The organism is Geothrix sp. 21YS21S-2, from assembly GCF_030846775.1.
Classification (GTDB): domain Bacteria; phylum Acidobacteriota; class Holophagae; order Holophagales; family Holophagaceae; genus Mesoterricola.
This window is the reverse complement of record NZ_CP132910.1, coordinates 2139038-2254380: the sequence shown is the minus strand read 5'-3', so window position 1 is coordinate 2254380 and position 115343 is coordinate 2139038. Positions and strand designations below refer to the sequence as shown.

91 protein-coding genes and 1 tRNA gene (2 of these 92 running past the window's edge) are annotated in these 115343 nt (G+C 67.8%); 47 read left to right on the top strand and 45 right to left on the bottom strand.

Features of this window, described 5'->3' with window-relative positions; all coding sequences use genetic code 11:
• Both RAH40_RS09990 and RAH40_RS09985 read right to left on the bottom strand, forming a co-directional pair.
• A protein-coding gene (locus RAH40_RS09990) for a prolyl oligopeptidase family serine peptidase (protein WP_306601962.1) crosses the window boundary here: on the bottom strand, window positions 1-1697 show its 5' portion. The gene continues 796 nt to the left of window position 1, outside the view; only the first 1697 of its 2493 coding nucleotides appear in the window; the start codon lies at window positions 1695-1697; the stop codon falls past the left edge of the window.
• Window positions 1698-1830: 133 nt separating this feature from the next.
• A tRNA-Thr gene (locus RAH40_RS09985) sits at window positions 1831-1905 on the bottom strand.
• A gap of 132 nt (window positions 1906-2037) precedes the next feature.
• Between RAH40_RS09985 and RAH40_RS09980 the strand changes: the two genes are divergently transcribed.
• The 10 genes from RAH40_RS09980 to RAH40_RS09935 all read left to right on the top strand — a co-directional run bounded on the left by RAH40_RS09980 (window position 2038) and on the right by RAH40_RS09935 (window position 12145).
• Window positions 2038-3366 carry a PhoH family protein gene (locus RAH40_RS09980; protein WP_306601961.1) on the top strand — a complete coding sequence of 443 codons (1329 nt, stop codon included), beginning with the start codon at window positions 2038-2040 and terminating at the stop codon, window positions 3364-3366.
• Window positions 3367-3376: 10 nt separating this feature from the next.
• Window positions 3377-3880, top strand: a complete 504-nt coding sequence (locus tag RAH40_RS09975; RefSeq protein WP_306601960.1) for a hypothetical protein — start codon at window positions 3377-3379, stop codon at window positions 3878-3880.
• Between the two features lie 40 nt (window positions 3881-3920).
• Complete coding sequence (tyrS, locus tag RAH40_RS09970; protein WP_306601959.1) at window positions 3921-5111, top strand: tyrosine--tRNA ligase; 1191 nt, start codon at window positions 3921-3923, stop codon at window positions 5109-5111.
• Window positions 5108-6835, top strand: a complete 1728-nt coding sequence (locus RAH40_RS09965; protein ID WP_306601958.1) for a hypothetical protein — start codon at window positions 5108-5110, stop codon at window positions 6833-6835. Before tyrS ends, RAH40_RS09965 begins: the two co-directional genes overlap by 4 nt.
• Window positions 6836-6990: 155 nt before the next feature.
• Window positions 6991-7848: a septal ring lytic transglycosylase RlpA family protein gene (locus RAH40_RS09960; protein WP_306601957.1), complete on the top strand. Its 858-nt coding sequence runs from the start codon at window positions 6991-6993 to the stop codon at window positions 7846-7848.
• The gene (locus tag RAH40_RS09955) at window positions 7838-8575 is read left to right on the top strand and encodes a 2-C-methyl-D-erythritol 4-phosphate cytidylyltransferase (protein ID WP_306601956.1); all 738 of its coding nucleotides are present in this window, start codon (window positions 7838-7840) and stop codon (window positions 8573-8575) included. Before RAH40_RS09960 ends, RAH40_RS09955 begins: the two co-directional genes overlap by 11 nt.
• A gap of 54 nt (window positions 8576-8629) precedes the next feature.
• The gene (lpxC, locus tag RAH40_RS09950) at window positions 8630-9550 is read left to right on the top strand and encodes a UDP-3-O-acyl-N-acetylglucosamine deacetylase (RefSeq protein ID WP_306601955.1); all 921 of its coding nucleotides are present in this window, start codon (window positions 8630-8632) and stop codon (window positions 9548-9550) included.
• A gap of 82 nt (window positions 9551-9632) precedes the next feature.
• The gene (locus tag RAH40_RS09945; protein WP_306601954.1) at window positions 9633-10880 is read left to right on the top strand and encodes an HAD family hydrolase; all 1248 of its coding nucleotides are present in this window, start codon (window positions 9633-9635) and stop codon (window positions 10878-10880) included.
• The gene (locus RAH40_RS09940) at window positions 10877-11500 is read left to right on the top strand and encodes a hypothetical protein (protein ID WP_306601953.1); all 624 of its coding nucleotides are present in this window, start codon (window positions 10877-10879) and stop codon (window positions 11498-11500) included. The genes RAH40_RS09945 and RAH40_RS09940 overlap by 4 nt, the downstream gene beginning before the upstream one ends.
• Window positions 11501-11509: 9 nt before the next feature.
• Window positions 11510-12145 carry a HisA/HisF-related TIM barrel protein gene (locus tag RAH40_RS09935; protein ID WP_306601952.1) on the top strand — a complete coding sequence of 212 codons (636 nt, stop codon included), beginning with the start codon at window positions 11510-11512 and terminating at the stop codon, window positions 12143-12145.
• 3 nt (window positions 12146-12148) lie between these two features.
• Here RAH40_RS09935 and RAH40_RS09930 read toward each other — a convergent pair whose 3' ends face one another.
• Together RAH40_RS09930 and RAH40_RS09925 are read right to left on the bottom strand one after the other, a co-directional pair.
• Window positions 12149-12463: an addiction module antidote protein gene (locus RAH40_RS09930; RefSeq protein ID WP_306601951.1), complete on the bottom strand. Its 315-nt coding sequence runs from the start codon at window positions 12461-12463 to the stop codon at window positions 12149-12151.
• A 29-nt stretch (window positions 12464-12492) separates the two neighbouring features.
• Window positions 12493-12783, bottom strand: a complete 291-nt coding sequence (locus tag RAH40_RS09925; RefSeq protein ID WP_306601950.1) for a type II toxin-antitoxin system RelE/ParE family toxin — start codon at window positions 12781-12783, stop codon at window positions 12493-12495.
• 1249 nt (window positions 12784-14032) lie between these two features.
• On the opposite strand from RAH40_RS09925, the gene RAH40_RS09920 reads away from it, so the two are divergent.
• Window positions 14033-15046 (top strand): hypothetical protein, encoded by a 1014-nt coding sequence (locus RAH40_RS09920; RefSeq protein ID WP_306601949.1) that lies wholly within the window; start codon window positions 14033-14035, stop codon window positions 15044-15046.
• Window position 15047: 1 nt separating this feature from the next.
• Here the strand turns inward: RAH40_RS09920 and RAH40_RS09915 are convergent, their stop codons facing one another.
• From RAH40_RS09915 to RAH40_RS09905, 3 genes are all read right to left on the bottom strand, one after another.
• Window positions 15048-15224: a hypothetical protein gene (locus RAH40_RS09915; protein WP_306601948.1), complete on the bottom strand. Its 177-nt coding sequence runs from the start codon at window positions 15222-15224 to the stop codon at window positions 15048-15050.
• Window positions 15224-15637, bottom strand: a complete 414-nt coding sequence (locus RAH40_RS09910) for a hypothetical protein (protein ID WP_306601947.1) — start codon at window positions 15635-15637, stop codon at window positions 15224-15226. The genes RAH40_RS09915 and RAH40_RS09910 overlap by 1 nt, the downstream gene beginning before the upstream one ends.
• Window positions 15638-15754: 117 nt before the next feature.
• Entirely contained in the window at window positions 15755-16810 is a 1056-nt protein-coding gene (locus RAH40_RS09905) for a tartrate dehydrogenase (RefSeq protein ID WP_306601946.1), read from the bottom strand.
• Window positions 16811-16851: 41 nt separating this feature from the next.
• Here RAH40_RS09905 and RAH40_RS09900 point away from each other — a divergent pair, with 41 nt between their 5' ends.
• Window positions 16852-17850 carry an alpha/beta fold hydrolase gene (locus RAH40_RS09900; RefSeq protein ID WP_306601945.1) on the top strand — a complete coding sequence of 333 codons (999 nt, stop codon included), beginning with the start codon at window positions 16852-16854 and terminating at the stop codon, window positions 17848-17850.
• A gap of 155 nt (window positions 17851-18005) precedes the next feature.
• Here RAH40_RS09900 and RAH40_RS09895 read toward each other — a convergent pair whose 3' ends face one another.
• From RAH40_RS09895 to RAH40_RS09860, 8 genes are all read right to left on the bottom strand, one after another.
• Window positions 18006-18560, bottom strand: coding sequence for an OsmC family protein (locus RAH40_RS09895; protein ID WP_306601944.1), 555 nt, complete (start codon window positions 18558-18560; stop codon window positions 18006-18008).
• 200 nt (window positions 18561-18760) lie between these two features.
• Window positions 18761-20029, bottom strand: coding sequence for an ABC transporter permease (locus RAH40_RS09890; RefSeq protein WP_306601943.1), 1269 nt, complete (start codon window positions 20027-20029; stop codon window positions 18761-18763).
• Window positions 20022-21272, bottom strand: a complete 1251-nt coding sequence (locus RAH40_RS09885; RefSeq protein WP_306601942.1) for an ABC transporter permease — start codon at window positions 21270-21272, stop codon at window positions 20022-20024. The genes RAH40_RS09890 and RAH40_RS09885 overlap by 8 nt, the downstream gene beginning before the upstream one ends.
• Window positions 21269-21952 (bottom strand): ABC transporter ATP-binding protein, encoded by a 684-nt coding sequence (locus tag RAH40_RS09880; RefSeq protein WP_306601941.1) that lies wholly within the window; start codon window positions 21950-21952, stop codon window positions 21269-21271. Before RAH40_RS09880 ends, RAH40_RS09885 begins: the two co-directional genes overlap by 4 nt.
• Window positions 21953-22232: 280 nt before the next feature.
• A complete protein-coding gene (locus RAH40_RS09875; RefSeq protein WP_306601940.1) occupies window positions 22233-23447 on the bottom strand; it encodes an efflux RND transporter periplasmic adaptor subunit in 1215 nt (404 codons plus the stop codon).
• 170 nt (window positions 23448-23617) lie between these two features.
• Entirely contained in the window at window positions 23618-24805 is a 1188-nt protein-coding gene (locus tag RAH40_RS09870; protein WP_306601939.1) for an acetate/propionate family kinase, read from the bottom strand.
• A gap of 71 nt (window positions 24806-24876) precedes the next feature.
• A complete protein-coding gene (locus RAH40_RS09865) occupies window positions 24877-25752 on the bottom strand; it encodes a TIGR02757 family protein (RefSeq protein WP_306601938.1) in 876 nt (291 codons plus the stop codon).
• On the bottom strand, window positions 25749-26351 hold the full coding sequence (locus RAH40_RS09860; RefSeq protein WP_306601937.1) for a hypothetical protein: 603 nt from the start codon (window positions 26349-26351) through the stop codon (window positions 25749-25751). The genes RAH40_RS09865 and RAH40_RS09860 overlap by 4 nt, the downstream gene beginning before the upstream one ends.
• A gap of 106 nt (window positions 26352-26457) precedes the next feature.
• Between RAH40_RS09860 and RAH40_RS09855 the strand changes: the two genes are divergently transcribed.
• Entirely contained in the window at window positions 26458-26931 is a 474-nt protein-coding gene (locus RAH40_RS09855) for a hypothetical protein (RefSeq protein ID WP_306601936.1), read from the top strand.
• Window positions 26932-27074: 143 nt separating this feature from the next.
• On the opposite strand, the gene feoB is transcribed toward RAH40_RS09855, so the two are convergent.
• Window positions 27075-28436, bottom strand: a complete 1362-nt coding sequence (feoB, locus tag RAH40_RS09850) for a ferrous iron transport protein B (protein ID WP_306601935.1) — start codon at window positions 28434-28436, stop codon at window positions 27075-27077.
• Between the two features lies 1 nt (window position 28437).
• On the bottom strand, window positions 28438-28683 hold the full coding sequence (locus tag RAH40_RS09845; protein ID WP_306601934.1) for a FeoA family protein: 246 nt from the start codon (window positions 28681-28683) through the stop codon (window positions 28438-28440).
• Window positions 28684-28802: 119 nt separating this feature from the next.
• Here RAH40_RS09845 and pgsA point away from each other — a divergent pair, with 119 nt between their 5' ends.
• Genes pgsA through RAH40_RS09825 form a run of 4 tightly spaced genes read left to right on the top strand, consistent with a single transcriptional unit; the run spans window position 28803 to window position 34928 of the window.
• On the top strand, window positions 28803-29363 hold the full coding sequence (pgsA, locus tag RAH40_RS09840) for a CDP-diacylglycerol--glycerol-3-phosphate 3-phosphatidyltransferase (protein ID WP_306601933.1): 561 nt from the start codon (window positions 28803-28805) through the stop codon (window positions 29361-29363).
• Window positions 29360-30403, top strand: a complete 1044-nt coding sequence (locus RAH40_RS09835; protein WP_306601932.1) for an AI-2E family transporter — start codon at window positions 29360-29362, stop codon at window positions 30401-30403. The genes pgsA and RAH40_RS09835 overlap by 4 nt, the downstream gene beginning before the upstream one ends.
• Window positions 30400-34290, top strand: coding sequence for an ATP-binding protein (locus RAH40_RS09830; protein WP_306601930.1), 3891 nt, complete (start codon window positions 30400-30402; stop codon window positions 34288-34290). The genes RAH40_RS09835 and RAH40_RS09830 overlap by 4 nt, the downstream gene beginning before the upstream one ends.
• A 26-nt stretch (window positions 34291-34316) precedes the next feature.
• Window positions 34317-34928, top strand: coding sequence for a response regulator (locus tag RAH40_RS09825; protein ID WP_306601929.1), 612 nt, complete (start codon window positions 34317-34319; stop codon window positions 34926-34928).
• Window positions 34929-34964: 36 nt separating this feature from the next.
• Here RAH40_RS09825 and RAH40_RS09820 read toward each other — a convergent pair whose 3' ends face one another.
• On the bottom strand, window positions 34965-36707 hold the full coding sequence (locus RAH40_RS09820) for a hypothetical protein (RefSeq protein ID WP_306601928.1): 1743 nt from the start codon (window positions 36705-36707) through the stop codon (window positions 34965-34967).
• Window positions 36708-36889: 182 nt separating this feature from the next.
• Window positions 36890-37309, bottom strand: a complete 420-nt coding sequence (gene ndk / locus RAH40_RS09815) for a nucleoside-diphosphate kinase (RefSeq protein ID WP_306601927.1) — start codon at window positions 37307-37309, stop codon at window positions 36890-36892.
• A 156-nt stretch (window positions 37310-37465) separates the two neighbouring features.
• Here ndk and secA point away from each other — a divergent pair, with 156 nt between their 5' ends.
• From secA to RAH40_RS09800, 3 genes are all read left to right on the top strand, one after another.
• On the top strand, window positions 37466-40111 hold the full coding sequence (secA, locus tag RAH40_RS09810; protein ID WP_306601926.1) for a preprotein translocase subunit SecA: 2646 nt from the start codon (window positions 37466-37468) through the stop codon (window positions 40109-40111).
• A 55-nt stretch (window positions 40112-40166) separates the two neighbouring features.
• A complete protein-coding gene (gene rapZ / locus RAH40_RS09805; protein WP_306601925.1) occupies window positions 40167-41018 on the top strand; it encodes an RNase adapter RapZ in 852 nt (283 codons plus the stop codon).
• Between the two features lie 189 nt (window positions 41019-41207).
• Entirely contained in the window at window positions 41208-41846 is a 639-nt protein-coding gene (locus RAH40_RS09800; protein ID WP_306601924.1) for a PilZ domain-containing protein, read from the top strand.
• Window positions 41847-42263: 417 nt separating this feature from the next.
• Here RAH40_RS09800 and RAH40_RS09795 read toward each other — a convergent pair whose 3' ends face one another.
• A complete protein-coding gene (locus tag RAH40_RS09795) occupies window positions 42264-46253 on the bottom strand; it encodes a right-handed parallel beta-helix repeat-containing protein (RefSeq protein WP_306601923.1) in 3990 nt (1329 codons plus the stop codon).
• Window positions 46254-46647: 394 nt separating this feature from the next.
• Between RAH40_RS09795 and RAH40_RS09790 the strand changes: the two genes are divergently transcribed.
• The 7 genes from RAH40_RS09790 to RAH40_RS09760 all read left to right on the top strand — a co-directional run bounded on the left by RAH40_RS09790 (window position 46648) and on the right by RAH40_RS09760 (window position 59313).
• On the top strand, window positions 46648-47241 hold the full coding sequence (locus RAH40_RS09790; protein ID WP_306601922.1) for an acyltransferase: 594 nt from the start codon (window positions 46648-46650) through the stop codon (window positions 47239-47241).
• 50 nt (window positions 47242-47291) lie between these two features.
• Window positions 47292-48545 carry a right-handed parallel beta-helix repeat-containing protein gene (locus RAH40_RS09785; protein ID WP_306601921.1) on the top strand — a complete coding sequence of 418 codons (1254 nt, stop codon included), beginning with the start codon at window positions 47292-47294 and terminating at the stop codon, window positions 48543-48545.
• Between the two features lie 440 nt (window positions 48546-48985).
• On the top strand, window positions 48986-53383 hold the full coding sequence (locus tag RAH40_RS09780; RefSeq protein ID WP_306601920.1) for a hypothetical protein: 4398 nt from the start codon (window positions 48986-48988) through the stop codon (window positions 53381-53383).
• 202 nt (window positions 53384-53585) lie between these two features.
• Window positions 53586-55745, top strand: coding sequence for a glycosyltransferase (locus RAH40_RS09775; RefSeq protein WP_306601919.1), 2160 nt, complete (start codon window positions 53586-53588; stop codon window positions 55743-55745).
• 132 nt (window positions 55746-55877) lie between these two features.
• Window positions 55878-57152: a nucleotide sugar dehydrogenase gene (locus RAH40_RS09770; protein WP_306601918.1), complete on the top strand. Its 1275-nt coding sequence runs from the start codon at window positions 55878-55880 to the stop codon at window positions 57150-57152.
• Entirely contained in the window at window positions 57149-58180 is a 1032-nt protein-coding gene (locus RAH40_RS09765) for an SDR family oxidoreductase (RefSeq protein WP_373432554.1), read from the top strand. The genes RAH40_RS09770 and RAH40_RS09765 overlap by 4 nt, the downstream gene beginning before the upstream one ends.
• On the top strand, window positions 58180-59313 hold the full coding sequence (locus RAH40_RS09760) for a glycosyltransferase family 4 protein (RefSeq protein ID WP_306601916.1): 1134 nt from the start codon (window positions 58180-58182) through the stop codon (window positions 59311-59313). Before RAH40_RS09765 ends, RAH40_RS09760 begins: the two co-directional genes overlap by 1 nt.
• Here the strand turns inward: RAH40_RS09760 and RAH40_RS09755 are convergent.
• Genes RAH40_RS09755 through RAH40_RS09730 form a run of 6 tightly spaced genes read right to left on the bottom strand, consistent with a single transcriptional unit; the run spans window position 59276 to window position 65812 of the window.
• Window positions 59276-59908, bottom strand: coding sequence for an acyltransferase (locus RAH40_RS09755; protein WP_306601915.1), 633 nt, complete (start codon window positions 59906-59908; stop codon window positions 59276-59278). The two genes, RAH40_RS09760 and RAH40_RS09755, sit on opposite strands and share 38 nt — an antisense overlap.
• A gap of 19 nt (window positions 59909-59927) precedes the next feature.
• A complete protein-coding gene (murJ, locus tag RAH40_RS09750) occupies window positions 59928-61358 on the bottom strand; it encodes a murein biosynthesis integral membrane protein MurJ (RefSeq protein ID WP_306601914.1) in 1431 nt (476 codons plus the stop codon).
• Window positions 61342-62346: a RimK family alpha-L-glutamate ligase gene (locus RAH40_RS09745; protein ID WP_306601913.1), complete on the bottom strand. Its 1005-nt coding sequence runs from the start codon at window positions 62344-62346 to the stop codon at window positions 61342-61344. The genes murJ and RAH40_RS09745 overlap by 17 nt, the downstream gene beginning before the upstream one ends.
• A gap of 9 nt (window positions 62347-62355) precedes the next feature.
• Complete coding sequence (locus tag RAH40_RS09740; RefSeq protein WP_306601912.1) at window positions 62356-63702, bottom strand: O-antigen ligase; 1347 nt, start codon at window positions 63700-63702, stop codon at window positions 62356-62358.
• A gap of 44 nt (window positions 63703-63746) precedes the next feature.
• A complete protein-coding gene (locus tag RAH40_RS09735) occupies window positions 63747-64652 on the bottom strand; it encodes a sugar transferase (RefSeq protein WP_306601911.1) in 906 nt (301 codons plus the stop codon).
• 2 nt (window positions 64653-64654) lie between these two features.
• Complete coding sequence (locus tag RAH40_RS09730; RefSeq protein ID WP_306601910.1) at window positions 64655-65812, bottom strand: DegT/DnrJ/EryC1/StrS aminotransferase family protein; 1158 nt, start codon at window positions 65810-65812, stop codon at window positions 64655-64657.
• A gap of 760 nt (window positions 65813-66572) precedes the next feature.
• Here RAH40_RS09730 and RAH40_RS09725 point away from each other — a divergent pair.
• The 3 genes from RAH40_RS09725 to RAH40_RS09715 all read left to right on the top strand — a co-directional run bounded on the left by RAH40_RS09725 (window position 66573) and on the right by RAH40_RS09715 (window position 69769).
• Entirely contained in the window at window positions 66573-67688 is a 1116-nt protein-coding gene (locus RAH40_RS09725) for a glycosyltransferase family 4 protein (protein WP_306601909.1), read from the top strand.
• 147 nt (window positions 67689-67835) lie between these two features.
• Window positions 67836-68621: a DUF2334 domain-containing protein gene (locus RAH40_RS09720; RefSeq protein WP_306601908.1), complete on the top strand. Its 786-nt coding sequence runs from the start codon at window positions 67836-67838 to the stop codon at window positions 68619-68621.
• A complete protein-coding gene (locus tag RAH40_RS09715; RefSeq protein ID WP_306601907.1) occupies window positions 68618-69769 on the top strand; it encodes a glycosyltransferase in 1152 nt (383 codons plus the stop codon). The genes RAH40_RS09720 and RAH40_RS09715 overlap by 4 nt, the downstream gene beginning before the upstream one ends.
• Here the strand turns inward: RAH40_RS09715 and RAH40_RS09710 are convergent.
• From RAH40_RS09710 to RAH40_RS09690, 5 genes are all read right to left on the bottom strand, one after another.
• Complete coding sequence (locus tag RAH40_RS09710; protein ID WP_306601906.1) at window positions 69766-71907, bottom strand: polysaccharide biosynthesis tyrosine autokinase; 2142 nt, start codon at window positions 71905-71907, stop codon at window positions 69766-69768. The genes RAH40_RS09715 and RAH40_RS09710 overlap by 4 nt on opposite strands.
• A gap of 95 nt (window positions 71908-72002) precedes the next feature.
• Window positions 72003-72509 (bottom strand): low molecular weight protein-tyrosine-phosphatase, encoded by a 507-nt coding sequence (locus RAH40_RS09705; RefSeq protein ID WP_306601905.1) that lies wholly within the window; start codon window positions 72507-72509, stop codon window positions 72003-72005.
• Between the two features lie 19 nt (window positions 72510-72528).
• Window positions 72529-73701, bottom strand: coding sequence for a polysaccharide biosynthesis/export family protein (locus RAH40_RS09700; RefSeq protein ID WP_306601904.1), 1173 nt, complete (start codon window positions 73699-73701; stop codon window positions 72529-72531).
• A gap of 56 nt (window positions 73702-73757) precedes the next feature.
• The gene (locus tag RAH40_RS09695; RefSeq protein WP_306601903.1) at window positions 73758-75773 is read right to left on the bottom strand and encodes a nucleoside-diphosphate sugar epimerase/dehydratase; all 2016 of its coding nucleotides are present in this window, start codon (window positions 75771-75773) and stop codon (window positions 73758-73760) included.
• A 355-nt stretch (window positions 75774-76128) separates the two neighbouring features.
• Window positions 76129-77568 carry an APC family permease gene (locus RAH40_RS09690; protein WP_306601902.1) on the bottom strand — a complete coding sequence of 480 codons (1440 nt, stop codon included), beginning with the start codon at window positions 77566-77568 and terminating at the stop codon, window positions 76129-76131.
• Between the two features lie 83 nt (window positions 77569-77651).
• Between RAH40_RS09690 and mltG the strand changes: the two genes are divergently transcribed.
• Window positions 77652-78671, top strand: a complete 1020-nt coding sequence (mltG, locus tag RAH40_RS09685; RefSeq protein WP_306601901.1) for an endolytic transglycosylase MltG — start codon at window positions 77652-77654, stop codon at window positions 78669-78671.
• Window positions 78664-79416, top strand: coding sequence for a TlyA family RNA methyltransferase (locus RAH40_RS09680; RefSeq protein ID WP_306601900.1), 753 nt, complete (start codon window positions 78664-78666; stop codon window positions 79414-79416). The genes mltG and RAH40_RS09680 overlap by 8 nt, the downstream gene beginning before the upstream one ends.
• Here the strand turns inward: RAH40_RS09680 and RAH40_RS09675 are convergent.
• Both RAH40_RS09675 and RAH40_RS09670 read right to left on the bottom strand, forming a co-directional pair.
• Window positions 79409-83509, bottom strand: a complete 4101-nt coding sequence (locus RAH40_RS09675) for a DUF3857 domain-containing protein (protein WP_306601899.1) — start codon at window positions 83507-83509, stop codon at window positions 79409-79411. The genes RAH40_RS09680 and RAH40_RS09675 overlap by 8 nt on opposite strands.
• A 121-nt stretch (window positions 83510-83630) precedes the next feature.
• Window positions 83631-84566, bottom strand: a complete 936-nt coding sequence (locus RAH40_RS09670; protein WP_306601898.1) for an oxidoreductase — start codon at window positions 84564-84566, stop codon at window positions 83631-83633.
• Between the two features lie 83 nt (window positions 84567-84649).
• Here RAH40_RS09670 and RAH40_RS09665 point away from each other — a divergent pair, with 83 nt between their 5' ends.
• A complete protein-coding gene (locus RAH40_RS09665; protein WP_306601897.1) occupies window positions 84650-85201 on the top strand; it encodes a TetR/AcrR family transcriptional regulator in 552 nt (183 codons plus the stop codon).
• A gap of 701 nt (window positions 85202-85902) precedes the next feature.
• Complete coding sequence (ltrA, locus tag RAH40_RS09660) at window positions 85903-87222, top strand: group II intron reverse transcriptase/maturase (protein WP_306597942.1); 1320 nt, start codon at window positions 85903-85905, stop codon at window positions 87220-87222.
• Window positions 87223-87794: 572 nt separating this feature from the next.
• Here ltrA and RAH40_RS09655 read toward each other — a convergent pair.
• Complete coding sequence (locus RAH40_RS09655; protein ID WP_306601896.1) at window positions 87795-89351, bottom strand: DHA2 family efflux MFS transporter permease subunit; 1557 nt, start codon at window positions 89349-89351, stop codon at window positions 87795-87797.
• On the bottom strand, window positions 89348-89773 hold the full coding sequence (locus RAH40_RS09650) for a MarR family winged helix-turn-helix transcriptional regulator (RefSeq protein ID WP_306601895.1): 426 nt from the start codon (window positions 89771-89773) through the stop codon (window positions 89348-89350). The genes RAH40_RS09655 and RAH40_RS09650 overlap by 4 nt, the downstream gene beginning before the upstream one ends.
• 208 nt (window positions 89774-89981) lie before the next feature.
• On the opposite strand from RAH40_RS09650, the gene RAH40_RS09645 reads away from it, so the two are divergent.
• Window positions 89982-90713 carry an ABC transporter ATP-binding protein gene (locus RAH40_RS09645; protein WP_306601894.1) on the top strand — a complete coding sequence of 244 codons (732 nt, stop codon included), beginning with the start codon at window positions 89982-89984 and terminating at the stop codon, window positions 90711-90713.
• Window positions 90714-90751: 38 nt separating this feature from the next.
• Here RAH40_RS09645 and RAH40_RS09640 read toward each other — a convergent pair whose 3' ends face one another.
• From RAH40_RS09640 to RAH40_RS09625, 4 genes are all read right to left on the bottom strand, one after another.
• On the bottom strand, window positions 90752-92227 hold the full coding sequence (locus RAH40_RS09640) for a UbiD family decarboxylase (protein WP_306601893.1): 1476 nt from the start codon (window positions 92225-92227) through the stop codon (window positions 90752-90754).
• The gene (locus RAH40_RS09635; protein ID WP_306601892.1) at window positions 92224-93534 is read right to left on the bottom strand and encodes an NAD(P)/FAD-dependent oxidoreductase; all 1311 of its coding nucleotides are present in this window, start codon (window positions 93532-93534) and stop codon (window positions 92224-92226) included. The genes RAH40_RS09640 and RAH40_RS09635 overlap by 4 nt, the downstream gene beginning before the upstream one ends.
• A complete protein-coding gene (locus RAH40_RS09630; RefSeq protein WP_306601891.1) occupies window positions 93527-94126 on the bottom strand; it encodes a UbiX family flavin prenyltransferase in 600 nt (199 codons plus the stop codon). Before RAH40_RS09630 ends, RAH40_RS09635 begins: the two co-directional genes overlap by 8 nt.
• A 67-nt stretch (window positions 94127-94193) precedes the next feature.
• Window positions 94194-95639 (bottom strand): SLC13 family permease, encoded by a 1446-nt coding sequence (locus tag RAH40_RS09625; protein ID WP_306601890.1) that lies wholly within the window; start codon window positions 95637-95639, stop codon window positions 94194-94196.
• Window positions 95640-96093: 454 nt separating this feature from the next.
• On the opposite strand from RAH40_RS09625, the gene RAH40_RS09620 reads away from it, so the two are divergent.
• The 6 genes from RAH40_RS09620 (at window position 96094) to ribD (ending at window position 102580) form a co-directional block, all read left to right on the top strand.
• Window positions 96094-96978, top strand: a complete 885-nt coding sequence (locus tag RAH40_RS09620; protein ID WP_306601889.1) for a LysR substrate-binding domain-containing protein — start codon at window positions 96094-96096, stop codon at window positions 96976-96978.
• Window positions 96979-97188: 210 nt separating this feature from the next.
• Entirely contained in the window at window positions 97189-98652 is a 1464-nt protein-coding gene (locus RAH40_RS09615) for a non-oxidative hydroxyarylic acid decarboxylases subunit C (RefSeq protein ID WP_306601888.1), read from the top strand.
• Between the two features lie 33 nt (window positions 98653-98685).
• Window positions 98686-98910, top strand: coding sequence for a non-oxidative hydroxyarylic acid decarboxylases subunit D (locus tag RAH40_RS09610; protein WP_306601887.1), 225 nt, complete (start codon window positions 98686-98688; stop codon window positions 98908-98910).
• Window positions 98911-98984: 74 nt separating this feature from the next.
• A complete protein-coding gene (locus RAH40_RS09605) occupies window positions 98985-100190 on the top strand; it encodes a bifunctional 3,4-dihydroxy-2-butanone-4-phosphate synthase/GTP cyclohydrolase II (protein ID WP_306601886.1) in 1206 nt (401 codons plus the stop codon).
• Between the two features lie 36 nt (window positions 100191-100226).
• Window positions 100227-101477 carry a porin gene (locus RAH40_RS09600; protein WP_306601885.1) on the top strand — a complete coding sequence of 417 codons (1251 nt, stop codon included), beginning with the start codon at window positions 100227-100229 and terminating at the stop codon, window positions 101475-101477.
• Window positions 101477-102580, top strand: a complete 1104-nt coding sequence (gene ribD / locus RAH40_RS09595) for a bifunctional diaminohydroxyphosphoribosylaminopyrimidine deaminase/5-amino-6-(5-phosphoribosylamino)uracil reductase RibD (RefSeq protein ID WP_306601884.1) — start codon at window positions 101477-101479, stop codon at window positions 102578-102580. Before RAH40_RS09600 ends, ribD begins: the two co-directional genes overlap by 1 nt.
• On the opposite strand, the gene RAH40_RS09590 is transcribed toward ribD, so the two are convergent.
• Entirely contained in the window at window positions 102577-104361 is a 1785-nt protein-coding gene (locus RAH40_RS09590) for a CocE/NonD family hydrolase (RefSeq protein ID WP_306601883.1), read from the bottom strand. The two genes, ribD and RAH40_RS09590, sit on opposite strands and share 4 nt — an antisense overlap.
• 13 nt (window positions 104362-104374) lie before the next feature.
• Window positions 104375-105241 (bottom strand): hypothetical protein, encoded by an 867-nt coding sequence (locus RAH40_RS09585; protein WP_306601882.1) that lies wholly within the window; start codon window positions 105239-105241, stop codon window positions 104375-104377.
• A 126-nt stretch (window positions 105242-105367) separates the two neighbouring features.
• On the opposite strand from RAH40_RS09585, the gene murC reads away from it, so the two are divergent.
• Window positions 105368-106735 carry a UDP-N-acetylmuramate--L-alanine ligase gene (gene murC, locus RAH40_RS09580; RefSeq protein WP_306601881.1) on the top strand — a complete coding sequence of 456 codons (1368 nt, stop codon included), beginning with the start codon at window positions 105368-105370 and terminating at the stop codon, window positions 106733-106735.
• Between the two features lie 51 nt (window positions 106736-106786).
• Here murC and RAH40_RS09575 read toward each other — a convergent pair whose 3' ends face one another.
• Window positions 106787-107041, bottom strand: a complete 255-nt coding sequence (locus RAH40_RS09575) for a hypothetical protein (protein WP_306601880.1) — start codon at window positions 107039-107041, stop codon at window positions 106787-106789.
• Between the two features lie 392 nt (window positions 107042-107433).
• On the opposite strand from RAH40_RS09575, the gene RAH40_RS09570 reads away from it, so the two are divergent.
• The 4 genes from RAH40_RS09570 to RAH40_RS09555 are packed head-to-tail and all read left to right on the top strand — an operon-like array spanning window position 107434 to window position 112992.
• A complete protein-coding gene (locus RAH40_RS09570; protein ID WP_306601879.1) occupies window positions 107434-108852 on the top strand; it encodes a YfcC family protein in 1419 nt (472 codons plus the stop codon).
• Window positions 108853-108863: 11 nt separating this feature from the next.
• Window positions 108864-111452: a M14 family zinc carboxypeptidase gene (locus RAH40_RS09565; RefSeq protein WP_306601878.1), complete on the top strand. Its 2589-nt coding sequence runs from the start codon at window positions 108864-108866 to the stop codon at window positions 111450-111452.
• Window positions 111453-111466: 14 nt separating this feature from the next.
• Window positions 111467-112042: a UbiX family flavin prenyltransferase gene (locus RAH40_RS09560; protein ID WP_306601877.1), complete on the top strand. Its 576-nt coding sequence runs from the start codon at window positions 111467-111469 to the stop codon at window positions 112040-112042.
• Window positions 112042-112992, top strand: coding sequence for a YheT family hydrolase (locus RAH40_RS09555; RefSeq protein WP_306601876.1), 951 nt, complete (start codon window positions 112042-112044; stop codon window positions 112990-112992). Before RAH40_RS09560 ends, RAH40_RS09555 begins: the two co-directional genes overlap by 1 nt.
• 57 nt (window positions 112993-113049) lie before the next feature.
• Here RAH40_RS09555 and RAH40_RS09550 read toward each other — a convergent pair whose 3' ends face one another.
• The 3 genes from RAH40_RS09550 to RAH40_RS09540 all read right to left on the bottom strand — a co-directional run bounded on the left by RAH40_RS09550 (window position 113050) and on the right by RAH40_RS09540 (window position 114867).
• On the bottom strand, window positions 113050-113628 hold the full coding sequence (locus RAH40_RS09550) for a superoxide dismutase (RefSeq protein WP_306601875.1): 579 nt from the start codon (window positions 113626-113628) through the stop codon (window positions 113050-113052).
• Between the two features lie 74 nt (window positions 113629-113702).
• Complete coding sequence (gene folE, locus RAH40_RS09545) at window positions 113703-114248, bottom strand: GTP cyclohydrolase I (RefSeq protein WP_306601874.1); 546 nt, start codon at window positions 114246-114248, stop codon at window positions 113703-113705.
• A gap of 31 nt (window positions 114249-114279) precedes the next feature.
• A complete protein-coding gene (locus tag RAH40_RS09540) occupies window positions 114280-114867 on the bottom strand; it encodes a hypothetical protein (RefSeq protein ID WP_306601873.1) in 588 nt (195 codons plus the stop codon).
• Window positions 114868-114959: 92 nt separating this feature from the next.
• Between RAH40_RS09540 and purM the strand changes: the two genes are divergently transcribed.
• Window positions 114960-115343, top strand: partial view of a phosphoribosylformylglycinamidine cyclo-ligase gene (purM, locus tag RAH40_RS09535; RefSeq protein ID WP_306601872.1) — the start only. It continues 654 nt past the right edge of the window; only the first 384 of its 1038 coding nucleotides appear in the window; it begins with the start codon at window positions 114960-114962; its stop codon lies off the right edge, out of view.

The window sequence follows — 115343 nt, the reverse complement described above, 5'->3', positions numbered from 1 at the left end:
CGGACCGCCGGAGTGGGATCGGGAATGTGGGTGAACGGCGAGCGCTTGGAAACGAAGACCGCCTCGCCTGCGGGGGCCTTGCAGGCGGCGCCCAGCGTGCGGATGAAGGCGTTGGGCGGGTCGGCCGGCGTCTGGTGCCAGGTCAGGAAGGTCCTGGACCCGGGGCCCGTGAAGGCGAGGAAGCGCTCGAATTCGGTCTTCCCGCTGCGGAACAGCCGCTCCGTCTTGAGGGTCCCGAGATCGAGCCGGTCGAGGAAGGGCCGTTCCCCGTCGGGGGAGGCGCCCATGCCCGACAGGAAGATGGAATCGCCCTCCTGGCGCAGCACCGCCGCCCCGTTGGGCAGCTGGCGCCAGACGGGGTTTCCGGGGTGTGCATACTGCTCGTCGGTGGACAGGTCCCACAGCAGGCGGGGCGCCTTCTTCGGGTTGTCGAAATCGACGATGAAGGCGCGGAACCAGTGGCGGTTGTTGTCGTACTCGTAGAGGAGCGCGAGTCCGGGCTGCTCGCCCCACGCCAGGCCCGCGAAGCGCTGCTCGGTGCGGAAGGCCTCCGCCGGGGGCGCGGTGAAGGGGGCCCTCTGGACCATGACCTTGTCCCGGTGGGGGACCTTCACGTCCCAGTCGCCCCTGTCCAGGGCCTCGGCCCAGGTGAGGGTGGCGGGGTCCGTGGCCCGCCAGGCGAAATCCCGGGGTCCCATCGGCTCGCCATGGACCGGAACGCGGTCGGCCAGGGGCAGGGAAGCGATGGGATGGCTGGCCGCGACGGCCCGGCCGGCCAGGTCCCAGACCTCGACCTGGCGGGGGAAGCGCTCGAAGGTCGTGACGTAGGAATAGGGCTTGCGCAGGGTCGAAACCAGGACATGGGCGCCGTCGGGCGAAGGGCTCAGCTCCAGGAGGCGGTCCGCCTTGCCCAGCGGGGTGACGGCGCCGGTCTCCGCGTCGACCAGGGCCGCCTGGGAGGTGCCGTAGTAGTCGAACAGGTCCTCGTCGTGGGCGCTGCCCAGCGTGTCGCGGTTCTCGTAGGTGCTGCTCTGCCCCTTGCCGCCGATGGACTCCTGGATGCTGGGCCCCGCGGGGACCGCGGGCTTCGGAGGGGGCGCGCCCTGGCCGGCGGGCACCAGCTTGACCAGGAGGGTCTTCTGGTCGGGCATCCACTGGAGTTCGCCGCCGAGCATGGGGTTCAGCCTGGCCGCGGGAACGCGGCGCACGGCGCCGGTGGTGCCGTCGCCCACCCACAGCTCCACCGATTCATCGGCCACGTTGTGGAAGGCGAAGCGCCGTCCGTCGGCGCTCCACACCGGGCCTCCCGGGGAGCCCCCCTTGGGCAGGTCCACGTGGATGGGGGCGCCGTCGGGAAGCCGCATCAGGTCGTAGCTCCGGGCCGAGGGGGTGATGCCGTAGCCCCCGGGCGTGTCGTGCCTGCTGTGGTTCCTCGGCTCCACCCGCACTCCCGCCAGGCGCAGGAAGGGCGCGGCGACGCGGCCGATGGAGGGATAGGATTCCCAGGCCACCAGCAGCATGCGGTCGCGGGTGGGGTTGAGGTACGGGACCGGAGCCGAGGGCGCCCGCATGACGTCGAGGATGGCCTGCGATGGCTGCCGGTAGCCCGGGCCGGGTCCCTGGGCTAGGCCGGCGAAATGGAGGGTGGCGCACAGCAGGATCGCCTTGCCGGCGACCTCGATCCGTCCAGGGGACATGGGAACCTCGTGGCTGGGGGTTGGGGTGGTGCGAATCCCCCAAGTCTCACATCCGCCCGCCCGGTTTTCCAGGCGGAACCGCTCTCCAGGCATGGAAAAACCCTCCAGGGCGAAGGGCCTTGGAGGGCTGGTCTGGAGCCGGTAGAGGGATTTGAACCCCCGACCTACGGTTTACGAAACCGTTGCTCTACCCCTGAGCTATACCGGCTGGTCCTGTCGGGCAGGACCCCTAGACTAACGCGGCCCGGGCCCTCCGTTCAAGCCTCCAATTGGGCGGCACCCTCCCGCGGGGACGGTGCTAGGCTTCAGCAGAGCGCCCCAACTGATGGAGGTTCCCAAGATGGTCGCATCCAGCAAGAAAGTGTTCGTCCTGGATACCAACGTCCTCCTGCATGACCCCGCCGCCATCTTCCACTTCCAGGAACATGAGGTAGTCATCCCGATCGTGGTCATCGAGGAGATCGACACCTTCAAGAAGGACCAGACGGAGATCGGCCGCAACGCCCGCAACGTCTCGCGCCAGCTGGACTGGCTCCGGGCCCAGGGCAACCTGGCCGCCGGGGTGCCGCTGGAAGGGGGCGGGTCCCTGAAGGTGGACGTGGCCCACCACCCCCTGGACCTGACCATCACGACGCTGGACAAGCACAAGGCGGACAACCAGATCCTGGCCTGCGCCCTGGCGCTCCTGGGCACCCGCAAGGAGAAGGTGGTCATGGTGTCCAAGGACACCAACCTGCGCATCAAGGCCGATGCCCTGGGCCTTTCGGCCGAGGACTACACCACCGACCGGGTGGCCCTGGACGAGCTCTACACCGGCACCGCCACCTGGACCGTGGACCCCGTGAAGGTGGACCAGCTCTTCGACGGCGGGCTCCTGCCCGAGCCGGACCAGTTCCTGAACCCCAACCAGTTCGTGACCCTGGTGGACCGCTCCAACGAATCCCACACGGCCCTGGGCCGGTTCTACGCCTCCGACGGCCGCGTGCACCCCCTCAAGCGCCTGGAGATGCCCCCCTGGGGCGTCAAGCCCCGCAACCGCGAGCAGCAGTTCGCCCTGGACCTCCTCCTGGACGATTCCATCCAGGTCATCACCCTCATGGGCAAGGCCGGCACCGGCAAGACCCTCCTGGCCATCGCCGCGGGCCTCCAGCAGGTGGTGGACGAGGAGCGGTTCAACAAGCTCCTGGTGAGCCGCCCCGTGATGCCCCTGGGCCGCGACCTGGGCTTCCTGCCCGGCGACATCAGCGAGAAGCTGCGGCCCTACATGCAGCCCATCTACGACAACCTGGACTTCATCGTGGCCGCCAACATGGAGCAGCGCCGCCGGTCCTCCATGACCCCGGCCCAGCTCGAGGAGGGCGGCTACATGGCCGTCGAGCCCCTCACCTACATCCGCGGGCGCAGCATCCCGAACCAGTACATCATCGTGGACGAGGCCCAGAACCTCACGCCCCACGAGGTCAAGACCATCCTCACCCGCGCCGGGGACGGCACCAAGATCGTGTTCACCGGGGACCCCTTCCAGATCGACAACCCCTACGTGGACGCCTCCAGCAACGGCCTCAGCTACCTGGCGGAGCACTTCAAGCACCTGGAGCTCTCCGGCCACGTGACCCTGGTGAAGGGCGAGCGGAGCAAGATGGCCGAACTGGCCAGCAACCTTCTGTAGGAGCGCGACCATGCCCGATTCCTCCTGGGACCAAGCGGCGGCCCCGCCCCCCAAGAAGGGGCTCTCCCTCTTCGGCAAGGTGGCCATCGGCTGCGGCGGGGCCCTGCTGTGCTTCCTCCTGGCCATCGGGGCCATGGCCTGGCTCGTCTTCAGCAAGGCCACCAAGGCCCTGGACCAGGGCTGGGCCGAGCTGCACACCGAGCTCCGGAGCCTGCGCACCGAGCAGGGGGCCCGGACCCTCTACCGGGAGAACCCCGGACTCGCCCAGAACTACCCCACCGAGGAGGAGTTCGTGAAGGCCTCGGCGGAATGGCGCTCCAAGCTGGGCGACATCCCGGAAAAGCGCCCGGACCTCAAGAAGATGCTGGAGGGCAGGGCCCCCGGGGGCATCAACATCCGCCGCCGGGACGCCGGGGGCCGGAAGTCGCTCAGCATCAGCATGCGCATGTCCACCGGGGCCACCCTGACGGTGGAACTGGAGAACGACAAGCTTGTGGACATCCAGGTCGACTGAACCGCTGGAGAAATACGGCCGGATAAGCCAATATGCTTGCATGGTAAATGCTTCTCCCCTGGATGCCCTGGACCTGCTCAAGAAAGGTACGGTCACGTGCCACACGGAGGAATTGCTGCTGGCGCGCCTGCGCACCGGCAAGCCCCTTCGCGTGAAGGCCGGCTTCGATCCCACCGCCCCCGACCTGCACCTCGGCCACGGCGTCCTGCTGCGCAAGATGGCCCAGTTCCAGGAGCTGGGTCATACCGTGATCTTCCTCATCGGCGACTTCACGGGCCTGATCGGCGACCCCACCGGCAAGAAGGCCACCCGGCCCCCCCTCACCCGGGACGAGGTCCTGGCCAACGCCGAGACCTACAAGACCCAGGTCTTCAAGGTCCTGGACCCCGCCCTCACCGAGATCCGCTTCAACAGCGAATGGATGGGCGGCCTCCACGGCGAGGACTGGATCCGCCTCGCCAGCCGCTTCACGCTCGCCCAGATGCTGGAAAGAAATGACTTCCAGAAGCGCATGAACGCCAACGAACCCATCGCCCTCCACGAGCTGCTGTACCCCCTCGTGCAGGCCTACGACTCCGTGGCGCTCCAATGCGACGTGGAACTGGGCGGCAACGACCAGCTCTTCAACCTCATGAAGGGCCGCGACCTGCAGGCCGCGCTCGGCCAGCCCCCCCAGGTGGTGCTCACCGTGCCCCTGCTGCTGGGCCTGGACGGCGTGGAGAAGATGAGCAAGTCCCTGGGCAACTACATCGGCTTCATGGAGGACGCCGACACCCAGTTCGGCAAGGCCATGAGCATCTCCGACGAGAACATGTGGAGCTGGTGGCTCCTGCTCACCGACCTCCTGCCCCGGGAGATCGAGGTCCTCAAGCAGGGCCACCCCATGGACGCCAAGAAGGGCCTGGCCCGGGAGATCGTGGGCCAGTTCCACGGCAAGGCCGAGGGCCTGGCCGCGGAGGAGCGCTGGGTGAAGCGCTTTTCCGAACGGAAGACCGACGACGCCCCCGAGGTCGAGGTTGCCGCCTTCCAGGGCGAGAGCCTGGCCAGGCTCCTCGCGGAGCGGGGCATGGCCGCCTCCCGCAAGGAGGCCGAGCGCCTCATCCAGCAGGGGGCCGTGAGCCTGGACGGCGTCAAGGTGCAGGACCCCCGGCTTGCCGTGGAGCTGGCCGCGGGCCAGTCCCTGCTGGTGAAGGCGGGCAAACTGAAGCTTCAGAGGTGGGTGGTGCGATGAGCTTGCTGGCCCTCCAGGATCTTTTCCGGCGGTACCGAGACAGGGCGACGGGGGTCTGGAAGCTGGGCCAGGACCCGAGCCGCACCATCTACTTCGACTACGGGGACACCGTCTTCGCGCAGAGCACGCACCTGGCGGACCGGCTCACCACCATCCTGGTGGAGCGGGGCCGCATCACCCAGGCGCAGATGGACTATGCCCTGGCCAACCTCAAGCCCGGCATCAGCATCGGCAAGAACCTCATCGAGATGGGCTTCATCACCCAGCGCGACCTGCTGGACGTGGCCAAGGTGCAGGTGGAGCGCATCATCCACGGCTGCCTCGCCCATCCGGACATGCTGCCGGTCTTCGAGGCCCGGGAGCTGGACGCCCACGTGGTGCGCCTGCCCCTGAACACCGCCCAGCTGCTCCTGGGCGGCATGCTGGCCATCCAGGACCGGGAGCCCCTCCTGGAGCTGCTGGGCCCCCTCAACCAGGTGGTGGTCCTCCAGGGCAAGAGCCTCCTGGACCTCACCCTGCCGCCGGACCTGGGACGGCTCACCACCCTCCTGGACGGCACCCACACCCTGCTGGAGCTGAGCCGCGAGGCCCAGGCCGAGCCCATGCGCGTGGGGGCCTTCGCCCTGTTCCTCCGGGAGATGGGCTGGGCCCGGCTCCACGAGATGCCCCCCGTGGACAAGCAGGCCCTGGACCTGGCCCTGTCCCCGGAACCTGAGCCCCTTTCCGTTCCGTTGACCGAGCCTCCGGTGGAAGCGGCGCCCTCCCTCTTCGCGACCATCCAGGAAGCCGCACGGCCCACCACCAACCTGGAGCACCTCTCCCAGGCCCTGGACGAGGAGCCGCCCCCCGCACCCGAACCCCTCTACCTCCCCGAGGGCCTCCAGGTCCCCGGCATCCCCGAAGCCCCGCCCGAGCCCGAGGTGCACGTGGAGACCGGCCAGGCCGACCTCCCCACCCCCTCCGTGGAACTGCCCCCCCTGCCGGAGGCCGTGCCCGAGGAGCCGCGGGTGATGCTGACGGTCCCCCCGGAGGAGGCCCCGGAGGACCTGCCGCCGCCCGAACCCGAACTTCCGCGGCCATCCAGCCTCCGCTGGGCGGTGGTGGGCCTCCTGGCGGCAGCCTGCCTTCTAGGCGGCTTCTTCTGGATGCGCCGGCGGGGCCGCCCGCCCGTGCCCAAGCCCCTTCCCGGGGAACCGGCCCAGCCGGTGGCCGTCAAGCCCAAGGCCGAACCCGCCCCGGCCATCGCCGTGCCCCCGCCCGCCGAACCCCCCAAGGCCGACCCCCCCCCGGCGGAACCCGCCAGGCCCGAACCCAAACCCGAACCCAAGCCCGAGCCCAAGGCCGAGCCCAAGGCCAAACCCGTGGGCGCCAGCATCTCCGAGCGCCTGGAAGCCCTGCGCAAGGGCGACCTGGTCAAGGCGGTGGCCCAGGGCGCACAGCGGGTGAAGGACGCGCCGGCCGGCCACTACGTCCTGCGCCTGGAGATCGCCTGCCAGGGCGAGACCATCCGCCGGGTCTCCGAACTCTTCAAGGGCGACAAGCCCGACCTCTTCATCCTCCCCATGACCCTCCGGGACGGGCGGACCTGCTACCAGGTGCTCTACGGCAACTTCCCCGGCAAGGAGGCGGCCGAGAAGGAGCTGAAGCGCCTCCCCGCCGCCTTCCAGGGCGAGAAGAACCGTCCGAAGCTCTTCACGTTCTCCGAAATCCCCAAAGCCCAGTAAAAATATTCTGCAGTATATTACTCGACATACTCGATTAAGGCCGCGAATTTGTAAATTTGATACACCGCTTGGCTGGATGTCAATTTACAAATGCAAGGAAATGGTTAATATGGAACCTTGGGACGAAAACCGCCCAAAGATCTTTCCGGAGAACCATGGACTTCAATGCGCTGTGCACTCAGAACTGGAGCAGGCATTTCAGCATCTGGATCGAAGACATCCAGGTGGTCTGCCACCCCGTCGTCACGGCGCCCTTCGGCCTCCAGGTGAACCTCCTCCGGAAGGCCCGGTCCCTGAGCCGCTATACGGCCGTGGTGGTGGTCCTCCTCTTCTCCCTGCACTGCACCCGGCCCCAGGCCACCCCCGTCGCGTCCTTCCCGGACGTCCCGGCGGCCGAGGAGCCTAGCGATCATGCGGACGCCAAGGTCTACACTGAGACCGGCGAAGCCAGCTGGTACGGCGGCGACGACGGCTTCGCCGGCCGGGCCACCGCCAACGGCGAGACCTTCGACCCCCGCGAGCTCACCTGCGCCCACCGCACGCTGCCCTTCGGCGCGAAGATCGAGGTGCGGAACCTGGACACCGGCAAGCGCGCCGTGCTGCGGGTGAACGACCGCGGTCCCTTCATCCGGGGACGCATGCTGGACGTGTCGGAGCGGGCCGCCAAGGAACTGGGCATGCACGGCCGCGGCACCTCCCGGGTCCGCATCACCTCCGTGGACACCAAGGGCAAGCCGGCCCCCATCGATCCCGCCACCCTGCTGGGCGACGCCTACACGGTCCAGGTGGCCGCCCTCTCCGACCCCGCCAACATCGCCCGCATCTCCAAGGAGCTGCAGTCGGCCGTGGGCCCCGTGAACCTCGTGGAGGCCCGGACCCAGGGCGGTGTGACCGTCAAGCGGGTGCGGGTGGGCAGCTACGCCACCCAGGACGAGGCCCAGAAGGCCTCGGACCTCATCTCCAAGCTGTTCCGGGACCGGGGCCTCGAGCCCTTCATAACGCGTGAGAATTGACCGGCCTTTCCTGGTGATCCCCGCCGGCGGGCGGGGCGTGCGCATGGGCGGCGGAACGCCCAAGCAGTTCCGGGACTGGGGCGGTGTCACCCTTCTCGAGGCCACGGTGCGGGCCTTCCTCGCCCCCGGCATGCCGGACCTGGCGGGCATCGCCCTGGCCGTGCCCGAGGATCGCCTGGACGAGGTGCGGGCCTGGCGCTTCGGCCTTCCCCACTGGACCGTGGTGGGGGGCGCGACCCGGCAGGCGTCCGTGGCCCTGGCCCTGGCCGCCCTTCCCGACGTCCCCTCGGCCCCCGTTCTCATCCACGATGCCGTGCGCCCGTTTCCGCCCGCCTTTCCCGTCCAGGAGGCCCTGGCCGCCCTGGAGGCTTGGGATGGCGCGGTGCTGGGCGAACCTTCGACGGATACCCTCAAGCGGGTGGACGCCCAGGGCCGGATCCTCGGCACGGAACCCCGGGAGGGCATCTTCCGGGCTCAGACGCCCCAGGTCGCACGGCTGTCCCTTTGGTTGGACGCCTTCCGGTGGGCCGCGGACCAGGGGTTCGCCGCCACCGACGACGTCTCCCTGCTGGAGGCCAAGGGCCTGCGCGTGAAGCTCATCCCGTCGCCCCCCACGAACCTCAAGCTGACCACCCCGGAGGATTGGGACCGCTGGCATCCAGGAACCACAGGGTGTGGTGGATCGGCCCACAGTCGGGGCGGTCCCGTAGCGAATCAAGGCCTTTAGATTCAAGCATTAACGATTGGGCATGGTTCTTGCTGTAAACCGGGCGAGGATTTTATGCACCGGAACCGCCACGCCCAGACGCTCCGCCAGGCCGCGACACTGTCGGGCCGGGGGCTCCACGGCGACCTCCCCTGCACCGTGGTGCTCCGGCCTGCGGAACGGGCCTCCGGCATCACCTTCGTCCACACCCCCACGGGCGTGGAGATCCCCGCGCTCGCCGAGTTCGTGGGCGACTGCAGCCTGGCCACCTCCCTGACCCGGGACGGCGTCCGCCTCCAGACCGTCGAGCACCTCCTCTCGGCCCTCATGGGCCTGGGCATCGACCACGTCACCATCGAGGTGGACGGCGAGGAGCTCCCCATCCTGGACGGCTCCTCCGAGCCCTGGGTCCGCCTGATCCTCGAGGCCGGCATCCGCCCCATGGCCATCTGGCCCCGCACCCTGCGGATCCTCAAGCCCGTGGAAGTGCGCATGGGCGACAAGTGGATGCGCGTGTCCCCCTGGAACGGACTGCGGCTGGCCTACACCATCGTCTACGACAACCCCTACATCGGGCGCCAGAGCCGCGAGCTGACCCTAACCACGGAGAAGTACGTCCGCGAGCTGGGGCTGGCCCGCACCTTCTGCCTGGAGAGCGACATCAACTTCATGCGTTCGCGGGGGCTCGCCAAGGGCGGCAGTCTGGACAATGCGGTGGTTTTCGGAGCCAACGGCCCCCTCAACGAGTCCCTGCGTTTCGAGGACGAGGCCGTCCGCCACAAGATGATGGACCTGGTGGGCGACCTGGCCCTCCTGGGCGCCCCCCTGGAAGGCTTCGTGGAGGCCCACTGCGCCGGCCACGCCGTCCACGTGGCGCTGGCCAAGGCCATCCTCGCCGATCCCACCGCCTGGACCTGGGCGGATTCCGAGGCCGGCGTCAGGCCCAGGAAGCTTTTTGCCCAGGGCCTTCCCGCCGCCCACGCCATCCCCGCCTGATTTCCCCGCTCCCGTCCCGGCGGCCCTGGGCTAAGCTGGAAGGGTGAAGGCATCGGGAGAAGGCGCAGTGGAGAGACGTGACATGGCGGTGCTCGGCGCCCCGCCGGGCGGAGCCCTGGCGGGAACGTCCATCGATGCCCTGCTGGAGGCCCTGCTGCGGGGCCGGGCCCCGAAGCGGGTCTGGGTGGCGGAATCCCTGCGGCCCGCGTGGGAGGACCGGATCCGGGCCGCCGGCGCCGAGTGCCGCTCCCTCTGGCTGGAAGGGCGGGAGGTGCTGAACACCCTCATGGACGCCGCCGCCGAGTGCGGTCCCCAGGAACAGATCTGGTTGAACCTGGACCGCACCCCGGCCCTGGACACCATGGACCTGCTCACCCTGGACGCCTTCCTGGCCTTCGCCGCAACCCGGCCCCACCCCCCCCTGGCGGTGCTCCTGCGGGACGACGCGCCCGGCCTGGTGCGCACCCAGCGCCTGGCGGTGGACCGGCACGGCATCGTGCTGCTCCTCCGGGAGGGCCCATACGGGGCTTGCGCCCTGGGCCGGCCCGAGGTGCTCGCGAGCCTGGGCGCTGCGGCCGGCGGCAGCCTGCCCGCGACCTTCGCCACCGCCACCCGGGAGCGCCAGCTCCTGGCCCTGGACGTGGACGGCGTCCTCATCGATCCGGGCCGTTCCTTCGTGGAGGCCGTATCCGCCGCCCTGGCCGAGCTGGCCCCGGCCCTGGTGTGGGATGACGAGCACTTCGCCGCCTTCAAGCGGGTGGGGGGCTTCAACAACGACTTCCGGCTCACCGCCGGGGCCCTGGCCCTGGCCGAGATCGGCGGCCTGGACGATCTCCGGCACGCCACCGGCAAGGGCTTCCCCCACCTGGAGCCCCGCATCCGGGAACTCGAGCCCCGCTGCCAGGACGTGGTGCAGAAGCACTATGCCAGGACCCGGCGCATGGAGCGCCCCATGGTCAGCCGGGAGGACCTGGACGCCTTCCCCGGGGACCTGGCCATCTTCACCGGGCGCCCCCCGGACGAGCTCACCCTCGCCTTCCAGGTGCTGGGCTTCCGCATCCCCGCCGTGTCCGACAGCGCACCCCACCTGCGCAAGCCCAGGGCCGAAGGCCTCATCCAGCTGGCCGACGCCTTCCGGAGCACCCGGGTGGTCTTCGTGGGCGACACCTGCGACGACGCCTCGGCGCTGCGCGGCGCCCGGGCCCTGTGCCCCGGCGTGGACTGGGTGTTCGCCGCCGTGGGCCCGGACCGCCAGTGGGTCGCCGGGGAGGAGGACCTCCAGGCCCCCCGCCTCAAGGACCTCCTGCGCACCCTGGGCTCCCGGCCGTGATCACCCTCATCGGCCCGGGCGCCGCAAGCCTGCACACCCTGGAAGGGGCCCTGGACCACCTGGGCTTCGAACACCGGCGGGCCCCGGACCCCGGTTCAGCCGCTTCGGCCGGCCCTCTGGTGATCCTGGGCTCCGGCCCCTTCGACCCCGCCTGCGCCGCCCTGAAGGCGAGCGGCTGGTGGTACGAACTGCCTCAGCTGGCCGCCGCCGGCCGCCCGGTTCTGGGCATCGGCCTGGGCCTCCACCTGCTGGCCGAAGGGAGCGAGGAATCCCCCCGGGGCACCGGCCTGGGGCTGATCCCCGGCATCGTGCGGAGCCTGGGCCCCGGGGTGAAGCTCCCCCACGACGGCTGGACGGTCATCACCCGGCACAGCCCCCACCCCGTCATCCCCGAGGCCAAGGGGGCCTGGCTCTACTTCAAGCACGCCCATGCCCTGGAGCCCGGCAGCCGCACCCTGCACACCGCCGTCCACGGCCGTCCCTTCTCCGTGCTGGAGATGCGCGGCCAGACCCTGGGCCTCCAGGCCCATCCCGAGAAGTCCGGCGCCTTCGGCCTGGCCTTCCTGGAAAGGATCCTGGCCGGCCTGGGCGAATTCCCCGCCGCCCGCGCCGGCAACTGAGGTCCGAAAATGGATGCCAAACGTCTGGTCCCGGTGCTCCACGTCCTGGAAGGCCGCGTGGTGGACCCCGCCGACGCCGCCGACCTGGGCGCCCCCATCGACTGGGCCCGCCGCCTGGAACTGGAGGGCGCCGACGGCCTCCTGTTCGTGGAACTGGGCCGGGGAAGGCGCCTGCGCCAGGCCTGGATGCTGGACGTGGCCCGTGCCCTCTTCCTCCCCTTCGCCCTGGAGGCCCCCTTCCAGGACCCCGCCGAGCTCCAGGAGGCCCTGGAGGACGGCGCCGACCGCGTGGTGCTCCCGGCCCGGGACCTGGACGCCCTGGACGCCGCCCGCTTCGGCCGCGCCCGGATCACCGCCTCCCTGGAGGCCGCCTGGTCCGGCGGCTGGGACGCGGCCCTGGAGGACCTGCGCAACCTGGGCGGGGCAGGGGAGATCCTCCTCAAGGCCGGCGACCGCCACCTGGCCGATCTCTGCGCCCGGGCCGCCCACCTGCCGACCCCCATCCTGCTCGCCTGCTCCGACCCCGCCCTGGCCGTGGAGGCCCTGGCACACGGGGCGGATGGCATCGCCTATCCCGCGGCGCTGATGACCGCGGGGGCGTTCAAGGAACGGCTGGAACCTGCGGGGATTCCCCTGAGGCGGTAGATCCTAGGCGGAGGCGTGGAGGTGGAGCCCCAGGGCCCTCACAACCTTGATGAACGTCTCGAGTTCAGGATTCCCTTCCCCCGAAAGGGCCCGGTAGAGGGATTTTTCATTCAGCCCGGTGACCTTGGCGATCCTTGCCATTCCCTGGGCGCGGGCGATCGCCCCGAGCGCGGCGGCGATGACCCGGGGGTGCCCGTCCTCGAGGGCGGCCTCGAGGAGCGCGGCCATGCGTTCCGGTGAAACCAGGTTGGAGGCGGGGTCGTAGGGCGTGGTGACCGTTTTTCCCGGGCGCGCCACTCGGGGGGTTCGTGAGGTCATGGGTTTGGGGGATTCCATTGGGGACACCTTCACAGGGCATTGGCCAACTTGATGGCATTTCGGATGTCCTTGGCCTGGGTGCTCTTGTCTCCACCGGCAAGGATTAGGATCAGGGTGTCTCCTTGTCTTGTGAAATTCACCCGGTAACCGGGGCCATAATCGATTCGCAGCTCGGAAACGCCATGCCCCACCGGCTTGGCATCCCCTGCAAGGCCAATAGCGAGACGGAAGAGCCGAGTCTTGATGCGGGCGTAAGCCTGGGAATCCTTTAAGTTATCAAGCCACTTCTGAAACTGGAGCGTTTTGCGGACTTCGCTCATGGGACTATAGTCGCTCAAAAGCGACAGTCCGGCGAGGTGCATTTCGGTCCGTAGAACCAAGGTCCGCATGAATTAGACTTGGTTATGCCCCCCACCAGCCGTTACGCCGCGATGGCCCTCGTCAGCTTCCTGTTGCCCGTCCACGCCCAGGACACCCTGGAAGGCGCCCTCAAGAACGTCCGGCCCGGGGACTTCGCCCTCCTCATCCGCGCGGAGGACAACAGCGCCTTCGTGGCCCAGTGGGACGAGGATGCGCTGCGGCTCCGCATCGAGGGCCAGTTGCACCGCACTGTTCTGGGACCCCAGACGGCGGCGAAGCTCTGGAAGGCCCACGGCTGGGGGAACGGGATCGGCTGGATCCTGGTGGACGACCGGGGTGCCGAACTGGATGCCGGCACCGGCGCGCTCTACGGGACCCGCGCCCTGGCCGTCCTCCGGGACAAGGGCTTCGTGCCCCGCTGGGAGGCGCGCCGGGCCTTCCTCAAGGAGCATCCGGAGAACGGCGAGGCATGGGCGGAGGAAGTCTTCCGCTGCCTGCGCATCGCCATGCTCCACATGAACAGCCTTGCGCGCCAGGGCAAGGCGGTCCGGGGCGCGGAGACGGTGCTGGACGTGGTCGGAGCCCTGGCCCTCACGGAGCCGGACCCGGAGGCGCGGGAGCGCCAGGCGGACCAGATCTTCAGTGAACTGGCGGCGGCCCTGGAGGGGGCGAAGTCCGTGGCGGACTGGTGGAGAAGCGAGTTCGACGCGTCGATCCTTCTGGTGATCGCAGGGGCCCAGGAATCCCCCCGCATTCGGGACGTGTGTTCCCGGCTCGCGGCCGACCTTGAGGAGGCCTTCGCCCGGAGCGAGGTGGAACATTCGCTCGAGGGGCGCCTAGCCAGTTTCCGCACCGCCGCGGGGCGGCCCCTGCGGGACCTGCCGGACCGGGTGGCGCTCCCGGACCTGGACCTGCCGCCCCTGACCCTTCTTCGGGCCTGCCTGGCCGCCCGGGAAGCGGCGGGGGACTGGGAGGGGATCCTCGCCTTCCTGGATAATCCGGCCCTCGTGAGGGAGGGGGAGGTGCGCTCCTCCGCCGACTGGGAGTCCCGTTGCACGGCCAAGGCCCTGGTCGCCGCCATGAAGGTCCGGCCCCTCCTGGAGCTGGGCCGGACCCGGGAAGGAAGCCCGGGAGGCCATCGCCGACGCGCGGTCCTGGGACGGCCAGATCACCGGGACCTCCCTCGACTTCTTCGTAGGCGAGAAAGTGGTGAACCAGACCCTCTTCAAGGAGGCGATGAAGGAACCCGTCCGCCCCCGCCCCCCCATGCCGCCCCTGCCGCCGGCCCCGCGCCTCGCCCTGCTGGGGGCCCCCGCCTGGCTCAAGGGCTGGGAGGCCGTTCGCAGTTCCGAGGCCCTCCTCCCCTGGTCCCGGGCCGAACTGGCCTGGACCACCCTGGCCCCCGCGGAGGCCGATGCCCTCCGGGTCCGGATGGGCTGGGGCCCGGAGCCCCGCTGGGTGCTGCTCCTGGGCGAGGAATCCGTGGCTTCGGGCACCCAATGCCCGGAACCCGGCCTGCTGGCCGGGATCCTGGAGCGGGAGCGCCCCTCCAAACTCCAGCGCCTGGATCGGATCCTGGAGCGCCACCCCACCCACCTGGGCGCCCGCCGGGCCCGCCTGGCCCTGCTGAAGGCGCGCATGCCCGAACCCCGGCTGGAGCGGGTCCTGGCGGAGGATGCCCGGGCGGCCTTCCCGCCGGCGGAAATGGGCTTCCAGGACTACCCCCTGGATTTCGGCCCCGACGCCCCCTGGAAGCCCGATCCGGCCCTGTGGCAGTGGTCCGCCCAGCAGGTCCTGCCCCGTCTGGAGTCCCTGCTCCGCAGCTGGCCGAACCAGCAGGCCGTGTGGAAGGCCTGGCTGGCCTGGGCCCGCTTCCATCCCGAACGCCCCTCGGTGGTGGCCTTTTCCGGGACCCTGACCCTCTGGACCAGCCGGGAGCGGTGGATGGGGGGCCTGTCCCTGGAGGTGCTCCGGGCCGTCACCGAGGAGCTGCGCCGGGACCGCAACTACCCCGAGCTGGCCCGGTGGCTGGACGCGGCCTGGCGGGCCCGCCTCGCGCAGCGCAGGAACACGACGACTACCTACGTGGAAGAGCAACGCAAGGACTGGGAGGCCCTGGGCCCGGCGCTGGTCGCGCCCCTGGTCGAAACCCTGCGCCTGATCGGGCGGCCGGACCAGGCCCGCGACGTGGAAACGACCTACCGGGACATAATGGCCCGCTAGGTCACTTCCCCTTGTTGCCGCCGTTCTGGTGGGCGATGGACGTGCGCGCCGGGCGGATGCTCTCCCGCTCCGTGAGGGAGCTCTTGGGCTTGGCCTCCGCCTTGGGCGCGGCGGCGGGGGCTTCCTTGGCCTTTCGGATGGCGGCGAGGATGTCCGGGGAGATCGCGGGCTTGGCCACTAGAAGATCGGATCGCCCGGCTTGCGTCGCCAGGCTTCGGCGCGGTTCTTCCCGCCCTCGTTCTTGGCCTTGGCGTCCTTGGCGGCGTTGGCCAGGCTCTCCAGGAGGCTGCCCCCCACCCGCGTGGCGGCCGCCCGGGTGATGCCGGGGGTGTGCACGCGCTCGGGTCCCTTGGGGCTCTCGGCGGCGTTCTCCGTGGCCGCTTCGGCCTGCTCCCGGAGGCGCTTTTCGTACCAGAGCTTCCGCTTCGGGTCCAGGGCGCGGACCTGCTTGACTCCGCCCCCCTTCCGCGTGGCGGTGGGTTTGGGTTTCAACTCCCTCTTGTCCTCCCGATGATCGGAACCAGGATCAGAGGCTTCTTCCAGGATCTTGGCGAGGTCCGCCAGGCTTCCAAGGCCGCGCTGCTTGCTCATGTGTCGACACGACTCCCAAAGGACCTAAGCCAGGCCCAGTCCTCAAGCCTACCCCCGTACCCAACAACGGCCAAGACCAATTAAGGTCCTGGCCGCGAATTCCGGAAATTCCCTAGTCTAGAGCGCGTCGGCGATGGCCTTGCCCATGTCCACGGTGGTGGCCTTGCCGCCCAGGTCGGGGGTCCGGGGGCCTTCCGCCAGCACCTTCTCGATGGCCCGCATGATCGCGGCGCCCGCCGCGGGCTGGCCCAGGTGGTCGAGCATCATGGACCCGGCCCAGATCTGGCCCACGGGGTTGGCGATGCCCCTGCCGGCGATGTCGGGGGCCGAGCCGTGGACGGGCTCGAACATGGAGGGGTGGACGCGCTCGGGGTTCAGGTTGGCCGAGGGGGCGATGGCGATGGTGCCCGCGCAGGCCGGGGCCAGGTCCGACAGGATGTCGCCGAAGAGGTTGGAGCCCACCACCACGTCGAACCAGTCGGGGTTCTTCACGAACTGGGCCGTGAGGATGTCGATGTGGTACTGGTCGACGCGCACCTCGGGGTAGTTCTTGGCCATGAGGGCGAAGCGCTCGTCCCAGTAGGGCATGGTGATGGCCAGGCCGTTGCTCTTGGTGGCCGAGGTGACGTGCTTGCCGCGCGTCATGGCCTGCTCGAAGGCGTACTTCAGGATGCGGTCCACGCCCTTGCGGGTGAAGGTGGCCTCGCCGACGACCAGCTCGTCCTCGGTGCCCTTGTTCTCGAAGTGGCCCTTGGTGCCGTACTCGCCCTCGGTGTTCTCCCGGACGATCATCATGTCGATGCTCCCGGGCTCGCGCCCGGCCAGGGGGGACTTCACGCCGGGCATGAGGTACACGGGGCGGATGTTGGCGTACTGGTCGAACTCCCGGCGGATGGGGATGAGCAGCCCCCACAGCGAGACGTGGTCGGGCACGCCCGGGAAGCCCACGGCGCCCAGGAACACGGAATCGAAGGGCCGCAGCTGGTCGATGCCGTCGGCGGGCATCATGGCGCCGTGCTTGGCGTAGTACTCGCAGGACCAGTCGAAGTGCTTCCAGTCCATCCTGAAGCCGAACCTGGAGGCGGCCGCGTCCAGGACGCGGATGCCTTCGATCATGACCTCCTTGCCGATGCCGTCGCCGGGGATGGACGCGATGCGTAAAGTAGTGGACATGGATGGCCTCCAGGGTGAAGTTAGGCGTGGGAGGAACCAGTATGATCCCATTGCGGGCGTCCCTGCTGTGCCTGATTGCCGCCTTCACCTTCGCCTCCGCGCCGCCGGAACCCGTGTACGGACCCGAGCTGGAGGGCTTCGAATACGCCTTCCCCGTCCACCGCTTCGCCTTCACCAGCCAGGGCACGCCCCTGCGCATGGCCTACCTGGACGTGGCCCCCGAGGTCCCCAACGGCCGCACCGTCGTCCTCCTCCACGGCAAGAACTTCACCGCCGGCACCTGGGAGGCCACCATCCGCGTGCTCGCCAAGGCCGGCTACCGGGTCGTGGCCCCCGACCAGATCGGTTTCGGGAAGTCCACCAAGCCCGCCCACTTCCAGTACACCTTCCAGGAGCTGGCCCGGAACACCCGCGCCCTCCTGGCCTCCCTCGGCATCCCGAAGGCCGCCCTGGTGGCCCACTCCACCGGGGGCATGCTGGCCGTGCGCTACGCCCTGATGTTTCCCGCCCAGGTGGAGCAGCTGGTGCTGGTGAACCCCATCGGCCTGGAGGACTGGAAGGCCGAGGGCGTCCCGTCCCTGTCCGTGGACCAGTGGTACCAGCGGGAGCTGGGCGTCACCGCCCAGCGCATCCGCGCCTACGAGCAGGCCACCTACTATGCCGGCCAGTGGCGCCCCGAGTTCGAGGTCCCCGTGGGCATGCTGGCGGGCCTCTTCCGGGGCCCCGGCAGGGAGCTGGTGGCGTGGAACTCCGCCCTCATCTACGACATGATCTTCACCCAGCCCGTGGTGTACGAGTTCGGGAAGCTGACGGTCCCCACCCTCCTGCTCATCGGCCAGAAGGACATCACCGTCATCGCCAAGGACGCCGCCCCCCCCGCCGTGGCCGCCCGCCTGGGCAACTACCCCGAACTGGGCCGCCGCGCCGCCAAGGCGATCCCCGGCGCCAGGCTGGTCGAGTTCCCCGGCCTGGGCCACGCCCCCCAGTTCCAGGACCCCGACGCCTTCCACAGGGAACTGCTGAAGGGACTCGCCCACTAGCCCTTTCTCTCCTCGGCGAGCCTCAGTCCCTCGGCCACCTCGGCGATGCCTTTCTTTTCTTTACTCATGCGGCGCAAAGGTTTGATGCGCCGCACGGTTTTGAAACAGAATGCATCGCCGAGGCGGCCGAAGGACCGAGGCTCGCCGAGACGAGCCTAGTATTTCATTTTTATATCGACCGGATTCTTGAAGGTGTCGTACAGCGGCGACGTCCGGATCACGGCCTCATGGAGCTCCTTCACCTGCTGGGGCGTGCCGTTGCAGGCCAGGTTCACCTTGACCCTTATCTGTGAAAGTCCCGGCCGGATCTTCTTGTCCAGCTCCATGAACCCCCGGAGGTCGGTATCCGTCTCCACGTCGAAGCTCAGGCTGTGGATATCGATGCCCATGGCCGCCGCGTTGTAGGCGTAGGTGACGTTCAGGCAGCTGGTCAGGGCGTGCAGGGCCGCCTCGCCGGCGTTGGGGGCCACGTCGGTCCCCAGCAGGGTGGCGGGCTCGTCGGCCTCCAGGAAGACCGGGGTGTTCCGCTTGTGCTCCTTGCCCAGGGCGTAGTGGGAATCGAAGGTGCTCTGGGAGTGGGCGCCGTTGATCCACTTGGAGCGGGACCGGAACATCAGTTTGCCCATGGCGGGCGTGGCCTTGACCTTGTCCATGAGGGCCGTGAGCTCTTCCGTGGACACGCCGTTATGAGTAGCTTGCATCGTGCTCATTTCGCCTCCTCGGGGGCGGCCTTTTCCGTTGAGGCACACCCTGGCCGCCCCAGTCTCTGAGGTGGACGTGCCGGTCGGTGGAGAGCGGCTGAACAGGGTAGGTGCCCACGTTCGTGCCCTCGCTGGTAAACCGAGGCTAAGGTAGGTCAAACCTGGGTTGAGTCAAGGTCGCAGGGGGAGGCGGTTCCCGGCTTGAATGATTAACGCATGGCTTCCATGGGGCTGAGTCGCATGGCCCTGAATGCGGGATACATGCCGAACACCAGGGAGAGCGCCAACGCCACGCCCCAGGCCATGAGGAGGCCATACATATTCACCACGAGACCGTAGGGGAAATTGCTCGAGAGGGCCTTGCACAGGGCCCCGCCCGCCAGGGTGCCTGTCAGGGCGCCGAGGGCTGCCAGGACGGCCGCTTCCAGGAGGAACTGCACGAAGATCTCCTGGTCCGAGGCGCCCAGGGCCTTGCGCAGGCCGATCTCGTAGCGGCGGTCCGAGAAGGAGATGAGCATCACCGAGAGCACCCCCACGCCGCCCACCAGGAGCACGGTGCCCGCCAGGCTCATGAGGACGATGGTCCAGCCCCGCATCTGCTGCAGGAAGTTCTGCCAGCTGCGCGCGGCCTCGGCGTCCAGGTCCAGGATCTCCACGTCCTCGATCCCGTGGTGGGCCTGCTTGGCCCGGCCCAGGACCAGGGCGGTGACGTCCTTGGCGTCCCGCTTGGCCTTGAGCTTGACGCCCAGCTGGCTCAGCTTGTGGGTGGGGTCCAGGCGGTCCATGTAGGCTTCCAGGGGGATGAGCATGCCGTTGGCGTCCACCCAGGAGTCCTCGTTGAAGATCATCAGGGGGGCCAGGACGCCCACCACCCGGAAGGGGATGCCGTCGACCATGATGTCCTTGCCCACCGGGTCCGCCCCGCCCAGGAACTTGGAGGCCAGGCTTGCGCCCAGCACGGCCACGGTGGAGCGGCGCTTCTGGTCGTCCTCGGTGAGGCCGCGCCCGGAGGCGATCCTGCGGTTCATGACGGGGATGTAGTCGGGGACGTTGCCCGCGACCATGATCCGCTCGTTGCCGCTGGCCACGCGCACACTGGTCTGCTTCACGGCCCGGGGCATGAACGCCATGACCTTGTCGTAGGGCGCGGTGAGGCGGGGCACGTCCTCCATTCGCAGGCCGGGGCTCATGGCGAAGCGCTTCTGCTCGTCCGAGGTCTCGGCGGTCTTGGGGGCCACGACGAGGGTTCCGTCCCAGCTCATGCCGGAAAAGCCCGTGCCGATCTTGTCCAGGATGCCGTCCAGCACGGAGGTCATCACCACCAGGGCGAAGACGCCCAGCATGAGGAGCGTGAGGGTCAGGATGGACCGCATCTTGTGGGCCCACAGCTCGGTCAGGCCGCTGACCACCACCTCCCAGGCCAGCGCGGCCTGGTGCCCGATGCCCCGCGCGGCCACGGGAGTCGTCATTTCACTCATAGCGGAGGGCCTCCATGGGGGAGAGGCGGCTGGCCTTCCACGCGGGATACAGGGCGAAGGCGAAGCCGAAGACGGCCGCCAGCAGGAAGGCCCACACGAAGCTCGAGGCCCGCATGTAGAGCGGCACGCCCAGGCTCAGGCAGATGGTCCAGGAGAAGAGCACGCCGGCGGAGAGGCCCAGGAAGGCGCCCAGCAGTGTGAGGAGCAGGGCCTCGGTCATGAAGCCCTTGAACACCTCCCGGCCCGAGGCGCCGATGGCCATCTTGACGCCCACTTCGCGCACGCGTTCCTTGAGGGAGGCCATCTGGATGTTCACGTTCACGATGCCTCCGCCCAGCAGGGCCAGGACGCCCGAGAGCAGGAAGATGATGTTGTAGACGTCGCCCTGGCTGCGCCGCTTGGCCATGCGCGCGGCCACGTCGTCCAGGCGGAAGTCCTCCTGCTGGCGGTGGCTGGCCTTGAGGAAGGCGGTGAGGCCCTTGGCGAAGCCCTGGATGGCGTTGACCTCGGGGAGCCGGAAGGTGACCCGGTCCGTGCGGCGGTACTGGTCGCCCTGCATGCGCTTCTGCACGAAGGCCGAGGGCAGGGCGATGATGCGGTTGCGCCAGCGGAAGATGTTGCCCTGGCCCTCCCGGAAGCGGAACACCCGCTCCTGGAACGTGCCGATCACCGTCACGGGGATGCCGCCGATGGTGAGCACCTGCCCCAGGGCGTCGCCCGCGGGGAAGTAGGTCTGGGCGGCTTCCGCGCCGAGGATGGCCACGGCCTCGCCCTGGTCCAGGTCCGTGGCGCTGAAGGAGCGCCCGGTGGCCACGGCGTAGCCCTCCATGGGAATGAAGTCGGCGCCGATGCCCGTGAGCTGGCGGTCCTGGTCGGCGTAGGCGCTCTTCGTGCGGGCCCTGGCGTTCTTGCGCACGCTCACGCCGGCCACGGCCTTGGTGTCCAGGTCCGAGCCGTTCACGGCGTCGTCGTTGCGCAGGCCGCGGTTGGCGGTCTGGAGCGCCGTGGCCTGGCCGTCCTTGACGATGGCGTTGGGCTGGACGTTGAGCTTGTCCAGGCCCCCCAGCTTCACGAAGAGCCGGTCGCTCTGGGCCCGCTGGCTGTCGGAGATGGAGAAGCCCCCCAGCACCGAGGCCACGCCCAGGATCACGCCCAGGGCCTGGAGGATGGAGCGGCCGAGGTTCTCCCGGATCTCCACCCAGGATTCCAGGAGCCGTTCGCGAAAGGCGCCCGAGCCGCTCATTGGGGTTCGCCCGTGGCGATGAGGCCGTCGCGGATCTCCACCTTGCGCTGGGCCATGGCCGCGATGCCCAGGTCGTGGGTGACGAGGATGACGGTGTTGCCCTGGCGGTTGAGCTCCTTGAACAGGTCGAGGATCTCGGCGCCGGTGTGGGAATCCAGGGCCCCGGTGGGCTCGTCGGCGAGGAGGATGGTGGGGCGGTTGGCCAGGGACCTGGCGATGGACACGCGCTGCTTCTGGCCTCCGGAGAGTTCGCCGGGGAGCTTCATGGCCTTCTCGGCGATGCCCACGCGGTCCAGCATCTCCATGGCCCGGGCCCGGCGCTCCTTGCGCCCCACCCCGGCGTAGAGCATGGGCAGTTCCACGTTGCGCACCACCGAGGCCTTGGGCAGCAGGTTGTAGGCCTGGAACACGAAACCGATCTTGGTGTTGCGGATGCGGGCCAGGTCGCCGCCCGAGAGGCCCTGGACGGGGTGGCCGTCCAGCTCGTAGCTGCCTCCGGTGGGGCGGTCCAGGCAGCCCAGGATGGCCATGAGGGTGGACTTTCCGGAACCGCTGGGGCCGATGAGGGCGATGAATTCGCCGGCTTCCACCTGGAGGTCGACGCCGCGCAGGGCGTGGACAGCGGTGCCGTTGGCGCCGAAGACCTTGGTGATCTCCCGCGTTTCGATGACGAGCGGCATGGTGGCTCCAGCTAGGGTCTGTTCGGAATGTAGAAGGCCCCGCGACGGCGTCTGGAGGCCCGATGATCGGGCGCAAGGCCCGCGGGAAATATAGGGCATATTTTCAAGGGACTTGCACACGATAAGCGGGCCTCCAGACGCCGCCCTTCGGGTGGTGGCATCGGCCACGGCAATCCTGCGTTCCGCTCGTCGAACGATTTCCCGAATCGCCCTCCTCGCGGGCCTTGTCTTGCCATGGCCGGTGCCACCATCGCGGGGCCTCCTACATTCCGAACAGACCCTAGAAGTTGTCTTCGTCCTTTTCCACCTTCTTGCGGGTGGGGTCCTCGAGGCACACCTGCTCGTCCTTGTTCAGGCCCGAGATGATCTCCACCCGCTCCAGGGTGGCGATGCCGGCCTTCACGGGGACCACGTCGAAGTAGTCGCGCCAGTGGTCCGAGAGCCACACGAACTTGGAGCGGCCGGAGAGGCCTTCCTTGGCGGCCGCCATCTTCTGGGGATCGAGGTCCTTCTTCAGGCGGAACACCACGGTCCCCCCGTCCCGGCGCTGCAGGGCCTCCAGGGGCACGCTCACGGCCTTGTCGCGCTTCTCGCCCAGGATCTCGACGTTGGCGCTCATGCCGGTGCGGTAGGCGTCGCTGAGCTCGTCCAGCTTGATCTCCACCTTGAAGACCTTGATCTTGTCCACCAGCTCGGCGGCGGGGGACACGAAGCGCACGCGGCCGTTGAAGGTCCGCTGGGGGAAGGCGTCCAGGGTGATGCGCACGGGCTGGCCCACCTGCACCTTGGCCACGTCCACCTCGTTGACGTTGACCTTGATGATCAGCGACTTCAGGTCGGCCACGGTGTAGACCACGGTGCCGGCGTTGAAGCTGTTCACGCCCGACATGATGGTGTCGCCCAGTTCCACGCCCTTCTTGATGACCATGCCGCTCATGGGGCTGATGACCTTGGCGTGCTGGGTGGAGGCGTTGCCGGCGATGGGGATGCCCCGGTCCTCGACGATCTGGTAGCGGGTCTGGGCGGACTTGAGGGTCTCGGAGGCCATGTCCCGGGCCGTCCTGGAGGAACGGAAGGCCTGCTCGGACACGAGGCCCTCCTTGAAGAGCGCCTCCTGCTGCTTGAAGTCCTTATCCGCGTTCATGAAGGCCACCTTGGCCGAGGAAACGCTGCCCTGCACGTCGGAGAGGGTCTGGGCCTGGTTCACGTCGGGCTCGACCTCCGCCAGCACTTCGCCTGCGGTGACCATGTCGCCCTCGCGCACCTTGTAGGAGAGGACCCGGCCGCTGACCGTGGACTTGATGTCCACCTTCACGAAGGGATCCACCACGCCCACTTCCCGCACGCTGACCTGGAGGTCCTCGGCCTGGACCTTGCCCAGCCGGAACGGCGTCTCCTGGTTCCCTTTGGGCTTGTGGGTGCTCTTGGCCGCCACGAGCAATCCGCCCACGACCAGGAAGCCCGCCACGCCAACGATCCACCAGCGCTTCTTCATAACCTCTCCCGCATGTCCATGAACCTGGAACTGAATTGACTACGTCCCAAGTTTCCCCCCGTTTAGGGGGCGGGGAACCGCCCATTCGGCGGCCACGGGGGCTGGATCGGCCAACGCTCCCGCCTGACCGGGGAACGGTCCCCGGCGGCGGAAGTACGACCGAGCGGGTGCTATTTCCCGGAGGTCAGCCGCTTGGCTTCCCGGGCGATCATTAGTTCCTCATTCGTTGGCACGACCACCACCGCCACCTTGGAATCGGGGGTGGAGATGAACCGGTCCGCCTTGCTGCGGGTCGCGTTGATCTCCTCGTCAATGGCCACGCCGAGGAAGCCCAGGCGCTTGCAGATCCAGCTGCGCAGGCCGGGGGAGTTCTCGCCGATGCCGGCGGTGAAGCAGATGGCGTCCACCCCGTTCATGGCGGCGGCGTAGCCGCCCACGTACTTCAGGACGCCGTAGCACAGCACCTCGTGGGCCAGCTTTGCGCGCTTGTTCTTGTCCATGGCCTCCTCCACCTCGCGGCAGTCCGAGGAGACGCCGGAGATGCCCAGCAGGCCGGACTTCTTGTTGAGCAGGGCGGACAGGGCGGGGCCGTCGAGCTTCTCCTGCTCCATGAGCGTGGTGAGGACGCCCGGGTCCAGGTTGCCGCTGCGGGTGCCCATGATCACGCCTTCCAGGGGCGTGAGGCCCATGGAGGTGTCCACGCTGTGCCCGTTGTGCACGGCGGTGATGCTGGAGCCGTTGCCCAGGTGGCAGGTGACGATCTTGGTGGCGTCCAGGGGCCTGCCGATGAGGTTGGCGGTGCGCTCGGCCACGTAGCGGTGGCTGGTGCCGTGGAACCCGTAGCGGCGCAGCCCCAGGCGCTGGCAGAGCTCGTAGGGCAGGCCGTAGGTGTAGGCGTATTCGGGCATGCTGTGATGGAAGGACGTGTCGAAGACCGCCACCTGGGGCACGCCGGGGAAGAGTTCCTGGGCGGTGCGGATGCCCGAGGCCGAGGCCGGGTTGTGCAGGGGGGCGTAGAAGGCCAGCTCCTCGATCTCCTTGAGCACCGCGGGGGTGATCACTTCGGAGTCCCCGAAGTTGGGGCCCCCGTGGGCCACGCGGTGGCCGACGGCGTCCACGTCCCGGTCCTCGCCCAGCACGGTGTGCTTGAGCTGCTCCATGATCGCGGAGAGGGCCTTCTTGTGGTTGGCCATGTCGAGCTCGAGGCGGCCCTTCTCGCCCTGGATGGTCCAGCGGATGAAGCCTTCGGAGATGCCGATGCGCTCGGCGATGCCCTCCGCCAGGGTCTTCTCCTCCTCCATGTCGACAAGATTGAATTTCAGCGAGGACGAGCCGGCATTCAGGACGAGGATCAACACAAGATACTCCTATCGTTAATTCGATTCTCCTTAGTCTAAACCGAACGGAGGCCTGATCTGCATCCCCCGGGTCACTTTTGAGCAAGATCACCCGCCCTGCACAGGTCCACCAGGGGGCACGCGGCGCACCCCGGCAGGCGCCGCACCCCGGGGCAGTCCCCGAGGATGCCCAGGTGGGCCATGGGGAAGTCGTACCGGAGGGGATCCTCCGGGCACATGGCGCGAAGCGCCTCGGTGATCTCCCGGGCCAGCTTCCCGTCGGGGGTCTTGCGGCGGCCGATGCCGATGAAGCCCGAGATCCGCGCCACATGCGTATCCAGGGGCACCACCAGGTCCCTCCTCGGGTAGTCGCGCCAGAGGCCCAGGTCGGGCCACTCGTCCCGGACCATCCAGCGCAGGAACATGCGCCACCGCTTGCAGGCCGCGCCCCGGAGCGGATCGGGCAGATTGAATCTCAGTCCCGGCGTTTCGGGGAGCTCCCGGCGCAGGCGCAGCACCAGCGCGGAAAGCCGCTGGTCCGCGGTGGCGCCCTCCCGGGGGACGAGGTGGGGCTCCAGGCCCCGGCCCCCGGACTCGCGGGACAGGCGCACCCAGGCGAGGATCCACTGGGCCATGTCCTCCCCGGTGTGGAAGCGCCAGGCCCAGCCCTTCAGGGCGGCCCGCAGATGGTCCAGGGCGCCGGGCTCCGCGGCCCTGGCCGCCGGATGGTCCCCGAGGGGCGCCAGGACCGCCTCGATGGCCGAGAGCATGGGAGCGACCCTGCCGTAGGCCAGGTGCGCGGCGACGAAGGCGGCCAGTTCCTGGTCCCCCCCGGACGCGAAGCTCCGCGGGATCACCAGGGGATCCAGGGCAAGGGAGGCTTCCCCGAGGTAGCGGTCATGGAGTGCGTCCAGCCGGAGCTTCAGCGGGTCGTCGGGGGTCTTCGCGGGTTTGGCGGGTCTTTTCAAGGTCTGGGGGCCTGCAGCATCAGACCTCCATCATCGCAGGTCAGGGTGATGCCCAGGGTGTGTCCCAGGGCCAGGGCCCAGCGGGCGCTGATGTCGCCCGGCCGGTCCGGATTCTGGGCGGTCAGCCCCTCGGGCAGGAGGCTCACCGGGTCCATGCGAATGCACCACCGGTTGGGTTCCGAGGCGCACCGGATCTCGAGTAGGTGGCCCCGCACGTAGGGCAGCGCCTGGCGCGCGGCAGCCCGCAGGTAGGAACGGAGCATGGCGCCCGGCCACCGGTCGGGCCCGCCCCGGTCCTCGAACGTCAGCACGAACTCGCACTTGAACAGGAGGCTCATGGGCTTGAGCTCGTCCAGCAGCTGGGCGCGCCAGTCGGGCCCCTCCTGGAGGCCGGCTTCCGGCAGTGTGCCCATGGCCAGATGGCGGGCCCGAGCCAGGGTGGCCATGCCCTCCTCCACGACGGCGTCCAGCCGGTCCTTGTCCCGGATCCCCAGGGGCCGCTCGGGATCCGTCAGCTCCAGGATCCCCTGGATGCCCGCGAGGACATTGGCCATGTCATGAAGCGCGGCCCGGATGAGGAGTTCCGCTTGTTTTTCCATGTTCACAACTTTCTGGGCAACGGAGCCATACTGTGATTAAACTTCTGGGATAGTAACCTGGAAAGGTCCAACCCAAATGCACTCCGAGACCAAGAAATTGGGTGAAATGCTCGTGGATGCCGGTCTGATCACGCCGGCCCAGCAGCAGGAGGCGCTCCGGTACCAGAAGGCCGCGGGGGGGCGGATGGGCAGCAACCTGGTGGCCATGGGCATGATCAGCGATGACTCCCTCATGGACTTCCTGGCCCAGCAGACGGGGGTGCCCCGCCTGGACGTGAAGCACCTGGACGTCCTCCCCTCGGTCCTCGAGCGGATCCCGCGCCGGCTGGCCGAGCAGATGACGATCCTCCCCGTGGCCTTCAAGGAGCCCAAGTCCCTGGTCCTGGCCATGGCGGATCCCTCGGACCTGAACGCGGTGGACAGCGCGCGCTTCGCCTCCGGCCTCAACATCGAGCCCATGGTGGCCTCCCACTCCGCCCTGCGCCTGGCCATCGCGGACCAGTACCGCAAGCTGGAATCCGGGCCCCTGGGCGTGACCGTCGAAGTGAACCGCACCCGCCGGTGCAGCGCTACGAGTTGAAGCGGGCGAGCTTCCCGATGGGAGCAGCAGCCAGCAGCTGTGAGTCACACCTCCGAGTGCGAATTCTCCAGCTTCGCGCGGATGGCCTCGAGTTTCTTGGCGGGGCACTCCTTCGAGGGCGAGCATGATCCAGTGCTGAAGCGTCATTTCATCCTCACACGTAGCCCAGCAGGTGGCCGCCCACGACCGTCAGCCAGGCCATGAGCCAGGCAAGTCCGGAGCCGTAGACGATGGTGAAGCCGGCCCACAGGAAGCTGCGGGTCTCCTTCATGATCATGCCCACCGTGCCCAGGCAGGGGGTGTAGATGAGCGTGAAGACCATGAAGGCTGCCGTGGAGGCCCATGAGGTGCATGAGGCGGTCCATGATGAAGGCCGCCCGGGCCATGTACCCGGTGTCCTCGAGGAAGGCGATGCAGCCCATGAGGAGCATGATCACCGGCACGAACACGATGACCGCGCCCACGCCCGGGATGATGCCGTCCACCAGGAGGCTGGAGAGCTCCCCCGCGGGAAGGTGGGCCGCGGCGTAGCCGTGGAGCCACCCGAAGGCCCCCGCGATCCAGTCCTGGGGGTACTTGCCCACCACGAACGTGACGGTGTACACCCCGATCATGATGGCGATGAAGATGGGGATGCCCAGGTACCGGTGGGTGAGCAGGGAATCCAGGCGGCCGGTGATGTCGGCGTGCTTGCGGTCGGTGCGCTCGACCACCTCCTCCACGAGGCCGTGGACGAAGCCGTAGCGCCCCTCGGCCAGCAGGGTGGAGCCGTCGGCGCCCAGGTGCGGCTCGAGGAACGCGAGGCTGGCCTTGACCTGCGCGCCGATGGCCTTGCGGGCGTGGCTGCGCTCCACCAGCTCCAGGGCGTGGGGCATGCCTTCCAGCAGCTGCAGCGCGAGGCGGCGGGGCGGCTGGGACTGGGCCAGCTCCTCGTCCCGCAGGATCTCCTGGCGGATCTTCTGGAGCTCCCCCTCCATGTCCGGGCCGTAGTTCACGGAGGCCAGCTTGCCCAGGGACGCGCCGGCCACCTTCAGGATGGCGTCCTTGAGGCTCTGGATGCCCTCCTCGCGGTTGCCCACGGTGGGCACCACGGGGCCGCCCAGGAGCCTCTCCAGGGCGGGCAGGTCGATCCTCAGGCCCTTCTCCTCGGCGTCGTCCATCATGTTCAGGACGAAGACCATGGGCCGGTCCAGCTCCAGGAGCTGGGTGGTGAGGTAGAAGTTGCGCTCCAGGTTGGAGGCGTCCAGCACGTTGACGATGACGTCGACGCTGGGGTCGGCCACGAAAAGGGCGGCGATCCGCTCGTCCTCGCTGCGGGCGGAAAGCGAATAGGTGCCGGGCAGGTCCACGACCTCAACAGGACCCTGGGGCGTCTCGAAGGTGCCGCTGCGGCGCTCGACCGTGACCCCGGGCCAGTTGCCCACATGGTGCCGGGAGCCGGTGAGGGCGTTGAAGATGGTCGTTTTACCGCAGTTGGGGTTGCCGGCAAGCGCCAGGGTCGTCATTTCAGGTCTCCTCGGACACGAGGATGCACTGACCCTCTTCCCGCCTCAGAGACAGGTGGTAACCCTTGATCACAAGTTCCATGGGGTCCCCCATGGGGGCGAGTTTCTCCACCTTGATCCGCGCGCCGCGGACGAACCCCATCTCCAGGAGACGGTGGCGGATTTTCCCCGTCGCCAATATTTCGGTTACGACTGCCTCGGCGCCCGGTTGGAGGTCGCTGAGGGTTCTGGCTTGCACATGAGACATGATCTCAACTCCGTTCGTCCAGTCTAGAACAACAGGTCCCTGAAACAAGCGGGAATGCTGCGACACTAATCACAAGACCGCCAGGTTCCATTGCTACAATGCTTGTATAAACGGCTCCCATGGTCATCACATTTCCAAACATCCTGACGTTTCTGCGCATCTGCGCGGTACCGTTCTTCGCGATCGCCGTGTGGTACGGGCGGACGACTGAGGCCTGCGTCCTGTTCGCCTGCGCGGGTCTCACGGATCTCCTGGACGGGTGGTTCGCCCGGCGCTTCAACCAGAAATCCACCCTGGGCGCCATCCTGGACCCGGCCGCGGACAAGCTCCTCATGACGACCGCCTTCGTGCTCCTGGCCTTTCCCCGGGAGGTCTACACCGTCCGCGTGCCCGCCTGGGTCGCCATCCTCGCCATCTCCCGGGACGTGCTCATCTCCCTGGTGGCCCTGGTCGCCTACGAACGGCTCGACCCCAGCAAGTTCGCGCCCTCCTGGCTGGGCAAGGCCACGACCTTCGTGGAGCTGGTGGCCATCTCCCTGGCGCTGCTGTTCAACCACCTGGGACCCCGGGACTGGTACAAGTACCTGGTACCCTGGATCTTCTACCTCATCGCAGCCATGGTCGTCGCCTCGGGCGTCCACTACTTCTTCCGGGCCACCCACGTGACGGAGCCCTCGTGAGCGGGCCGGCGAAGGTCCGGATCCCCTTCGGATTCCTGGCCCTGGCCGGGGCGGCCCTGGCGGCGCTGTGGTTCCTGCGCAGCGCCCTGGCGCCCTTCTTCCTGGCCCTGGTCCTGGCCTACGTCCTGGAACCCGTGGTGGCCCGGTTCGCCCGGAGGCTGGGACGGGAATGGGCGTCGATCCTCGTCATCCTGGGGGCGGTGGCCCTGGCGGCGCTGTTGGCCTGGGCCCTGGTTCCCCTGCTTTGGGACCAGGGGGAGCGCCTGGTGGCCTCCCTGCCCGGCCTCAAGGAACGCCTGGAAGGCCGCTACCTCCCCTGGCTTCAGGCCCACCCCGTGGTCCAGGTCAAGATCAAGCAGGGACTGGAGGGGCTGGACCCCATGGCCCTCGTGAAGGAGGTGGGCCTGGCCGGCGCGGGTCTCCTGGGCTGGCTCCTGTCCCTCATCACCCTGATCCTGGTGCCCCTCATCCTCTATTACCTGCTGGTGGAGGGCCACAAGCTCCTCCAGGAGCTGGACGACCTGGTCCCCAGCCGCCACCTGGAGCGGGCCAAGGGCATCGCGGGCGAGATCAACGGGCGCCTGGGCGGCTACATCCGCGGGCAATTGGCGGTGTCCCTGGTCATGTCCCTCCTCCAGGGCCTCGCCTTCCAGCTCCTGGGGGTGCCCAACGCCTGGCTCCTGGGGCTCGTGGCGGGGTTCTCCAACGTGGTGCCCTATTCGCCCTACATCACCGCGCTGCCCCCGGCGCTGCTGTTCGCGGCGGTGAACGGGACCTCGGGCGGCGGGCTCCTGGTGGTGGCGCTGGTGTTCACCGCGGTGCAGAAGGCCGAGACCCTCTACTTCACCCCCGTGTGGGTGGGGCGCGCCAGCGGGCTCCACCCGCTCGAGGTACTCCTGGCCATCCTCTCCTTCGGCTACGCCTTCGGGGTGGTGGGCCTCATTTTCGCCGTGCCCATGATGATCGTCCTCAAGGTCGCCACGCGGATCGCCCTCGAGCACTACAAGGCCCACCCCTGGTTCGTGGGCGAGGAGCCGTGAGGCCCGTGCTGGCCGTCCTGGCCCTGGCGGCGGCGCTGTGGGCGGGGCCGCCGGGGGAGCTGGGGCTTCCCTTCATCACCAATTTCCGGCCCCGGGAGTACGCGGGCCCGCCCCAGAACTGGGACTTCGTGGAGGACGCCCGGGGCGTCATGTTCGTGGGAAATACGGCGGGCGTCCTGGAGTTCGACGGCAACACCTGGCGGATGATCCCCACCCGGAACCGCACCGCCGCGAGGTCCCTGGGCATGGACGCCACCGGGCGCATCTTCGTGGGCGCCAAGAACGAGTTCGGCTACCTGGCCCCGGACGCCAACGGGCTGCTGCGGTACGTGCCGCTGGAGGACCTGGTGGAGCCCTCGGCGCGGTCCTTCTCCGACGTGTGGAACGTGCTGCCCACGCCGGAGGGCGTCTACTTCCAGACCCGCGAGTACCTGTTCCTGTACGACGGGAAGACCGTGAAGACCCTCAAGGCCGACACCTCGTTCACGCTGGCGTGGAAGATCCGCGGGCGCATCCACCTCTACGAGCGCGGGATCGGGCCGGTGGTCCTGGAAAAGGGCCGGTTCAAGCCGCTTGCCGGCGCGGGGAAGTTCACCAAGGAGCTGGTGAACTTCATGCTCCCCTGGGGCGCGGGACAGTCGATCCTCCTGGGCACGAGCCACCAGGGGCTGTTCCTCTACGACGGCTGGGACATCCTCCCGTTCCCCACCGACGCCGACGCCGACCTGGCCCGGATCACCATCAGCCACGGGGCGATCCTGCGGGACGGGAACCTGGCGGTGGCGGGCATCCGCGGAGGCGCGTGGATCTTCGACCGGCAGGGGCGGCTCCTGATGCGCCTGGACCGGCAGGGGGGGCTGCAGGAGGAGTTCGTGAACCGGGTCTTCGTGGACCGGAGCTCGCGGCTCTGGCTCGGCCTGAACCGGGGCCTCGCGAGAGTGGAATGGCCGTCACCCTTCACGACCTTCGGCGAGGACTCGGGCCTGGAGGGCACCGTCAACGCCCTGACCCGCCACGCGGGGCTTCTGTACGCCGGCACCAGCAAGGGCCTGTTCGTCCTGGGGCGCGACCGGCCCAACTCCGCGACCGGCCCCGCCGCCATCCCCGCCGGAGGCCCCCTGTGGCGCTTCCGGCGCGTGGACGGGATCCGCGGCCAGGTGTGGGGCTTCCGTCCCGTCAAGGGCCGGCTCTTCGCATGCAGCAACGCCGGGCTCTTCGAGGCGCGGGGGGACAGGGCTGTCCTGGCCTTCTCCACCGCCGGCGAGCGGGACGCCTTCTGCCTCGTGCCCTCGCGCCGGGACGCCTCCCGGTACTTCCTCGGACTCGCGGGGGGCGTCGCCCTGCTGCGCTGGAACGGCGCCCGCTGGAAGGACGAGGGGCGGATCCCGGACCTCAAGGTCGAGGCGCGCACGCTCGCGGAGGCCGACGACGGGGCCCTGTGGGTGGGCACCCAGTCCTCGGGGGTGAGGCGCGTGACCCCCGGGCCCGGGGGGACCCTGGGCGTCGAGGCCTTCGGCCTCGCCCAGGGCCTGCCCAGCCTGGCCCACGACTTCGTCAAGGAGCTCTCCACGGGGCTGGTCTTCACCACCCACGCCGGGTTCTACCGGTTCAACGAGGTCACCCGGCGCTTCCAGCCCGATCCGCGGTTCGCCACGCTGTTCCCCCAGGGGCCGCGCTATCCCGACGGGGTCGTCGAAGGCCCCGGCGGCAGGATCTGGATGCACGCGCATGACGAGGGGACCCAGGAGCGGGACACCGGCTACGCCGCGGCGGCCCCCGGCCTCCCGTTCCGGTTCGAGAAGGGGCCCTCGAGGCGCCTGGGGGACGCCACCGTGTACGCCATCCTGCCCGAGGAGGACGGCGCGGTCTGGATGGGCGGGCCCGAAGGCCTCGTGCGGTACGATCCCGGCCAGGAGTTCCGCCTGCCCTGGAACACGGGGCCGCTGGTGCGCCGGGTCACCGGTCCCGGGCGGCAGACCTTCTTCGGCGGGGAGGGGGCCTGGAACGGATCGGACCGGCTGCCCTTCGCCTCCAACACGCTGCGGTTCGAGTTCGCGGCCCCCGGCGGATCCCCGGAATCCGCCACCCAGTACCGCGTGCGCCTGGAGGGCTACGACCGGGCCTGGTCGCCCTGGACCTCGGAGACCTTCCGGGACTACACCAACCTCCCCGAAGGCTCCTACCGTTTCCTGGTCGCCGCCCGCAACGGGGACGGCCAGGTGGCCCCGGCCAGCGCCGTCTCCTTCCGCCTCCTCCCGCCCTTCTACCGCACCTGGTGGGCCTACATGGGCTACGTCGCGCTGGGGGCCCTCTCGCTCAACCTGGTGATCCAGTGGCGCCTCTGGCGCAGCCGCCTGGCGCGGCGGGTCCTGGTGCGCAAGGTGGTGGAACGCACGGAGCAGCTGCGGCGCAAGACCGCCCAGCTGGAGTTGGCCAAGTCGGAGGCCGAGGCCGCCACCCGGTCCAAGAGCGAATTCCTGGCCAACATGAGCCACGAGATCCGCACCCCCCTGAACGCCATCCTGGGCTACTCGGAGATCCTGAGGGACGAGGTCGCCGAGCCCCGGCTGCGGGAACACCTCGCGGCGATCTCCAGCGGCGGCAAGGCCCTCCTGGGCATCATCGGCGACATCCTGGACCTCTCGAAGATCGAGGCGGGCCGCATGGAGCTGGAATACGCCCCGACCCATGCGGCCGGACTCGTGCGGGACGTGGTGCACACCTTCTCGCTGCGCTGCCGGGAAAAGGGGCTGGACCTCCGGGTGGAGGAGGATCCCGCGCTGCCCAGGATCCTCGTCGTCTCCCCGGTGCACCTCCGGCAGGTCCTCTTCAACGTGGTGGGCAACGCGGTGAAGTTCACGGAGAAGGGCTCGGTCTGCGTGACCCTGCGGGCGTGGGGACGGGGCCCGGACACCGTGGACCTGGCCATCGAGGTGCGGGACACGGGCATCGGGATCCCCCCCGGGCAGCTGGAGACGATCTTCGACGCGTTCCACCAGGTTTCGGGCCAGGACGCGTCCCGGTACGGAGGCACGGGCCTGGGCCTGGCCATCTGCCGGCGCCTGGCCGGCATGATGGGCGGGGAGCTGCGGGTGGCCAGCACCGAAGGCCTGGGCAGCACCTTCACCCTCCTCCTCCACGGCGTGGCCGTCTCCAGCGAGGACGCCGTGCACGAGGACCTGGAGGCGCCCTTCCGGGGCGAGTTCCTGCCGGCCACGGTGCTCCTGGTGGACGACGTGAGGCCCAACCGCGAACTGCTCAAGCACTTCTTCGAGAGCTTCCCCTTCCGCTTCGAGGAGGCCGCCGACGGCGCCCAGGGCGTCGAGGTGGCCCGGAGGATCCTCCCCGATCTCATCATCATGGACCTGCGGATGCCCGTCATGGACGGCGTCCAGGCCACGCGGATCCTCAAGGCCGACGACCGCCTGAGGGCCATCCCCGTCATCATCCTCACCGCCTCCACGACCCAGGCCGACGAGACGCCGGTGTGGGAAAGCGGGGCCAACAGCTTCCTGCGCAAGCCCATATCCCGGTCCAGGCTCGCCGAGGAGATCGCGAAGTACCTTCCCTGCCGGCCGGAGGCCGGGCCGGGCGCCCCCGCGGAGCTGGCCCCCGAGGTGCGCGCCGCCCTGCCGCGGCTCCTGGCGGAACTGGAGGGCGAGGCGCTGGTGGAGTGGGGCCAGCTCAAGGACTCCTTCTTCATCGACCGCATGACGGGTTTTTCCGCGCGCATGTCGGCGCTCGCGGACACCTTCCGGGAGCCGGGCCTGAAGTCCTGGTCCGGCCAGGTCCTGGACCAGGCCGGCGCGTTCGACATGGAGAACCTCCCGGCGACCTTCCGGCGCTTCCCCGAAGTGGTGGAGGCCATCCGCGCCCAGTGCAGGTAGACTGGACCCATCCCAGGAACATGAACGTGCCCGAAGCCCTTCCCCACATCCTCATCGTGGACGATATCCCCCGTAACCTCCAGGTGCTGGCCCTCCTTCTCGACAAGGCCGGCTACCGGGTCTCCATGGCCATGGACGGCGCCAAGGCCCTGGAGATGGTCAAGGTGGAGCCGCCCGACCTCATCCTGCTGGACGTGATGATGCCCGACGTGGACGGCCTGGAGGTCTGCCGCCGCCTCAAGGCCGACGCCGCCGTACGGGAGATTCCCGTGATCTTCCTCACCGCCAAGGCCGAACTGGAGGACCTGCAGGAGGGGTTCCGCCTGGGGGCCGTGGACTACGTCACCAAGCCCTTCCGCGGCGCCGAGCTCCTGGCCCGGGTCGCCATCCACGTCAAGCTGCGGCAGGCCCTGGAGCGCGAGCGCGGGCTGAGGCGGAGCCTGGAGGAGACCCTGGCCCAGGTGAAGACGCTCTCCGGGCTGCTGCCCATCTGCGCCAGGTGCAAGAAGATCCGGGACGACAACGGATACTGGAACCAGATCGAGGCCTTCATCTCGGCCCACAGCGACGCCGACTTCACCCACGGCATCTGCCCGGACTGCTCCCGCGCGCTCTATCCGGAGATGGACGAGCCCTGACGCCGGTCCGGCCCGCCGGGGCGCCGGAGGATCAGGTCAGGTCCCCGCCCGTTCCGGCATGCCCCCCGAGGGGGTGAACCGGGCCAGGTGTTCCGAATCCCGTTCCAGGAGGCGGATGATCCGGCTAGCAAGCGCGATCCGGAAGGCGATGACCCGGTTGGTCGGCACGTGGGGAGGTCCCACGGCCCTGACGGCCGCGACCAGGGAGGACGGGATGAGGTGCTTGAGCAGGACGCGGCCGAGGCTGAGGGTCGGCTTGGACCTGGACTCCGAAACCAGCGACTGGGCGATGGCGGCCCTGAACGGAGGGGGCAGCAGGCGCGCCATGGTCTCGCTCGCCAGTTCCTCGGCCATCCAGAGGTTGTAGGGGTCGCTTTGCAGGAAGCCGTTGCGGCTGTCGTCGGCCGCCAGGACCGCGAAGGGGATGGGCGGGCCGATGGACCGGGTGAGCTGCCCGTAGACGTTGCGGCCCTCCCTCAGGTGGTCGGGCATCATCCGGACGAATTCAAGGACGGACCCCGCGAGCATGGGGTTGAGGACATCCACGAACGGGGTCTTGACGTCCGTAAGGCCGGCAAGGTGAATCGGAATGAAACAGGCGTGGATGAGACGGTCGCCGTACGTCTGCACGGTTTCCTCGGGTTCGCGCCGCAGCTCCCGGGGAAGCGTCTGCCGGCCGTCGGCCACGGCCTCGGCGGCCTCGTCCCCGATGAGCTCGCTCAGGAGGATCATGTCCTGGGCGTACCTGTGGTGGCGTTCTGGTCTGGAGATGGTTCCGAACCCTTCGTCGCCCCGGATGATCCCGTCCACCCCCTCCAGGGCGAAGCGGGCCCAGAGGCTGAGCCCGTCGAGGTAGGGGAACAGGGCATCCGTGGTTCCGCCGTGGGCTTCGATGAAGGCGTCCACCACGACAGGGGGGGGGGCGACGGAGTGCTCGGTGAGGAGGTAGTCGTTGCGGAGCCCATAGTGCCTGGCGAGCTTCTCGGCAATGAAAGCGTCGTTCCCCCGCTGGGTGCGCGATGCGGCCAGGCCCCAGGTCACGGTGCGGGGGCGCAAACCCGTGCCGTACAGGGTGGCGAGCAGCATCCGGCTGTCGTAGCCTCCCGACAGGGGGAGGATCCACTGGGGCGAAAGCCCCTGGCAGGACCCGATGGCCTTGGCCAGGACGTGGCGGAGGCCCTCCAGCGCCTCCTCCCGCCGCATGGGCAGGTTGCGGAAGACGATGGAGGTCGTGACCAGGGACAGGGTCCAGCGGGCCCGGTCGAGGGTCAGGCGGGCCCCCCGGGGCAGGCGGCGTATCCGCGTGTCCCAGGCTCCCGAAGGGCCGAGGGACCCCGAGGACAGGAACCAGGCGAACCCTGGCCGGCTCAGGCTCAGGCCCTGGAGCAGGCAGATGATGGCCCGCTGGGAGGTGGAGACGAAGAAATCGGTGTCGGTGATGGCATACCAGAGGGTGCGGGTGCCGCCGTAGTCGGAGCAGAGTTCGGTGAGACCCCCGTCGGAGCGCACCAGGGCGAAGGACCCGTCCGGGATCGCCGAGCCGGGGCGGTGCCACTCCGGCCAGTCCCCCACGAAGGCTCCGACCCGGCCGGAGGTCCCCTCGAGGCCTCCGGCGCCCCCCGGTCCCGTGAGGCACACGGCCTCGCCGGGGGCCTGCCGGATCCGATGGGCGAATCCTTTGATGGGCGGCGGGGTGATCCAGTCCGCGACGCGCTCCAGGAGGGCCCCACCGGCGAGGTCGCTGGACTCCCGTCTGCAGACATAGATCAGATTAGACATACAGGATTATTTCCATTTTTCGGCGGGACATGCCGGATTCGGGCACCCTGGACTTATGTTGTTAATTTACTATTCGACATCACAGTACTGGGCGTCCGGGAGGACGTCAACAGCTTCCGCGGTTCGCCACCCGGAACAACAAAGGGGCCTAAAAAGGCCCCTTTTTATTATTGTTGATATGTTTAAACCCGATCGAAGACGCTGAAGAAATAGCTTACCTCCCGCGCGGCCGAGGCGGGGGAGTCCGAGCCGTGGGTGGCGTTGCGCCCCATGTTCTCACCGAAGAGCTTGCGGAGGGTGCCCTCGGCGGCCTTGGCGGGATCGGTGGCGCCCATGAGCTCGCGCCAGCGGAGAATGGCATTCTCGCCCTCCAGGCAGAGGAGGACCACGGGACCTTCGGTCATGAAGGCCTCGAGCTCGGGATAGAACCCCTTGTTGACGTGCTCGGCGTAGAATCCCTTGCAGATGGAGGGGGTGAGGCGGGCGAGGCGCATGCCGCGCAGCGTGAAGCCGGCCTTTTCGATGGCGGACAGGATCCTGCCGATGTTGCCGTCCTGGACGGCGTTGGCCTTGATGATCCCAAACGTCTGCTCGATGCTCATTGATGCTCCATAAACAATCCAACAGTTTGCCCGAGGGTCCGGGAACACTCAAGCGCAATGGTCAAGAATGCAACCCTCCGGTGATTTCACGACGCAAGGTGGGCAATTCGTGGCGCCGCATGTAAAATGGAGAGCTTGACGGAACTGGAACCCAGCATGCTTGACAACCTCCTTAAGAAATTCATCGGCTCGAAAAACGATCGCGAGCTGAAGCGCCTCTGGGCCAAGGTCCAGGAGATCAACGCCCTCGAGGCGGGGATCCGGGAGCTTTCCGACGACGACCTGAAGGCAAAGACTCCCTATTTCAAGGAGTTGCTTGCAGGAGGGGCGACTCTCGACGACATCCTGCCCGAGGCCTTCGCGGTGGTTCGCGAAGCGTCCAGGCGGGTGCTGCGCATGCGTCATTTCGATGTGCAGCTCATTGGAGGCATGGTCCTCCATTACGGGAAGGTCGCCGAGATGCGCACGGGCGAGGGCAAGACCCTCACCGCGACCCTGCCCCTGTACCTGAACGGACTGGCGGGGAAGGGATCCCATCTGGTGACCGTGAACGACTACCTCGCCCGGCGCGACGCCGAGTGGATGGGGCGCCTCTACGGCTGGCTGGGCCTCTCCGTGGGCGTCGTGCAGCACGGCCTCACCGACGACGAGCGCCGCGCCGCCTACGGCTGCGACATCACCTACGCCACCAACAACGAGATCGGCTTCGACTACCTGCGCGACAACATGAAGTGGTCGCTGGAGGACTTCACCCAGCGCGGCTTCACGTTCGCCATCGTCGACGAGGTCGACTCCATCCTCATCGACGAGGCCCGCACCCCGCTGATCATCGCCGGCAGCAGCGAGGAGGACACGTCGAAGTACTTCCGCATCGACGCCGTGGTGCCCAAGCTCAAGCCCGAGGTGGATTTCAAGGTGGACGAGAAGGACCGCCAGGTCACCCTGACGGATGAGGGCATCCGGCACGCCGAACAGATCCTGGGCGTGGCCAACCTCTACGATCCCTCCGCCATCGAGACGCTCCACGGCCTCAACCAGGCCCTGCTGGCCCACAACCTCTACAAGCGGGATGTGGAGTACATGGTCCGGGACAAGGAGGACGGCAAGGGCCTCGAGGTGGTCATCGTGGACGAGTTCACCGGCCGCATGATGCCGGGCCGCCGCTGGTCCAACGGCCTCCATCAGGCCATCGAGGCCAAGGAGGGCGTGGAGGTCAACGCCGAGAACCAGACGCTGGCCACGGTGACCTTCCAGAATTTCTTCCGCATGTATGAAAAGCTGGCGGGCATGACCGGCACCGCCGAGACCGAGGCGCGCGAGCTGCTTCAGATCTACAAGCTCGAAGTGATCGTCATCCCCACCAACATGCCCATGATCCGCTCGGACTTCGCCGACACGGTCTACGCGTCCAAGACCGGCAAGAAGGCCGCCATCGTCGCCGAGATCAAGGAACTGCACGGCAAGGGCCAGCCCATCCTGGTGGGCACGGCCAGCATCGAGAGCAGCGAGGACCTGTCCGAGGCCCTCAAGGCCGCGAAGATCCGCCACGTCGTGCTGAACGCCAAGCATCACGCCAAGGAGGCCGAGATCATCGCGCAGGCCGGGCGCAAGGGCTCCGTGACCATCGCCACCAACATGGCCGGCCGCGGCACCGACATCGTCCTGGGCGGCAATCCCGAGGGCATGGCCAAGATGGAGGCCGGCAAGCGCGGCGTCGAGATCTACCACGAGGACGGCCGCGAGACGGCCGAGTTCCTCGCCCTGGTGGACGAGATGGCCAGGCAGACCGAGGCCGAGAAGGCCGAGGTCATCGAGGCCGGCGGGCTCCACATCCTGGGCACCGAGCGCCACGAGAGCCGGCGCATCGACAACCAGCTCCGCGGCCGCGCCGGGCGCCAGGGCGACCCCGGCTCCTCCCGCTTCTACCTGAGCCTCGAAGACGACCTCATGCGCATCTTCGGCGGGGACCGCATCAAGAGCATGATGAGCACCCTGGGCATGAACGATGATGAGCCCATCGAGGCGGGCATGGTCACCCGCGCCATCGAGCGCTCCCAGAAGCGCGTGGAAGCCCACCACTTCGAGATCCGCAAGCACCTCCTCGAATACGACGACGTGATGAACAAGCAGCGCATCTTCTTCTACGGCCTGCGCTGCGAGATCCTGCGGGGCAACACGAAGGAGTACGTGCTGCGCGTGGCCGCCGAGATCGTGGAAGGCCTGGTCCACGACTACCTCCCCGAGAAGGGCGAGCGGGACGTCGCCGGCTTCAAGGAACGCTTCGAGCAGCTCTACGCCCTCGACGGCGTGGACCTGGACGAGATCGCCCTCATGGGCAGCGCCCAGGCCATCGAGAAGCTGGCCGCCCTGGTCGCCGAGGCCTACGAGGAGAAGGAGCGCCGCCTGGGCAGCGAGGATGTCCTGCGCTGGCACGAGCGGGTCGCCATCCTCCAGATCATCGACTCCGCCTGGAAGCGCCACCTCCTGGTCATGGACCACCTCAAGGAGGCCATCGGGTTCCGCGGCTACGGCCAGAAGGACCCCCTGGTCGAGTACAAACGGGAAAGCTACGAATACTTCGAGCAGATGCGGTTCGGGTACGAGGACGAGATCATCAGCTACCTCTACCGGGTCGAACCCCAGCCCGCCTATATCCCCGACGACGAGTCCTTCTTCCGCGAACCCTCCGAGATGCACGAGCTGGGTCCGGACGAGCGGGGTTCCCTCGTGGAGATGGGCCTTCCTGGCGACGTGGTCAAGCGGGTGATGCGCTTCTCGGCCGGCGGACTCGAGGAAGAGTAGGGACAACAGGAAAATTCCGGCTGACATCCGGCCCGCTTTATGTTTCGCTAGTTCCATGGAACTGGTGATCGTGACGGGCATGTCGGGAGCTGGAAGGCGTTCAGTGCTGAGCGCCCTGGAGGACGCCGGCTGCACGGCGCTGGACAACGTGCCGGCGCGGCTCCTGGAGCCGCTCCTGGAACTGGAGGCCAAGCTCAACCCCAGCCGGCCCCGGCTGGCGGTGGGCATGGACAACCGCCATCCCGAGTTCGCCGAGGAACTTCCGGCCCTGGTCGACCGCCTCCTCGACAGTTCGATCCCCGTCTACGTGGTCTTCGTGGAGGCCCAGGACGACACCCTCCTGCGCCGGTTCTCGGAATCCCGCAGGCCCCACTTCCTGGCCAAGGACGGCGGCCTCAGCGAGGCCATCAAGCGCGAGCGCGAGAGCCTGGTGCCGGTGCGGGAGATGGCCACGGCCATCATCGACACCACCAACCTGACGCTCTCCCAGCTGCGCCATCGCATCTCCGAGCTGCTGCCGGACCTCCCGGTGGAGGGCACCACCCTCCGGCTCATCAGTTTCGGGTTCAAGCATGGGGTCCCGCCGGAATCCGATATGGTCCTGGATGCCCGGTTCCTGCCCAATCCGCACTATGTTGCGGAACTCAAGCCACTTACCGGCAAGGATATCCCGGTCCGGGACTTCCTCCTCAAATCAGACATCTTCGGCACGTTCCTGGCCCTGACCGAGAACTGGATCCTTTGGGCCTGGCCCTACATCCAGCAGGAGGGCAGGGCCTACCACACCATTTCCATCGGGTGCACCGGAGGCCAGCACCGGAGCGTCGCCCTGGTGGAGATGTTGGCCCAGCGGTTGCGAAGGGACATTCCAAAGTTAGTGTTGACTCATCGGGAGTTACACGGATAGGGCATCGGCGGGGCCCCCGGCGGGGCCATGAACCCCTGTGAGGGTTCTCAAGAATACCTTGTGTTGTGACGATATTCCTATCAGGAGGGCGAAATTTACCTTCCCAAGTGCCGGGTTTTTGCAAGAATGATTGGAAGTCAATTCGGGTGCCGTCGAAGCAGGCATTTCTTCCTCCTGGGGAGGTCAACCATGAGCGGGACCATCGAGTCAAGGACGGCCAAGCGGATCCCCGTTGAGAACCGCGTGACGGTCATGGTCAAGGGCAAGGCCATCCTTGCCGCGATTGCCGTGAACATCAGCATGGGCGGGCTCCTTCTGACCGCAGCCGAACCCCTGCCCGTGGGCAGCCAGTGCGAGGTGGCCATCGCCCTTCCGGAGGGCGACGGGGCGGAGAGCTTCGTGACCCAGGGCCGTGTCGTGCGGGCCGGCGAGAAGATCATTGCCATCCAGTTCGCGCGCATGCTGGGCGACCAGACCATCGGCGTGATCACGGCGCCTTCGACCGAGTCCCTGGGCGGTTCCCTGGTGCGTGCCTACGTAAACTACTTCAAGGTCAGCCAGAGCCGCATCGGTTACGATTGCGAGCGGCTGTTCGGGGTCACCTCGAAGACCTTCCGGACGATCTCGACGACCTCCTTCATCGCCTGCATCCCCGCTGCCATCGTGCCGGTCTGGGCCCTGCGCGCCTTCATCCCCGCTGTGCCCGACTGGGCCAAGATCATCGCCGCATTCGTCTACGGCGCGATCTGGCTCCTGGTGCTCCAGCCGTTCATCGATCTGGGCATCTTCAAGCTCATCCAGCAGCGCTCCCGCAGCGCGAGGACCTGAGTTCCCGTTTCTCCCGCTGCCGTGGCCGCAGCGGAAGCCGGTTCCTTCACCTCGCTCCGTTCGTTGTCGCCGGCCAGGCCGGCGCCAACGGAGAGCAGGCGTTCCGGCGGAGTGGGCCACGTTGGCACACGCCGACTCCGGGGAAGGTGACCGGCGACTTCCTGGTGGGGACTCCCAATCCGGGCCTGGGGCCCGGTGGGCTCCCAGGAGTGCTCCGAGGCATTGGCCACCCTCCAGGCCTCCACCTCCGGCTCACCCCTTCGCCGGAGTCCCAGGGCGGCGCCATGGCCCCCACACCCGTGGCCGGACTCCTTGCGATGGCACCCCCTTCGCCGGCGACCCCGGACGGGGCGAGGTGAAGGGACCCGTACCTGCCGCCAAGCGGGCGCCACCGTCAAAGGAGCCGAATCCCATAGCCTACTGAACGTTGCCCGAGGAGGTCACGCCCGTGGACCCGGAGATCCGGAGGCCCACGGTGCCGTTGCCGGTGAGGATGTTGTTCGTGATCGTCGGGTTGGTGCTGGTCGCGGAGAGGATCCCGAACGAATAGTTCCCGGTGGACGTGTTGCCGTCGCAGACGGTGCCGGTGTCGTTGTAGAGCTCGATGCCCGCGTGGTCTCCGCCGCTGCCGGTGCCCGTCACGGTGTTGTTCAGGACGAACGTGTGCGTGATGCTGTCGTGGATGTAGATTCCGTAGGAACCGCTGTTGGTGATGATGTTGTTGGTCACCCCGGAGCCGTCGGTGAATTCCCCGACCAGGCCCGTGTCATTGCCGGAAGCCGTGCAGCCATCGATGTAGATGTCCTTGCACGGGGCGTTGGAGAGGCTGATTCCCCACGTGAAGCCGCAGGTCGCGTTGTTGGCGAAGGTGAGGCGGGAGAACAGGGCGTTGACCACGGATTCGCCGGCGTTGGGTTCCACATCGATGCCGCTGCCGTTGATAATCGGCTGGCCCGACACTTCGACGGAACCAGTGTTGTTGCTGTAATTGCCCCCGGACACCAGGATGTTGGTGGCATAGACGATGGACATCCCGTTGCGCCGGCAGACGGTCCCGCTGCAGTTGATGATCGAGATGTTGTCGGACTGGGCCGCGATGTAGATGCCGTCGCAGAAGCACTTCGAGGTTGCGACCGCCTCCACGACCACATTCTGCGAGCCCGAGATCTGGATGCAGTTGCCGTTCTCGGCGGTGGTGGGTGTGGGGATGGTGTTGTTGCCGTTGTTGCCCAGGATGGTGCCGCCGTAGATGTTCACGTTCTGAACGCCGCTGGCGGCCACGACCTGGTAATTGAGCGTGGAGGTGGACATGGCCTGGAGGACCGCTCCAGACTCCAGGATCAGCGACATGTTGCTGCCGAGCCGGATGCCGGCGCCGCTGTTCGCGGTGGGGTTGATCATGTAGGTGCCGGCCGGGATGACCACGGATTTGCCGGTGCCCTTGACCGCATTGACGGCGGCCATGATGGCGGCCGTGTCGTCGGTGGCCCCATCCCCTCTCGCGCTGTAGGGGGCGTTCTTGACATTGGCGCCCTCGACGATGTTGCCGAGCTGGATGACGGTGCTGGCCACCGTAAGGGTGATGGAGGCGCTCTTGGTGGGGTCGGCGACGCTGGTCGCCTTCACCGTATGGGTGCCGGTGGAGGAAGGCGCGTTGTAGATCGCCTTGTAGTTCCATACCGGGGTGGCGATGGTGCCGGCCGTGGCGCTGCCGTTGGCGACGCCGTCCACGGTCCAGGTCACGCTGGTGTTGCTTGAGCCCGAGACGGTGGCCGTGAAGATGGTCGCCCCCGAGGCCCTGACATAGGACGTGCCGATCTTGGCCAGGGAGACGGTCACCGCCGAGGAGCTCTGTACGGTCACCGTCGTGCTCGCCGATACGGAGGTGTTCGCAGCGCTGGTGGCCGTTATGGTGTGGGTGCCCGTGGTGGCCGGGGCGATGTAGGAGACGGTCGTTCCGGAGCCGGAGATGGTCCCTACGGCGGCGGAACCGCCCGCGATCCCGTCCACGTCCCAGGAGACGCCGGAATTGGTGGTGCCGCCCACCGTGGCGGTGAAGGACTGGGAACCGGAGGGGCTCATCGTGGCGGATCCGCTCGGGTTCAGGGTGACCGTGATGACGGGCGCCTGGACGGTGATGGTGGTGGAGGCGCTGACGGCCGTGTTGGCGACGCTGGTCGCCGTGACGGTATGGGAGCCCGCCAGGGCCGGGGCGGTGTAGGTGACGGTGGCGCCGGTCCCCGTGAGGGTCCCCACCGTCGAATTGCCTCCGGCAACGCCATCCACCTTCCAGGTGACGGTCTGGGTGGATCCACCGGTGGCCGTGGCGGTGATGGAGGCGGTGGCGCCCGTGGCCACCGTGGCGGAAGTCGGGTTCACGACCACGGTGACCGGCCCGAGAACCGTGATGGACGAGGTGGAGCTCTTGGCCGGATCGGCCGAACTGGTGGCCTTGAGCGTATGGGTGCCGGCGGCGGCGGGAGCGGTATAGGTCGCGGTGGCCCCCGTTCCGGAAACGGTGCCCACGGTCGCGTTGCCGCCCGAAATCCCGTCCACGGCCCAGACGACACCGGTGTTGGTGGTTCCGGTGACCGTTGAGGTGAAGAGCTGCGTGGCCCCGCTGGAGACGCTGGCGCTGGCGGGGGTCAAGGCGACCACGACGGAGGACTGGACCGTCACTGGGGTGGAGGCGCTCCGCGTGGTGTCGGCCGTGCTGGTGGCGGTGACCGTGTGGGTTCCCCCCGAGCCGGGAGCCGTGTAGGTAACGGTGTTCCCGGTGCCGGTGATGGTTCCGACCGTGGCGTTGCCGCCCGCGATCGAGTCGACCGTCCAGGTGACACCCGTGGATGTCGTCCCGGTCACGGTGGCGGTGAAGGAGAGCGTGGCGGAGGTGGCCATGGTGGTGGCCCCGGGGGCCAACGTCAGGGCCACTCCGGCCTTGACGGTCACCACGGAGGTGGCCGCCTTGGTGGGGTCAACCGTGCTCTTGGCCGTGACGGTGTGGGTTCCGGCGGCGGTGGGAGCCGAGTAGGTGACGGTGTTTCCGGTGCCTGAAATCGTTCCGACGGTCGTGTTGCCGCCGGCGATCCCATCAACGGCCCAGGTGACGGTGGTAGTGGTGGATCCGGTCACGGTGGCCGTCATGGAGGCGGTGGCCCCGCTGCTGACGCTAGCGGTGGAGGGGCTCAGGGTCACCTGCACCGGGGCCTGCACGGAGATCACCGTGGCGGCGTTCTTGGTGGGATCGGCCGCGCTCGTGGCCATCACCGTGTGGGATCCCGCGGTCGCCGGGGCGGTATAGGTGACGGTGTTGCCGGTGCCCGTGAGGGTTCCCACGGTGGCGTTTCCGCCCGCGACGGCATCGACGGACCACGTCACCGCCGTGTTCGTCGCGTTGAGAACGGTGGCGGTGATGGAGGCGGTGGCCGAGGCAGGGACGGATGAGGACGAGGGCGTGAGGGAGACGGAGACGGGCGCCTGAACCGTGATCGCGGAGGTCCCGGAACTCTTGGGGTCCGCGACGCTGGTGGCCGTGATGGTGTGGATGCCCGCGGCGGCCGGGGCGGTATAGACCGCGGTGTTTCCGGTGCCCGCGATGGTCCCGGCGGTGGCGCTGCCGCCCGCCGTGCCGTCCACGGACCAGGTGACGGCGGCATTGGTGGAACCGGTCACCGTGGAGGTGAGGGTGAGGGTGTCGGAGACGGCCAGGCTGGCCGAGGCCGGGACCAGGCCCACGACGATGCCGGGGGTGGCCTGGACCGTCACGACCGCATCATCGCTGACCGAGGGATTGACGGAACTGATGGCCGAGACGGTGTGGGTGCCCGGAGAGGCGGGGGCCGAGTACGTGACCGTGGTCCCGGAACCGGAGATGGTTCCAGTTGTGGCGTTCCCGCCCTGGACCCCATCCACCTGCCACTTGACGGAGGTATGCCGGGTTCCCGTCACCGCGGCGGTGAGGGCTGCGGTGGCGCCGGGTGCGAGGGTGGCCGTTTGCGGACTCAGGGCCACCTTCATGGCCGGGGCGAAGACCCGGACGTTGGCGGAGGCGGTCGTCTTGGCATCCGCCGTGCTCGTGGCGGTAATGGTGTGGGTGCCCGGCAGGGTGGGTGCGATGTAGGTGACGGAAGCGCCCGTGCCGGAGAGCACGCCGACCTCCTCGTTGCCGCCCGGGATGTTGTCGACGCTCCAATTCAGGTTGGGGATGACGGTTCCCGGGGCCGTGATGGAGACCCCGACGGTGTCATTGCCGTTGCTGTCCAGGTATTCCAGGTTCAGGGTGAGGCTGGAGGGGGTGACCGACAGGGCCGGGTTGGGCGACCCCGCCCCGCCGCAGGCGATGTACGAACTGATCCCCCCAATGGCGAGGATTCCCAGGATACGAATTTGAATGCCAATACCGTTCATGGGCTCCTCCGCCCTAACGTCCGCTCTATCGTCCAATCGAGAGAATACCTTTAGATGAAAGAAAAATCGGATCATTTTTTCAACCGCAGCCATGGTCCCGGGGCGGGCAGGTCCTGAACCCGGGGCCCTTCCAATTGAAAGCGCTGTCTCCCTGGGGGTTCCCGCAGATCTGCCGGTGAGGGCGCGCATGGGCTTCAGCGGAGGGTCGGGTGGTTTCCGAACCCAAGAGTCCTGTCCTCAATCCCCTGGAGGGGCCGGAACGTCCAGGCCGGGTCAGGAGGGGCCAAGGATCCCGGGAGCCATTCCATTCCTGGGTATAGACTGGAAAAAATTAGACTTGATTTACCCTCAAGTCCGATTCCATGATTCAAAGGCCAACCTAAAGGTGTGAACGATGGGTCTACTTAGGCAACTCAAGGACCTGTATAAAAGGTTCCACCTTTGGCGCCTGCGCAGGGCGGGTCTCACCTTCGGCGAAGGCTGCCGGTTCTCCGGCCTGCCGAGCTTCGGCACGGAACCCTACCTGATCACCCTGGGCAACCATGTGGCCATTGCCTCTGACGTGGTTTTCATCACCCACGATGGAGGCACCTTCGCCTTCCGGCACCTGGAGCGGTACCAGAAGGTCATCAAATATGGCAGGATCACCATCAAGGACCACTGTGTCATCGGGGAGCGGGCCATCATCCTGCCGGGTGTGACCATCGGCCCGAATTCGGTGGTTGCCGCGGGTTCAGTGGTTTCCCGGAACATCCCCCCCTCGGTGCTTGCCGCCGGAAATCCCGCCAAGCCCTTCCTGACCCTTCACCAGTACGCGGAATGGGCCCTCGCGGCCAACCCTGCGTATGACCCTGAAGAATATCGCCGCAACAAGAGGGGGGCCCTGCTGAAGATGACCATGCGGGGTTCCGCGCGGAGAACCGCACCCCCGGGCCAGCCCGCGGGGGATTCCGCGGGAGCCGCGCCTCCGGACCCTACCCCCAGGTGAAGGCACCCTTTGGAATTCGTTCGCGGTGATTCCCGGTTCGAGGAGCCTCCATGACTTCCATTTCGTGGCTTGCCCGGCCTGAGGGCGGTCCCTCCCAGCCCGGAAGGGCCTTCATCGCCGGTCTGATCCTTCTGACAAGCATGGGGGCCCTGGCCGCCGAGCAGGATCCCTGCGTGCCGCCGGCGCCCTCGTCCAGCCGGGTCGTGAACGTGAAGGATCGGGCCTACGGCGCCCTGGGGAACGGGGTCCGGGACGACACCCGCTCCATTCAGCGGGCGATCGATGCGGTGGCCGGGACGGGCGGAACGGTCGTGTTTCCAGCCGGGACCTACCTGGTGGACCCCGTCGCCTCCATGAACGCCGGACTGCGCGCGGTAAGCAACGCGACCCTGCGCTTCCACCCGGGCGCCATCCTGAAGGCCATGCCGACGACGACCTCCAACTACGTGGTGCTGACGGTCAGCATGGTCCAGAATGTCACGATCCTGGGCGGCACCATCCTTGGGAACCGGCACAACAACTCGATCAGGGACGAGGAAGAGGGGGGCATCGGGCTCAAGGTGGCCGGGTCCCGGAACGTCTTCATCCAGGGGGTGACAGCCAAGGATTGCTGGGAGGACGGGTTCTATGTGGGGGCCGGCGCCAGGGATGTGACCCTCTGCCAGGTCGTGGCGGACGGGAACCGCCGGCAGGGTCTATCCGTGACCAGTGTCGACGGCCTGGTGGTCACCCGCAGCACCTTCAGGAACACCACAGGCTTCATGGAGAAGGGCGCCTTCGTCTGCGGCGCCGGGATCGATCTGGAACCCAACGCGGGGCAGACGGTCGCCAATGTGACCATCACGGGCTGCGAATTGAGGGGCAATGCCAGCGGCGGCCTGGCCATCTGCGTTCCGTCCTCCCTCACGGGGCGGGCCTTCATCAGCAGGGTGGTGGCCGAGGACAACACCGCCATCGACAATGCCAAGCGCGACGGGACCGGCGGGATCGTCGTCTCCAACACCACCGGGCACCGGATCAGCAACAACCGGGTCAGGAACAGCCTGGGCAATGGCATCTACCTCTTCAATCAAGCCAACAGCAACGAGATTTCGGGCAATGTGGTGACGGGCACACGGCCCGCCTCCGGGCCGGGCAGCGACAAGGGAAATGGCATCCTGCTCTACCAGACCCGAGGCAATCGCGTCACGGGCAACACCGTGACCGCCAACGCCGGTTGTGGACTCCGGAATGCGAGCCCCATGGGCCCGAACACGGCCGAACAGAACTCGGTTTCCGGGAACCATCCTGACATCAGGTTCTAGCTGGGAGGCTCACCGCCAAGGGGATCTGCGCGGTCACCTTTAGGTTACATTTATCGCATTGGGTGCCCGATGGCGGCGCTTGGGCCCCAGGCGCCGCCGATCGGCCTCGACAGGCCCTCAGGGAAATTCCCCAATGCCCATTGGACATTCGGGGAATGGCGGCCGATCTCGGTTTGAGGTTCCACGGGGGGCACCACGATTCCGGTTTCAGAAAAAAACCCCATTCTGGCTATTGCCTGAATTGTAGAGAACATTCATCATGAAGTTCTCAATCCCGTTTTCACCTCCAGAAACGGACCGGACTCCTGGAGTACCCCCAGGAGGAATTCGTCTTTCATAACTCCAATGAGGTATTGTCCATGGGTCGACCGGCTCTGAATCCAAAATACGCTCTGGGGCACGGTGCTTGCGCCATGCTGGCCGGATTGGTCCTTATGGGGATGGCCGCCTGCAGCGGCGGAGGCGGTGGGGGTGGCAACCCCGTGGTGCCCGCTCCGGTGGCCACCTCCTTGACGCCCTCCTCGGCCACTCCGCTCTATGGAGGGACCTTCACGCTGACCCCGGTCTATTCGGCCGGGACCGGGAGGCTGGACAACGGTGTCACCTGCCCCGCCAGCGGGACCGCTTCCGCAGCGGTCACGGCGAACTGGGTGGGGGCCAAGGTTTTCACCCTGACCGTGACCAATTCCGCCAGCGCCACCGCGACCACCACGGCCACCGTCACTCCGCAGGCGGTCGTCGTCGCCGCGGTGGCTCCGGCCACCGCATCGCTCTTCCCAGGTGGCACGCAGGCGTTCGCGTCCAGCGTGACCGGGGCCGCTGACGCCACCCTGACCTGGTCCGTCGACGGCGTGGCCGGCGGCAATGCCACGGTCGGCACGATTTCCGCAGCCGGCCTCTACACCGCCGGCACCGCCGCCGGGACCCGCACCATCGCAGCCACCGCGCACGCGGACGGCACCACCCAGAAGACCGCCACGGTCACGGTCACCGTGCCCGACAGCCCTGTGGCCACCTCCCTGGTCGCCTCCAGCGCCACCCCGCTCTTCGGCGCCACCTTCACCCTGACGCCCACCTATTCGGCAGGCACCGGGACCCTCGACAACGGTCTCGCCTGCCCGGCTTCGGGCGCGGCCTCGGCCGCCGTCACCGCCAACTGGGTGGGGGCCAAGGTCTTCACCCTGACCGTGACCAACGTCCTCAATGTCACCGCCACGACCACCGCCACCGTGACGCCCCAGGCCGTCACCGTGGCCGATGTCAGTCCGGCCACCAAGACCCTGAACGTGGGCGAAACCCAGACCTTCGCCTCCTCCGTGACCGGCGCCGTCGACACCGCCATCATCTGGTCCGTCGACGGCGTGGCCGGCGGAAACGCCACCGTGGGCACGATCTCCGCTGCCGGCCTCTACACCGCCGGCACCACGGCGGGGACCCGCACCATCGCCGCCACCGCCCACGCGAACGGCACCACCCAGAAGACCGCCACGGTCACGGTCTCCGTGCCCGACAGCCCTGTGGCCACCTCCCTGGTCGCCTCCAGCACCACCCCGCTCTTCGGCGCCACCTTCACCCTGACGCCCACCTATTCGGCAGGCACCGGGACCCTCGACAACGGCCTCGCCTGCCCGGCCTCGGGCACCGCCTCGGCCGCCGTCACCGCCAATTGGGTGGGGGCCAAGGTCTTCACCCTGACCGTGACCAACGTCCTCAATATCACCGCCACCACCACCGCCACCGTGACGCCCCAGGCCGTCACCGTGACCAATGTCAGTCCTGCCACCAAGACCCTGACCGTGGGGGGCACCCAGACCTTCGCCTCCTCCGTGACCGGCGCGGTCGACACCGCCATCACCTGGTCCGTCGACGGCGTGGCCGGCGGCAATGCCACGGTCGGCACGATCTCCGCGGCCGGCCTCTACACCGCCGGCACCGCCACCGGGGCCCACACCATCGCAGCCACCGCCCACGCGAACGGCACCACCCAGAAGACCGCCACGGCCACCGTGGTGGCCGTCCCCGTGGCCACCTCCCTGGTCGCCTCGGATCTCACGCCCCTGTTCGGCGGCACCTTCACCCTGACCCCCACCTATGCCGAGGGCACCGGGACCCTCGACAACAGCGTCGTCTGCCCGGCCACGGGCGTCGCGTCCGCGGCCATCACCGCCGACTGGACCACCGGCGCCAAGGTCTTCACCCTGACCGTCACCAACGCCGCCAACACCACCGCCACCGCCACCGCGACGGTGACTCCCCAGACGGTCGTCCTCACCACCGTGAGCCCCGCCAGCGTCGCGCTCACCACCGGCGGAACCCAGACCTTCACGTCCGGCGTGACCGGCGCGGCCAACACCGGCATCACCTGGTCGGTGGACGCCATCGACGGCGGCAACGCCGCGGTGGGCACCATCTCCGCCGCCGGCCTCTACACCGCCGGCACCGCCGCGGGCACCCACACCATCAAGGCGACCGCGGTGGCCAACTCGGCCACCTCCACCGCCACCGTCACGGTGTCGGCGCTTCCCGTCGTCACCAGCTTCACCGTGACCCAGCCCAGCTTCAGCCCCGGCGGGACCGCGACCTTCACCGCCGACTTCAGCAATGACACCAGCAGTGCCGTGATCAACCCCGGCGCCATCGCGATCACCCCCCTGACGCCCGTCTCGATCACGATTCCCAGCGCCACGACGACCTATACCCTCACCGTCGAGAACGCGGACCACACCGCCGCCACCGGCACCTGGACCGCCAAGGTCCTGGTCGGCTCATTGTCCGTCCGGGCCGGCCTCCCGTCCGGGCAGGGCAACATCGACGGCTTCACCGTTCCCATCCATACCGGTGACTCGGCCAAGACCCTCGCCCGCTTCTGGGAACCCAACGGCATGGCCCTCGACCAGGCTACCGGGGACCTCTACGTCTCGGACTACGACAACAACTGCATCCGCAAGATCACTCCGGCCGGCGTCGTTTCCACGCCCTATGGCCTGGTCGGCCAGCCCGGTTCCGCCGACGCTCCCGCGCAGTTCTTCGGGCCCAGCGGCCTGGCGCTGGATGGAGGCGGCAACCTCTACGTCGCCGATGTCTGGAACTACACCATCCGGAAGATCGATTCCGCCGGCGTCGTCAGCACCGTCGCGGGCACCGCCGGCCAGGTCGGCAGCAGCGCCTCCAGGTTCTACTTCCGGCAGTGGGACGTCCCCGTCAATATCGCCCTGGACGCCGACCCGAACATCCTCTACGTGCCTGATCAGCTCAACAACGCGATCCGCATGGTAAACCTGACGACCAAAGCCATCACCACCATCGCCGGGCAGGTCACGGATTTCACCGATCCCCTCAATCCCGTTGCCCATTCCGGCAGCTTGGATGCCCTGGGAACTGCGGCCTCCTTCAACTTCCCCACGGGCGTGGCCCGGATCGGCACCAAACTCTATGTGGCCGACTTCAACAACAACGCCATCCGCGTCGTGGACCTGGCGGGAGCCTACAACGTCACGACCCTGGTCCTGGCCGGCGCCCCCGCGCTCACCTCGCCCGTCGGCCTGACCACCGACGGCACCAACCTTTTCGTGACGAACTACGAGAACTGCCTCATCCAGAAGATCGTGCCGACCAGCCCCACCGCGGGCACCATCACCACCCTGGCTGGCACCAGCGGCTCCGTGGGCAGCCTTGACGGCATCGGCAGCGCCGCCAGATTCGCCTACCCCACCGCCCTTGCCGTCTTCACCGGCGCGGGGCCCGCTCCCTACGCCAATGGGACCCTATTCGCCGCGGATTTCGGCAACAACACGATCCGCCAGATCGACCCCACCGCCAATGAAGTGAGCACCCTCGCGGGCGTGGCCGGCGATCCCCGCCTCCACGACAACACCGCTGGGGCTGCGCGGTTCTCCGATCCCACGGGCGTCGTCGTGGACAGCACCCGCACCTACGCCTACGTGGCCGACTACGGCAACTCCGCCGTCCGGCGGGTGACCCTGGCCGACGGCGCCACCACCACCCTCATCAGTGCCGCGCTGGCGGCTCCCAACTATGGTGGCCCCAACTTCCAGCCCTGGGGCATCGCGCTCGATTCCAGGACCGGGATCCTCTACATCGCGAACTACGGCAGGGGCTCCATCAGCACCTTCGACACCGCCGGTGCCACCTTCGCGGCCTCCTACACGATGGATGCGGTCACCGGGTTCAACCTGCCCACCGGCGTCGTGGTGTTCTCCGATGCGTCGCACACCACCCTGTATGTCTCCGATCAGGCCCGCAACACGATCACCAAGGTCGTGGACGGGACGGTATCGACCGTGGTCGGGACGCCGAACGTCTCCGGCTATTCGAACACGGCCGACGGCTCCGTCATCTTCAACACGCCCATGGGCATCGCGCTCTCGCCCGACAACTCCCTCCTCTACATCGCGGACCAGGGCAACCACGACATCCGCCAGCTTGTCACCGCCGACGGCACCGTGACGACCCTCGCGGGCGCCACCACCATCAGGACCCCCGGCCACACGGATGCCACGGGCACTGCCGCCCGGTTCAACAATCCCCAGGGCCTCGCCGTGGACGCCGCCGGCACCCTCTATGTGGCGGACACCTACAATGACCTGCTCCGCATGGTCACCCCCGCGGGCGCCGTCAGCACCATCGGCGGCCTGCCCATGGGCGCCTCGCAGGTCACCGGCAGCATGGTGAACATCCCTGCGGGCCTCGGCACGCCCGTCGCCCTGCCGGCGTCCCTCGCCTACCCGAGGGCACTGGCGGTGGTTCCCAGCTTCGAACCTGGAAAGATGGGGATCTACGTGACCGTTCCCGACTGCCTCCTGCAGATCGGCTTCTAGCGGATCATCGGTTGCTTTGCGCGGGGGGCCCCAGGGCCCCCCGTTTTTCAATGATCAATTTGCCCTGGAAGAATCGCCCCATTCCGATAAGAATGATCTATCAAGGTCGATCATTTCCAAGTCTTGGTCAGGGAACATGGGCAGGGCGGGGCTTCCGGGCCGCGACCGGCCTTCCGAACCACCTTCCACCGGATGCTGCTCAATGGATGTCGTCTTCCTCACCGATCACCTGCTCCGCGGCGGCGCCGACGCCCAGCTCACCCGCATCGCCATCACGCTCCAGCGGCGGGGCTGGAAGGTGGGCGTCCTCACCATGCTGCCCTCGGTCGCCTTCACCCGGGAACTGGCCGAGGCCGGCATCCCCTGCCACGCCTGTGCCGATGGAATGCCGTGGGTGCGTGGCCTGCCCTTCGCCATGGCGTTCCGCATGACCCTCAAGCTGCTCCGGTGGAAGCCCGCGGTGCTGATCACGTTCAACTACCATGGCGACATCATGGGCCGGGTCCTGGGCCGGTTGGCGGGCGTCCGCGCCATCGTCTCCTCCTTCCGCACGGCCTTCGTGAAGACCCCGGGACGGGAGAGACTCTACCGGCGCACCGAGCGGCTCATTGATGTCACGGCGGCCAACTCCCATGCGGGCATCCGGTACCTGGTCGCCCGGAACATTCTCACCCCAGGCAAGACCCTGGTGATCCATAACGGGATCATCGCCTCGGACTACCCCGATCCCGCCACCCGGGAGGAGGTGCGGGCCGAGCTGGGCCTGCCGGACGAGGCCTTCGTGTGGCTGGCGGTGGGCAACCTGCTGCCATCCAAGGACTACGCGACCCTGATGGAGGCCCTGGGGCGCATTCCCCGGGGCGGAATGCACCTCCTGGTCGCCGGGGGGGGGACGCCCGGGGACCTGGAGGCCCTGCGCCGGAAAGCCGCCCAGCTCGGTCTCGGGGACCGCGTCCATGTCCTGGGCTCCCGGTCCGACGTTCCCCGCCTGCTCCGGGCCTGCGACGCCTATGTCCTGTCCTCGGCCTGGGAAGGCATGCCCAACACGGTGATGGAAGCCATGGCCTCCGGCGTGCCCGTGGTGAGCACGGATGCCGGCGGGGTCCGGGAGCTGCTCGTGCATGGCGCATCCGGATTCATCGTCCCCTGCCGGGATCCCGGGGCCCTGGCCGGGCGCATGGTGGAGATGATGGCCCTGTCCCCGGAAAAGCTCCTGGACATGGGCACCATGGGGCGGGGGCGGGTGGCGGCCTGTTTCGACAACGAGCGGATCCTGGACCGCTGGGAGATCCTGATCAAACAGCTGATCAGGTCGACCGCCAAGCGCCGGTCGGTGCACGTCCAGGAACCCCAGGCCCCGGGCCGGCCCCAATGCCCGCCCCCCGCCTTCGTCATCTCCCTGGATTTCGAGCTCTTCTGGGGGGTCCGGGACAAGCGGAGCCTCGCCAGCTACGGGGAGAACATCCTGGGGGAGCGCCAGGCCATTCCGGCCATGCTCGCGCTCTTCCGGAAGTACGGCGTCAAGGCCACCTGGGCGGCGGTGGGGATGGCCATGTTCGAGCGCAAGTCCGACCTCCTCGAGCACCTGCCCGACCTCAGGCCCTCCTACCGGAACGCCGGCCTGGATCCCTACCTGGCCCTGAAGGACCTGGGACCCGACGAGAAGGCCGATCCCTACCACTTCGGCTCCTCCCTCGTGAAACAGGTCCTTGACTGCGAGGGGATGGAACTGGGAAGCCACACCTTCTCCCACTACTACTGCCTGGAGGAGGGGCAGGAGGCCGCCCAGTTCCGGGCCGACCTGGAGGCCTGGCTGCGGGTGTCAGGTTCCTTCGGAGTCTCCACCCCCAGCTTCGTGTTTCCCCGCAACCAGGCCAATGCCGAGTATCTGGCCATCTGTTCGGCCCTGGGCTTCAAGGTCTTCAGGGGAAACGAGAGTGCATGGATGTACGCGGAGTCCCGGGGTCAGGACGAGTCCCAGGTCAAGCGTGCGGCCCGCCTGATCGACAACTACCTGGACTTGTCAGGTCCCAATGGCTTCATCCCCCGGCGGTGGCTGGATACCGGCCTGGTCAATTGCCCTTCGAGCCGGTTCCTGCGAGCCAGTTCCCAGCGGCTCCAGGGGCTGGAGGGCCTGCGCGTGCGGCGGATCCAGAAGGCCATGGAGACGGCCGCCATGAGGGGGGAGTCCTTCCACCTGTGGTGGCACCCTCACAATTTCGGCACCCGCCTGGGGGAGAACCTGGCCGTGCTGGAGGCCCTGCTCCGCCACCACTGCCTCCTGCGGGATCGCTACGGGGTCGTCCCCATGACCATGGGCGAGGTGGGCCAGGCCGTCCAGGTGGCCGATGGGGTGCTTTGATGTGCGTGCCGTCCAGGGTGGAATTCGCCTCCGTCCCTCGGAGACAACGTAAAAATACTAGAACGGCGCAGGTTGCAATGAGACAATTCTGAAAAACGAAGTGGTCCTGTTTTCTTCCTCACAAGGAGTTCTATGCGAATCGCGATTGTGGGTCTCGGATACGTCGGCCTGCCGCTGGCTCTCGAATTGGCGAAGAAATACCCCGGCACCCTGGGTTTCGATATCCACGAGACCAAGGTGGGCGAACTTCGGGACGGCATCGACCGCACCCGGGAAGTTCCCGCCGGGGCGCTGAAGGAGACGACCCTGACCATGACCAGCCGGCTGGAGGACCTCCGCGGCTGCGATTTCTTCATCGTGGCCGTCCCCACGCCCGTGGACGACTGGAACCGCCCGGACCTGACGCCGGTGATCAAAGCCTCGGAATCCGTGGGCAAGGTGATCGGCAAGGGCAGCATCGTGGTGTATGAATCCACTGTCTTCCCCGGGGTCACCGAGGACGTGTGCGGGCCGATCCTGGAAAAGCAGTCAGGGCTGCGCTGCGGGGTCGATTTCAAGCTGGGGTACTCCCCCGAGCGCATCAATCCCGGCGACAAGGTCCACACGGTCGAGAATATCGTGAAGGTCGTCTCGGGGCAGGACGCCGAGAGCGCCGAGATCATCGCCGGAGTGTACGGCTCGATCATCAAGGCCGGCATCCACCGGGCCTCCTCCATCAAGGTGGCCGAGACCGCCAAGGTCATCGAGAATACGCAGCGTGACATCAATATCGCCCTGATGAACGAATTGTCCATCATCTGCGACCTGGTGGGGATCCGCACCAAGGAGGTGCTGACGGCCGCCCGCACCAAGTGGAACTTCCTGCCCTTTTCGCCGGGCCTGGTGGGCGGGCACTGCATCGGAGTCGATCCCTACTACCTCACCACCAAGGCGGAGGAGCTGGGCTACCATCCCGAGGTGATCCTCGCCGGCCGGCGCATCAACGACAGCATGGGCGCCTACGTGGCCCAGAAGCTGGTCAAGCTCATGGTCCAGGGCGGCCTCAAGGTCAAGGGGGCCCGCGTGGGCATCCTGGGCCTGACCTTCAAGGAGGACGTGCATGACATCCGCAACAGCAAGGTGCCGGACATCATCAAGGAGCTGAAGCAGTTCGGAATCGAGCCCATGATCCACGATCCCCTTGCCGATCCGGTGGAGACGCATCACGAGTACGGCCTGGAGCTCGCCTCCATCGACTCCTTCGCGAACCTGGACGCCCTGATCCTCGCCGTCAATCACGACCAGTTCCTGAAGGCCGGCCTCGGAAACATCCTCGGCCGCCTCAATTCCAGGGCGGTGTTCATCGACGTGAAATCCGTCTTCGAACCGGGCCAGTTCCCGGACAGCGTGACCTACTGGAGCCTTTGATGAGCCGTTATCAGGACCTCTGCACGCACCTCCGCCAGAGCCCCCGCACCTGGCTCGTAACGGGGGCGGCCGGCTTCATCGGTTCCAACCTCCTCCAACAGCTCCTGGAGCTGGACCAGGTGGTGGTGGGCCTGGACAATTTCTCGACCGGGCATCCCGCGAACCTGGAAAGCGTGAGGCAGGCGTCGAGGCCCGAGGCCTGGAAGCGGTTCACCTTCATCGAAGGGGACATCCGGGATCTGGAAACGTGCCACCGGGCATGCAAGAACGTGGACACGGTTCTCCACCAGGCGGCGCTGGGCTCCGTGCCCCGGTCCATCAAGGACCCGATCACGAGCCACCAGTCCAACGTGGACGGCTTCCTCAACGTGCTCGTGGCGGCCCGTGACGCCGGGGTGCAGCGGATGGTGTACGCGTCCAGCAGCTCGGTCTACGGCGACGACCCGGTCCTGCCCAAGGTGGAGGCCCGCACGGGCAACCCCCTTTCCCCCTACGCGCTGAACAAGGTCATCAACGAAGGGTACGCGGGGGTCTTCGGCCGGGCCTACGGGTTCAAGCCCATCGGCCTGCGCTACTTCAACGTGTTCGGCCCCCGCCAGGATCCGGAAGGCCCCTATGCGGCCGTGATGCCCAAATGGATCGCGGCCCTCCTCAAGGGGGAGGTCTGCCAGATCCACGGGGACGGGGAGACCAGCCGGGACTTCTGCTTCGTGGCCAACGCCGTCCAGGCCAACCTCCTGGCCGGGACCGCACCCGAGGAGGCCCTGGGCGAGGTTTTCAACGTCTCCTTCGGCGGGACCACCTCCCTGACCCAGTTGTACTGGATGATCGCCGAGCGGCTCCAGGCCATCCATCCCGAGGTGGCGTGCCCGGACCCCGTCTACACGCCCCCGCGGCCCGGGGACATCCGCCACTCCCAGGCGGATCTCTCCAAGATCAAGGCCATGCTCGGCTATGACCCCACCCATTCCGTGGCCGGCGGCCTGGACCATCTCGTGCCCTGGTTCGCCGGGCCGAACCCGTCCTGATGCGCGTCGCGGTACTTGGGAGCCAGGCCAAGGATCTTGTGAATTTCCGGGGACACCTCCTCTCGGAGTTGGCCAAGGCCGGGCATGAGGCGTTCGGCATTGCTCCAGAGGGGACGGCCGAGACGGCCGCCGCCCTGGACCGCCTGGGGGCCACCTTCATCCCCATCACCCTGGACCGCACGAGCCTGAACCCCTTCGGGGCGGTGCTCGACTTCTTCCGGCTGTTCCTCCGCCTCCGCGCACTGCGCCTGGACCTGCTGCTCTCCTACGAGCTGAAGACGGTCGTGTTCGGGACCCTGGCCGCATCGCTGGCCGGGATCCCCCGGCGTTTCGCAATGATCACGGGGCGGGGCACCACGCTGCAGGGACAGCCCGTGGGCTTCCGGGAGAAGCTTGTCCGCCGGGTCGTGAAGCGCCTGTACCGGACGGCCCTGCCGCGCACGCAGGGCGTCTTCTTCCAGAACCAGGACGACTGCGATTTCTTCGGATCCGAAGGCATGCTGCCGGCCCGCGTTCCCCGGAAGCTGATCAACGGATCGGGCGTCGATCTGGACCACTACGCCCCGGCTCCCTTCCCGGACGGCCCCGTGTCCTTCCTGTTCGTGGGGAGGCTGCTCCGGAACAAGGGCCTCCACGAATTCGTGGAGGCTAGCCGGATCCTGAAGGCGCGGGACGTTTCCTTCCGTTCCGCCATCCTGGGGCCCCTGGATCAGAACACGAACGGGGTCAAGGCCGGCGAGGTGGCGGCGTGGGTCCAGGGCGGGTTCGTCACCTACCTGGGCGAAGCCAAGGACGTGCGCCCCGTCCTCCGGTCCTCCCACATCATGGTGTTGCCCTCCTACGGGGAGGGGACGCCCCGGTCGGTGCTGGAGGCCATGGCCATGGGGCGCGGCGTGGTGACCACCGACAGCCCCGGGTGCCGGGAGACCGTGCGGGAGGACCGCAACGGCTTCCTGGTCCCGGTGGGCGACGCAGTGGCCCTGGCGGACGCCATGGAACGCCTTTCCAGGGACCCCGAACGGATCGCCCGCTTCGGGGCGGAGAGCCGTTCGATGGCCGAGACCCGCTACGACGTGAGGCTGGTGACGGCGGAAATCATGTCCTTCCTGGGAACTGCCCGTAGTCCCGGATGACTTTCGCAGGGTTCCCGCCGGCCACCACCATGGGGGGGATGTCCTTCACCACCACGCTGCCGGCAGCGAGGACCGAGCCTCTCCCGATGGTCACGCCCGGGAGGATGACCGACCCGGCTCCGATCCACACATGATCCTCGATCACCACGGGCTTGGGATCGCTGCGGGTGTTGATCCTGTTCTCCACATCGGGGAAGGACAGCAGGTGGCCGCTGGAATCGATGATCTGGCAATTGGCCGCGATAAGGCAGTGGTCGCCGATGGTGACGGACAGACAGGCGTGGATGCAGGTGCCATGGATCCGGGTCTTCGCTCCGATGGTGAGCCTCGCGCCCGGTTCATCCGCGAGGAGCTTGACCGGGGAGTGCATGTTCAAGTGGTAGCCCCGGTTGTCCGAATCCAGCGTTACCTGGTCTCCGATCACGAGGCTGGCCTCCGGATGGATGTCGATCATGGGGAGGCCGGCGAGATGGACGCGGCCCCTCAGCTGGATGTTGGGCCGGGAAGCCAGCCGCCTGAGGTACCATTTCCGCCGGAGCAGGAACGGCAGGCGCCCGGGGTTTCGGAAGATCACTTCGATGAGCGTGCCCAGCATCCGGTGGCCCTCCTCAAGGTCATGCCGCGGGGGATTCCAGCGCCCGCCTGTCGAGGAGCCGGTACATCGCATAGCTGGCGCCCAGGAAGATGATGCAGCTGCAGACGGACGTGGAAAGGGTGATGCCTGCGATCCCGTAGGTCTGGATGAAAAGATAGTCCAGGGCCGCGTTGATGGTGAAGCTGACGACGGCCGTCCACATGAGGAAGTGGTTCGCGCGCAGGGCCGTGAGGGTCCGCGTGACCAGGATGCCGCAGGCGGAGAAGGGGATCCGCAGGAGGTAGAAGATCTGGATCCGCACCACGAGGGCCGTGTCCGAGGCGTTGAACGAGCCGTTCTGGAACATGGTCCTGACGATGAAGGTGGAGAGCAGGATGAGGATGACCGTGGTGGGTACCGCGACGGCGAGGATGAGAGCGGTGTACTGGCGGAGGAAGCGGCGGATGCCCGTCCAGTTGTTGTTGGCGACCATCCGGGACAGCTGGGGCAGAATGGCCGTCCCCAGCGCGGTCCCGCCGAGGGTGAGCACGAGGCCCACCAGCTTGCTGCCGTAGCTCAGGGCCGAATTGCTGCGGGGTCCAAGGGTCGAGGCGAAGGCCTGGTCCACAAGGCCCATGCCGTTGACCAGGAAGGCCGCCGCGATGCACGCGCCATACTGGGCGCGCACCTTCCGGAATGCGGTGGTGACGCCGTGCCAGCGGGGCAGGAGGGGATGCCCCTTCCGGGCAAGCGCCATGCCCAGGACCACGGTTTCCAGCAGGACGCCAAGGACCGTGCCGAACAGGAGGGCATAGATGCCCCAGGCACGGCAGAAGAAGCTCAGCCCGAGGATGATGGCCAGGGGCTGGAGGGCGGGTGCGATGGCCACCAGGGCGAACCGTTCCCCGGCATTGAGGATGGCTCCCCAGGTCGTGGCGAACCCGGTCAGGAGCACCAGGGGAAGGGACCAGAGGGCGATGGTCCGGGTCAATTCCAGCTTGGCCGGATCGAATCCCCAGGCGATGAAGGGAAGCCAGAGCCGCACGGTCCAGGCCATGAGGAGCGTCAGTCCCCCGAGGAGGATGGTGTTCCACAGGAGGATCGTCGTGTAGAGGCGCTGGGCGGCCTCCTTGTTCTCCTTGTCCCGGATTTCGATGTAGGTGGGAATGAGGGCCGCGTTGAGGGATCCGGAAAGGATGCCCACGATGGTGCTCGGGAGCAGCAGGGCGACGATGAAGGCGTCGTAGTCCCCGCCCGTCCCGAAGGAGGCGGCCACGAAGGATTCCTTCAGGAGGGAGATGGCCTTGATGATGATGGTCATGGATCCCACCACCAGGGTGGCGCCCAGGACCCGCCGGTTCACGGAACCGGTCGTAAGCCGGCGCCAGCGCGAAAGCACCCGATGGAAGATGGACTCTTCCTCCGGCTGGGGAGCCTCCCCCTGGACCGGGGCGTCAGCGGTTCCGGCCATCTGCCCCTCCCGTGAGGGTGCCCAGGGCCGCCCTGAGGTGCATCTCCCCGATGGGGATGGGGCCGGAGTTCACGTAGGTTCCGTTTTCCCGCCGGAAGAGCGTGTCGCAGTAGACGTTGTTGAGGAGGAACGCATAGGACAGCTCGCCGATGACCCAGCGGTCCCCGCTCCGCATGAAATCGTAGGTCATACTGGTGAAACCATTCGAGTTGCTGATCTCCAGGGCCAGATCGCACGCATCGGCGGGCAGGTCCCCGAGCTCGGCCTTCTCCCAGATGCCGCTGCCGCTCGCCCGGAAATCACCGGGCCGGTTCTTCCGGGCGAAGGCCGACACCAGATCGGGTCCCAGCGTGGTGATCCGCCAGTCCCGGTCGATGTGGATGTATTCCTGGAAATAGGCGTAACGAGGCCAGGAGTCCCGGTAGCGGGCCTTGAGCTGGACGATGAGGTCGCCCTTGCGCAGACGCGGGAGGATGTAATAGTTCTCGACGATATCGCCCCAGATCCCCGGCTTCCGGAAGACCCGGTCCAGGAGACGCTCGGCGTCCCGGGGGGCGGCGATGAGCTGGACGCCCCCGGCCGAGGCGCCGCAGTGGGACTTGGCCACCAGGGGGTAGGCAGCCTGGGCCACGAAGCTCCGGGCCTCCTCCTCGCCGAAGAAGACCCAGGTGCGGGGGGTGGGGTATCCATGCTGGCGGAGAAAGAAGGTCTCGCGGATCTTGTCGTCGTAGAGCCACAGCATCCGGGAATTGGGGAAGCACGGGATGCCCATGGATTCGAGCATGGGGATCTTCGTCCGGGCCTCGGCCATGCCGCTGGTCTCGCCCATGACCAGGCGCCAGACGAACAGGTCCAACCCCTTGACCTGGTCCATCCAGTCGTCCGCGCCAATCCTGATCGGCCTGACCCCGAGTCCCAGGGCCGAGCAGGCCTTGGCGAATTCCGCCTGCCAATCCGGTTTCATGAGGTTGCATAGACCGACGTTCATGGGGCCCTCCTAGGACTGAGGCAGAAAGTGGAGTCGGCCCTGGGACGCGGAATCGGGCCCCGGCAAGCGCATTTGCGCCCGCACAGCCGGGCTGGTGGGCAGCAGGAAGAGCAGGGTGTAGATGATCTCGCCCTCAAAGGAGGTGAGCTGCGAGTGGCTGACGAACAGGAAAACCAGGTTGACCAGGGCGAAGGAGACGAGCACCCACCGGACCCTGGGCGTCGCCGGGGCGGTGAGGCATTTCCGCAGGTAGTAGGCGATCATCAGCATGAAGAGGCAGAACCCGAAGGGCCCCACATCCACCCATACGCCCAGGTAGGTGTTGTGGGTCCCGTTGTCCACGAGTCCCTTCTGGGTCATGACCGTCGGATGCTCCTCGTCGAACTGGGTTCCGATCATGGCATTGAGGCCGTACCCGTACCAGGGTTCCACGGCCACGACGGCCATCCAGTCATTGAACAGGTCGATCCGGGTGGCCTCGCCGCGTTCCGCCGTGTTGCTCTCCTTGACGTCCATCATCCGGGCGAAATAGGCGTTCGGGGACGAGGACCTGGACTCCTTGCGGAGGGCGCCGCCGAAGGTGAAGGCCAGGACCCCGGCGAGGATCAGCGCAAGGGCCACCATCCAGGCCTTGACGTTCCTCCGGTGGACGATGGCCATGTAGAGGAGGGTGATGACAACGAGGAGGATGGCTCCCTTGCGGCTGGCCGACAGGTAGAAGATGGGCAGGCAGCTCAATCGGCCCAGCAGGCCTGCCCAGGGGACGGCGAAGGCCGAGAAGATCAGGACCACCAGGCAGATGTAGGCGCCCAGGTTCGGGTTGCCCCAGAGGCCGCCATAGCGCTGGAAGCCGCCTTCCATCGCGGCCGAGCGCATGGTGACGGTCCGTACCACCGCATCCACCTGCGAGCTCAGGCTGGACAGGAGGAGCACCAGGATATTGATGATGACGGCGAACTGGATCGTGGTGGCGAAGGTCCGCAGGTTCCGGGGACTCGCGGAGAGGATCGCCATGGTGGCCCCGAGGAGCGCCGTGATGCCCAGGGTCTTGATGATGAAGTAGGTGTCCAAGCGGCCGGCCACGATGCTTCCCCAGGCGAAGTAGAAGCAGAGCCAGCAGAGGTAGGCGGCCAGCGGCCACATCAGGCGCCCCAGGGAAAGCCTGCTCCCGAAGGAGGCGATGATCAGGATCATCAGGCCCCAGAGAAGCCAGGTCGATACCCGCAGGTAGTGGGAGAGGAAGGGCAGCATGCCGGCCAGGACCATCATCACCAGGATGGAAAGGGCGCGGATCCGCCAGGACGACCCACCCGCTCCCTCGTCTCCAGCTCCGGTGCTCTCCGCGAACCCTGACATCCAGGCCTCCTCCGAAGTCATGCGACAGGCATCCGCCGGGCCGTTCATTGCGGGGGGTCCAGGCTCTTGAGAGCCTCGCCACCCAGTGGCCCGGCAAAACGGACCGCCGTTCCTTGTCCATTGTTCCTGGTGACGACGCCTTCCGCAATGAGCCCCGGATCCGTTGCCCCCTCCTCGGGCAGGGCCAGGGTGCAGGGGCTGCCCTCGGGCAACCCCGGATGGGGTTCCACCAGCATCCCCCCCCTGCTGATATTGTGGGCCTGCAAAACGGCCGAAGCTGCTCCTGGATGGGTTACCAGAACCGGCCGTTCCAGCGTGGTTCGGTCGAACGCGCGGCGTTCACCGGGCCGGATGGGCTTCACGGGGGGAGGGAGGAGCCCCAGGGTGGCCAGGATGACCTTGATATTGGAGCTGAAGGTGGCCTGCGCCGCGTACTCCAGGTTGATGCGGATCTTGTTGGGAAGGATATTCTCCTTGTAGAACGTTTCCGGATCCTCACAGTCCCGGAGGAGGTCGTTCTCGTAGCGGTAGGCGATGGACGCGGCGTCCGTGATCCCTGGCCTCAGCTCAAGCACCCGGGCCTGGTCCTTGGAATAGATCGAGACGTACCTGGGGACTTCGGGCCGCGGTCCGACCAGGCCCATGTCCCCGGTGAGGACGTTCACCAGCTGGGGCAGCTCGTCGATCTTCCAGGCGCGCAGCATGGCCCCCAGCCGCGTGATGCGCACGTCCCGGCCCACGGTGAGGAGCGGCCCCTTGCGGTCGGCGTCCACGGCCATGGTCCGGAACTTCAATATCCGGAATGGCCTGCCATGCCGGCCCACCCGCACCTGGCGATAGAAGACGGCCCCGCCGTCCTCCAGCTTGACGAGCAGCCCGACCAGCAGGAGAAAAGGCGAAAGGACAACCAGACCGAGCAGGGAGGAGAAGAAGTCGAAGAGCCGGATCATGGTCAGCGCAGGTGGGTCGCGACGATCTCTTCGATGGCGGAGCAGACATCATCAACATCCTGATCCGTGAGGCCCGGGTGCAGGGGCAGGGAGAGCATCCTGGAGAACGCGTCGAAGGCCACGGGGCAGTCCTCGGGACGGTAATGGTACTTGTCCCGGTAGAAGGGTTGCATGTGCACCGGGAGGTAATGGACCGACGTGCCGATCTGGCGGGCCTTCAATTCCTCGATGAACGCGTTGCGTTCGATGGTTAGCTTTTCCGGGCGCAAGCGGAGCACATAGAGGTGCAGGCTGGACTCCACGTCCGCGTCCTCCACGGGGAGTTGCAGCTCCTCCAGCTTGCCGAGCCTGGCATTGTAGGCGTTCCAAACCTGGCGGCGGCGGGCCTGGAACCCTTCCAGGCGCGCGAGCTGGGCCAGGCCGAGGGCCGCCTGGATATCGGTCATGTTGTACTTGAAACCCGGCATCAGGACCTCGTAGTACCAGGATCCGGACCGGTCGAAGCGCTTCCAGGCCTCCTTGTCCATGCCGTGGTGGCCGATCATGCGGGCCCTGCCCATCAGCTCCTCGGCGCCGGTGAGGCACCCGCCCTCGGCCGTGGTGAGGTTCTTGGTGGCGTAGAAACTGAAGGAGGCCAGGTTGCCCCGGGAGCCCACCCGTCTCCCCTTGTAGCTGGCGGGGAGCGCATGGGCCGCGTCCTCCAGGATCTGGAGCCCGTGAAGGTCCGCCAGTGCGAACAGCTCGTCCAGCTGGGCGGGGTGCCCTGCGTAGTGCACGGGCATGATGGCCCGGGTGCGGGGGGTGATGGCCCGGGCCGCGGCCTGGGGATCGATGCAGAGGGTTCCGGGCAGGACATCCACCAGGACCGGTTTGGCGCCCACGTGCTCGCAGACGTTCGCCGTCGCGCAGAAGGTCAGGCTGGGCACGATGACCTCGTCGCCGGGCCCGACGCCCAGCACCACCAGGCCCACATGGAGCCCCGCAGTGCAGGAATTGAAATTGACGAGGCCGGGGGCGCCCAGGTATGCCTTGAGCTCAGCCTCGAACAGCCGGGTCTTGGGACCGGTGGTGATCCAATCCGACATCAGCGTGTCCATGACTTCGGACCGCTCGGTGTCCCCGATGGAAGGTGGGCTGAACTGAAGGAAATTCCCTCTCACGCTGGTGCCTTTCGGTCAAACGAATCGTCCGGGACGGAATGAACCCTGGGATCACTCAGGCTTTTAACAAGCCATCAATCAGCATATTCCATTAATCAAGATATTACATCTGGTAAACCGGGCCCATGAATTTCTCAGGATATTTTCAGGGGGCCCACTCTGCGCATAAAACAAACGAAAGAAGAGAGTTATAAAACCAACCCAGGCGTCATTTATCCTCTCCCTGACCTTGATTCCGGGGCAGCGTGCATTTCCTGCTGGCCTTGGCCCGTCAGGGCGGGTATTTTCCGAATCGTCTCCAGGCCCGCCGGACCCGGCCTCCCCGGCGGGCACCTGCCCAGGTGGAGCCGGGCGTTCATACCCTCGGCCGGGACGGGGTTCCACGGCGCGACCCGGAATTCACCAACGCTTGTCTTGCGTGGCCTGGGGATGGGCCGTTAGACTGGGATCTTGAACGTCTCAACCCCTTGAGCGTTTGATCGTCCGATTTTCCCCCCATCTTTCTCACTTGGGTGAATTAATAATTCCGTATTCCTGGAGCCCAGCCTTCCCGTTTCCGGGAACCGTTCATCCACGCAAGGCGCAATTGGCTTTGTCGCCACACCCTGTTGAAGATCTGCCCTTCCTCGGGAATCGCCCGTCCGATCACTGTCGCCGAAGGTAAACCATGGCGGTTAAGGCACCAAATTGTGAAACTAAACCGGACCTGGGCCAGGGTGGACCGGCGGCCCCACCGCGAAATCCCACCGTGGGCCTGCGGATGGCCATCTTCGTCAACCACCTGATCGATGGAGGGGCGGCCAGGGTCGCGGTGAATCTGGCCCGGGCCTGGTCGGAGCAGGGAAGGCGGGTGACGATCCTGACCTCCGATTCGGGCGAGCATCCCCCCTTCTACGAACTCGATCCCCGGGTTGCGCACCTGCCGCTTGGCCTTCGATCCGATTCCAGCAATATCCTGGACGCATCCTGGTCGAATATCTGGCGGTTGATCCGCCTCCGGAGGGCCTTGAAGGCCATCCGGCCGGACATCCTGGTGTCCTTCCTGGACCGCAACAATGTCCTAAGCCTGCTCGCTTCGCGGGGGATGTCCGGCCTGCCTGTCATCGTCTCAGAGCGCACGGACCCAAGTGGACGATCCATCGGACGTGCATGGAATGGCTTGCGCCGTCTGGCCTACCCCTGGGCCGACTGCGTCGTGGTCCAGACGACCCACGCGCTGAATTTCTTCTCCCGTGCCGTGAGGTCCAAAGGCAGGGTGATCCCCAACCCGGTGGTGCTGCCTCCGGCGGATCCGGAGCCTGGACCGCGGGGGCCGAGGCGGGTCGCGATCACCCTTGGCCGGCTCAGCAAGGTCAAGGGCCATGACATGCTCATCCAGGCCTTCGCTGCGATCGCGGGCGACTTCCCGGACTGGGACCTGGCGATCTATGGGGAGGGTCCGGAGCGCAGGGCCTTGGAAGGGGAGATCCAGTCGTACGGACTGGGGGACCGGATCCTGCTGAAAGGTGCGACGGAACAGGTCGGTGGCTGCCTGCGGGCCGCCGATCTGTTCGTATTCCCCTCGCGGACGGAGGGCTTTCCCAACGCCCTGGCGGAGGCGATGGCATGCGGCCTTCCCGTCGTGAGTTTCGACTGCGAGAGCGGCCCTTCGGAATTGATCCGGGATGGCTCGAATGGCCTGCTGGTGCCGCCCCAGGATGTGCCGGCCTTCTCCCGGTCCATGGCGAGGCTCATGGCCTCCCCCGAGGAGCGGACCCGGATGGGCGCCGCTGCCAGGGATGTGCTGGAGCGGTTCAGCGAGGACAGGGTGATGGAGATGTGGGAGTCAGCCATCCAGGCTGCGATTCGGGCCCGCGGTATTAGGAGTGCGTCATGAACCGCCCTCCCTGTCAGACTCAGTTCAAGGGTTTTCGATCATGTTCTTTTGTCACCGTGGCAATCGACGAGGAGAGGCGGCTCGGCCTGATGGGCAGCCCGAACGCGTCCGTCAGGCCTCACGCATGCGTTGAAGGAGCTCGAGTTCATGCCTGAAAATCAGTATCTGCTTCGTTTCGATGACATCTGCCCAACCATGAACTGGGCGAACTGGGAATTGATCGAGCAAGAGCTTGTGAAACACAACGTGCGCCCCATCCTCGCTGTCGTTCCCGACAACCGGGACCCCTCGCTCATGACCGACCCCCCCGCCCCCGACTTCTGGGATCGGGTCCGGAAGTGGCAGTCGATGGGCTTCACGATCGCCATCCACGGCTTCCAGCATGTGTACGTCAACCACAACAAGGGCCTGATGAGGCTGACGCCCAACAGTGAATTCACCGGCCTACCCTACGAGGTCCAGAAGGAAAAGCTTGTCAGGGGGCTGGCCATCTTCTCGGAACAAGGCGTGGTGGCCGACGCGTTCGTGGCGCCCTCCCACTCCTTTGATGCGACCACCCTCAAGATCCTCGTGGAACTCGGGTTGAAGGTCGTCTGCGACGGCCTCTGGCCCTGGCCCCACACGGACGCGGACTCGATCTTCTGGGTGCCCCAGCAGCTTTGGCGGTTCAGTGCGAAGTCTTCGGGGGTCTGGACGGTCTGCAACCACCACAACCGGTGGTCGCCCGAGTACATGGCCGTATTCAAGAGGGACCTTGCCACCTATGCGCCCCGAATGACCGATGTGGCCACGCTCACCAAGCTCTACCGGGACCGGCCGCTCACCTTCGGTGACCGTTTCATCGCGATGCAGGACCTGATCTGGAACCATCGTGTCCTGCCGGCGATGGGCCGGTTGAGGCGCCTTATCTTCAAATCCAGGCGAAGCACATGAGTCGGGAACGGCCCCGGCTGCTTTTCCTCATCAATTCGTTGAACCCCGGGGGAGCCGAAAGGCAGCTCCTGGAGCTGGTTCGCTCACTCGACCGGGACCATTTCGAAGTCCAGGTGGTGGTGACGTACGATCAAACGGACGAGTCGAAAGCCGGGTTCTACCGGGAGATGAGCGCAATCCCCGGGGTCACCCTGCTAAGCCTGCACAAGCGGAGGGGCCCCCTGGGCTACGGGTCCTCCCTGCTTCGCCTCCATCGGCTGGTACAGCGGTTCGACCCCCATATCCTCCACGGATACATGGAAGGGAATCTGCCCGTCCTGCTCATTGGGAGCCTTTCCCGGAAGCGGGTCGTCTGGGGCATCCGCCGAACCAGCGCCGACCTGTCCAAGATGGACCGGATCTCCCGTATCCTCCAGGAGGTCATGGTCTACCTCTCGCCCTTCACGGATCTGGTCATCTTCAACTCCGAGGCCGGACTTCGCAACCACGCGCAGTTCGGAATGCGGGCACCGCGCATGGGGGTCGTGCCCAACGGCTTCGATGTGGAGACCTTCCGGCCCGACCCGGGCGCGGGGGCGCAGCGGCGGGAGGCCTGGGGCATCCCCGGGGAGGTGCCCCTGGTGGGCATTGTCGGCCGCCTGGACCCGGTGAAGGACCATCCCACCTTTCTGCGCGCGGCCGCCCGGATTGCGACGAAATGGCCCACCGCCCGGTTCGTTTGCGTGGGGAATGCCCCTGAGCCCTATGCCCGCACCCTGAGGGACCTGGCCGGGTCCCTGGGGATAGGCGAACGGGTGCACTGGCCAGGCGTCTGCCAGGATATGAAGAGCGCCTACAATGCCCTTTCGCTGCTGATCCTGGCGTCCACCGACGAGGGCTTCCCCAATGTCCTCGGGGAGGCCATGGCCTGCGGCGTCCCGTGCGTGACGACCCGAGCCGGAGATGCCGAGGCCCTGGTGGGGGACACGGGACTGGTGGTGGACATGGGCGACCCCGGCGCCCTGGCCGAAGCCGCCTCCATCCTCCTTGCCGAGTCCGCGCCGTTGAAAGCGGCCCGGGCTGCCGCCGCGCGGGCGCGGGTCTGCTCCGTCTACAGCACGGAAGCCCTGGCCCGGAACACCGAGAACCTGCTGGCCTCCCTCCTCTAGGAGCCGCCCCTCTCGTACTTGTAGTCGAATTCGTATTTGTAGTAGCCATAAAGCCCGCCAACCTTGACCAGCTTTATGTCATTGAAGAGGCACCCCTTCAGCTTGCCCTCCAGGTGCCGCAGGCGGTTCTGGCAGGTCTGGATCTCCTCCAGGGGATGCTTGCCGTATTTGGCCACCAGCAGGATGGTGTCCGCCTTGGACCCCAGGACGATTGCGTCGCTCACCGGGAGGATCGGCGGGGCATCCACGATGACAAAATCGAAGGCCTCCGAGACCTGCCCCATGAACTCGGAGAAGGAAGGGGACATGAGCAGGACCAGGGGGTCCGGCGGCAGAACGCCTGTGCTGAGAAGGCTGAGCCCCGGAATGGGCGTGGTCTTGAGGAGGGTCTTCCAGTCGGCGCGCCCCGTCAGGGCCTCCGACAAGCCTCCCGCCCGCCCCTTGATTCCGAACGTGCGGTGCAGGTTGCCTCGCCGCAGATCTGCGTCCACCAGCAGCACCTTGGCTCCTCCCTGGGCCAGGACGGCGGCAAGGTTGGTGCTCACGAAGGACTTGCCCACCTCGGGGGAAGGGCCGGTGATCAGCACGATGCGGTTGGTGACGTCCTCCATCATGAAATGCAGGACGGTGCGCAGGCTCCGCATGCTCTCCGTGGCGATGTCCTCGGGTTCCCCCATGGCCAGCAGGTGGGTGCCCTGGGCGTGCCTCCGGATGGCCCGGTTGAAGTTATCCTGGGACTCCGAGTGGGGGATGGTCACCAGGATCGGGAGGCCCAGCTTGGCCTCGATGATCCTGTGGTCCTCGACCCCCCTGCGCATGAGCCGGCGGATGATGGCCATTCCCACTCCGACCGTGGTTCCGATGAACAGGAAAAGGACCATCAGGACCTTCTTCCTGGGGGCGATGGAGTCGAAGGGCGGAATGGCGTAGTCCACCACCCGGGCGTTGCCTACGGATCCTGCCAGGGTGTTCTGGAGCTGCTGGATGCTGGTGAGCAGGGAGGTGTACATTTCGGACTTCACCTGGGCATCCCGCGTCAGCCGGACGATTTCCTGCTGGGCCTTGGGGAGGGCGGACACCCTGCCGGAAGTGCGGGACAGTTCCTGCTGGAGATGGGCGATCTGCTGGTCGGTGGTCGTGACGAGGTCGGAATGCTCCGTATAGGTCCTGAGGAGTTCCTGCCGCCGCTGCTTCAGGGTCGAGATCTGGGCCTCCAGGGACGCGCCCTGCTGGAGGAACACCTCACCCTCCCTGGCCAGGTCCAGGGCGCCGTTCTGACGGCGGTAGTCGTTCAATCGGCTCTCCGCTTCGGAGAGCTGGGCCTGGAGGGCGGGTCGCTGATTCTGGAGGAGGATGAGAGCCTTGGAAGAGTCGCCGGATTTGCGTTCAATCGTCTGGCGAACGTACTGGTTGAGGATCTCATTCAGGATCAGGGCTGCCTGGTCGGGGTCGGGATCCGTCAGGGAGAGGCCGAGGAGGTTGGACGACTGGTTGGCATTCTTCCCCCGTTCCTCCACCATGAGGCCGAGCCGGAGGCTGTTGATGGCGTCCACCGTGGGGCGCATGGAGAGGGAGAACTCCTGGCCCGGCTTCCCGCGGAGGGTGCGCACCTTCAGCTTCATCGGCCAGCCATTCCAGGTGGCGCTCAACCGCTCGCCGGGCTTGCCTTCAGCCAGGACGGAACCATCCGGGCCGCTCCACCGGTAGAGTCCCCCTGCCAGGGCGGTCAGCTTGAAAAGGGTCCCCCTGGCTTTGTCCGGCACTTCGAAGGAGGTCACCTCCACTTTCGGCCGGGTGAGGGGGTTCCGGTTGAGGAGCTTGCCCACCAGGGGGGTGAGCACGGGCGCGGCTTGGATGTCCAGGCCCAGGTTGGTCACGACCCGGCCGAGCACGAGGTTGCTCTTGACGATCTCGATTTCGCCCTGGGCCACGGTCGTCTGGGCGAAGACCCCTTCCATCTTGGTGAATTCCGCGGTCTGGGTGCTGTAGCTCTTGGCCGTTTCCGTCTGCAGGAGGCCTTCGACCTGGTAGATGGGGGTGGCCGAAAGGACATAGAGGAGCCCCACGGCCCCAAAGAGGAACACTGAACCCAGAATCAGGTACCGCCCCTCCCACAGGTTGGCGAAAACCTCGCTCAAGTTGAATTCATCCGCCTTGTCCTGGGCGGCCAGGGGAGCTGGAACCCCCACTTGGGAAAAGGGGGGCCTGTTGGGGTTGGGGGCGGAGGCGTTGTTCATGAAGACCTTTGCTTGGGAACCACGTGAATCAGCCAGTCGTCGACGGACTGGCGAATTTGCTTGAGAACCTGCAGGAAGACGTCGGGCCCCTTCCGGAACGGATCCGGAATTTCCCGATCGGGGGACGGCCGCCAGTGCCCGAGGAGGAAGATGCGCCCATGGGCGCTGGGGACCCTTCTCTCGCAGTCCTTTTTCTGGCGTTCGTCCATGACGAGGATGAGATCCGTCTCCAGCGCGAGGGCAGGAGTGAAGTGCCTGCCCCGGTGGCTCCCGATGTCCAGGCCCTCGGCTGCCATCAGCCGGGCCGCTTCCGGATCGGCAGGGTAGTCCTCCAGGGCCCCGAGTCCGGCGGACCCGATGGTCAGCCCCTCCCCCGCGCCGGCCTTGAGCAGGGCCTCCGCCATGGGGCTTCGACAATGGTTGCCGTCGCAGACTACGAGAATGGACTCGATCAAAAGGGGTGAATTCAGGAGACGACCTTTGGAGGATGTTGGGGCGGGCATGGCCGGGTGGATCGTTCGCCTAGAGGCGCTTCTTGAAATAGTAGACCTGCGCCCCGGTGGAGGCCCCGGCCGTGACGGCGTTGATGGTGGGCATGAGCAGGTTCATCACGCGGCTGAACCGCACCAGCGTGCCGGCGTCGACGTAGACGATGTCCCTGGGATTCAGGGCGAACTTGTCGGCCAGGATCATGGAGGCGGGGTTGCGGGCGTCCAGGTGGAAGACGTCCACCTTGTTGGCCGCACCGGCGGAACGGATGACGTAGATGGAGGTCGCGTCCGCGCTGCTGACCTGGATTCCGCCCACTTCGGAAATGGCCTTGGCAAGGCTGAGCTTGCCGTGGACGAGGGGGATGTTGCCCGGCCGCATGAGTTCACCCATGAGGTACACCGGTTCCTCGCTGGCGTTGGGGATCTGCAGGGAGTCGCCGTCCTGGAGCAGGATCTGCCCAGAGGCATTGCCCATGGCCATGAGGGCCTGGAAATTGAGCATCCAGGACTTCGAGCCCCGGGTCAGCACCATGCGGCTGTCATCCGCGGCGGGCAGCAAGCCGCCGGCCCGATTGATGGCCTCGGCGAGGGTGAAGGGGACGTCCGTAACGGGGTAGATGGCCGGGTTCCGCACCTCGCCGCCCACGTAGACCTTCTGGGAACGGTAGACCAGGACCTTCACGTCCACCTGGGGATTGCGCAGCGACTTGGCCAGCTGGGTGGTGAGGGCGTCGCGGACCTGGCTGATGGTCATGCCCTGGACCTTCAGCTTGCCCACGTAGGGGAAGAAGATGTACCCCTCCTCGTCCACGAGGTTGCCGTACGAGGTGTCGGTGCGGTTGGGCCCCATGGGGAGGGAGATCTCGGGGTGATCCCACACCGTCACGAGCAGCACGTCCTGGGAACCCACGTGATAGACCTGGGCCCGATCGGACACGAGGGCCGAGAGATCCACCGGGACCGCGGGGCGCGCGGCCTGACGGTTGACCAGTTCCGGCGATACGGGATGCAGCGTGACGGCAAGACCTCCCACATCCTCGGGCCGCTCATGGCTGTTGGGCCGGGAGGTGAGCTTCATGCCCGGAGCCTGGCAACCGGCCAGAAGCGTCAGGGCCAGCAGTCCCAGGCCGAGGCGGAACCTCAGGGGGGCCACCCGGACCGGAATGGATGAAGGAACTTGAGCGTGCCCCAGGGTTCGCAACACGATGCGCTCCAAAGAAAAAAACGGCCAGGTGGATTGTTGTGGTTTCTAGTATGCCATCAGATGTAAGCGCGAAGGCCCAGGGTTTCCGGAGACCTGAAATCGATCGGGGCGGCGGGCGCCACGATTTTCCCGTTGACCGGCGTCGCCTCGGCATCGAGGTACCGGCCGAGGCCGTGGGGGGAGGGCTGGAAGGTGGGAATCAGCTCCATGAAGCACCGGAGCATTTTCGGGTAGCAGGTCTCGCCTTCGCCGTCCAGGATCTCCCGCAAGACGGCGAGCCCCTCCCGCAGCCGTTCGGGATCCACAGGGAACTCCTTGGCCTCAAAGACCTTGGGATGGACGGTGGTGCGGGATACGCGGCCTTCGGTGAAGAGCTCCTCCACCAGCTTCTCGCCGGGCCGGACCCCCGTGAAGCGGATGTCCACGTCCACCCCCGGGGAGAACCCGGACAGGCGGACCATTTCCTCGGCCAGGTTGACGATGTGCACGGGTTCGCCCATGTCCAGGGCGAAGACCTTGCCCGTGTCGCCCAGGATGCCCGCCTGGAGGACCAGTTGGGCCGCCTCGGGGATGGTCATGAAGTAGCGCACCATGTCCGGGTGGGTGATGGTGACGGGTCCGCCGCCCCGGATCTGGTCCCGGAAAAGGGGGATCACGCTGCCGCGGCTGCCCAGGACGTTGCCGAACCGCACGCTCACGAACTTGGAGCCGGGGCACTCGATCGCGGCCCGGGCCACCAGGAGCTCGCCCACGGCCTTGGAGGCCCCCAGCATGTTCACCGGATTGACGGCCTTGTCGGTGGAGACGTTCACGAAGATCCGCGTGCCGCAGGCCTTGGCGGCCTCGATGACGTTGCGGGTGCCGAAGATGTTGTTCTCGATGGCCTCCTCGGGGTTGGCCTCCAGGAACGGCACATGCTTGTGGGCGGCGGCGTGCAGGACGACCCGGGGCCGCCACTTCTCGAATACCTGGTGGAGGCGGGCGGGGTTGCGGATGTCGCACAGGGCGATCTCCACTTCCTGGTTCGGGAAGAGGTTGACCAGCTGCCGCTGCACCTCCCAGAGGCTGTTCTCGCCGCGGCCCAGCAGCACGAGCTTGCCGGGGTGGATGTCGGCCACCCGCCGGGCCAGTTCGCTTCCAATGGAACCGCCCGCGCCGGTGATGAGGACCACCTGGTTGTCCAGGGCCTTCCGGATGGCCTCCGTGTCGAGGGTGATGGGATCCCGGCGCAGCAGGTCCTCGATGGCGATGTCCCGCACCTCGGGCTTCCAGGGCCGGTCGCCCACGAGGTCCATGATGCCGGGGACGGTCTTGAGCTTGATGCCCTCGGTCATGACGATCTTGGACAGTTCACGCAGCCGCGCTCCGCGCACCCCCGCCATGCCCAGGATGACCTGGGAGACGTTCTGTTCGCGGATGATCAGCGGAAGGAGCGTGGTCGGGCCCAGGACGGGGATGCCCAGGATTCTCAGCCCCTGCTTCTCCAGGTCGTCGTCGATGAAGCCCAGCACGTTGCAGCGCAGGCGCGGATGCTCCCGCAGCTCCTGGCAGAGCAGGACGCCCGCGCGTCCCGCGCCGATGATGAGGGTCCGCTCGGCCAGCATCCCGCCGGGCACCACGGACGGATGCGAATGGCGGCGCTGGTGGATGGCCAGGGCCGCCATGCGCACCACCACCCAAAGGATGCCGGTGATGAGGCTGGCGCCCAGGACCACGTCCGGGCGGACATTGTCCGTCCAGCCGCCCCGCACCAGGCAGAGGGTCATGTTGGTGCCCGCAAGGGTGGCGGTGCCCAGGACAAGCCATCGGGCGTCGTGGATGTCCATGGCCCGGTAGTGCTGGGTGTGGAACCGCAGTCCCAGGTTGATGAACATGGCGATGAGCACGAAGGCGACCATGCCGCGCCCGAAGTTCACGCCCTGCAGGAGGACGCTTGACGCCACCACGAAACCTAGGCAAGCGACAAAGGTGTCGAGGGCGACCTTCACGACCTTGCGGACGTGAGGCCCCTTCAGGAACCGGTTGCCGGCCTGTCCATCTTCAGCCTGGGGAGGGTCGGTGGTTTCAGCCATGGCTAGGATCTCCGGACTTCAAAGAACGAGCCGTTCGGGAATGTGACGAGAACTGTCTTCCATTTGGTTGCGACATCGGTGAACCTGCTGGATCCGGGGGCTGCATTGGGTTGAAAAACGGAAGCAATTGAGTCGCAAGGGAGGCCTGTCGGATTCGGGTGCAACAGGGAGGTCTTGAATTATTCTTCATACCAGACCTTTTGTGGCAAGCGGTATTTTGGTGCACCGTCTGCCCGGCGATGCGGCGAGGGGCCTCCCGGGGGATAGATGCAACCGGCCGGCACCAGGGGCGGGCGTCAAATGAACAACGACTCCCAATCAATTCATTGGGGCACGATGCACAAGGAAAAGTAATTCATTTTTGGTGATTCCACCATCTTCTTTTACAAATAGTCTGGAAAGTATGCTTTGCCCGGAATGCGACCCGGTAGACGGGAACCCCCAGGAGCACCAGGGCCATGCCGGGCCACGTGTAGGATGGGCGGTAAACAAGCAAAACAGCGATGAATGCGAGGGCGCCCGCCAGGTAGATGAGGGGCGGGAACGGATAGGCGAAGATCTTCACCGGCCGTTCCAGGGTGGGCCGCTTCCATCGGAGCACGAAGATTCCGGCTACTGTCAATACATAGAAGAGGGTGGCGGCCACCATGGAGAATTCAAGAAGTTGGGCATAGCTCCCGGTGAGGGTGAGGAGGCAGGCCCAGGCCGCCTGGAACCCCATGGCCCAGGCCGGAACCCCGAACCGGTTCAGGCGGGCAGCCAAAGAGAAAAACAGACGGTCGGCCGCCAGGGTCTGGTAGAGCCGGGATCCGGCCAGCACCAGGCCGTTGGCGCACCCGAAGGTGCTGACCAGGATGGCCAGGGCCATGGCGCGGGACCCGGCCGGGCCGAACAGGGCGTTGAGGGTGGCGGTGCCCACCCGGTCCCCCGGCGCCGAGGCGATCCCCCCGGGACCCAGGATCCGGAGGTAGACGGTGTTGGCCAGGAGGTAGAGGCCCAGCACCAGGAGGGGGCCCACCAGCAGGGCCAGGGGGATGGACCTGCGGGGCTCCCGGATCTCCGACGCGATGAAGGTGACCGAGTTCCAGGAATCCGACGAGAACAGGCTGCCACTCTGGACCACCAGCAGGGCGGCCAGGAAGGGCAGGGCGCCCGGGACCGCCGCCCCGGGCGGGTGGGCGGGGGCGTCGGCCAGCAGCCCCACGAGGATGAGGGCCGCCAGGCTGCCCAGCTTGGCCACCGTGAAGACGTTCTGGATCCAGACCCCGATGCGCCCGCCATAGGCGTTCACCACGCTCAGGAGGACGATGACCCCGATGGCCGCCAACCGGGCCGGGGTCAGGCCCAGGTGGTAGGGGCCCACCACGATCCCCGGCACCACCTCCAGGGCCCGGACCTCCAGGGGCCCCACCAGGTAACGGGTCTCGCTCACGGCGGGCAGGAAGGTCCCCAGGAACTTCCCGAAGGCCATGGCCACCGCGGCCAGGGCCCCGGTCTCGATGATGAGGAAGGTGGTCCATCCATAGAGGAAGGCCACCAGGCGCCCGTAGCTCTCCTTCAGGTACACGAACGGGCCCCCCGCCGTGGGGAAAATCCCCGCCAGCTCCCCGTAGGAGTGGGCCCCCAGGAGGGTGAGGACGGCCGTGAGGCCCCAGGCCAGGAGAAGGAAGGCGCCCGTGCCCCCGGTACGGACCATTTCCGCGGGGACGATGAAGATGCCGCTGCCGATCATGGAGCCGGCGATGAGCATGGTTGCGGAAAAGGGGCCGATGTGGCGCTGATACGCATTATTCATAAATAATCCATAAATTAACAAGATGCCCGCTCCCGCTCTCCGGTTCCATGGCATGGCGACGGATTTCCTCCTAGGCTGGAACCATGGCCCGATCCCGCACTTCCACCCGTCTTGCCGCCGCAGTGGCCCTCCTGGCCCTGCTGCCCCTGTCGGGCCTCTGGCTCTGGAAGCGCCAGGGTCCCCTGGTCGCCCAGTCCATGCTCCTGGTGAAGCGGGGCACCACGGTGGACGCCCTGGCCGACCAGATGGAGCGCGACGGCCTCATCCGGAGCGCCGCCCTCTTCAAGCTCTGGGCCCGGGCCCGCAAGCTCCAGCTCATCCGGGGCGAGTACACCATCGAACCCCGGGCGTCCCTGGCCGACGTGGCCGGAAAGCTCAAGCGGGCCGACATCCACTACACCAACATCGTCCTCCCCGTGGGGGCCCACGGCTGGGCGATCCAGCGCCGCCTCCGGGACTTCGTGCCCGAAGACGTCTTCTGGACCCTGTGGAAGAGCCCCCGCCTGGCGAAGACGGCCGGCTTCCCCGAGGCGGAGACCCTGGAGGGGCTGCTGGCCCCGGCCACCTACCGCGTCAACCACGCCCAGGAGCCCGAGGAGATCCTCCTGGCCATGGCCGAGGCCTTCCGGGACAAGGTGCTGCCAAGCCTGGAGGGAGGTGCCCTGCCGCCCTACCAGACGCTCATCCTCGCCAGCCTTGCCGAAAAGGAGACCCGCCTGCCCGAGGAGCTCACCAAGGTCGCCGGCGTCTACGCCCAGCGCCTGAAGATCGGCATGCGTCTCCAGTGCGACCCCACGTCGCTCTACGCGAGGTGGGCCTCCGGGGACCTGCGGTTCACGGCCCCGACCCCCGAGGACATCCACCGCGCCAGCCGCTTCAACACCTACACCGTGGGCGGCCTGCCCCCCACCCCCATCGCCATCCCCAGCGCCGCGGCCATCGAGGCCGCCAAGGTCCCCCAGATGGGCAGGGACCTCTATTTCGTCGCCACCGGCAGGGGCGGCCACTCCTTCGCCCCCAGCCTGGCCGAGCACAACCGCAACGTGGGCGTCTACCGCAAGGAAGTCAAACGCCAGAAGAAGGCGATGGCCCTCCATGGCTAGGACACGCCTGGATCTGCTCCTGGTGCAGCGGGGCCTCTGCGAGACCCGCAGCAAGGCCGCCGCGCGGATCATGGCCGGCGACGCCCTGGTGGACGACCGCCCCGTCACCAAGGCCGGCGCCCTGGTGGCCGAGGAGGCCGTCCTGCGCCTGCGGGGCGAGGCCCTCCCCTTCGTCAGCCGGGGCGGCCTGAAGCTGGCCCATGGCCTGGAGGCCTTCCGGGTGGACCCCGAAGGCCGCGTCTGCTTCGACGCCGGCGCCTCCACCGGCGGATTCACGGACTGCCTCCTCCAGCGGGGCGCCACCCGCGTCTACGCCGTGGACGTGGGCACCAACCAGCTCCACTGGAAACTCCGCAGCGACCCCCGGGTCGTCTCCATGGAACAGGTGAACCTCCGCCTGTGGGACCCCGCCCTCGTGCCCGAGCCCTGCTCCCTCCTGGTGGCCGACCTCAGCTTCATCTCCCTGCGCCTGGCCATCCCGCCCATCCTCCCGTCGCTGGCCCCCGGCGCCGACGCCATCCTCCTGGTGAAGCCCCAGTTCGAGGCGGGAAGGGACGACGTGGGCTCGGGCGGCATCGTGAGGGACCCCGAGGTGCACGAGCGGGTGAAGCGGGAGATCTGGGACTTCTTCCTGGAGAGCGGGCTGAGGCCGCTGGCGTGGGACGTGAGCCCGATCCTGGGGGGGGAGGGGAACAAGGAGTTCCTGCTGCACCTCCGGCGCAGGAGCCTGCCTCCTGTTACGTAGACTGGCTCCTGGCGGGCTTATCGAGGCGTTTCAACCGCTTCACGGCGAGGGCGTGGCAGGAATCCACCTCGGCCTCGGAATCGTCCTTGGGCGGGGTCACGCGCCGGTAGCTGTCGATGGCGGCCTCGGTCTCCCCGAACTGCTCGGCGATGCGGCCAAGGAGATACCAGTCCTGGCTTCGCGGCTCGTCCTCCTCGAGGTCCGACATCTCCTTGTGGAAGATGTCCAGGGCTTCCTTGGCCTCGCCCCGCTCCGCCAGGAGGGAGGCGAGCGTATGCTGCCCTGCGCCGTTCTTCTCGGCCTTGAGGAGGACCGACCGGCGGGCCCATTCCACCGACTGGTCGGTGACCCGGCCCTGGACCAGGGTGCCCCAGGCGAGGTTGTTGAAGTCGGTGGACGTGGCCCTGCCAGAATCGACAAGCGCCTTGAGGACGTCTTCCCGCTCCTGGTGCCGTCCCAGCATGCCCAGCGCCTTGGCCTTCCAGTCCGCGGGTTCGTTGTCGTCCGGGGTCCTCGCGAGCGCCTGCCCCGCGGCGGCCAGGAGTTCGGGCCATTTCCGCTTCCCGTTCAGGCTGGCGGCCCAGGCGCGGGCGGCCACCTTGGAGGTGGGATGGGCCTTGGCCAGGCCCTCGCTCAGGGGAAGGGCGGCGTTCCATTCCGAGCGCGCCAGATGGGCGTTCATGAGGGCAAGGTCACGCTTCTCCGAGGGCGGCGCGGCGGCCAGGATCGCCACGGCCCCCGCGCAGTCCTTGTCCGGCCCTTCCAGCGCGGCCGCGGCGACGCGGATCTCGTCCCGGGTCGCCGTCCGCCCCTTCTCCCAGAACAGGCGGAAGGGGTGGCCGGACAGGGGGTCGTCCTTGCTTCCCGGCCTCACCTCATCCAGGGCATGGTCCAGCATGGCCCGGGCCCCGGCCTCATCGCCCTTGTCCAGGCGCCGGATGGCCTCGATCCCGAGGGTGGATAGGATGCTGTCGGTGGCCGCCAGGAGGAACTGGCCCTTTTCCTGGACCACGAACCAGGAGAGTGCGTTGGAATCTTCCGCTCCAGGAGTCTTCAGGGAGACCTTGAAGGCGGACGCGGGGTCTCCGGTTACCACAACCTGGCTCAGGGCGTGGATCACGTCCAGCGTGACCGCGGGGGCGACGCCTGTCCCGTTGCGCTTCATGGTGTTGAATCCCAGGCCCTTGCGAAGGTCCTTCACGCCCCCTTCCTTGCCCACGCTGGCCCGGAGGGCCGGCGTGAAGAGCTTTAAGAGGTCGGCGTCCGTGGCGGCGGAGTCAACCGCGGTCTGCAACAGGCGCCACACCGGCGTGGCGGGATCGGCGGGATCCAGCTTGCGGACGTCGAAGATGCGGGTCCTGGCCAGCACGGAGGCCCGGCCCCGGATGGCAGGCGCATTGGCGGCTCCGTCCGCCCCGGCGGACAGGAGGGTGGCTGCCTCCTGGTACAAGCGTGCCCCGGCGAGGAGGTCGCCCGCCTCCAGCAGGGCGGACCGCCGCTGGGCCTGGTCCGCGATGACGGTGGCGCCCTCCTGGAGGGCCGCCGTGCCGCCCCGGGTGGCGGCCAGGGCTGCCAGGAGCCAGGCGTGGCCTTCCCGGGGCGTGGGCAGGGTCCGGGCGCACGCCTCCACCTCCTTGTAGCGGCCCGCCCGCCAAAGGACGGTCAGGAGGTTGACGTTCATGTCCTCCACCTTGAGTTCCTTGCGGAGGTCCTGATACTCCCTGATCGCCGCGTCCAGGTCGGCGCCCGGCCCGTAGCGCATGCCCTCCCGGTTGTGTTCCAGGAGGATGGCCAGGTTCTTCCGGGTCAGGGCGTCCTGGGGAGCAAGCTCCTTGGCCCTGCGGTAGGCGGCCAGGGCGCCCGGATAGTCCCACCCCGGGTGGTAGCTCCGGTTCACCAGGTCGTGGAGCAGAACCCAGCCCAGGGCACGCTGGGTGAACATGCTGGCGGGCTCCAGGCTGCAGGCCTTGCGCGCGGCGTCCCGGGCGGCCCCGCCCAGGCCGGCCTGCAGCAGGGCGATGGCCAGGCGGCTGAGGGGAATGCCCTTGGAGGGCTGGGCCTCGGCCTGGGTGTGGAAGGTCCGGAGGGCCTCCTTGATCCGGCCCGCCGCCAGATGGGCTTCGCCCACCTGGTCGAAGAGCAGGCGCGTGGGCAGCGAGGCGCCGAAGGCCTCCAGGGCTTCCCGGGCCGCCTCCACCTCCACGGCGGTCCACCGGGCCTTGCCGGAATCGAAGCGGAAGGTTGCCAGGACCATCCCCTCCGGCCCCTTCTCGAAGGTCCGCACAAGGCTCGCGGGGCCGAAGGGAAGGCGGTCCGAGGGCGGGAGGGGACGGGCCTCGAAGCCCGCGGGAACGGCGATCCGGTACCGCCATTCAACCGAATAGGGCTCGGGAATGAGCAGGTCCTGCTTCCGGTGCTGGACCGGTGCCTTGCCCTTGCGGTCGTAGGAAGTGGGGATGAGCTTCCGGAGTCTGGAACTCATGTCCCAGGCATTGAGGGTCACCGCTGCGTCCACATCCGTGGTGAGGCCCATGCCGCAGTCCAGCCCCTCCAGGCGGAGGGTGAAGGGCCGGCCCAGGTCGGAAGCCTCGGCCACGACGCACTCGCCCAGCTCCCGGGCCGTGTACGTGTCCTGGACGTATTTGCGGAGGTTGTCCTTCTGCTTTTTCGGGTCCGCGGGCGGGAACTCGCCCCGCAGGGTCATCTCGGCGAGGCCCGACGGATGGGAGGTCTCCACGACCCGGGCCTTGCCGGATTCGGACAGGAACACCTCCCGGGTCTCCAGGATCAGGTTCGCGGTGGACGGGGCCCTGGGAGTGGTCGCGAGGCCCGTGGTGCCGCGGTCCACCACCAGGGCCTGCCGCCCCTGGTCCATGAAGGGCAGGTCGCCGGCGCGGCCGTACTCGGCGGTGACATCGATCCACAGGGGTTCGGCCCCGGGCACCACCACGATGGCGTGGTCGAAGTGGTTCAGGCCGGGCAGCTCCGGGTCAACGTCCCGGCCCGGCCCCGTTTCAAGCAGGGCCATCCGGGCCTCGATGCCCGCCTGGCGGAGCAGGGCCACCAGGAGCGCGGCCTTGTCCTTGCAGTCGCCGTAGCCGCGCGCGAGGGTTTCGGCGGGGGTTCGGGGAACGATGCCCGCTTCGCCGAATTCCACGCCCGTGTAACGGACGGTCCGCCCGATCCGGGCCAGGAGACGGTTGATCTTCTCCCTGGGATCCGTCGCGTCGCCCATGGCCGAGCGGGCCCAGGCCGCCAGATCGGCGCCGGCGATCTGGCGTTCGGTGATCTCCAGGTAGCCGGCCGCCGCCGCCGCCCAGGAAGGCGCGGTGGAGAAGGTGAGGCTGGGTCGTGGCTGGGCCTCGGGATCCGAGTAGGCCTCCGGGTCCTCGGGAGGCTCCATGGGACCCAGCTCGAGGGTCAGGCGGACCCGGCCGTTTTCCCGGGTCCGCTGGGGCTGGACCGGCCCCAGGCCCGCCAGCTTCCACCGGAAGGGCAGGGCTTCGGGGACTTCCACCCGCACCCGGGTGTGCTCCACGGGGACCGGCTGGTGGAGGGAAAGGGTGGCCAGGGTCCCGGAGGCGTGGACCGGGGCCGTTTCCTGGGTGACGACCTCCACCTCGGCCACCGCGCCCACGGCGAGCTGGGGCAGGGGCCCGGCCAGCCTCCTGCGGTCGTCGTAGAGGGTGGTGTCGTCCTCGTTCATGGGAAATTCGCCCAGGGTCGCTGGATCCAGGGCGTGCACCCGCCCGTCGGGGGTGATGACGCGGGCCCGGATGACGGGGCGCTCCTGGTGCCAGGGGGCCCAGGCGCTGCCCACGGTCTGCCAGGACTTGACCCCGGACTCGTGGTCCACCCGGAAGATATAGCGATAGACGGTCTCGCGCCGCCCCTGGGCGTCGAAGGTGACCCGGGTATCCTCCAGCAGTTCGTGCACAGCCTGCCCCTCCCGGGGCATCCGGTTCGATCCTTCGCGCAGCAGCACGGCGGGTTCGGCCGAAAAGGCCGGCAGGAGGTGCCAGTCCGTTTCCGCAGGCGCGGCGAATGCCACTGCACAGGGCAGGGCGGCGGACAGAAGGGCACGGACTCGCATGCGGACTCCAGGTCGGTTCGGAGGGGTTCCCCCATGGTTGAACGCAGACCCGTGTCCATGAAGGATGCGGAGTCGGATTCAATGGGAGGTGAGCCTCCATGATAACGGAACCGGTGGCCGCCTACACGGGGTACGCGACCTGGGTGAGCCGCTCGGAGATCTTCCAGAGCCGGCCCTGGACCTCCTCGTCCACGGCGCGCGCGCTGGGCCTGACCCGCACGGGCGCGCCGACCATCTCGGCATATTCGGCGGGGCCGTAGTAGGCCGCCCCCGCCGCTTCCGGGTCCACGGCGGCCCGGAGCAGGGGCAGGGCCCCCTGGGCGGCGTCCTGGCTCAGGAAGGCGCCGAACGTGGTCATGAAAAAGCGCATGAAGGGGTTGCGCGTGGCGTGCCGCTGGAGTTCCGTGCGGGACCAGCCGGGGTGGGCCGCCACCGCCAGGGTGGAACTCCCGGCCCGGGCCAGGCGCCGCTGGAGTTCGAAGGTGAACATCAGGTTGGCGATCTTGGACTGGGCGTAGGCGGCCCAGGCCTTGTAGCCCCGGGCGAACTGCAGGTCCTCGAAGCGGATCCGCCCGAACTTGTGGGCGCCGCTGCTCATGGTCACCACCCGGGAGCCCGGGGTCGCCTGGAGCAGGGGCAGCAGGTGGCCGGTGAGGGCGAAGTGGCCCAGGTGGTTCGTGCCGAACTGCAGCTCGAAGCCTTCGGAGGTGCGGCTGAAGGGGGGGATCATCACGCCGGCGTTGTTGATGAGGAGGTCCAGCCTGCCGTGGCGCTTGAGCACGGTGCGGGCGGCCTCGCCCACCGAGTCCAGGGAGCTCAGGTCCAGTTCCACGCGCTCCAGGGAGGCCCCGGGGTGGGCGGCGAGGATGGACTGCTCGGCGCCCAGGGCCCGCTCCAGCCGGCGGCAGGCGAGGATCACGTGGGCGCCGCGGCCCGCCAGGGCCTTGGCGGCCTCCAGGCCGGTGCCGGAATTGGCGCCGGTCACCAGGGCCACCCGGCCGGTCTGGTCGGGGATGTCCGCTACGCCCCAGGCCTGGGGAATTCCCTTGGAAGTCATGGTTTGTCCTTTCTTGACGATTTGACGAAAATTGTCATCACGACCAAGGTTGACATTTCTCCAAAAAATGTCAACCCTGGGATATGGGCAAAGAAAGGGACCAGCAGATCATCGAGGCCGCGACCTCCGTCTTCGTGCGCTACGGCTTCCGCCGCACCACCATGGGCGACATCGCCGAGGCCGCCGGCATCTCCCGGCCCGCGCTCTACCTGCGGTTCTGCAACAAGGAGAAGGTCTTCGAGAGCTCCATGGCCGAATTCATGGCCCGGACCCTGGCGGAGATCGAGCGGGGCCTCCCTGAGCGCCCGACCCCCCTGGAGCAGCTGCGCTTCGCCTTCGAGTGCTGGATCGTGCAGCCCTTCCGGATGATGCAGGGTTCGCCCGACGCCCGGGACCTGGCCAGCTGCGGCCTGGCCTTCGCCGAGGACGTGAAGGCCAAGGGCTTCGCCGCCTTCGAGGCCCTGCTGGTCCCCATCCTCCGGCGGGTCTCCGCCCTCGAGGCCCGGGACGACGCGGCCCTGGCGGGCATCGCCCGGGTGCTGGCGGCCTCGGCGAGGGGCTTCAAGGCCGAGGCGCGGGACGTGGACGAGCTGAGGGGCATGCTCGACACCCTGCTGACTCTCACGATCCAGTAGTCGGAGGGGGCCTTCCTTTTAGCAGACACCCTCTCAGCCCGGATTCTGCAGTAGACCGGCCAAAAGAACCAGCCGGGGATTAACGGGGATGGACGGGGAGTGCGCCAGGCCAAGCCTGGGCGAGGAGGATGGATGACCTAAGACAGACTGAAACCTCGCAATGGAGCCCAGCGGGGAGGCAGCAAGCCCCGCCCGGCAAAGCTGGCCAGCAGCCGGAACCGAGTCTTGCGTGGGGAAGGGCGACCGACCTCGTGAAGCGTAGACAGGGAGTGCATGGGCCGTGTGATGGAGCCCCGAAAGCATCCAACCGTGGGAGTCGACGCCGTTCTCCGATCGGAAGACAGCACCCGAAGGTCGCAAGGGCCTGACCGTAGGGTCCCACCGGGGTCATAGAGCAGGGCACGTGCACAGGGGTTCCCCAGGAACCTGGGAGATCCAGCCATCTCCGCCAACAACCCAGTGGTGAGGGAAGCCACGTAAAACGAACCCAGGCTCGCCGGGGGGTGCCGCCCCCGGCGGGAGCGAACAGCCGGCACAGGGCGGTACCGCAAACTGAAGGAAACGAAGGAGCGCGGGAGGGGTGGCCGGAAGTCGGAGCAGCTCATAGTAGCGATGATCGCGGGGAACCGGGCCGCCGGGACCCGCTGGAGCCAAGGAGCTGCCGGATCACGGAACCGTTGAAGGGAAAGATAATGGGTGCAATGACATCCAACAGCGTCTCCACGAAACAACAACGGATCGCAGAACTGGCCAGGATCCACCCGGAGGTGGCTTTCACCTCCTTGGCCTACCACATGGACCTGGACTGGATGAAGGAAGCCTTCGGGCGCACCCGCAAGGATGGGGCGACCGGGGTGGACGGCGTGACGGGCAAGGAATACGGGGAAAACCTGGAGTCCAACCTCCAGAGCCTCCTGAACCGGGCTAAGAACGGCGACACCTACAAGGCCCCTCCAGTCCGGAGAACCTACATCCCGAAAGGGGATGGCAGCCAACGCCCCCTGGGCATTCCCGCCTTCGAAGACAAGGTCCTGCAAAGGGCCGTGGTGATGGTGATGGAACCGCTCTATGAGCAGGACTTCCTGGACTGCTCCTACGGGTTCAGGCCCGGGCGCTCCGCGCACATGGCGCTGGAGGCGATTTGGCAGGGGTTGATGGACATGGGGGGAGGCTGGGTGCTTGACGTGGATATCCGTAAGTATTTCGATACTTTGGACCACGGGAAGCTGCGGGAAATCCTTGACCTGCGGATGAAGGACGGCGTTCTGAGGCGCCTGATCGGCAAATGGCTCAACGCGGGCGTGCTGGAGAAAGGATGCATCACGCACCCGGAAACCGGCTCGCCCCAGGGCGGGGTGGTCAGTCCGATGCTCGCCAACATCTACCTCCACGAGGTGCTGGACGTGTGGTTTGAAAGGGAGGTCAAGCCCCGACTCCGGGGTCGGGCCTTCCTGGTGCGCTACGCGGACGACTTCGTGATGGGCTTTGCCCAGGAGGAGGATGCCAAGCGGGTTATGGAAGTCCTGCCCAAGCGGTTCGAGCGGTATGGCCTGACGATCCACCCGGATAAGACCCGGCTGGTGGAGTTCTGGAAGCCGAGGGAGCCCAGGGACCCCAATGGGGGACCAGGCCACTTCGACTTCCTGGGATTCACCCACTACTGGGCCACGGCCAAGAACGGCCGGTGGGTGGTGAAGCGGAAGACCGCGAAGAGCCGGATGAGTCGGGCGCTCACGAAGATCGGGGAGTGGATGGCCAAACACCGCCACCTCCCGGTGCGCGAGCAATGGCGGACGATCAACCAGAAACTGGTCGGTCACTTCAGGTATTACGGGATCACGGGGAACTCCAGGGCCCTGGCGCACTTCCGCTATGAAGTTGGGCGAAGGTGGCGTGGATGGCTCAACCGGAGGTCCCAGCGGGCCCGCATGACCTGGGATCGCATGAACAAGCTTCTGGCTCGGTTCCCACTGGCCCCAGCCATCAGTTACGCATCGAAACTACGTCCTCAGCGACCGTGACGAGGAGCCGGATGCGGTAGTCCCGCACGTCCGGATCTGAGGGGGGCCGGGGGCGCAAGCTCCCCGGCCTACCCGACTCAAAATAAGGGTTCTTCACGGATTACCGGGGAAAGCCGCACGGATCTTGAGGAAGAAGCAGGCCTCATCCCGGTAACCGTAGGCGATGCGCTTGAGGAGCAAGTGCACTGCTGCCGAACTGTTTCCCGATGAATCCGGAGAACTCCAACGAAGAGCCTATCGCCGAGGCGCCGAGGCAGCCGAGGATCGCCGAAGAAAAAAAAGATCTTTTCTCGGCGAACCTCGGCCCCTCGGCGCCTCGGCGATAGGCTTTTCGTCTCAACGTGTCTGAATGAAGTGGGTCATGACGGCCTTCAAAAGGCCGATCCAGGGTCCTCTCCAGAAACAAGCCAGAGTGAGTGTGGGTCGAGGTCTTCACTCAGATCCGTGAAGAATCAAAAATAAGGGATTTCCTCACCCGCCATTCGTCTCCTCCATCTCCCCTCGACAGCGCGTGCTGGGGTGGAGACCGCCTACAAATCTGAGCCCTGGGACTTCAACTGCAGAATCCGGGCTCAGTGCACCATGGGGCGGTGCTTGCCGTCGCTCCTGAAGTGCCGCATGAGCAGCACCAGGGGCAGGGCCACGGCCAGCGACGCCGCCAGGAACGCGAAGATGTCGATGAAGCTGAGGAGATAGGACTGGCGGTTCACCTCCGCGCCCACCAGGCCCGCGGCCAGTCCCGGCATGGAGGCGGGGTCGAGGCCGGCCTTGGGGAAGAAGCCCCGCACCAGCGCCACGCCGCGCTGCTGCAGGCCCGGGTTGAACATCGTGACGTGCTCGGCGAGGCGCGCATGGTGGAACTGGGCCCGCTGGGCCAGCACCGTGGTGCACAGGGCGATGCCGACGCTGCCGCCCTCGTTGCGCATGAGGTTGAACATGCCCGTGGCCGTGCCCACCAGCTGCGGCGGGATGCGCCGGATGGACTCGCTGCCGATGGGCACCAGGACGAGGCCCATGCCGAAACCGAACATGCACATGGCCAGGGCCAGGAAGGCCACGTCCGTGGAGAGGCTGATGCGGGTGAGGAGCCACACCCCCGCGCTCATGCTCACGAACCCGGCGCCCACGAGGATCCGCACGTGCACCTTGCCCACGAGGAAGCCCGCCAGGGCCATGGCGAGCATGGAGCACGCGCCCGCCGGGGCCAGCACGATGCCCGCCCAGGTGGGCGTGAAGTGCAGGAAGGTCTGCACGAAGATGGGGACGCAGATGAACGTGCCGTACATGCCCATGCCCGCCACGAAGATGAGGGCCATGCCGCCGGAGAACTCCGGCAGACGGAAGATCCGCAGGTCCACCAGGGGGTTCTCGGCCGTCAGCGAGCGCCAGATGAAGAGCGCGATGCCCAGCACCGCCAGGCCCAGGAAGACCTGGACGATCGTGCTGGCGAACCAGTCGTAGCGCTCGCCCCGGTTGAGGAAGAGCTCCAGGCACCCCAGCCCCACCGCGATGAACAGCAGGCTCCAGTAGTCCACCCGGCCCTTGGGCTTCTCCAGGTAGGAAGGGTCCTTCACGAAGGCCATGGCCGCCACGAAGGCCACGAGGCCCACCGGGATGTTGATGTAGAAGATCCACGGCCAGGACCAGTTGTCCGTGATCCAGCCCCCCAGCAGAGGGCCCAGGATGGGGCCGCAGATGGCGCCGATGCCGTAGATGGCGGCGGCGTAGCCCTGCTCCTCGGAGGGGAAGGCCTCGAAGGTGATGGCCTGGGACAAAGGCACCATGGCGCCCCCGGCCAGGCCCTGGACCACCCGCATGAAGATCAGGAAGGACAGGGACTGGGCGGCCCCCGAGCCCAGCGAGGCCAGGGTGAAGATGCCCAGGCAGGTCAGGTAGAGGCGCTTGCGCCCGAAGAAGTTGCCGAGCCAGCCCGTGATGGGCAGGATGATGGCGTTGGCCACCAGGTAGCTGGTGATGACCCAGGTCACCTCGTCGGTGCCTGCGGCGAAGGAGCCCTGGATGTTGGAGAGGGCCACGTTGGCCACGGAGGTGTCCAGCACCTCCATGAAGATGCCCAGGAGGCACGTGAAGCCCACGAGCCACTTGTAGGACCCGCCCGGGGCACTCATGGCCTGGCCGGAAGCCGGTTCGTGACGGCTTCGATGGTCCGCAGGGTGATGTCCAGGTCCCCGGGGCTCACCTCCCGGGTGACGGCCTCCATGTAGGCCCGGAGGTCCGCCTTGATCAGGGGCTGGATGCCCCGGGCCTTTTCGGTGGAGAAGACGTTCTTGGCGCGCCGGTCCTGGCTCGACTGGGTCCGCTGGATGTAGCCGGCCCGCTCCAGGGACTTCATGGCCTTGGCGGTGGCGGACTTGTCGATGGTCAGGAGGGCCGAAAGCTGTTCCTGGTTGATCCCCTCGTTGGCGAAGACGAACAGCAGGAAGATGCAGTCCACGGCGCTGATGCCCAGCTCCCGGGCGAAGCCGGCGATGTGGTCCAGCGAGTGCCGGTGGAGCACGCCGAACACCCTGCAGATCTGCTCGATTTCCATGGCAGGCCCCGGAGATGGTTGACTATGACAACCATATTAGGGAATTGGTGGTTCGAGTCAACCATCGATTACGGCCAATCCCCGCTATCCTTAAACAGATGGCCGGAACCCGGGTCTAAACCCGATAGGCACAGTCCCGAAGACCCATTGTGGGGCAGGCCCCACCAGAGCATCATTTCACGAGGCACGGCCCTTCCTGAGGTTGTTCATGACAGACTCCCCCCTCATTCGGCTCAAGGACATCAAGAAGTACTACCAGATGGGGGACATGGAGGTTCGCGCGCTGGACGGCGTCTCCCTGGACATCCACCGCGGGGAATATGTGGCCATCATGGGCCCCTCCGGGTCCGGCAAGTCCACCATGATGAATGTCATCGGGTGTCTCGATACACCCTCGGCCGGTCATTACGAGCTTAATGGGAAGCTGGCCTCGGCCATGACCGACGACGACCTCGCCAAGATCCGCAACGAGGAGATCGGCTTCGTCTTCCAGACCTTCAACCTCCTGGCCCGCACCACCGCCCTGCAGAACGTCGAGCTGCCCCTCATCTACGGCGGCGTGAAGAGCAAGGAGCGGCACACGCAGGCCCTCCAGGCCCTGGAGGCCGTGGGCCTCGGGCCCCGCGCCGACCACATGCCCAACCAGCTCTCCGGCGGCCAGCGCCAGCGCGTGGCCATCGCGAGGGCCCTGGTGAACAACCCCTCCATCCTCCTGGCCGACGAGCCCACCGGCGCCCTCGACACCCGCACCAGCGTGGAGATCATGGCGCTGTTCGAGGAGCTCTACCAGAAGGGCAACACCATCATCCTGGTGACCCACGAGGAGGACATCGCCCGCCACGCCCACCGCATCATCAAGCTCCTGGACGGACAGGTCATCCACGACGAGCCCAACGAGCCCATCTCAAGCGCCCAGCACCTGGCGAACCTGAGGATCTGAAAGGAGAACGGGCCGCCCTGGGGCGGCCCGTTTCCTGCCTACAGGAACCGCTTGTAGTCGACGTCCATGAACTGCGCCCGCTGGAACCTCGCCTTCAGTTCGAAGGGCACGGTGCAGTCGAAGATGGCCTTGCACGTGATGCCCTTGCCGCGGATGGAGGGGCTCATCTCGGGGGTCTGGGAGGGGTCCAGGGGGTGGCAGCGCACGCCGGGGATGGCGACCACGTCGGCGTCGGCCTGGAAGCGGGTGGTCATGGCCCACAGCACGTCGTTGGTGTCGAAGGGGTCCACGTCCTCGTCCACCAGGATCACGTGCTTGAGCTCGGAGAAGGCCGAGAAGGCCAGGAGCGCGGCCTGGCGCTGGCGGCCCTCGTCGAAGGGCACGGCCTTCTTCACCTGGAGGATGGCGAGGTACTTGCCGCCGCCCGAGGGGTGGGCGTAGACGTTCTGCAGGAAGCCGGGCAGGGCGCGGCCCACCATGGTGATGATGGAGGCCTCGGTGGGGATGCCCGCCAGGTTCACGTGCTCCTCGGAGGGGCCGATGGCCGTCTGCATGATGGGGTTGATCCGGTGGGTGACGGCCGTGACCTTGATGACGGGCAGGCTCGGGTGGGCGGGGCCGTTGTACCCGGGGAACTCGGGCATGGCCTTGCCGGTGTGGCTGTTCTGGTCCTCCACGACGCGAACGTCGGGCTGGAGGAAGCCCTCGATGACGATCTCGGCGTGGGCGATGGCCTTGGCGTCCACCGTGAGGCACTCCACCACCTCCACGGCCTTGCCCCGCAGCGCGCCGGCGATGCCCAGCTCGTTGAAGCCCAGGGGCGTGGAGGGGGCCTCGAAGCACGCGGCGACGTACACCGCGGGGTCCAGGCCGATGCTGATGGAGATGGGCTGGGGCTTTCCGGACTTCTCCGCCTTGATGCGGAAGGCGTCCAGGTGCCGCCCGGGGACGAACATCATGGAGATCTCGTCCCTGCCCTGGACGCAGAGGCGGTGGATGGTCACGTCCTCCTGGCCGTTCTCGGGATCCTTGCCGTAGCACAGACCCATGGTGATGAAGGGGCCGGCGTCCTCGGGGGTGTTGGTGGGGGCGGGGACGAGGGTGCGGAGATCGAAGCCGGGGTCGGTGGCCCTGTGGACCACCTCCTGGCACACGGCGCCGCCGGCCTTGACGACGGTGGGGGCGATGGGCTTGTCCAGGGCGCCGCAGAGGAGCGCGCCCAGCCGGTCCACGGTGGTGCCCAGGAGCAGGGCCACGCGCTTGCGGTCGGCGAGCAGGCCGATGGCGACGCGGTGGCCGGGGTAGCCCTTGATGGTGTTGAAGATCATCGCGGGCCCGAGCTTGGTGGGCCGCATGACGGTGCCGCCCGCCCCGATGTAGCGGTAGACGCCCGAGAGCTCGGCGTTGGGGTCGACCTCGACGTCGGTCTGGATGAGCTGGCCTTCGTGCTCCTGGAGCAGGTCCAGGGCGGAGCGGAGGTCGTGGACGGTGGTGACGGTTGCTGCGGGGGTCATGCCATTTCTCCTTGAAGGTGGGTGGGGAGGTCGCCGGCCCAGGCCCCGATGGCCTGGGCAAGGTCCTTGAGACTGGGGCCGGACCGGGCCGAGCCCAGCCAGTGGAGGCCCGGAGGAAGGCCGTCGAGGACGCGCGCCGCGCGCTCCCGGTGGCCGGGGCCCAGCAGATTGAAGGCCCGGGGGGTGTGCTCGGGACGCACCTGGACGGGACCGGTCAGTTCCGGAAGCCAGCGGCGAAGCTCGTCGAACACGCCGGGCCAGCGCCCCAGGGCCGGATCCGTGGGGAACGCGCCCCCGACGTAGGTGCGCAGCTGCGTGAGGCCGGGGACGCCGCGGGGGTCGTCCGCGGCCAGCGAGATCACGCCCATGAGCCCGCGCCCCTCCGGAGGATGGACCAGGAGGCCCATGCCCCGCTCCCAGCCGGGAACGGCGGGATGCCGGCTGTGCCACACCGTGAGGTCCAGGCGGTCCAGGCCCGCCAGGATCCGCGCGGCGTCCGGGGCCAGGGGCGCCAGGAGTTCGGAGGCGGTCCCGCCGGGAACGGCCAGCACCACCTGGGCGGCGTCCCGGGAGACGCCGTCGCCCCGGACCCGCCAGCCGCCCCCGGGGAGGGGCTCCAGGGCGCGGGCCGGGCAGTCGAGCTTCAGGCCGCGGAGGTTGGCGGCCAGGGCGCGGGCCAGGGCCCCCGTGCCTCCCGCGAGGTGCACGGTCTTCTCCGGGCCCAGGGCGAGCCCGCCGCGGAACAGGCCGCCCAGGGCCTCCATGCGCTTCAGCCGGGGCATGGCGTCCATGCCGATGCGCTGGGGCGGCGCCGCCAGGACCCCGGCCACCAGGGCCGGGAGGAGCTCCCGGGCGAACCCCGCGCCCACGCGGCGGGCGAAGAAGGTCTGGAGGGTGTCGTCCTCCCTTCCCCCGGGGGGGATGAAGGGCTCGGCGAAGATGCGGAGCTTCTCCGCCAGGGAGAGGCCGGGGGCATGCAGGAGTCCGGAAAGCGACGCGGGGCTCGCGTGCCTCCTTCCGTCCCGGCCCAGCCAGCGGGGCCCGCGCGGGGCCTTGGCCAGGACCTTCACGCCCAGTTCCGCCAGGAGGTCCTGGAGGGCGCTGCCTTTGGAGACCAGCAGACCCTGGGGCCCGCGCTCCAGGAAGCCCGGCTCGCCCAAGGGCCCGGGCCAGGGCAGGGTCTGCGCGAAGCCTCCCGGCGCCCCGGAGGCCTCCCACAGCTCCACGTCCCGGCCCTGCCGCTGGAGGTGCCACGCCGCGAGGAGGCCGGAGATCCCGCCCCCCAGGACGATCCAGGTGCTACCCATTGGAGGCGGCGGTGAGTTCCTCGTCCCAGCGCCTGAACCTGGGCATTTCCAGGCCGAAGACATCCAGGCACTTGCCCACGATGTGGCGGGTCATGTCCTCGATGCACGTGGGATGGTTGTAGAAGGTGAGCACGGGCGGCAGGAGGATCACGCCCATTTCCGTCACGGCCTGCATGTTGCGCAGGTGGACGGGGCTGAGCGGCGATTCCCGGGCCACCAGCACGAGCTTGCGGCGCTCCTTGATGACCACGTCGGCCGCGCGCAGGAGCAGGTTCTCGGAGTAGCCCGTGGCGATGCCGGCCACGGTCTTCATGCTGCAGGGCACCACCACCATGCCGGCGGTCTTGAACGTGCCGCTGGCCACGAGGGCGCCCACGTCCTCGATGGGGTGCATGCGCGTGGCCAGGGCGGCCACCTCCTCCATGCTGTAGGGGGTCTCGTGGGCGATGGTGCGCCGGCCGCCGTTGGAGACGACCAGGTGGGTCTCCCAGTCGGGGAACCCCTGCATGACCTTCAGCAGGTCGATGCCCAGGATCGCGCCGCTGGCGCCGCTGATGCCCACGACGAGGCGTTTCTTCTCGGAGGTTTCCATGGGGAGGCTCTTTGCAAGGGGCGTCCGCCCGGGCCCAGGGGCCCGGGGGACGCCGGTGTCCGGATTGCTACTTGATCAGGTGGATGATCTTCCACCAGGTGATCTCCACGAAGACGGTCGTGAAGAGGACGATGGCGGTCATGGGGATGCCGAACTTGACCACTTCCATGTCGGTGTACTTGCCTCCGGTCTCGCCCCCGGAACCCACCAGCACGTTCATGTGGTGGAAGGGGAGCACGAAGTGCATGCCCACCGCGGTGTAGACCAGCAGGGCGGGAACCAGCGGGTTGAGGCCCGACGCCGCCGTGAAGGCCACGATGGTGGGCGTGACGATGCCCATCACCGCCAGGACGCTGCCCAGGCACATGTGGATGAGGATGGCGAAGACCGTGACCATGAGGGCCAGCACGTAGATGTTGCTGGGTACCGTGCTGGGCAGGAGGACGCCGGCCAGCCACTTGTTCATGCCCGTCACGCCGCCCACGGTGCCGATGCCCAGGGCCGCGGTGAGGAAGAACAGGGTGCCCAGGCCGAACTTGTTCCAGTCCGGGGCCTTGAGGACGTCGCCCACGGTGGGCATGCTCAGCATGATGCCGGCGCCCAGGGCGATCCAGCCGGGGTGGATGTGGTGCAGGAAGTCCGTCGCCCAGAACAGGATGGCGATGGAGACCCAGGTGATGACGACCTTCTCGGCGCGGTTCATGGCGCCCAGGCCCTTCAGCTGCTCGCGGATCTCCTCCTTCTGGATCTTGAAGTCCTTGGGGGCCTTGAAGATCGTGACGTGCATGAAGAAGGTGAGGAGGCTGGCGATGACGCCGGGGACGCCCATGTAGAGCGCCCACTTCAGCCAGCTGGCCTCCATGCCGGCGTAGTTCATGGCCACGACGTTGATGGCGCTGTCGCCGGTGAGCAGGATCATGGAGATCGGGACCGAGCCCGCGAAGACTGACAGGCCGATGGAGGCGGCGTACTTGGGCTCGAGCTTGGTGGCCTTGATGATGATGCCCATGACGGCCATGATCATGAAGGAGCGGGGCCAGGGGTGGGGGATCATGAAGCTGAGGATCAGCCCCAGGATGTAGCCCGAGGCCACGATGCTGGTGAAGCTGTTCACGTACTTCAGGATGAAGTTGTAGGCGATGCGCTTGCCCAGGCCGGAGTTCTCCACGGCCGCGGCGATCATGTAGCCGCCGACGACGATGTAGATCAGGGGCGTCGTCCAGAGGCGGAAGACGACCGCGGGCGGAGCCGCCTTGGTGAGCACCCAGGACAGCAGGAGGAACAGGGCCGTGAAGCCCGGGTGGGCCACCCCCATGGCCCACCAGATGACGGCCAGGAGGCTGAGTGCGAGGCACTTGCGGCCTTCGGGGGTGAGGGCGGGGCCCGCGGGCATGGCGAACCACACCAGGAGGCACACGAAGATGCCGAGGAGGGCGCCGATTTCCCGTTTGTAGCGGGTGAAGAACGAGGGCGGAGCTGGCGGCGCTCCGGCCGTTGTGGGCTCATTGGCCACGATGGGACTCCTTGGATGAGTTGGGGGGAAAGGGACTTTACGGGCGGCGCCGGGAACGGTTCAAGTTGTGCATCCATGAACGGTGTCCCCGGGGAACCGGTACTTCCTTTCAAGCTGCGGCCGGCGCGGAGGGTTGTGCGCGGCGCGCTCCAATCGAGCAGCAAGGGTCCAGACCGCGATTCCGGCCCACGCGGAAGGCGCATGAGTCTTGAATCGGGGAGAGGATCTTCTTCCTCCCGGGAATCCGGGTATGTATGGCAACATGGCCGCCCGCCCGAAATGCGTCCAATACAAATTGGATGGGTGATTGATACAAAATATCTATCGCCCCTCCCTTTGCCATAAGACGATCTGCGTGTCCTATGATGAAACGTTCCGGAAAGTCGAAATGAAAGGAAGAGGGAATAGCAATCCAAGCCCCTCCAACACCCGCTTCACGGCGAGATGGTGAGCCATGGAACTCAGGCAACTCAAATATTTCATCGCCACGGCGGAGGAACTCCATTTCCGCAAGGCCGCGGAGCGGGTCCATGTGGCCCAGCCGGCCCTCAGCCAGGCGATCCACCAGCTCGAGGAGGAGATCGGCACCCTCCTCTTCGAGCGCAACAACCGCAATGTGGCGCTCACGGCCGCGGGCCGGGTGTTCTACGCCCGCGCGCGGGTGATGGCGGACAACGCCTGCATGGCGGTCCACGAGGCCCGGGGCGTGGGCCGGGGCGACGCCGGCATGGTCGCCATCGGCTTCATCAGCACGGCGGCGATGAAGGTGCTGCCGGCGACCTTGAAGCACTTCAAGGAGGTGATCCCCGCCGCGCAGCTGGAACTGCGCGAGCTGGGCCCCGGCGAGCAGATGGAGGAACTGGCCCGGGGTCAGCTGGACATCGGCATCACCATCTCGGAAGTCCTCGACGAAGGCTTCGGCGTGCTCGAGATCTGCCGGGAGCCCCTCATCGCCGCCCTTCCCGACAGGCCTCCCTACGCCGCCTCGGACCACGTCGATATCAGGGACCTGGTCGACGAGACGATCATCACGCCCTCGCGCCATCCCCGGCGGGGCTACTACGAGACGGTGGCGGACGCGTACCGGAAGGCCGGCGTGAAGCCCGCGAACATCCAGTGCGTTCGCATGATCCAGACGGGCCTCATGCTCGTGGGGGCGGACCTCGGCATCGCGCTGGTCCCGGAATCCTTCAAGGCGATCCAGATCAAGGGCGTCATCTACCGGCCGCTGGCGGAGCCCCGCCCGGAGATCGCCGTGAGCGCGGTGTGGCGCAGCGACAACGTTTCGCCGCTGCTCCACAAGTTCATCACGGAGCTGGGCGAGCTCTTCCCGCGCTGAACGCGGTTGATCGTAATTGACGATCATTTGGTCAGCAAATATGTATTGGACGCTCCCGGCGCTCCGGAGAATTCTGGTCCTGCATCCATGAACAGCAGGGCTGGAATCCCAGGAGGGCCCCCGGAGATCCAGGGGGAGCATTCGCTGAAACTCGGATCACCTCATCTACCAACCGCCAGAATTGGAGAACCTTCAATGTCAGAAGCCGGTTTGAAAGACATCCAGGTCCCGTCCGGAAAGACGGGCAGCACCAAGGCCTACCACGATCTCCGCTCGTTCCTGGTCACCCTCGAGGCCGAAGGCCAGCTGGTGCGCATCAAGGACGAGGTCGACCCCGAGGAGATCGGCGCCGCCGGCCGCGCCTCGGCCAACCTGAAGAACGGCCCCGCCGTGCTCTTCGAGAAGGTCAAGGGCTACGCGAACCCCGTCGTCACCAACGTCCACGGCAGCTGGGCCAACCACGCCCTCATGATGGGCATGGACAAGGACACGCCCGTCAAGGAGCAGTTCCTCGAACTGTCCCGCCGCTGGGACATGTACCCCGTCGGCCCCAAGCGCGTGACCAACGCCCCGGTGAACGAGAACACCGTCACCGAGAACATCAACATCTTCGACATCATCTCCCTCTACCGCATCAACACCTACGACTCCGGCTGCTTCCTCTCCAAGGCCTGCATCGTCTCCGCGGACCCCGAGGATCCCACCAGCTACGGCAAGACCAACCTCGGCACCTACCGCATGCAGGTCAAGGGCAAGGACAAGCTGGGCATCCAGGCCCTGCCGTTCCATGACATCGGCATCCAGCTGAGCAAGGCCGAGGCCCTCAACAAGCCCGTGCCCATCGCCATCTGCCTGGGCTGCGACCCCATCACCACCTTCATGGCCTCCACGCCCATCCGCTACGACCAGTCCGAGTACGACTACGTCGGCGCCCTGAACAACGGCGTGCCCATGGAGATCACCAAGTCCGCCACCCTGGGCCTCGAGATCCCCGCCGGCTGCGAGATCTGCATCGAGGGCTACATCGAGCCCCGCGTGCGCGAGTGCGAAGGCCCCTTCGGCGAGTTCCCCGGCTCCTACTCCGGCGCGCGCCTCCAGGCCGTGGTCAAGATCACCGCCATCTCCTACCGCGCGAACCCGGTCTTCGAGAACCTCTACCTGGGCATCCCCTGGTCGGAGATCGACTACCTCATGGCGCTGAACACGTCGGTGCCCCTCTACAAGATGCTCAAGGACACCTTCCCCGAAGTGCAGGCCGTGAACGCCATGTACACCCACGGCATCGGCGTCATCGTCTCCACCAAGGTCCGCTTCGGCGGGTTCGGCAAGGCCGTCGCGATGCGCCTGCTCACCACCCCGCACGGGATGGCCTACAACAAGATCATCATCGTCGTGGACGAGTACGTCGATCCGTTCAACCTCGAGCAGGTCATGTGGGCCATGACGACCCGCGTCGATCCCGACAAGGACGTCAGCATCATCAAGAACTGCCCCGGCATGCCCCTCGATCCGTCGTCCAACCCCCCGGGCATGCACAACAAGCTCATCATCGACGCCACCACCCCCAAGGCCCCCGAGATCGTCTCCCGCGAGACCGAGCTCCTGACGCCCCCCGCCGGCACCGCGAAGTGGGAGGAGATCATCTCCCAGCTCGTGAAGGCCGCCCGCAAGTAACCCATTCCGAACCGTGAACCGAAAGGATCCACCATGATCTGCCCGCGCTGCGACACCGACAAGGTCGAACTCCTGACGAAATCCCCCGTGGGGAACGCCTGGGAGATGTACATCTGCAACACCTGCACCTATTCCTGGCGCTCCACCGAGACGCCTGACAAGACCGATCCCAAGCGCTACAACGCCAAGTTCAAGATCAAGCCCGAGAGCATCCCCAACATGCTCGTGATCCCCCCCGTTCCGCCCCTCAAGGCCTAGGAACGTACGACCCGGCAGGGCAGGGGGGCTTCCGGCCCCCCTGCCCCCGCCACCAGCAATAAAGGCCCAAGCCCATGACACTGTCGCGCATCGAGGATGCCATCGCGGACATCCGGAACGGAAGGATGGTCATCCTCGTGGATGACGAGGACCGCGAGAACGAGGGCGACCTCACCCTCGCCGCCGAGCACGTCACGCCCGAGGCCATCAATTTCATGGCCACGCACGGCAGGGGCCTGGTCTGCCTGAGCCTCACCCGGGAGAAGGCCGCCTCGCTGGGCCTCGCTCCCATGGTCTCCGACAACTCCTCGCCCTTCCAGACGGCCTTCACCGTCTCCATCGAGGCCCGGGAAGGGGTCACGACCGGCATTTCCGCCTTCGACCGCGCCACGACCATACGCACGGCCGTCGACGCCCATGCGGTCCCCGAGGACCTCGTCCATCCGGGCCATGTGTTTCCCCTCATCGCCAAGGACGGAGGCGTGCTGGTGCGGACGGGCCAGACGGAGGGATCCGTCGATCTGGCGCGCCTGGCCGGCCTGGCCCCGGCCGGGGTGATCTGCGAAATCATGAACGAGGACGGCACCATGGCCCGCATGCCGGACCTGGAGGTCTTCGCCGCCGTCCACGGCCTGCGGATCATTTCCGTGCAGGACCTCATCGCCTTCCGCCTGCGCAACGAGCGGAGCATCACCCGCCTCGGGGAGACCTCCATGCCCCTGCGCGTCGGCGGGGACTTCCGGGCCATCGCCTACCTGGACGGGGTCAGCGGAAAGACCCACATCGCCCTGGTGAAGGGGGAGATCGATCCCTCGGTGCCCGTCCTGGTGCGGGTCCACTCCGAATGCCTGACCGGGGACGCCTTCGGTTCCATGCGCTGCGACTGTGGCGAACAGCTCCAGGCCGCGCTGCGGCTCATCGAGGAGGAAGGCTCGGGAATCGTCCTCTACATGCGCCAGGAGGGCCGTGGCATCGGCCTGGGCAGCAAGATCAAGGCCTACGAGCTCCAGGACAAGGGCATGGACACCGTGGAGGCCAACGAGAAGCTCGGCTTCAAGGCCGACCTCCGCGACTACGGGGTCGGCGCCCAGATCCTCCGGGACCTCGGCGTGGTCGAGATGAAGCTCATGACGAACAACCCCAAGAAGATCATCGGCCTGGAGGGGTACGGGCTGCGCATGGTGGAGCGCGTCTCCATCGAAGTGGCGTCGAGGACGAGCAATGTCCGGTACCTCCTCACCAAGAAGCGGAAGATGGGGCACCTTCTGAGCATGGTGTAGCCCCGCCCCCCAACGAGACAACCGAGAGGAAACCCCATGAACAAGCGAATCGCAACCTGCCTGGCGGGAGCCTGCGCCTTCCCCGCCCTGGTCTTCGCGCAGGCCGGCCCCGTACAGATCTACGGCACCCTGCTGCCCTTCCTGGACAACGTGCAGACCTCCGGCGCCACCGCCCCGGGACTGTCCCCGGCCACCGGCGGCGCGAGCCTCGTGCCGGCCTCGGCCTACACCGGCATCAACCTGCCCTCCCGCAACCGCATCACCTCGGGCACCTCGAACCTGGGCTTCCGGGGCTCCCTGCCCGTCAGCGGCGATCTCAAGGTGATCTTCCAGATCGAGAGCGCCGTGAGCCCCGACGGCGACGCCCCCAACACCCTGGCCGGGCGCAACAGCCGCCTGGGCCTGGAGGGCGCATGGGGCACGGTCTTCTACGGCAACTGGGACACCCCCTACAAGTTCCCCCTCCTGGCCGTGGGCCCCCTGCGCGGCCTGAGCCCCTTCGACAACGTCCTGACCACCAGCCCCGGCTTCAACGTCCCCGGCACCACCACCCAGACCGGCCGCATCAACGGCAAGGCCGACGCCGCCTTCAACCGCCGGCAGGGCAACAGCGTGCAGTACTGGAGCCCCGACATGAGCGGGCTCAGCTTCCGCCTCGCCTACTCCGTCAACGAGGGCCGGACCGTGGCCTCCCCCACCGCGCCCTCCATCAGCCCGGACATCCTGTCGGGCCTGGTGTCCTACCGCAGCGGCCCGCTGGTGGTGAGCCTGGGCTACGAGCGCCACAACGACTACTTCGGCCTCTCCCAGTTGGGCGGCGCCGCCGGCGCGACCCTGACCAACGCCTCCTCCCACGACGAGGGGCAGGAGCTCGTGGCGTCCTGGACCTTCTCCACGGGCACCAAGATCTCGGGCATCGTCGAAAACCTCACCTACGACACGAACGACACCGTGGTCGGCAACGTCAACCAGTACAAGCGCACCGCCTGGTACGCGCTGGTCCAGCAGCGCTTCGGGCCCCACCAGCTCTTCGCGTCCTTCGGCCAGGCCTCGGCCGGCAGCTGCACCAAGGTCGGCGGCGCCTCCGCCTCCACCGACGGCCTCGCCGGGCGGCAGTTCTCGCTGGGCTATACCTATTCGCTCAGCAGGGCGGCGGACCTCTTCGTGTCCTACTACGGCATGAACAACGACCGCTCCGCCTCCTACGCGGTGTTCCCCTCCCCGGGCACCGTCGCCCCCGGCGCCAGCACCAAAGGCTTCGGCATGGGCCTGCTCTACGCGTTCTGATGGACGCGGGCGCCCTGGCCCCCCGCGAGGCGGCGCTCCTCTGGAGCGCCGCCACCGGGGGGCCCTGGCCCGATCCCTCGGGGCTTGAAGGGGACGCCAGGTTCATGGCCATGGCCCTGGCCGCGGCCCAGGAGGGCGTGGGGCTGGCCAGCCCCAATCCGCCCGTGGGGTGCGTCATCGTCAGCGGGGGCCGGGTCATCGGAACCGGAACCCACCTCCGGGCCGGAGGTCCCCACGCCGAGGTCGCGGCCCTGGCCGACGCAGAGGCCCGGGGGGAGACCGCCCAGGGGGCCACGGCCTACGTGACCCTCGAGCCCTGCTGCCACCAGGGCAGGACGCCGCCCTGCACCGCGGCCCTGCTGAAGGCGGGGCTCGCGCGGGTGGTGGTGGGCGTCAGGGACCCCAATCCCCGCGTGGACGGCGGCGGCATCGCCCTCCTGAGGCACCGGGGCGTCCGGGTCACCGTGGGCGTCCTGGGACCGTCCTGCGCGGCCTTCCACGCACCCTTCTTCAAGCTCATCGGCACCGGGCTGCCCTGGGTGTCCTTCATCCTCGATCCCGGGGACCGCCCGCCTCCCGTGAAGCACATCGGCCAGGCCGTGCGCCGCTGCGCGGAGGCCGTGGTCATCGGACGCAGGACGGCCGAAGTGCGGGACCCGAGCCTCCGGGACGGCTGGCCCGTCCCCGCCCCTCCGCACCGCCTCCTGAGGCGCGTGGTGCTCGACGCCGGCGCCAGCCTCGACCCCTTCCGCCGGGTATGGCGGCCCCTGGACCACCAGCCCGTCCTGCGCGCCACCCTGGACGCCGCCCTCCCCCTGCAGGGCGTGGAGGACCTCCGCCCCGGTCCCGGGCCCAACGGCCTCAGCCTGGACGGCCTCCTGCGGAACCTGGCCGCCCGTGGCGCCGGCAGGGTCCTCTTCGAGGGGGGCGGGGACCTGGCCCGCAGCCTCCTGGCCCTGGACCTGGTGGACGAGTTCCACCGGTTCCGCCGGGAAGGCCCGGCCGTGCCGCTGTTCAAGGACCCGGTGCTGCGCTGGGCGGGCCGGACCCGGCTCAGGGTGGCGATTCCCGGCGGCACCTGGGAGGTCCTGAACCGGCCCTAAGGCAGCACGCCCAGCACCAGCCTTGAGGGATGCTTCTCCCCGACCAGGATCTGCTGCTCCGCCTTCCGGAAATCCTCCGGCTTGGCGTGGTAGATGTCGGTGAAGACCTGGGGGTTGCGGTCCATGAGGGGGAACCAGGAACTCTGCACCTGGACCATCAGGCGGTGGCCCTTGAGGAACGTGTGGCACACGTCGTTGAGGGCGAAGGCCACCCGGGTGGGCCGGCCGGGGACGAAGGGCTCGGGGCGCTCGAAGCTGTTCCTGAACTTCCCGCGCATGACCTCGCCCCGCACCAGCTGCTCGCATCCGTCGGGGCGCACGTCGATGACCTTGACCACCCAGTCGGCGTCGGTGCCGGTGGTGGTGACCCAGAGGTCGGCCCGGACGGGGCCGGCCACCGGAAGGTCGCCTTCCAGGAGGGCCGTGCTGAAGGTGGCCACGTCGGGCCGGCCGTCCACGAAGCGCTGGTCGGCGGTCATGTACTCCTTGGGCATGCCGATGTCCACCCCGTCCCAGAAGGGGACGGGGTGGGCGGGGTCGCTGACGTAGGACGCGGCGCCCTCCGGGCCGGGGCCCTTGAAACCCAGGCGGGCCCCGGCCTGGAACCAGAGGCTCACGGGCCTGGCTTCCTGGGGCGGCCAGCTCGAGAACCGGCGCCAGGCGTTGGACCCGGTCTGGAAGACGTAGGCCCCGGGAAGGTGGGGGTCGGGCGCGTCCTTGAGGTGGTGCATGAAGAACGGGAATTCGATGCGGGCCTGGTAGAACGTGGAGGTGGCCGAACCGAACTCCACGCCGCCCAGGCGCTCCCCGGAGCTCCGGCCCCAGCCCCCGTGGAACCAGGGGCCCATGACCAGCCGGTGGTCGGTGGCCGGGCTCTGGCGGTCCAGGGTCTTGTGCACCTGAAGGGTGCCGAAGAGGTTCTCCGCGTCGAACCAGCCCCCCACGGTGAGGACGGCGGGGCGGACGTCCTTGAGGTGGGGCCGCAGGTCGCGGGCCTTCCAGAAGGCGTCGTAGGTGCCGTGGGCCATCACGTCGTTCCAGAAGGGGATGCCCCCCTTGAGGTAAAGCTCGTTGGCCCCCGTGAGGGGTCCCATGGCCAGGAAGAAGGCGTAGCCGTCCCGGGTGCCGTGCCGGAAGGGCGTGGGCCATTTCTCCGTGGGATGCGGACGGGGGCGGCCGAAATCGGCGATGAAGTTGAAGAGGTGGGGCAGCCAGAGCGCCCCGTTCCGGTGGAAGTCGTCCCCCGCGAACCAGTCGGCGATGGGGGCCTGGGGCGAGACGGCCTTCATGGCGGGGTGCGCCCCCGCCAGGGCCGCGGCGGCGTAGAAGGCCGGGTAGCTGATGCCCCACTGGCCCACCCTGCCGCTGGAGGGCACGTTCTTCAGCAGCCAGTCCACGGTGTCGCGGGTGTCGGTGGCCTCGTCCACCCCCGCGCCGTCCAGCACCGGGGTCAGGTCCACGAAGGTCCCTTCGCTGCGCATGCGCCCGCGCACGTCCTGGTAGACGAAGATGAAGCCCTCGCGGGCGAAGAGCTCCGAGGGCCCCAGGGTGTCCGGGAAGGTGTCCTCGCCGTAGGGACCGGCCCCGTAAGGGGTGCGCTCCATGAGGACCGGCAGCTTCCCCTGCGCCGCGCGGGGCGTGTAGATGGCCGTGAACAGCCGCACGCCGTCCCGCATGGGCACCATGGCCTCGCGCTTGACGTAGTGGTCACGGATCCAGGGCACGCCCTGGGCCGGGGCCTGGAGGGACGCCAGGGCCAGCAGGGGGAGCCAGGGCCTCATGCCCTGCCCGCCGTCATGGGGCGGGGGCCTTGGCCGCTTCGGTGTCCGCGGGGGTCGGCTCCTTCACCTCGAGCTTGGCCTGGGCCCAGATGCCCATGACCGCCGGCAGCGCGGGCGCCGGAGTCGCCTTGGGATCCCAGCTGCGGTCCACCTTGAGGGTGAAGGGGTTCTCCTTCGTGGCCATCCAGCCCGGGTCGTCCACGATGACGTAGACGGTGTTGGCCAGGTCCACCGGGTTGGTGTAGGAGACCTCGGGGTTGCCCGTGGGGATCAGGTTCTGGAGCATGCCTTCGCGCAGCTGGCCCCACCGGTCCACCATGGCCAGGCGGAACCAGCCTTCGTTGGAGTGGTGGAGCCGCACGTGGAGCTTCTGCTTGCCGGGGACCACGAAGGCGTAGGCCCTCCAGCCGGCCGGGAAGTAGGACGACCCGACGATCTCCTCCGCTTCGCCCCCGGCGGTCACGGGGATGAAGCCCCTGCGGGCCATGTGCTGGATCTCTCCCATGATGTCCCGGGTCTGCCAGTACGAGGTCTCCGGCCACAGCCTGACCCTGGGGGTGGCCCGGGGGATCAGGACCTGGGACGACGACGGGGGGGGCAAGGTCCTGGGGCGGTCGACGCGGACCATGCCGCGGGGAACGGTGTGCTGCACGCCGGGGTGGGATCCCCGGTGGGCTCCGCCCTCCCCGCGCTGCGCGCCGGGCGTGAAGGTCCGGGTGTCCTGGGACGCGGGCGGGGCCGGGGCCGGGGGCGGGCTGGGCATGGACCGGGGCTCCATGGTGCGCCTTTCCGTGGCTGGGCCGGATTTCTGGGCCAGGAGGGCGCTTCCGGCCAGGGCCAGGGCGAGAACGGCAAGTGCGGGGCGGGCTGCGGTTCGCATGGGTTGCTCCCTGGATGGGGAATCGGATGTCGCCATCGAGCGGTTCCGGGGTAAAAGATCCTCGGTTGGGGGCCTTGGTTTACGCCCCTTGAAGGTATCCTGGAATATATCTGCAGGGAGTCGAAGGTGTTCGGGAAAATCCAGCATATCCATTTCGTGGGCATCGGCGGCATCGGGATGTCGGGCATCGCCGAGGTGCTCGTGAACCTGGGCTACCAGGTGAGCGGTTCGGACCTCAAGGAGAGCGCGGTCACCCAGCGCCTTTCCGGCCTGGGGGTCCAGGTGGCCGTCGGGCATGATGCGAAATGCATCGAGGGCGCCCAGGTTGTGGTGATTTCCAGCGCCGTGAAGGGCGACAACCCCGAGGTGGTGGCCGCCCGGGCCGCCAAGATCCCCGTGATCCCCCGGGGCGAGATGCTCGCCGAGCTCATGCGCATGAAGTACGGCATCGCCATCGCCGGCTCCCACGGCAAGACCACCACCACCAGCATGGTGGCCCAGGTGCTCAGCCAGGGCGGCATCGACCCCACCATCGTCATCGGCGGCAAGCTGGGCGCCATCGGCAGCAACGCCAAGCTGGGCAAGGGCCCCTTCCTGGTGGCCGAGGCCGACGAGTCCGACGGCAGCTTCCTGCTCCTGTCCCCCACCATCGGCGTCATCACCAACGTGGACCGGGAGCACCTGGACCACTACAGGGACCTGGCCGAGATCATGGACGCCTTCTCCCAGTTCGGGAACAAGGTGCCCTTCTACGGCTCGGTCTTCGTGTGCATGGACGACCCCAACGTGGCCATGCTGCGGCCCCGCCTCAAGCGCCAGGTGCGCACCTACGGCACCAACCCCCAGGTGGACATCCGCGCCCTGGACATCCGCATGGAGGGCTGGCGCGCCCTCTTCCGGGTGCGGGCCTTCGGGGAGGATCTCGGGGAGTTCTCCATCGGGGTCCCCGGCCACCACATGGTCCTCAACGCCCTGGCCACCATCGGCGTGGCCCTGGAACTCGGCGTGGAGCGGGACGTCATCCGCGCCAGCCTCGCCAGCTTCACCGGCGCCGACCGGCGCTTCCAGAAGAAGGGCGAGCGCAAGGGGGTCACGGTCATCGACGACTACGGCCACCACCCCACCGAGATCGCCGCGACCCTGGCCGCCGCCCGCAAGGGCTTCCCCGACAAGCGCATCGTGGTGGCCTTCCAGCCCCACCGCTATTCCCGCACCCAGGCCCTCCTGGAGGAGTTCGGCCGGGCCTTCTTCGACGCGGACGTGGTGCTGGTCACCGACATCTACGCCGCCAGCGAGCCGCCGATCCCCGGGCTCACGGGCCGCTCGGTCGTGGACGCCATCCTGGCCCACGGCCAGCGGGACGCCAGCTACGTGCCCCGGGTGGACGACCTGGCCAAGGTCCTGGACGGACTCACGGAAGCGGGCGACCTGGTCATCACCATGGGCGCCGGCACCATCACCACCGCCGGTCCCTCCTTCCTGGCCCTGCCCTGAAACGGCAGCGGCCCGCTTCGCAGCGGGCCGCTCGTCAGGCTTGTGAGTTGATCACTTGGCCTTGTAATCCTTGAGCCACTTGACGTCCACTTCGGCGGCCTTCTTGGCGGCCTTCTGGGTCATGAGCCACTTGCCCATCTCGTTCAGGTCGCCACCCTTCTTGGGGGCGCCGACATGGCAGGAGGCGCAGTTCTTGACGGAGTCGATGCCGGCGGCCTTGGCGGCGGCCACGAAGGGCATCTTGGCCTGGGCGGGGATCGCCAGGGCGAGGACTGCGGCGGCGAGGAAGAGGGTGGATTTACGCATGTTGCCTCCGTTGGGAAAGCCGACCCGGGTGCGGGTGGGTGGACCGGATGAACCAGGATAGATGCAATCGAGAGGTGTGCATCCTGATATCAGGTTATCAAGATCGGTGCCAATCCCCGGGGGATTCCGGAGGAGATCCTCTTAAAATAAAAATATTCATAAAAAATAGTTAATGAAAAAAAACTTCCATCATTCAAAATGGAGGTCATTCCCCTCTGCGTCTCAGCGAAACCTCTGCGCTTCTGCGTTTAATTCTTTTCTTGGTTGAGCTTGGGCGATTGGGCAATGGACTGGCGGGCAGGCAGGGTCTTGAAAAAAATAAACGCAGAGGCGCTGAGGGTTCGCTGAGGCGCTGAGGAAAGAATTTCAAATCGGGTTGGTTCGGAGGTCCCATGCAGGGCGGACTGGTGCAGTCGCTGAAGAAGATGAAGATGCCCCACACCCTCGTGGTGGTGGAAACCTTGGTGCTGCTGGTCCTGGTGCTTTCCTGGCTGATCCCTTCCGGGGAGTTCACCCGCGTCGCCGTGAACGGGCGCATGGTGCCCGACCCCGCCACCTACCACGTGCTGGTGCCCAAGATCTACGTGAGCGCCTCCATGCTCCTCCTGGCGCCCATCCGGGGGTTCCTGGACGGGGGGCTGCTCATCGCCTTCCTGCTGGTGATCGGCGGGGCCTTCAACGTCCTCAACGACACCGGCGCGGTGGAGTTCGGCATCAAGAAGCTCACCAAGGCCATCGCGGCCCGGCCCACCCTGGAGTTCCTGCTGATCCCCGTGCTCATGGTGGTCTTCTCCCTGGCCGGGAGCATCTTCGGCATGGCGGAGGAGCTGATCCCCTTCGTCATCATCTTCATCCCCCTGGCCCGGAGCCTGGGCTACGACTCCATCGTGGGCATCTGCATCCCCTTCCTGGGCGCGGCGGCCGGGTTCGCCGCGGCCTTCTTCAACCCCTTCACCGTGGGCGTGGCCCAGAAGCTCGCGGGGCTGCCGGTGAATTCCGGCCTGGGCTACCGCGTGTTCAGCTGGTTCGTCGGCACCGCCGTGGTCACCGCCTACGTCATGCTCTACGCCCGCAGGATCAAGAAGGACCCTGCCAAGAGCCCCGTGTACGAACTGGACCTGGCCCGGGGGCCCGTGGACCGCAATCCCGAGGCCGAGGAGCCCTGGACCGTCCGCCACCTCCTGGTGCTGGGGATCTTCGCGGCCGCTCTGGTGCTCCTGGTCTACGGCATCATGGCCAGGAACTGGGACATGGACGCCATGGCCGCCATGTTCCTGGGCATGGGCATCGTCCTGGGCCTGGCCTCGGGCATGGGCGGGTCCCGCATCGCGCAGTCCTTCGTCGCCGGCGCCAGGGACATGGTGGGCGTGGTGTTCATCGTGGCCTGCGCCCGGGCCCTCCTGGTCATCGCCCAGGACGCGCGGATCCTGGACACCATGCTCTTCCACAGCAAGAACCTCATGTCCGTGCTGCCCCGGCCCGTCATCCCCCAGACCATGTTCCTCATCCAGGCCGTGATCAACTTCTTCATCCACTCCGGCACGGCCCAGGCCGCGCTGACCATGCCCATCATGGCCCCCCTGGCCGACCTGGTGGGGATCACGCGCCAGACGGCGGTGTACGCCTTCCAGCTGTGCGAGTTCGTGAACCCCATCCTGCCCACCTCGGCAGTGACCATGGGCGTCCTGGGCGCGGCCAAGATACCCTGGGAGAAGTGGGCGGGCTGGTTCCTCCCGCTCCTGGGAATCGTCATGGTGATGGGTTTCCTCCTGCTGATCCCGCCGGTCCTGTTCCACTGGGGCCCCTTCTGAAGAGCCGCCCCATGCGCATCCTGCCCGCCCTCGTCGCCCTGCCGCTGGCGGCCCAGATCACGTACCCGGGCAGGACATACCGGCCCGAAGTGCCCCGGCCCGCGGTGGGCCGCGCCTACACGCCGGACGCGGCCCTGGCCGCGGCCCTGGCGGGCATCGCCTCGGCGAAGGACCGGGTTCGCGTCTACACCTACAACGTCACCGAAGAGGGCAGGCCCCAGGTGCTGCTGGCCATCTCCAGCCCGGAGAACCTCGCCAGGCTCGACGCCCTGAAGGCCGACAACGCGCGCCTGGCGGACCCGCGGACCCTCTCCGAGGCCGAGGGCAGGGCCCTGGCGGCGCGGAACCCGGCCTTCGTGTGGCTGGGCTACTCCATCCACGGCGCCGAGCCCGCGGGCACCGAGGCCGCGCTGGCTGTGGCCTACCACTTCGCGGCCTGCCAGGATCCCGAGGTGCTCGGGCAGCTCGGCCGGACCGTGCTCCTCCTGGACGTGACGCAGAATCCCGACGGCCGGGCCCGGCACCTCCAGGCCGTGGCCGAGGTGACCGAGGGGGAGAACCCTTCCGATCCCCAGGACGCCCAGAACCAGGCCCGGTGGCCCACCGGCCGCTTCAACCACCGCCTCTTCGACCTCAACCGCGACTGGGTCTGGCAGACCCAGGGGGAGAGCCGCGCCAAGACCGCCCTCTTCCTGTCCTGGAACCCGCAGGTGCTGGCGGACCACCACGAGATGAAACCCGAAGGCAACTACTTCTTCCCGCCCGGCATGGCGCCGGTGCACCAGGCGCTGCCCGCGCCCTTCGGCGGCGGGTGGCAGAAGACCTTCGGCGAGGCCCTCGGCAAGGCCTTCGACGCCCAGGGCTTCGCCTACTTCACCCGGGAGATCTTCGACCTCTTCTACCCCGGCTACGGCGACTCCTGGGGCTGCTTCCAGGGGGCCGTGGGCATGACCTACGAGTGCCCCAGCCCTGGAGGCCTGGCCTACCTGCGCAAGGACGGGGACCTCCTGACCCTGGAGGCCCGCGTGCGCCGGCACGTCACGGCCAGCCTCGCCACCGTGGCGGTGGCCGCCGCCCGGCGCGAGGAGCTGCTCCTGGATTACCACCGCATGCGCCGCGAGCGCCTGCGCGCCCAGGGCGCCTTCCTCCTGGGCCCCGGCGCCGATCCCGGGCGCACCCTGGCCCTGGTGCGCCTCCTGCAGCGCAACGGCATCGAGGTGGTCCGCACCACCGGGGCGGTGCCGTCGGCGGGTCTCGAGGCCGTCCTGCCCGGAGCCGTCCCGGCCCAGATTCCCCAGGGCAGCTACCTGGTGCCCCTGGACCAGCCCCGGGGCGGTCTCGCCGAGGCCCTCCTGGAGCGCCGGGCCGCCTTCGGCCCGAAGCCCAGCTACGACGCCACGGCCTGGAGCCTTCCCCTGGCCTTCAACGTGCCCGCCTGGCGCGCCCCGGTGCGGCCGAAAGTGGGGACCGAGCCGGTGCGGGACGCCGCCGACGCGCCGCTGCCCCGGGCGGGCTACGCCTACCTGGTGTCCTCGGGCGCCGAGGGCCGGGACCGGGTCCTGGAAGGCCTCCTGAAGGACGGCTTCCGGGGCTCCGCCGCCCCCGCGCCCTTCGTGGCGGGCTCCCGCGCCTACCCCGCGGGCACCGCCATCTTCACCCTGCTGCGCAACGACGCGGCCCGCCTCGAGGCCCGCGCAAGGGACCTGGCCGCCCAGGCTCCGGGGGTCGTCACCGCCGTGGATTCCAGCGCGGTGGCTTCGGGGCCCGACCTGGGCTCCGTGAAGTCCCTGGCGCTGCGGGCGCCCCGGGTGGGCCTGGTCATGGACGCCCCCGCCGACCCCACCGCGGTGGGCGCCGTGATGCAGGCCCTGCTCGAGGCCGGCATCCCCTTCACCCAGCTGCGCGCGGGCCGGCTGGCCCAGGCCGACCTGCGCCGCTACAGCCACCTCATCCTCCCCGACGACAACGGCCTGGGCGCCAAGTGGCAGGCCGCGCTGGGACCCGCGGGCGCGGCCCGGCTCAAGGCCTACGCCATGGACGGCGGGGTGCTGGTGGCCATGCAGGGCGGCAGCGCCTTCGCGGCGCGCTCCGGCGTGAGCGAGGCCGGCGTGAGCTTCCTGGCCCGCAGGGACGAGGAGGCCCGCCTCAAGGAGAAGGATCCCAAGCGCGAGGCCGCCGCCCCGCCCCTGCCCGAGCGCACCCTGACCTGGGCCCAGCGCGAGGACCAGGGCCTGCAGGAATCCATCCCCGGCGCCATGCTCAAGGCCGACATCGACGGAACCCATCCCCTGGGCTGGGGCCTCAACGCCGCCGAGGGCGCCGTGCTGGACTCCAGCGATCCGGTGCTGGAGCTGAGCCCCGGCGGGGAGAACCCCCTGCGCTTCGGCACGGGCGACCTGAACCTCTCAGGCCTCCTGCCCCCGAAGCTGGAGGCCAAGGTGCGCAACTCCGCCTACGCGCTGAGGGAGCACAAGGGCCGGGGCGCGGTCATCCTCTTCTCCGGGGACCCCGTGCACCGCGGCTGCGCGCCCCTGACCACCCGTGCCTTCTACAACGCGCTGTTCTTCGGGGCCTACGCGCCCCAGGACGACGAGGACTAGGTATCCTGTAGGCCATGGAGAATCGGCGCATCATCCTCGCCATCACCGGCGCCACCGGCGCGGCCTTCGGCGTGGCCGTGGCCCGGCGCCTGGCGGCGAACCCTCGGGTGGCGCAGGTGTCCCTCCTGCTCTCGCCCACCGGGCGCCGCTGCCTGCTGGACGAATGCGGGCTGCGCGCGGAGGATGTCGTGGCGCTCTCCCCCAAGCTGCGCCACCTGGACGAGCGCAACGTGGGCGCCGACATCGCCAGCGGCAGCCACCGCCAGGACGGCATGGCCATCGTCCCCTGCAGCGCGGGGACCCTGGGGCGCATCGCCTCGGGGGTGAGCGACGGCCTGGTCACGCGCGCGGCCGACGTGTGCCTCAAGGAGCGCCGCCCCGTGGTGCTGTGCCTCCGGGAGACGCCGCTCAACCGCATCCACCTGGAGAACATGCTGCGCGTCCATGACGCCGGCGCCGTGGTGATGCCGGTCATGCCGGGGTTCTACCACAAGCCGGAGTCGCTCGACGACCTGTACCAGGCCTTCGCCACCCGGGTCCTGGACCAGCTGGGGCTGCCCGAGGCCGACGCCCGCAGGTGGGGCGGCTGATGGAACGTGCGCGGCCCGGGCTGGCCTGCGTCCCTCCGCCGTGGGCGAGGGGCGCCCACCTGCAGACCATCGCCGCCCAGTTCCTCCCCAATCCGCCCGCCGACCTGCCCTGGGAACGCCTCCGCCTGGACCTGGGCGACGGGGACGCCCTGGCGCTGCGGGCCCTGGACGGCACCTCCGGCGTGGCGGTGCACCTCTTCCACGGCCTGGGCGGGAGCGTGGACGGCCACTACATGCGCCGCCTCGCCGCCGTGCTCCACGCCCGGGGCCACGCGGTGCTGGCCGCCAACCACCGCGGCGCCGGCGAGGGCGCCGGGCTCGCCAGGCAGACCTACCACAGCGGGGCCACCGGGGACATGGCGGCGGTGCTGCGCCTGGGGCGCCGGCGCTTCCCGGGCCAGCTTCAGGTGGCCGTGGGCTTTTCCATCAGCGCCAACATCCTCCTGCTCCTGGCCGGGCGGGACCGGCACCTGGACCTGCCGGACCGGGCCATCGCGGTCAATCCCCCAGCGGATCTGGAGGCCTGCTCCGTGCGTCTGGGGCGGGGCTTCAACCGGGTCTACGACCAGTACTTCGTCCGGCGCCTGCGCCGGGAGGTGGCGGGGCGCCCAGGGGGCGAGGCCGCGCGCGCGGCGCGGACGCTGCGCGCCTTCGACGCGGCGTACACGGCCCCCCAGGCCGGCTTCCCCACGCGGGAGGCCTACTACGCGCTCTGCTCCTGCGGCCCCCACCTGGCCGGGATCGACGTGCCCACGGTGATCCTCACCTCCCTGGACGACCCCTTCGCACCGGCCGGGGACATCCTCGTCCAGCCGCGCTCGGAGGCCGTGCATCTGCACGTGGAGGCCACCGGCGGGCACATGGGCTACGTGACGCGGAACCTCCCGGGCCACCGGTGGCTGGACTACGCGGTGGGCCACTACCTGGACGGCCTCACGGCCCGTTCCTGAGTTCCGCGCACATGCGACGGGCCCCCGGTGGGGGCCCGTCGCAGGTACCGGAGCGGCCTACTTCGCGAAGCGCTTGGAAACCTCGGCCCAGTTGATGTTCTCGTTGAAGGCGTTGATGTAGTCGGGGCGCTTGATGCCGTAGTCCACCATGAAGGCGTGCTCCCAGCTGTCCAGCACCAGGAGCAGGTCCTGCTCGATGGGCAGGCCCAGGTGGTGCTCGGCGACGAAGTAGGTGTGGAGCTTGCCGTCGCGGCGGTTGCGGGTGAGCAGGGCCCAGCCGGGGCCGCCCAGGGCGGTGGCCTTGAGGTCGGCGACGAGCTTGTCCTTGCCGCCCTGCGCGTCCAGGGCCTTCTGGAGCTCGGGGGAGATGGAGCCGTTGGCGCCCAGGTTCTCGAAGTAGAGCTCGTGGAGGAAGGAGCCGTTGAAGGCCACGGCCTCGCGGCGCTTGAGCTCCGTGTACTCGTTGAAGGAGTAGTTGGGCTTGGTGTTGTCGGCCTCGGCCAGCTTGGACTCGATCTCGTTCAGCTTGGCGATGTAGCCCTTATAGAGGGTGAAGTGCTGGTCCAGCTGGCTGTCGCTGAAGCCTTTGAGGGCGCCGCCCTTGAGATGATCGTAATTCTTGGGTTCATAAGCCATGTATGCCTCCGAAGCATGCGCGAGTGCGTCGCGTATATCCTACCAAACAAGTCGGGATCGGAAAAACAAATTACTTAAGAATTGAAACTGGACGGCGGGTGGGCCAGCCACTGGCCGCCCAGGACCACGGTGGTCACGGGCACATTGGGGGTCTTGAGGCCCCGGTGGGACATGCAGGTGTGCACCGCCACCAGCTTCACCCCCCAGGCGGCGGGCCGCAGGTGGGTCTCCAGGGCCCGGGCGATCTGGTGGGTGAGGCGCTCCTGCACCTGGAGGCGGTTGGCGAAGCCCTGGATGACCCGGACCAGCTTGGAGAGGCCCACCGTGCCGCCCTCCCCCGGGAGGTAGCCGATGGTGGCGTAGCCCTCGAAGGGGGCCAGATGGTGTTCGCAGGTGCTCACGAAGGGCACCCGCTCAAGGATCACGGGGCAGGGGGCCAGGTCCCCGGGGAGGGGCTGCAGCTCCAGGGCCGGATCCTGCGCGTAGCCCCCGAGGCGTTCCGCCCAGAAATCCGCCACCCGCTGGGGCGTCTCGGCCAGTTCGGGCGAGGCCGGGTCCGCCCCGAAGGCCTTCAGGAGCTCCCTCACCGCCGCCGCCGCACCCGCCGTGTCGAACGCCATGGACACCTCCAGGTGTCCAGGGTGCCACCAATCAGGCCAGGAGGGTGAAGGTGTTGTTCATTGCGGCCAACTGGGCGGCCGCCGAAGCCTGGAGCAGGTAGGTCTGGCTGGTGGACGTGCCCGCTCCGGAGGTCTTGTCGGCCGCGGCGGCATTGGCGGCGGCCTGGGACGCGGCGTCCGCCGTGAGGTTCCCGCCGCCGTAGGCCTTCTGGGCCTGGGCCGCCAGGAGGGCGAGGGCCGAGCCGCTGGCGGTGGCCGGGCCGAATCCCGAGAGCCCCGCCGAGCTGTCCCCGAACAGCTCGGACAGGGAGGAGGAGCTGGTCGTGCTGGAGAGGCCGGAGACGAGCTGGGAGGTGCTGAGGCCCAGGAGCCCGGTGGCGGTGGTGTCGGCGTCGGCCGTGCCGGCGGCCTGGAGGGCCTTGCCCTGGGTATAGATCGCCGAGACCAGGGGGGCGTTGTTGGTCTGGCTGATCAGGGACGTGAGGGGGTCGGAGGAGGTGCCCTGGGCGTTGGAATAGGCCTGGGCCAGGACCTGGAAGACCGCGTTCGCCCGGCTCGTCGTGGCCAGGGTCGACTGGTAGCTGTAGGTGCTGAGTGCGGAGGTCGCGTCGATGGTCATGGTCCACCTGGTCTGCTTATCGGCAGGGTGGGGCGGTTCCGATAGGGCAAATCCGGCCTTTCTTGTGGGATCATCGGAGCCTGGAGAGTTCCATGCCCGAGACCAAAGTCACCTACGCCGCCTCCGGCGTGGACATCAACCGCCAGGACGACGCCCTGGCCCGGATCAAGCCCCTCGTGAAGGCCACCCGGACCCCCGGCGTCCGCAGCGACCTGGGCCTCTTCGGAGGCCTCTATTCCGCGAAGTTCGAGGAGGGGGACCCCATCCTGGTCAGCTCCATGGACGGCGTGGGCACCAAGATGAAGGTGGCCCGCCTCGCCGGCACCTGGGACACCGTGGGCGCCGACCTGGTCAACCACTGCATCAACGACATCCTGGTGCAGGGCGCAAGGCCCCTCTTCTTCCTGGACTACGTGGCCGCCCAGCGCCTGGAGCCCGCGGTCATCGAGCAGATCGTCCGCGGCATGGCCGGGGCC

Coding starts and splice junctions, on each gene's coding strand:
- RAH40_RS09980 (WP_306601961.1), top strand. CDS start 2,038: ATGGTCGCATCCAGCAAGAAAGTGTTCGTCCTGGATACCAACGTCCTC.
- RAH40_RS09975 (WP_306601960.1), top strand. CDS start 3,377: ATGCCCGATTCCTCCTGGGACCAAGCGGCGGCCCCGCCCCCCAAGAAG.
- tyrS (WP_306601959.1), top strand. CDS start 3,921: ATGGTAAATGCTTCTCCCCTGGATGCCCTGGACCTGCTCAAGAAAGGT.
- RAH40_RS09965 (WP_306601958.1), top strand. CDS start 5,108: ATGAGCTTGCTGGCCCTCCAGGATCTTTTCCGGCGGTACCGAGACAGG.
- RAH40_RS09960 (WP_306601957.1), top strand. CDS start 6,991: ATGGACTTCAATGCGCTGTGCACTCAGAACTGGAGCAGGCATTTCAGC.
- lpxC (WP_306601955.1), top strand. CDS start 8,630: ATGCACCGGAACCGCCACGCCCAGACGCTCCGCCAGGCCGCGACACTG.
- RAH40_RS09945 (WP_306601954.1), top strand. CDS start 9,633: ATGGCGGTGCTCGGCGCCCCGCCGGGCGGAGCCCTGGCGGGAACGTCC.
- RAH40_RS09935 (WP_306601952.1), top strand. CDS start 11,510: ATGGATGCCAAACGTCTGGTCCCGGTGCTCCACGTCCTGGAAGGCCGC.
- RAH40_RS09930 (WP_306601951.1), bottom strand. CDS start 12,463: ATGACCTCACGAACCCCCCGAGTGGCGCGCCCGGGAAAAACGGTCACC.
- RAH40_RS09925 (WP_306601950.1), bottom strand. CDS start 12,783: ATGAGCGAAGTCCGCAAAACGCTCCAGTTTCAGAAGTGGCTTGATAAC.
- RAH40_RS09910 (WP_306601947.1), bottom strand. CDS start 15,637: ATGAGCAAGCAGCGCGGCCTTGGAAGCCTGGCGGACCTCGCCAAGATC.
- RAH40_RS09905 (WP_306601946.1), bottom strand. CDS start 16,810: ATGTCCACTACTTTACGCATCGCGTCCATCCCCGGCGACGGCATCGGC.
- RAH40_RS09900 (WP_306601945.1), top strand. CDS start 16,852: ATGATCCCATTGCGGGCGTCCCTGCTGTGCCTGATTGCCGCCTTCACC.
- RAH40_RS09895 (WP_306601944.1), bottom strand. CDS start 18,560: ATGAGCACGATGCAAGCTACTCATAACGGCGTGTCCACGGAAGAGCTC.
- RAH40_RS09890 (WP_306601943.1), bottom strand. CDS start 20,029: ATGAGTGAAATGACGACTCCCGTGGCCGCGCGGGGCATCGGGCACCAG.
- RAH40_RS09885 (WP_306601942.1), bottom strand. CDS start 21,272: ATGAGCGGCTCGGGCGCCTTTCGCGAACGGCTCCTGGAATCCTGGGTG.
- RAH40_RS09880 (WP_306601941.1), bottom strand. CDS start 21,952: ATGCCGCTCGTCATCGAAACGCGGGAGATCACCAAGGTCTTCGGCGCC.
- RAH40_RS09875 (WP_306601940.1), bottom strand. CDS start 23,447: ATGAAGAAGCGCTGGTGGATCGTTGGCGTGGCGGGCTTCCTGGTCGTG.
- RAH40_RS09860 (WP_306601937.1), bottom strand. CDS start 26,351: ATGGAAAAACAAGCGGAACTCCTCATCCGGGCCGCGCTTCATGACATG.
- RAH40_RS09855 (WP_306601936.1), top strand. CDS start 26,458: ATGCTCGTGGATGCCGGTCTGATCACGCCGGCCCAGCAGCAGGAGGCG.
- feoB (WP_306601935.1), bottom strand. CDS start 28,436: ATGACGACCCTGGCGCTTGCCGGCAACCCCAACTGCGGTAAAACGACC.
- RAH40_RS09845 (WP_306601934.1), bottom strand. CDS start 28,683: ATGTCTCATGTGCAAGCCAGAACCCTCAGCGACCTCCAACCGGGCGCC.
- pgsA (WP_306601933.1), top strand. CDS start 28,803: ATGGTCATCACATTTCCAAACATCCTGACGTTTCTGCGCATCTGCGCG.
- RAH40_RS09820 (WP_306601928.1), bottom strand. CDS start 36,707: ATGTCTAATCTGATCTATGTCTGCAGACGGGAGTCCAGCGACCTCGCC.
- ndk (WP_306601927.1), bottom strand. CDS start 37,309: ATGAGCATCGAGCAGACGTTTGGGATCATCAAGGCCAACGCCGTCCAG.
- secA (WP_306601926.1), top strand. CDS start 37,466: ATGCTTGACAACCTCCTTAAGAAATTCATCGGCTCGAAAAACGATCGC.
- rapZ (WP_306601925.1), top strand. CDS start 40,167: ATGGAACTGGTGATCGTGACGGGCATGTCGGGAGCTGGAAGGCGTTCA.
- RAH40_RS09800 (WP_306601924.1), top strand. CDS start 41,208: ATGAGCGGGACCATCGAGTCAAGGACGGCCAAGCGGATCCCCGTTGAG.
- RAH40_RS09795 (WP_306601923.1), bottom strand. CDS start 46,253: ATGAACGGTATTGGCATTCAAATTCGTATCCTGGGAATCCTCGCCATT.
- RAH40_RS09790 (WP_306601922.1), top strand. CDS start 46,648: ATGGGTCTACTTAGGCAACTCAAGGACCTGTATAAAAGGTTCCACCTT.
- RAH40_RS09785 (WP_306601921.1), top strand. CDS start 47,292: ATGACTTCCATTTCGTGGCTTGCCCGGCCTGAGGGCGGTCCCTCCCAG.
- RAH40_RS09780 (WP_306601920.1), top strand. CDS start 48,986: ATGGCCGCCTGCAGCGGCGGAGGCGGTGGGGGTGGCAACCCCGTGGTG.
- RAH40_RS09775 (WP_306601919.1), top strand. CDS start 53,586: ATGGATGTCGTCTTCCTCACCGATCACCTGCTCCGCGGCGGCGCCGAC.
- RAH40_RS09770 (WP_306601918.1), top strand. CDS start 55,878: ATGCGAATCGCGATTGTGGGTCTCGGATACGTCGGCCTGCCGCTGGCT.
- RAH40_RS09760 (WP_306601916.1), top strand. CDS start 58,180: ATGCGCGTCGCGGTACTTGGGAGCCAGGCCAAGGATCTTGTGAATTTC.
- RAH40_RS09755 (WP_306601915.1), bottom strand. CDS start 59,908: ATGCTGGGCACGCTCATCGAAGTGATCTTCCGAAACCCCGGGCGCCTG.
- murJ (WP_306601914.1), bottom strand. CDS start 61,358: ATGGCCGGAACCGCTGACGCCCCGGTCCAGGGGGAGGCTCCCCAGCCG.
- RAH40_RS09745 (WP_306601913.1), bottom strand. CDS start 62,346: ATGAACGTCGGTCTATGCAACCTCATGAAACCGGATTGGCAGGCGGAA.
- RAH40_RS09740 (WP_306601912.1), bottom strand. CDS start 63,702: ATGTCAGGGTTCGCGGAGAGCACCGGAGCTGGAGACGAGGGAGCGGGT.
- RAH40_RS09735 (WP_306601911.1), bottom strand. CDS start 64,652: ATGATCCGGCTCTTCGACTTCTTCTCCTCCCTGCTCGGTCTGGTTGTC.
- RAH40_RS09725 (WP_306601909.1), top strand. CDS start 66,573: ATGGCCATCTTCGTCAACCACCTGATCGATGGAGGGGCGGCCAGGGTC.
- RAH40_RS09720 (WP_306601908.1), top strand. CDS start 67,836: ATGCCTGAAAATCAGTATCTGCTTCGTTTCGATGACATCTGCCCAACC.
- RAH40_RS09715 (WP_306601907.1), top strand. CDS start 68,618: ATGAGTCGGGAACGGCCCCGGCTGCTTTTCCTCATCAATTCGTTGAAC.
- RAH40_RS09705 (WP_306601905.1), bottom strand. CDS start 72,509: ATGCCCGCCCCAACATCCTCCAAAGGTCGTCTCCTGAATTCACCCCTT.
- RAH40_RS09695 (WP_306601903.1), bottom strand. CDS start 75,773: ATGGCTGAAACCACCGACCCTCCCCAGGCTGAAGATGGACAGGCCGGC.
- RAH40_RS09690 (WP_306601902.1), bottom strand. CDS start 77,568: ATGAATAATGCGTATCAGCGCCACATCGGCCCCTTTTCCGCAACCATG.
- mltG (WP_306601901.1), top strand. CDS start 77,652: ATGGCCCGATCCCGCACTTCCACCCGTCTTGCCGCCGCAGTGGCCCTC.
- RAH40_RS09680 (WP_306601900.1), top strand. CDS start 78,664: ATGGCTAGGACACGCCTGGATCTGCTCCTGGTGCAGCGGGGCCTCTGC.
- RAH40_RS09675 (WP_306601899.1), bottom strand. CDS start 83,509: ATGCGAGTCCGTGCCCTTCTGTCCGCCGCCCTGCCCTGTGCAGTGGCA.
- RAH40_RS09670 (WP_306601898.1), bottom strand. CDS start 84,566: ATGACTTCCAAGGGAATTCCCCAGGCCTGGGGCGTAGCGGACATCCCC.
- RAH40_RS09665 (WP_306601897.1), top strand. CDS start 84,650: ATGGGCAAAGAAAGGGACCAGCAGATCATCGAGGCCGCGACCTCCGTC.
- ltrA (WP_306597942.1), top strand. CDS start 85,903: ATGACATCCAACAGCGTCTCCACGAAACAACAACGGATCGCAGAACTG.
- RAH40_RS09655 (WP_306601896.1), bottom strand. CDS start 89,351: ATGAGTGCCCCGGGCGGGTCCTACAAGTGGCTCGTGGGCTTCACGTGC.
- RAH40_RS09650 (WP_306601895.1), bottom strand. CDS start 89,773: ATGGAAATCGAGCAGATCTGCAGGGTGTTCGGCGTGCTCCACCGGCAC.
- RAH40_RS09645 (WP_306601894.1), top strand. CDS start 89,982: ATGACAGACTCCCCCCTCATTCGGCTCAAGGACATCAAGAAGTACTAC.
- RAH40_RS09640 (WP_306601893.1), bottom strand. CDS start 92,227: ATGACCCCCGCAGCAACCGTCACCACCGTCCACGACCTCCGCTCCGCC.
- RAH40_RS09635 (WP_306601892.1), bottom strand. CDS start 93,534: ATGGGTAGCACCTGGATCGTCCTGGGGGGCGGGATCTCCGGCCTCCTC.
- RAH40_RS09630 (WP_306601891.1), bottom strand. CDS start 94,126: ATGGAAACCTCCGAGAAGAAACGCCTCGTCGTGGGCATCAGCGGCGCC.
- RAH40_RS09620 (WP_306601889.1), top strand. CDS start 96,094: ATGGAACTCAGGCAACTCAAATATTTCATCGCCACGGCGGAGGAACTC.
- RAH40_RS09610 (WP_306601887.1), top strand. CDS start 98,686: ATGATCTGCCCGCGCTGCGACACCGACAAGGTCGAACTCCTGACGAAA.
- RAH40_RS09605 (WP_306601886.1), top strand. CDS start 98,985: ATGACACTGTCGCGCATCGAGGATGCCATCGCGGACATCCGGAACGGA.
- RAH40_RS09600 (WP_306601885.1), top strand. CDS start 100,227: ATGAACAAGCGAATCGCAACCTGCCTGGCGGGAGCCTGCGCCTTCCCC.
- ribD (WP_306601884.1), top strand. CDS start 101,477: ATGGACGCGGGCGCCCTGGCCCCCCGCGAGGCGGCGCTCCTCTGGAGC.
- RAH40_RS09590 (WP_306601883.1), bottom strand. CDS start 104,361: ATGAGGCCCTGGCTCCCCCTGCTGGCCCTGGCGTCCCTCCAGGCCCCG.
- RAH40_RS09585 (WP_306601882.1), bottom strand. CDS start 105,241: ATGCGAACCGCAGCCCGCCCCGCACTTGCCGTTCTCGCCCTGGCCCTG.
- RAH40_RS09575 (WP_306601880.1), bottom strand. CDS start 107,041: ATGCGTAAATCCACCCTCTTCCTCGCCGCCGCAGTCCTCGCCCTGGCG.
- RAH40_RS09570 (WP_306601879.1), top strand. CDS start 107,434: ATGCAGGGCGGACTGGTGCAGTCGCTGAAGAAGATGAAGATGCCCCAC.
- RAH40_RS09565 (WP_306601878.1), top strand. CDS start 108,864: ATGCGCATCCTGCCCGCCCTCGTCGCCCTGCCGCTGGCGGCCCAGATC.
- RAH40_RS09560 (WP_306601877.1), top strand. CDS start 111,467: ATGGAGAATCGGCGCATCATCCTCGCCATCACCGGCGCCACCGGCGCG.
- RAH40_RS09555 (WP_306601876.1), top strand. CDS start 112,042: ATGGAACGTGCGCGGCCCGGGCTGGCCTGCGTCCCTCCGCCGTGGGCG.
- RAH40_RS09550 (WP_306601875.1), bottom strand. CDS start 113,628: ATGGCTTATGAACCCAAGAATTACGATCATCTCAAGGGCGGCGCCCTC.
- folE (WP_306601874.1), bottom strand. CDS start 114,248: ATGGCGTTCGACACGGCGGGTGCGGCGGCGGCGGTGAGGGAGCTCCTG.
- RAH40_RS09540 (WP_306601873.1), bottom strand. CDS start 114,867: ATGACCATCGACGCGACCTCCGCACTCAGCACCTACAGCTACCAGTCG.